Origin of the sequence: Paenibacillus sp. FSL M8-0212, from assembly GCF_038004645.1 — a bacterium.
In the GTDB taxonomy this organism is placed as follows: domain Bacteria; phylum Bacillota; class Bacilli; order Paenibacillales; family Paenibacillaceae; genus Paenibacillus.
Genome location: NZ_JBBORP010000001.1, coordinates 1,499,076 through 1,614,418, shown reverse-complemented (window position 1 = coordinate 1,614,418; position 115,343 = coordinate 1,499,076). Strand labels below are relative to the sequence as shown.

The following is a 115,343-nucleotide window of genomic DNA, read 5'->3' as shown; positions in this document are numbered from 1 at the left end:
GTGCTCGTATCCAATGCTTCGGTCATTATATCGTTCCTCGAGCAAACGATGGGAGCCCTGTTGATTTTCCAACGTCGAAGGCAGAGGAACTCCTGGCTTATTTCCTGATTCATAGGGATACGAATCTATCCAAATGGATTATATGCGAGAGCTTGTGGCCGGAGCATGAGCCGCAGAAAGCAGAGCAAAACTTGCATACCACCGTATTCCGTATGAAGAAAACGCTGCTGGAGAACGGAATCAATATTCAATTAAGCTCCAAGAAGGGATTTTATCATTTTCAAATACTGGAATCCTGCGACTACGTTCGCTTTGAAGAGTTAAGGAAGGAAGGTACCACGCAGATCGCTAAATTTCCAGCTGTCGCAGAGGATATTCTAAGGCTGTACAAGGGACAGCTGTTTGGCTACAAAGATTATTCCTGGTGTGAAGCGACGAGGGAGCAAGCTAATCAAAGCTTCCGAGATATGTCCAAGACTCTGGCGCGTGCATATATGCAAGCGGGAGAATACCGGCAGGCTCACGATTTTCTTCAATTCGTTCTATCTATCATTCCTTATGAAGAGGAAGGGCATGAGATGATTCTAAGAATTTATATGCATTGGAAAGATCGAACCTCTTTTTCTATGCATTTCAAAAAAATGAAGGAAACGTTCCAGCAGGAGATGGGGTATGATCCGCCACCTCTAATGGGACAGTTGCTCATAGATATGATGAAAGATATATAGTTTCAAGAAGCTCCGAGGTATTCCTTGATAAAAAGGGATGTAGCGGAGCTTTTTTTGTGCTGTTTTTTGGGATTTGCTTTTGTAAGCATTTTGTAAGCGTGGATGAGTAAAATTAGTGCTTGGGACCCAAGGCTGTCGAAAGAAGGGAGAATTACTCGATTGGTTGGAGTTCATATAAACGTATTGGAAGGAGAGCGCCTGAGCCTCATTAAGAACAGGTCAAAAAACCTGGACATGAATGAAGAGGGAAAACAGTAACAGTATCAAGAGGATTATGAATATTTACTTAGGGAGGAATAAAGAATGCTGCAACGCGTTATGGGCAAGAACAAGCTTCGATCCTTGTTTTCTATTGTTCTTGTTTTCAGTTTACTTTTGAGTTCGTTTCAATCGATTGCTTTTGCGGATGATCAAACATTACTTGAGATCGGAACTATTTCTGGAGATCCCGGGGATATAGTAGACGTTCCTGTGTATATATATCCTGGGGATTTTAGTATTTATGGCTATCAGATCAATTTTAACTATAATTTTAATAAACTTGAACCTGTGACAGAGGTAGCAACCTCGAAATGGAGTACAACTAACTTTAATGCGGGTTTAACTCCAGGCAGTTCTGAAGTTTATGTGCAAGCGAGTTTTGGAGAAGAACACCCCATTGTGAATGGAAAGCAAGAGGTATTTGTTTTACATTTCAGAATAAAGGAAACCGCGAGTGAGGGTTCTGCCCATGTCATTCGGTCTTCGGGTAATTTCATGAAGAGTGATGGAAACACAATCCTTATTGAGAGGGACACTCCTGGTTCTGTCACGATAAATTCTAACCAAGGAAGTGGATCAGGGGGCACGGAACCAACGGAGGCTCAATCACCCCAAGTTACCCAAGAACCTTTGGATAAAGAGGTGAATCTGAATGATATGAGTCCTACGTTGAGCGTAACTGCAACAGTAAGCGACGGCGGAAACCTGACCTATCAGTGGTACCGCAATACGAAGAAAAGCGTGGAAAGTGGAGTAATTGAAAAGATTGAGGGAGCGACGCAAAGCAGTTATGACGTACCAACGTCAACAGTGGGAACAACGTATTATTTTGTTGAGGTGAAAAATACAATTGGTTCCCGATTCAAAATAACGCCTAGCACAGTAGCTACTGTTGTAGTGAATCCGTTAGTTGAGGGAGGGAACTGGATTGATATTACGGGTTCTGAGAGACCTGTGTTTAGTCCGGTTGATATTGCGGTTGATCCGAATGGTACGGTTTACGTGGCAAGTTCTACCCAAATTAAGATGCGTTCTGGAAATGGTAACTGGGTCGATATCACACCACAAGAAGGCCTTAACTACGTTTCGGGTATGGCTGCTGACAGCAACGGATCGATTTATGTATCGCGGAGCCGCAGCAGTAGCATTCTGAAATACACAGACGGTGCTTGGGAAATCGTTGGTGGTACAGGACTTTCGACACCAGTTGATGTGGCAATTAGTGAACAAAATCAGATTTTTGTCGCGGATGCAGAATATAGTAGAGTTAGTACGCTAGTCGGTGGATACTGGGGTAGCATCAGTAATATCCCTGTATATAATCCCGTTGGATTAGCAGTAATCGGAGAAAATAGATATGTAACAGATGCTGACAATCGAGTTCTAAAATTAACATATGATTCCTGGGAAGACATCACGGCTGGAGTAGCCTTTAATATGCCAAAAGGAATAGCCGCGGATGCCAATGGAGATGTGTATGTAGCGGACTACAATAATCAAATTGTAAGGAAGCTGTCGGATGGTGTGTGGACAACGATCAGCACATCAGACGATTTCATTGGTCCTTATGGTGTAGCAGTAGATTTCGGCGGAAACGTGTATGTCGTTGATAACGAGAATGGACATATTAAGAAGCTTATTGCCAATGCAGAGGAGCCAGTTATCCATGCGCAGCCAATCGGAAGCACGGTAGACCAAGGAGCGGAGAGTCCGAAATTGAGTATACATGCAACGGTTAATGATGGTGGGACATTAAGCTACCAGTGGTACAGCAACACGACAAATAGCATAGATAACGCAACGCTGATTGAGGGAGCAACAGGGAGCAACTATTCTGTACCGACAACTCAGTCAGGAAAGCTTTATTATTTTGTAAAAGTGAAAAATACGAACCTTGCTGCCCGAAATCAAACGGCAACAGTCAACAGTGATGTTGTGAGTGTGACCGTGAATCCGGTTCAACTTCCGGCTTACAGCGTTACTTTCGATCGGCAGGACGGCTCTAATCCATTCTCTATGGGGGTAACTCAGGGTTCCAAGATTCCAGGGATTATCGTCAGTGAAAGACCGGGCTACACCTTTGAAGGTTGGTATAAAGATGCCGCAGGGACAACAAAATGGAATATCGAGACAAACGTTGTAACCGATGACGTTATCCTTTATGCCAAATGGACAGCTACAACGAATAGTGGTGGAAACGGCGGAGGCAATGCGGGTGGTGGCACTGGCACAGGGAATGCTGGCAGTAATAATAGTGGCACCACTGGAGGAGCTAACGGAAGTAGTACAACTTCCAACAATGATGCCGTCATTGTCTTGGTGAATGGCAAGGAAGAACGAATCGGTAAGTCCGTGGCTTCTACTGAGGGTGAACGCACGGTAACAACGATAACCGTTGACCCACAACAGTTGGACACCAAACTGAAAGCTGAGGGACAAGGCGCAGTGGTGACTATACCGGTCTCTGCCGAATCCAATATCATTGTTGGTGAGCTGACTGGACAGATGGTCAAGAACATGGAAGAGAAACAGGCGGTACTGGTTGTGAAAACCGGAAATGCAAGCTATACACTTCCTGCCCAGCAGCTCGATATTAATTCTATCTCTAAGCAATTGGGTACGGCGGTAACGCTGGAGGATATTAAGATTCAGATCCGCATCGCTTCTCCGGAAGCGGCTATGCTGAAGGTTGCTGAAGATGCAGCGGAGAAAAATGCACTTTCTCTCGTGGCTCCATCTTTTGACTTTACAGTCAAAGCAACATTCGCAGACCATACAGTGGATGTGACCAAATTCAATGTGTATGTGGAACGTTCGATTGCCTTGCCTGAAGGAATCGACCCGAATAAGATTACTACAGGTATCGTCACAGATCCGGACGGATCAGTTCGTCATGTTCCAACCAAAGTTACGGAGGAAGATGGCCAGTTTTACGCCAAAATTAACAGCTTAACGAACAGTCTGTATTCAGTGGTATGGCACCCGTTGATGTTCAAAGATGTAGAAAATCATTGGGCTAAGGATGCTGTCAATGATATGGGCTCTCGCCTCATTGTGAATGGCATTGGTAACGATCTATACAATCCAAATACGGATATGACACGTGCTGAATTCGCAGCGATTATGATGAAAGGATTGGGACTGAAGCCAGTTGATGGCAAGGCGCCTTTTGCAGATGTGGATGCTTCCGATTGGTATCATTCCGCTGTTCTGACGGCCTATGAGTACAATCTGATTGAGGGCTTTGAGGATGGAAACTTCCGCCCGCAAGAGAAGATTACTCGTGAGCAAGCCATGGTGATCTTGTTCAAAGCTATGGCAATTACAGGTCTTCAGGAGAAGCTGGCGACGAAGGACAGCGATGAGATGCTGAAGCCGTATACAGATGCAATTGCTGTGTCGGAATGGGCGAAAGCCGCTGTTGCTGCAAGTATTGAGGCAGGTGTGATCAGCGGCAGAGGAGCACATGAACTGGCTGCGAAAGCCAACATCACCCGTGCTGAGGTTGCAGCTATCGTCCAAAGAATATTGAAGGCTTCTGATTTGATTTAAAGCACTGAAAGGGTTTCCCCATGCAAGAAGAGCTGCATAAGGGGAACCCTTTTTGTCTTTGTTTCAATACCATCCATTAACTACAATAGTCTAAAACTCCCCTTCATCCCAAGCGGTAATTAATACACATGCACACTCGCTCCAACCACGGATTTGTTCTGTACGGAATTGCCGGATAGATATACCTTTTGCAGATCAGGCAGCTGGCTTAGGGGCTCGATATTGGAAATGGAGTTGTTCTCGAGATGAAGCTCTTCTATGACCTGCCAGTTGCTCATGAATTCGAGAGAAGCCAAATTGCTGTCTTGCAGAGTGAAGGAACGCAGAGCGGACATGTTGTACAAAAGTTACTTTTGCAACTCTTACAAAGAGGGTTAATAAATTGCCAATTGAAGTGAGGGCATGCATTCATTTTTGTGAAAAAAGGACACGTGTAACCCATGTCGTATTATGTTTGCGACTTCAACGTTTATCTCAGTTGGCAATTATTGCTGACTCTTCATCAATAGGAGATTAAAGCCGATATAACTTATATAAAATTAAATTTCGTGTTTGTGAAAGATAGAATATTACAGGAAAATAACATTCATACAGGGGCGAGAGTTTAATGAGGAAGCACCAACAAGAGAAGATTCAGAATTTAGTAACAACACTCTATGAGGCAACGGATGAAATCAAACGACAATTTATGCAGGGAAATATACCGATTGTAATCGAACTGTTGATTGAATGTCAAAATATGGCGGTTCATATAGGCGAGTTTATAGAGAGTGTTGAAGGCGAAGATACACGAACGGTTGAATTGTTAACCCAATACCACACAAGTCTTTATCATATTGCCGTGGATATTGAAACTTCTAATGTGAATTTCGTAGAGCAATTAAAAATAGAACTTAGAATGATTGAAAACAACATTCAAAATGAGTTTAAGCCAAAAATTGAGGTTGTATTTTTCCCTTACAAGGCCTCAATGTGGGACTCGCTTGAAAGTGTATGGATGGCAGCAAATGAAGATGAACAATGTGATGCGTATGTTGTGCCTATACCATATCGTGACCGAAACCCTGATGGTTCATACGGTGAGTTTCATTATGAGGGCGGAGATTTGCCTGATTATGTTCCAGTTACTCATTACGAATCCTATGACTTAAGTATCCGCAGACCAGATGTGGCTTATATTCATAATCCGTATGACAACCACAACTTTATTACTTCTGTTGACCCAAGGTTCTACTCCTATGAATTAAAAAAGTATACAGATACGTTAGTCTATATTCCTTATTATTCTACTTCCGGTGGTATGAGTGAGGGACAAAAGATTAGTTCTGCTTATTTTCATGCAGATTATATCGTTACACAAGCTGAGAAATATCGTGGTTTTTTTGATCCTGCCTTCTCAGAAAAATTACTTCCGCTAGGTTCACCAAAGTTTGATAGGGTTATGAGAATATGCAATAATCCACCAGAAGCTCCTTCAGCTTGGAAAGCTAAAATGGCAGGTAAAAAGGTATATTTCTACAACACCAGTATTAGCGGTATATTGAGCAATGCAGAGTTGTTCTTGAAAAAAATGCAATATGTATTTAATGTATTTGCAGCTCATGATGATGTTTGCTTGTTGTGGAGACCTCATCCATTGCTAGAATCATCACTAGATTCAATGAGACCGCAATTTAAACAGAAATATTCTGAATTGAAAAGATTCTTCATTGAAAATGATATCGGTATTTACGATGAAACCCCAGATATCGCTAATACCATTGCACTCAGTGATGCTTACATTGGTGATTCGGGAACCTCGATTGTCTCTCTATTTGGCATTGCAGGAAAACCGATTTTTATTCTAAATAATCAGATTAATACAGAACCTGATGAGGATGACTGGCGCGGCGAGATCATTAACAGAGGATTCAATGTGTATTCAGATGATCAATGGTTGGTTACTCGTGGGAATAAACTTTATTATTCCCCAGATAACGATTTTAAGTATCAGTACTTGCTTGATTTGTCCAAGTATGCATACGGGGATTATTATTCATATGCTTTGAGTTTCGGGAATGAGACATATATATGTCCAAGAAATGCACAGGATATAGTCGTTCTTCATGAGAACAAGATTAGCAAACGTATTAAGCTGGAAAGATACATTGAACGTCCTGGCTCATTTGCAGGAGCCGTAAAGTGTGGGGAACATATCTTCCTAATACCATTTTTATATCCTGCTGTAGTAAGATATAATACCTCAACTGGAGAAATTAAATATTTCGATACTAATCTTGATGTTATTATTGAAAATAAAAACGGAGAACGTCTGCTAGGTGGATATTGTGTTCAAAATGGATATTTGTTTATTGCCTCTCCTGTGGATAATAGAGTATTGGCAATTGAAGCTGAAAGCGGCAAAGAACAGGTCCTAATTACAGGAGCTAAAAATACTAGTGGATGTATGATTTTGAATTCCGATGGGAGTAATTTGTGGTTTATGCCTTTTTGGGGAGCTAATGTTACTTGTTGGAATCCTGAAACTGGTGAAGTTCAAGAATACTCTAATTATCCAGAAAACCTGAAATGCAAAAATATTAATTCTGGCATTGAATGTATGGAGAGGCCTTTTAGCCATCCTACTTTCTGTGGCGATTATGTCTATTTTGCCCCATATTGGTCGAATATGTATATTAAGCTTAATAGATTTACTGGGGAGTCTATTGAATGGAGACCTCCTATGGATACTCCAGATGACATTGAGAACGGATATTATTTTTCATGGTGTAAAAGTATTTTTCATTATTCTATAGATAAGGCTAAGAAGTTCTATAATTTAGTTTCACTTTACGATAGAAAGTTTTACAATATAGATTTGGAAACATGCAGTTATGAAGAACTTAACATAGAATTTAACATCAATGAGCTAAAAGTAAACGAGCCGGGATTTAGCAAGAATTCCGAATGGTTGCAATATTGTTGCGAAGAAAATGCTTTCAACTCACTTGCTGATTTTCTTGAGGAAAATATCACAGGGAATCCCTTTAATAAGGGAAAACAGGTTGCAGCTTATGGTGAAATAATCGCTAATAATAATGGAACATGTGGTGAAAAGGTTCATGAGTTCATAATAGAGCGTCTTAGTGGAAAGTAGGGGCTATCGGTATGACAAAAGTAATAACATACGGTACATTCGATTTGTTCCATGAAGGTCATTACAGACTGCTTCAAAGAGCCAAAGAACTTGGTGACTATCTAATTGTTGGAGTTACTACCGAGGGATATGACCAGAATAGAGGAAAGCTTAATGTAATCGATTCATTAATGACTCGTGTTGAGAATGTCCGGAAAACGGGTTTCGCTGATGAGATCGTTATTGAAGAGTCGCCGGGACAGAAATTCCGAGATATTAAGAAACACCATATTGATATTTTTACTGTAGGCTCAGATTGGACGGGACATTTTGATTATCTTAATGATTACTGCAAGGTTGTTTATCTTGAGAGAACCAAGGATATTTCCAGTACCATGCTGCGTACTCAAAATAAGCATATTCAAAGAATAGGAATCATTGGAACAGGACGTATTGCTGAGAGATTTATACCGGAAGTGACGCTGGTTAGTGGTATAAGTGCTCAGGGTGTGTACAATCCGAATAGAGAAAGTTCTATTAGATTTGCTGAAAACTGGAATCTTAACTCCTACACTGTAATTGAAGATTTTTTTGCTGCAGTTGATGCTGTGTACATTGCATCGCCTCATGAAACTCATTATGGATACATCAAAATGTCGCTTGAGCATGGAAAGCATGTTCTTTGTGAAAAACCTATGGTTTTGAGAAAAACAGAGGCAGAAGAGCTATTTCAATATGCAAAGGATCGTAACTTGGTCCTTTTTGAAGGAATTAAAACAGCGTATTCTCCAGGTTTCAGCAAGCTGATGGGGATCGCATGTAGCGGATTAATAGGCAATATACGTAATGTGGAAGCTTGCTTTACTAAGCTTGAAAATCCCGAAAACCGGGAACTGAAAGATTTGAAATTTGGAGGGAGTTTCACTGAGCTTGGGAGTTACTCGATCCTTCCTATTATTAAGATTTTTGGAACGGAGTATGAAGATATACGGTTTGAATCAATAAAAGATGAGAATGGCCTGGATATTTTTACGAAAGCATACTTTAAATATGGAAATGGAATTGGGACTGCCACTTGCGGTCTTGGAGTGAAATCCGAGGGCCATCTTATTATTTCAGGCACAAAGGGTTATATCAAAGTTGATCCACCATGGTGGAAAACAACTTATTTCGAAGTTCATTACGAAGACCCAAATGATATTGAAAAATATTCGGACAGGTTCCTTGGTGATGGTTTGAGGTATGAAATTAATGACTTTCTTTCTATGATTAATGGTGTTTCTGAGACGGAATTCAAGCTAACACCTAAAGATTCGATTGCAATAGCGGGAATTATGGAAAATTTCTTGTGGGGACGGAATAAAACAAACTAGTGGCGTTTGGGTAAAGGATAGCTTTATGACAAACTGGTTACTTCCGAGAAGGGATATACAATGGATCGAAACCCAGAAACTTATAATTTGTCTCCTGAGGATTTAAGGCAACTCCAATCCATAGAACTGGAACTTCTTGTTGAATTTGATAGAATATGCAGAAAACATCATATTACTTACAGCATTGATGGCGGCACATTACTCGGTGCTGTAAGACATGGTGGATTTATTCCATGGGATGATGATGCGGATGTAATTTTAAATCGCACTGAATATCAGAAGTTTCTATCCGTGGTGGATCAGGAATTAAATACAGATAAGTTTTATCTGCAAGATATAAATCGGACACCTGGTTATAGGTGGGGATATGCAAAGTTACGTCGGTTAGATACGGAATTTATTAGGCTTAATCAGGAATACATGCCGTATGAGCAAGGGATTTTTCTTGATATATTTGTTTGTGACAATGTTCCCGATAATTACATAGCACGTGCTTTATGTAATTTTCACTCATTTATTTATCGGAAAGTATTTTACTCAGCAGTAGGAAAACATACTGCAAGTGGAATAAGTAAATTGGTATATAAAGTATTAAACGCAATACCTGAAAAGATATTGAAAAAGTACTACGCCAAGTATGTTGAATTTCGAAATAGAAAAAATACTGAAATGGTAAAATGTCTAACCTTTCCTGCTTGTAATCGAGTCTACGGATATAAGCGTTCATGGTATGAAGATACTATTGATATGAAGTTTGAAAATGTAACGTTTAGGGCTTGTCGCGATTATGATGAATATTTAAAGTTTCTTTATGGTGATTATTCAGAACTTCCACCGCTAGAAAAAAGAAAGGTTCATCCCGTATCAAAGTTGACGTTCCCAAAGGACAATGAAACATAATAAACTTATTGGAGGAAACGCAATGAATAAGATCATGTTTGATATTATGCTCCTTATCAAGGACGAGAATAGCTGGGACGTCAAGGAGTATGCCCGAAAACTATTTAAACCTTATTCAATTATAGAACAAGAATACAGAAGCCTTGTATATGATAAATACATTGCTGAGGATAAGCTTACTCAAAAGGGTGAGGGGTATTTAAGTGAGCATGTTATTGACAATGCTATTATTTTAGCCGCAGGGGTGTCTTCGCGTTTTGTACCTCTTTGTTTCGAAAAACCCAAGGCTCTATTAGAGGTAAAAGGCGAAGTCATGATTGAAAGACAAATACGCCAACTGAAAGAAGCTGGGATTTCAGAGATTATCATTGTTGTAGGTCACATGAAACATATGTTTACGTATTTAATTGAAAAATATGGTGTTAAGTTGGTAGAAACAGACACATATAAAGTACGTAATAATCATGCAAGTGTTTACGCAGCAAGAGAACACCTTAAAAATACCATAATTACATCGGCAGACCTATATTTCAATGAAAATATTTTCCGAAAGTATGCATTCGACGCTTACTATTGCACTGTTTACAAAGAAGGGGCAACGGAGGAACGTGGTATTGAAACAGATGTACACGATCAAATTTGTAATACATTTTATGGCGGATCAGATACATGGGTAACCCTGGGATATGCATTTTTCAATGATAGATTCTCGAAAGCTTTCTTAGAGATACTGGATAAGGAATATAACGATCCCAAAACCATGCAAAAATTCTGGGCGGATATCCAGGATGAACATCTTAGTGAGTTGTATATGTATGCGAAACGTTGTAGTGGAAATATAATTTACGAATTTGATTCTCTTGAAGAATTACGCGAATTTGATACTTCATATTGTAATGATGCTCAATCTGCCCTGCTCGGTCAGATAGCAGAAGAAATGAATACAAGTGAAAATAATTTAAGAAACTTCAAACCTATTACAAAAGAGGATCTGGGGCGCGGATTCACATTTACTTTTGAACAAAAAAGATATATCTGTCGTATTACAAAAGATTTGAAGGTTCTCGATATAAAGCGATATGACAACGAAATACAGGAATTGGTTAATTTGACAGAAAGTTTTATATCTTATTATGATAGAACCCTACCATTATGTGCAGCCGAGAACGTGATATCGCCATTTGCCAATATGCCTCTTTCGATGGGATTTCAGGAAAGATATATTGTCGGGAACACATATTCTTATTCAGAACAGGATAACTTTATAGGAAGTTCTTACTTGCTACCGTTTTATCAAATGATTTCTGATCAATGTTACAAATTATTTGGTGCTAAGTATTCTGATGCAAGAACGCTTACAGGGATGAATTGCCTTATGATGGTGCTTTCTTCTTTAACACAAATTGGAGACCGTATTTTGAATCTAGGAGCTGCCGCAGGGGGCCATGCTTCTGTTAAGCCAATTGCAGAAAGATTGGGACTTGAAGTTGGTGAAGTTCCGTTTGATTTTGAAAAGCAAGATATCAATTATGAAGAATTAAATCGTCAAGTTCGTGATGAGAATATAAAGTTTGTTTTGCTTGCTCCTTCGGATATTGTACGAGCATTCGATTTTGATAGAATTGATACAGCCAATACCACTATTTTATATGATGCCAGTCAGTTGTTAGGTTTAATCGCTGCAGATTTAATCGATAATCCGATAAAAAGGATCGATAATATGGTGATGTTTGGAGGCACGCATAAAACATTTCCTGGGCCTGCAAGTGGTTTAATCCTGACGAATAGTGATGAATTGCATAAGCGATTGGAAACAAGCATTAATCCTATTTATATACGCCATACACAGATGCATCAGAAAGTAAGTCTATTGTTTGCCATGATTGAATTTGAAACTTTTGGCAAGTCTTATCAAGAGCACATTGTGGAGCTTTCAAATGTTTTGTCTGCAGAGTTGGAAGAACGCGGATTTAATGTTGGTAGAGTCGACGACAACAAATATACCAATACACATGAGGCCTTTATCTATACAGATAAGGAAACGATGGACAGAATATTTGAGAATGGAATACGATTTGGGATTACATTGAATAAAAAGAACAAAAAGCTATTTTACGGTTATGGAATCAGACTGGGTACTCAGGAAATAGCGCGTTACGGTTGGCCAAAGGAAACGATGAAAGCAATAGCAGAAGTTATATATGAAATTTCTTTGCCAAATGTGGATGAAAGAAAAGTTCAGCGCTTGCTGTCAGGCATGCCACCTAAAAAGATTCAGTATACTTTTGATGATGCAACAGCTGCATATTTCAAAAAGTTTATACAATAGAGGCTGTTTTTCATCTGTATGGTTTAGTATAGTTCCATGTTATTTCAAAGATATCAAATGTAATTCACAATTAAACTAATATATTATAGCGCTCCTTAGGGCATTTACCTCATTACAAGAATTTCGTGGTAGTGCCCTGTAGAGTCTGTAATGTTGAGGGAGATAGCCAGATTGAATAGTATAAGGACTGTTTTTGAGCGGTACCAAACTTCAATTACAGATAAACAAATAAAGTACAATGTCATTTTTGGTTCGGGTAGTTTTGGGGCGTTGATATCACGGAAATTAATTAATAGCGGGATCAGAATTGATTTTTTTTGTGATAACAATCCTGATAAACAAGGGACCATTATTGATAATATTCCTTGTATTTCAGTAGCGGATTTGCAAAAGATTGCTGATGATGTATTGGTTTTTGTGTCACTTAGGTCACCTGCAAATAAGGAGAGTGTTTATCGTCAATTAAAGGAAGTTGGTGTGGTTTGTATATTTCCCGAAGATTTGATGGAGATATTGCAATTTTATCCAGTTACCGAAAGTGATCTATTTCCTATAGGTCATTTTTATTCGTTGTATCCAGATTTCGAAGAAATCAGTAAGAATGCTGACAAAATCTTCAGTAACAACAAACCAGTACGGGACATTGATTTTAATACAGGACATCAGTTATCTATTTTAGAAGATATGTTTCAAATGTATACAACTTTGCCAGCCTGGAATGATTCTGTAGCCATTACGAAGGCTAATAATTTAAGGTATCACTATAATAATAATAATTTTGGTGCCGGTGATGCAATAGGACTACATTGCATGCTGAGGATAATCAAACCTAATAAGCTGATTGAGGTTGGGTCGGGGTATACTTCTGCTGTGACACTTGATACGAATGAGTATTATTTTGAAAACAAGATTAAATTGTCATTTATTGAGCCATATCCTGCATTATTAAATTCTTTGCTTAAAACAACAGATAACATTGAGCTAAATGTCTGTGGATTGCAAGATATGCCAATTGATTATTTTGAAACTCTTGATTGTGGAGATATTCTATTTATTGACTCAACACATGTATCAAAGGTGAATTCTGATGTTAATTATTTGTTTTTTGAAATATTCCCAAGACTAAAAAAAGGTGTATATATTCATCTGCATGATATATTTTATCCATTTGAATATCCGAAAGACTGGATTTTGAAGAATGGCATGGTCTGGAATGAACTATATGTACTCAGAGCATTTCTCCAGAATAATAAAAACTACTCGATACAATATTTTCAAAATATGATGGAGAAACAGCATATGAATACAATCATGGAAAAATGGCCTTTGAAAGCAACTCCACATGGTGGAAGTATCTGGTTAAAAAAAGAAGTCTGATCAATGAAAGGAATGTAATTATGGATGAACTAATAAGCGTTATAGTACCCATATATAATGTTGAACCATATTTACGACAGTGTATTGCAAGTATTGTAAATCAGACTTATAAAAATATTGAGATAATACTGGTTAATGATGGATCTATGGATAAAAGTCCTGACATCTGTGATGAGTATGCTGCCAAAGACAAAAGAATAAAGGTAGTACATAAGATGAATGGCGGACAGGATAGTGCAAGGAAAAAAGGGATGGAGACTGCGAATGGGATATACATTGGCTATGTTGATGGGGATGATTGGATTGAACCGGAGATGTATGAGACTTTGTATAGACTTGCCAAGCAGTCGGGAGCTCTGATTGTCGAATCGGGTGTAATTGATACTTATACAGATAAAGAGGTGGTGCGTAAACCTTTTTATAATGAAGGATTTTATAATGATAAGAAGTTTTCGGATATTATACCGACAATAATATATACAGGTAATTTTTTTCAGCATGGAATTTTTCCATACATGGTTACTAAGCTCTTCTACAAAGAATGCATAGTTGATTACCAGATGATTCCTGAAAAGAGCAATAATCTTGTCGACGACGTTATGTGTGTGTTCCCTAGCGTAGTTAACTCTCAGTCAATATATGTTACACATAAATGCTTCTATCATTATAGAATAAGGAATGATTCAACTAAACGCACAAGAAGAAATGATATTCCTACTGTGGTTAAAAATAATTATTCTGATTGGTTAAAAAGATTTAATGCTCCGGGCTTTGAAGAAAGTATTGAAAGCCAGTTAAATTATTTTGTAATGTATTTATTTTTATCTAAAGCCATGGATGCATTTGACGTTAAGGAATCAGATTTGTATCTAGTCCCATTCGGTGGAGTTAAAAAAGGTTCCAGAATTGTACTGTACGGGGCCGGTGCGGTTGGAATACAACTTTATAATTACATCTTAAGCAATCAGTGCTGTCATATTGTTTATTGGGCAGATAAAAATTATGCTTCATTTACTGATTTAAGCGTCAAAAATCCAAGAGAAATAGTCAATCTTGATTTTGACTATTTAATCATTGCTATTTTTAGTAGAGATGCATATGTTAGTGCTAAAAATGATCTGATTTCAATGGGAGTAGACGAGAATAAAATACGTTGGATTGATAAAAAATATTTAGAAAATCCAATGTTTTTAATAGAGCAGAGTTTAACATAGATTACTTTTAAGAAGACCTAAAAAATAATGCTTATTCGATGCGCTCTATGGCCTCAGAACTGGGGGAGAAAAGATGATATGCAGTGTAATAGTTCCAATATATAAAGGAAACAAATATATTGAAAATATAGTTGATATGGTACAAAAATGGGTTGTGGCGGATGATATTAGACTCGAAATTATCTTTGTTAATGATTCTCCTGAACAACCTATTATCTTGCCTCAGTGGAAGAATCAATCCATGGTATCCATTTCTGTACTAGATAATCAACGTAATATGGGTATTCATTACTCTCGAATTGTTGGAGCACAATACGCAACGGGAGAATACATTGTGTTTCTGGATCAAGATGACACATTGAACGAGAATTATCTTAAGAGTCAGTTACAGCATATAGAGGAAGAGGACGCAGTAATCTGTAATGGGTTATACAGAAATGGCGAAACGATCTTTTCTCTATCTAACCCTATGAAAAATGAAAATTCCTTTGAAGAATACTTGGATCATGGTTATCCTTTGGTTTCATTAGGACAGCTGCTTATCAAAAGAAAAAGTATACCTCCAGATTGGCTTAATCATGTAATGATGCATAATGGATGGGATGATCATTTCTTATGGGCGACTATGATGGCTAATAACATCACGGTTAATATTAATGATGATATTTTATATACACATGAGGAAGATGGTAATAACACTTCTTTCATTTGGAAGCAAATGAGTCGCTCAGGTCAGAATTTCAAAGACATATTTATGAAGTTGAACTTCATGAACGATATTCAGGAAAAAAAATTCAGATTCATGACAGATTCCAAAATATCGAAATACGAAGATTATCACGAGCTTGAAATATTATTAAGCGGGATATCCTCGAATCAGTTTAAAGAATATTTTCACTTGAAAGATATACGGGATATTGCCATATATGGATTCGGGGTATACGGAAAACAATTATATGAAATTCTGATCGATAGTGGATTCAAAGTAGCCTATTGCATAGACAAAAGAAGCGATGTGAAAAATGTTGATATTTCTGTAGTTTCACTTCACAAGAATATGCAAAAGGTTGATGCGATTGTCGTATCACCAGTAAATTCTTTTCATGAAATTAAAAGAGAGATTGAAAAATATTGCTCTTTTGAAGTCCTTTCATTATTAGATATTCTGAAAGAAATAAATAGTACTGGGTTGAGCGAGTAAAACATATTTTTTGGGGAGTTGTGAGAAGTATTATGGGTATTGCTTTTGAAAATTTGGAGAGTCAAAATTGTATTCTTCCAATTAACTACTTAACAGATCGCTATGATAATCAAACTTTACGTAATCGGGTTGCTGTGGTTATTCATCTGCATTATTCAGATACTTTCGAGCAATATAAAGAATATCTTGATCATATTCCTCAAGAAATTACTCTTTTCTTCACCACCTCTAATGATGAGTTGCGCAGTAAAATTGATATTTATGCTAACAGTAGAGAAAACTGTAGAATGATACAAAAGAACAATCGGGGTAGGGATATTAGCTCTTTTTTAGTAGCTTGCCGAAAAGAAATTTTGAAATATGAGTATATTTGCTTCCTACATGATAAAAAGGAAAAAGATCCAGAAATGAAAGCCGATACGGACAATTGGATATATAGTCAATGGGAAAATATGTTAGGTAGTGCAACATATATCTGTAATGTACTTGCTTATTTTGATAAACATAAGCAAGTGGGTTTACTACTGCCACCAATTCCAGTTAGTGAGCGCCTCTCTTTTGCATATAGGAATAACTGGTTTAACAATTATGAAAATACTATCAAGTTGGCAGGTTGTCTTAACTTGAATTGCGATATCAACAAAGAAATCTCTCCAATGGCTTTAGGAACAGTATACTGGGCAAGGGTTAGTGCTTTAAGAAAGCTATTTGAACATGAGTGGAAATACGAGGATTTTGATGCTGAACCATTGGCTGATGATGGAACATTAAGTCATGCAGTTGAGCGGATTTTGGAATATGTCGCTAAGGATGCGGGATACGAAAGTAAATGGGTTATGACAGACCGATATGCAGAAGAAAGCTTAGGATATTTTACGAGCGCCTTATCAAAGGCATTTGAAAGGCTTCGAAGTTCATTAGGTCTTCGGTATATATATGATTTAAATCAATTTGATGCTAGGTCTTCAGAATTGAAAAAAATGCATCAAAGTTACAAAAAAGTATATATATATGGAGCGGGTTTATTAGGAAAAGATTGTCTTCATTTTATGAAGTTTATTGGCATAAAAGTGGAGGCTTTTATTGTTTCAGAGATGAATAGAAATGAGCCCGTAATTGAAAGCATCCCGGTATATCCTTTTAATGAAATTGAATTTGACAACGAAACACTTGTAATCATAGCCGCCAACCAGAAATATCAGGAAAATATTTTTGGGAATTTAAAAAAGAAGCAGCTGTCTGCAAGTGCTCTATATAATTGGTGTGCATACTAAATTGAGTGATTTGCCTTGAGCATAGTGAAAGGAATGATGCTTAATATGGATCTCGAAAAAAAAAAATCAAGTGATACTAATTATAGATTTGACATAGATAAATTTAATTTCCAAACGTGGGGGGATTTTTGGGCTTTTGCAAAAAATAAATCCGTGTTTATATTCGGTATCGGTTACGGTGCTGATTTCTATTTTGAAAATTATACAGACATTATTGTAGGTATTATTGATAATGATGAAAAAAAACAAGGGCTTCCAATTGATTATTTTATTGATAAAAATGCATTTGATAAGTGTCAGGAAAATAAAGTTTTGGATGTATCTGTCTTAAATCGGTTTAATAATGATAATATTGTTATTCTAATTGCTAATCTTAACGCATCGGAACAAATTGCAGAACAACTTGAAAGCTTAGGAGTAAACAATTATTTTTCATTGATTGCAATGGAAGCTATAAGAAGAAAATCCTTCATTAAAGCTAAAGATTATATTATTAATAGTATCGTAACGAAAAGTACCGATAAAATTGAACCAAACAAGCTTGTATTTTATACCACGGGTGGTTATTTCGGGCATGGTAAATATATTGCTGAGCAGCTCTTAAAAATGCGCACTGATTTGGACATTGTTTGGATTGTTAGCGATTTGACGTTAAATGTGCCAAAAGGTGTTAGACTTGTATTTTGGAAAAATCGAAAGAAATATGTTCATGAGATGCGGACTGCTAAGATATGGATACACGATGATATGGTTCCATTAGACATTCATAAACGAAAAGAGCAAATTTATGTACAAGTTAAGCATTGGTCCAGCGTTACATTGAAAACGTTTGGATTCGATTTTACAACATATCGCAACGACACTGTTGAAATTGCGATGTGCAAACACAATTCAGAAATGATGGACTACATTATTACAGGCAGTAAATTTGATACAGATACTTGCAGAAGCGGCTTTGGCTTTGAAGGTGAGATTATACAGGCGGGTTCACCCCGTTCTGATATTCTTTTTAATGAGAGTAAATACAGACAAAAAATATGCAGCTATTATAATTTTGATAATAGTAAAAAAATCATGCTGTATGCACCGACCTTTCGCTACAAGCAAGGTGGATCTAATATACGTGAGGCGTATGAAACAAATATCAATTACGAATTAATAGTTAAAAAGCTGGCTAGTAGATTTTCTGATGAGTGGTGTGTACTTTTAAGATTACATCCATTAGTATCCGAAACAAGCCAATCAATAAAATTATTAGATTACGTTATTGATGCGAGCAATTATCCTGACAGTCAAGAACTTGTTGCCGCTGCAGATGCAATGATTACGGATTATTCAAGCATTATGTTTGAGCCTGCTTTTGTAAGAAAGCCGGTGTTTTTATTTGCGCCTGACCGTAAGGAATACATCAACGGCGAACGCAAGCTGCTGATTGACTATGACACTCTGCCTTTTCCCATTGCGGAATCAAACGAAGAGCTGGCATATAATATTGAGAATTTTAACCAGGAAGATTATGTGAGACAAGTTGATCTTTTTATGGAAAAGTATGGTGTGCATGAAGACGGACATGCCAGTGAAAGGGCGGCCAAATTTATATTGGAATTAATTGATGGTATAAGGAGTTAAATGAAATGCCTAAAGTTTCAGTAATTATGCCTTCCTTAAACGTGGCAGATTATATTGAACAGTGTATGGAGAGCGTAGTAAACCAAACGCTGAGAGATATAGAGATCATTGTTGTAGATGCGGGGTCAACAGACGGGACTCTTGAAATACTGAAAAAGTTCGAATCAGAAGACAACCGACTCCACATTATACACTCTGATAGAAAAAGCTACGGCTATCAAATGAACCTGGGGATCTCAATGGCTCATGGTGAATATATTGGAGTTGTGGAAACGGATGATTATGTAGAGTTAAATATGTATGAAATTTTATACAATCAAGCTGCAGAATCGCAAGCGGATTATGTTAAGGGTAGTGCTGTAAGGTTTTTGGCAGGACAAGCCGAAGAGATAACGTATACCAGTCAAATTGAAGTTTTTAGCAAAAAGGAATTTGCATCAAATCAAGGTTCAGTATATATTAACCCAGGCATAACACCGGAACTTATTCTCAAAGACTACTACTTATGGACAGGTCTTTACAGAACTGATTTTGTCAAAAAGATAAAATTGAATGAAACTCATGGTGCGGCCTATCAAGACATTGGTTTTCTTTTTCAGACCTTTTGTAAAGCGCAAAAAGCAATTTATATGGATAAAGTACTTTATCATTACCGACAAGATAATCCAAATTCATCTATATATAATCACAAGGCATTCCGTTACATTGTTGAAGAGTATCAATATGCAGAGGGTATGCTTCAAAATCAAGACGAAGATTGGCTTACATTGAGCTTTTGCAAAATGTTTCGTCAAACAAATCAAAGAATTAGATTAATGGCAATTTCGGGCAGTGTCTGGGATTCGGCAGTATCGGATATGCAAATTATCTCTGACAGATTGAAACTAATTATGGCTAATAATTATATTGCTTCTAAACAGTTATTAACTAAAGAGTGGTCAGAGTTAGAATTATTGATAAAAAATCCGATAGATTTATATGAATATTATATAAAGATCGAAAATGAAAAACGTAGTATTCTCTCTATTTTATTAAGCAGGTTGTCTTCTGCTCAGCCGATTGTTGTTTTTGGATCGGGTTACTTAGGAGGATTCCTTCCGATTTTGCTAGAGTTAAACGGAGTAGATCAAATGGAAGCTTATTGTGATAATAATTCCTATTTGTGGGGCAGTCAATTACAAGGTAAGCCCATAATTTCGCCGGAACAGGCTGTTCGGGATTATCCCCAAGCATCATATATTGTGGCTAACAAGGCTCATCGTCAGGAAATTAAGGACCAATTAGCAGGTATGGGCATTGCAGACGATCGTATTTTTGAGTATACCTTAGATGCGGATATATTATTTTTAAGTAAAGCTTATTTGCATAGTAAATAGCCAGTTATTCAAATTTTTAACGAACGGAGCTACGTTATGACTAACGGTATTCCTCATCCGTTAAATGAGATCGATGCGGATATAGGGGCATACATCCATTCGCATCCTGATAATAATTTCATAGATGTTATTAGAAAAGATCAGCGTTTGGAAGTTTCACGCTACCTAAGCGATATTCCAAATAGTTTGTTCGCATGGTACCCATTTGAGAGCACTTCGAACGTATTGGTGATCGGAGGCTCATTTGGTGCTTTCTTAATGAGCATATGCAGAAGAACGCAAAACAATATCGTTGTGGAAAAGGACGGTTACCGTGCGCACTTTCTTCAAAAGCGTATGAAAGATGTCAACAATCTTAGTGTGATACATTCCGATGTGATAGAGTTTCAAAAAAATTCTGAGCAACTTTTCGATTATATCATTTGGGCCATTGACGAAAGCGTTGATCGTTTATGTGAAAAAGACTATGAGATTTATTTTTCAGCTATGAAAAGTATGCTCTCTCCAAAAGGAAAAGTCCTTGCTGTAATTCCAAATCGCATGGGTGCTCGTTTTTTTTGTGGAGAAAGAGACACTCAATCGGGATTGCCGTTTGAAGGAATAACTGATAATCACGCTGGTACGCATCGATTTACCCGCAGCGAACTTCTTCATTTTCTTGGAGAGATGAATTTTAAATCTGTAAAGCTATATTATCCATTTCCTGACTACAGAAATCCTCAACTTATCTATACAGATGATTATCCTCCAAAAGAGGATATATCAGAGCGCATAAAGTCATATATCTCCAAAAACGAAGAGAGAGTTTTAAGTGAAAAGACCCTGTATCGTAAGCTTGCTCAGAATAATGTACTGACTTCATTTTCTAATTATTTTATTGTCGAGTGCGGAAGTGATGTTAAACACACTAATATACTGTATTCTGCTCTTTCTTCGGAAAGAAACCGTAACAGATCTTTTGCTACGGTTATCTCTAGTGACAACAAGGTAAGAAAGATACCCATATATGATGAAGGGATATCAGGCCTTGAAGAATTAAAACGAAATGCAGAAGAGCAGATAAAAAGAAACATACCTTCGCTTAACATAACGATGGAAAACGGCATGGCAGTTATGGATAAGATCGAAGCCCCAACATTATCGAATTATCTAAGAAAGTTGATCAAGGATCAGGATACTCAAGCTATTTTTGATTACTTGGATGTATTATACAAGCACATCCTGAACTCATCGGATTATACTTCTGAAAATTCTTTTTCAAGCATGGCTCCTAATGAAAATTGGGGACCTATACTTAAGAAGGCTTATATTGAAATGATTCCAGTGAATTGTTTCTTTCTGGATGGAGAACTATTGTTTTTTGATCAGGAATATACCATGAACCACTGCCCGGCAGGATATGTAATGTTTCGGGCTGTGCATGATATCTATAATTTTATACCTGAGATAGTTAAACTGATTCCACTTGAAGAAATGCAGGAAAAATATGAGTTAAAAAGTTTGTGGAAGTATTATTTGAAAACGGAAGGCGAGTTAAGCAGAAAGATCGTAAATAAAGATATATATACTGGACGTTCAACGTGGATGAATGATTCAGAATACATTCTTAGAAGCAACAGGAGGACGATGAAATTGAGCAGTGATCGTTCAATTAAGCTTTTTGACCCCGTTTCAGGCCTCAATGATAGAAAACTCGTTCTTTTTGGATCAGGTAAATATGCAGATTATTTTATAGATAAATACGGAGAGCAGTATAAAATTGAATTTATAATGGATAACAACCAGGATGTATGGGATACAGTCAAACGAGGGATCGTTATAAATTCTCCTGATGAAGCCAGTCGACTTATCTATGGAACATATCGAATTGTTATAGCCGTTGCAAACTATCAACCAATTGTTGAGCAATTAAATGCTATGGGTATCTATGAGGACAGTTATCGTATCTACCAGAAAAGTATGGATGACTTATTGCCATTTACTATCGCGGATACCCAATCTGAAGGAAAATTTAATATAGGTTATGTAACAGGAGCGTTTGACTTGTTTCATATCGGTCATCTTAATCTTTTGAAAAGATGCAAGGAGCGCAGTCATTACTTGATTGCAGGCGTATTAACAGATGAAATTATAGAAAATGAAAAGAATAAGACTCCGTTCATCCCATTTGAGGAGCGTATTGAGATTGTTAAGCAATGCAAATATGTGGATAGAGTTATTCCGATTGATAAGAACAATACAAATAAAATAGATGCCTGGAAAGAGCTTCGTTACGGCTGCTTGTTTTCGGGTAGTGACCATGAGCTTCATTGGACAAGACTTCAAACACAGCTTCGTAGTTTAGGCTCGGAGCTAGAGTTTTTTCCTTACACACAAAGCACAAGTTCATCTATGCTGCAAAAGGCAATAAGAGAACAAATCGCAGGTCAAACTCCGTCATGAAGAGGCTTATCGTTCTGATGGGAAGCCGGGATGAAAAGCTGTTAGAACTCTAAAAAGGCGGTGATTTTTAATGAAGTACGACTACTTGATTGTTGGTGCAGGACCCTTCGGCGCTATATTTGCATATGAAGCCATGAAGTGTAATAAAACATGCTTAGTAATCGATAAACGAGACCATGTCGGAGGAAATATTTATACGGAACAAGTGGAAGGTATTAATGTGCACAAATATGGTGCCCATATTTTTCATACCAACGATAAAGAAGTATGGGATTATGTGAATCGTTTTGCTACATTTAATCGTTATACCAACTCGCCAGTAGCAAATTTTAATGGCGAGATGTACAATCTGCCTTTTAATATGAATACATTCTATCGGTTATGGGGAGTTTCTGATCCGACAGAAGCAGAAAAGATTATAGAGAAACAACGAGTGCAATATGACGAGCCGCAAAATCTTGAAGAGCAAGCTCTTTCGTTGGTTGGTCGTGATATTTACGAAAAACTGATTAAAGGCTATACAGAAAAACAATGGGGGCGTGCCTGCAAGGACTTGCCTGCATTCATTATCAAACGCTTGCCCGTTCGTTTTACATGGGATAACAATTATTTTAACGACCAGTATCAAGGAATACCTGTTGGAGGATATACGCCAATCATTGAAAAGTTACTGGAAGGTAGCGAGGTTAGACTGAATACGGACTATTTCGCACAAAGAGAGTATTTTGATGGAATCGCGACGAAGACAGTATACACAGGAATGCTTGACGAGTTCTATGAGTATCAATTCGGACCACTTGAGTATCGCACACTCCATTTTGAATCAGATATTCTGGATCAGTCCAATTTTCAAGGTAATGCGGTTGTGAATTACACAGATCAGGCAACGCCGTTTACCCGTATTATTGAGCATAAACACTTCGAATTCGGCACTCAGCCTAAAACTGTAGTCACACGCGAATATTCAAAAGAGTATCAACCGGGGGACGAACCATACTATCCGGTTAATAATCAAAAAAATAACGCTAGTTATTTAAGTTACAAGGAGCTTGCGGATAAAGAAGAAGGCGTAATTTTTGGTGGCAGACTAGCTGAATACAAATACTACGATATGTGGCAAATCGTTAGGAATTCGCTAGATACAGCAAGAAAAGAGCTGAAAAAGGTTTAAAGCTCATCGTTGTAAATAGGATTTGGGGAGTGGATTTCTTGGAGGTTTCATTAACTGGTCTTGTGGGGCTGAAAATACGAGCGGGTGACGGTTTACAAGAGTTAGGGCATCCTGAGATGCTAAGCACCACTCTTTTTTATTTGGCCCAACCTGGTGACATATTGCGGCTAAAGAATTCCGAGTATAAGTTCAACGTTGCAACCTATGCGGCGGAAGTGCAGGATCGTTGGATATACACGTATGCCTATGCCCCAGATGAGAGCTGGACGGTTTACCGAAAGGATTTGAGCGGGAACAGTTACAGGCAAAACGATTATGTGTTTACAGAGTCCGTTTACTTTCGTGTATGTCTAAGGAAAATGAATGGAGCAGAATTTGAAAGTTCTGAGGACATCAATCATATTCTTTCATTTAAAAAAAATGAAACTCCTCCGCCTGAAATGAAGCCGTGGCTCAGAAACGAAGTAGAGCGTGTCTCAAAGCAGGTTATGAGTATAAGGGAAAATGGAGATATCCCCTTTCTATTATTAACAGATACACATTATACAGTAAATGGTACTTGGGATGACACCTCTGCCTCCATTCAACAACTGCATAAGGAGATAGGTCTTGATGGAATTATTCATCTCGGAGATTTTACGGATGGTATGACCTCGCGCGAGGTGAGTCGGCATTATGTAGAACAGATTTTTGGAGACTTGAAGAAGAGTGGAATACCTTTGTGGGTAACGCTTGGCAATCATGACACAAACTATTTCGGGAATAACCCGGACCCGTTTTCACTGAAAGAACAATGTGAGCTATATTTAGGTAGAGATGAACCGCGATATTACGTTGATTTTAGCAGACACAAGATGCGTTTTTTATTCTTGGATTCCTTTGATCCGGATGAAAAATTTCGGTATGGATACAACGTAGAGTGCATTCAGTGGCTAAATACACAACTGGAAAATACACCTGATGATTGGAAAGTTGCTATCTTTTCTCACCTCACGCCTGTTAGACGTTTACAGCATTGGGCTAAAGAGCTACGTGGAGAAAACGAGTTAATAGGGTCATTGAACAATCATGCAGATAAAATTCTTGCCTTTATTAATGGTCATAACCATGGGGACTTTTTGGACAATGAAGAAGGGTTCCCTATTATATCCATAGTAAATTCAAAGTGTGAAGCGTTCACAGAATATAAGCCTGAAGGCTTTATTACCCCTGATCGAAAACTCGGCGAGACCTCGCAAGAAGCCTTTGATATTATGCTCGTCAATTCAGAAAAGAGACAAATCCGCTTTGTGAGGTTTGGTGCGGGTAAAGATAAATTTGTTTCGGATGGAAAGGCGAAGTGGCTTTAATGAAAATGTGCACCAAAATGTGCGGTGACATTTAAGCTTAGGAGAATTAAATTGGTGAATAAACTAAAAGAGTTACAGGTTGTTGAACTTGATATTCTTAGAGAATTTACAAGGGTTGCAAAGCGTGAAGAGTTAACGTGGTTTGCCATGTTTGGAACTCTTCTCGGCGCTGTACGTCATAAAGGTTTCATCCCGTGGGATGACGATATTGATATTGCTTTGCCACGCTTGGAATATGATCGTCTCCGGCTTTCACAGAATTGGTTTAATGAACCCTATTTCTTGCAAACACCGCAGAATGATCCTGCTGCCGCTCCCCATTTTATAAGGCTGCGGCGAAGCGATACAGCGGTCCTCTCGAACTTTCCTAATGGTTTTACGAGAGGCGGTCACATGGGAGCCTATATCGACATCCTTCCTCTGGACGATATGCCTAGCGGGGATGCTGCAAGACGTGTTCAGGAAACCGCATTGAAGGTACAAATTCAAATGTACGCTTCGACTGCTCTTGATGAATGTGAGGGGCCAGAGATCTCCGAAAATAAAGAGGCATTTTGCTACGGTGCTGGTGGGATATCGGGGCAATACGATTTTATTGCAGAGCGGTATGAACGCTTCTGCTCAAAGTATTCTAACCAGTTATATTATTCTATCCCCGTTGTAATGGGCGAGCATGGCAGCAGAGTGTATGACAAGAAATGGTTTTCGAAAAGTGTAGAAATGAACTTTGAAGATTTAAAAATTCCAGTGCCTGTGGGGTATAAGGAAGTACTAATTGCATCTTATCCTGGCGGGCTATACGAGCCTGATGCAAAGGAGCGTAAACCGAAGCACATTGATCTTAGTATTGTGGATATGGGCCGGTCTTACAAAGAATATGTTCGTCCCTATACTGACATGCTGTGCGATATTAAAAATAAAAAGGTATATATCTTCGGTGCGGGCGATAGTTTGCGGATTTGGATGGAGCGTTACAGCAGTGGGTTGAATGTGGTGTGCGCTTTTGATAATCGTAAAGCCGCATGGGGGAGTGTAGCATATGGTGTACCCGTGCGGTCTCCTTCCGAATTAACTGTGTTATTGGATGAGAATTCACGGCTGATTATTGCAAGCATCTATCATAGAGAAATAGCCAAGCAACTTGAGGAAATGAATATATTTGATTACTACTTTTTTGTTGACGGCTTAGGATATACGAAAAGTTAGGACAATACGGAGTAAGTGGACATAGTTGTATCATAGTACAGCGAAGTGAAGCCTGGTCAGCGTAATTCTCCAGTAATAGGAGTATCAAGAGTGCTTCCCGCTTACGGTGCATGTGGAGTCGGTGGCGATGTTGGCGAGAAGCTAAAGAGAAGGGGTTCGAGAATTTATACATAATTCTCGAACCCCTTCTCTTTGTCAATATCATCTATTAATTTGTAAGTAATCCTGGAGTGAGTTCATTGAATGACATGAAGTCATATAGAATCTTTATAATTATTTTCAGTCAGTAGGCATCGTACTTTATATTACAATCTGTGGTCTACAAACAGATCATACAGATGTAGATGTACTATTAAAAATAGTAGTCTAAAACAACCCAACATCCCAGGCGATAATTAATACACATGCACACCCGCACCAAGCACGGATTTATTTTGAACGGAATTACCGGATAGATATACCTTTTGCAGATCAGGCAGCTGGCTTAGGGTCTCTATATTGGAAATGGCATTGTTCTCAAGATGAAGTTCTTCTATGGCCTGCCAGTTGATCATGAATTCGAGAGAAGCCAAATTGCTGTCTTGCATAGTGAAGGAACGCAGAGCGGACAGTTTGGCAAAGTAAGGCATCATTTGGTCAACTTCAGTAACAGAGGTGTTGTTTATGCTGAAATACGGCTGCTCTAAGGTTAAATGTTCAAGCACGCTGTTCTCCGCGGCCGCCTTTTGTTCAAAGTTCAGCCTGCACTCGGAGCACATCAGAGATCTCACCTGCTTCAAACGAAATAAAGCATCGCTCTCCTTATATAGTGACGAGTCGTAAATGTTTAAGGTCTCCAGGCGGGACAAGCCGTCCAGGGCGGCCAGACGGGTTATTTCACTGATCTCCCAGAGGGAAAGCTGCTTCAGCTTCGGGAATTTCCCCAGCGCAGCCAAGTTCAATTCCCCACTTCCGCCACGGAGCGTCAGACTGGTTGTAGTCGGGGCCTTTAGCCCGGGGAGAAAAGAGCTTGGAATTTCCACTCGCTCTACTTTAGGCAATGTCAGCGCTTCTGCATTCTCGTAGTAGCCGGACAACGTTAATTCCCGCAGAGAGGGTAGACTGTTTATGGCTTTTACCGAACCAAGCTGACTTAGAGAAGCCAGGCGTAGTGTAGTAATGGAGTTTTTGCCGGTCAAGCGCTCCAGGCTCGAGATGTTTACATTTTCGATATCTAACGTTTGTAAAGCAGGCATATTTTGTACAAAGTCGATGGACTTTACGTTCGTTAAATAGGACAACTGAAGCTCCTGAAGCTGGGTCAGGGCGTACAGCGGCTGCAGGTCTGTGGTTTCACTGTACTGTATAGACAAGGATGATAACCCGGTCATGGACGACAACCATCCGAGTTCATCGACAAAGGTGAGCGACAGGGACTTGATTGGCAATTGGTTTAACAAGTGAAAATCTGTTACGGACTCATCCACATAGGTAATGGATAAAGAGTTCAGATTGGGGAATTCCAGCAGCAGGGCCAATTCCTGATTGCTGCGAAGCTGAGTGGTAAGCTCCGTGATTTTAGACTTGTCGCCAAAGTAGCCCGAAAATGTACTGAAGGATTCGTTAAAAGCGCCTCCATAACTTTTTAATCCGGGCATATGGGCCAAAGTAGTTTGGTCCGTCTGGGATATTTCATAGGTATTTGTCAGGTCCAATGCCGTCAGTCCCGTAAAAGCTTCAAAATCTCGCTGATCAATCCGCAGGCTATTCAATTTCTTGTCTTGAGTAACATAAGTGAACTTCTCGGCCTGTTCATCGCTGAATGGATCGGAGAGACTATATGTAAACTTCCACTGATCATTCTCCGAATGCTCTACGGTTAAATAGCGAATACGAGCCAATTCCTCCTCTGTTGGCAAGGCAGACCCTTTATCGAAGATATCTCGCAAAAATGAGAGCAAAACCTCGCTTTCAGGCATCTTTCGCACAGGCAGATTGGCTTCTGTTTTTGAATAGGTAGAGCTGTTGCTATAATAGAGAAATGTACCGATGGCGCCAGCCAGGACTAACATCAGTATCAGCATTACCTTTACGGAGGCAGTCTGCTTCAGCGGTGCTTTAGGGGGCGTTCCGTGGTAATGATTAATGGTCTGGTCTACGTAATAGACATGATTTTGCTTCAATAAAAGCTCTGTTTCACAATAGGGACACTTTAAAACCTCATCCTTCTTGTATTCAATTCTTCCGTTGCAATTGGGGCAGTTTAGCGGGATAAACGCCACGAATGTCCCCTCCTTCATTATGATGGTCATAAGATCATGCTGAACGGTCATCTGATTTCATTATACCTTGTGAATTTACGTTTGATGAGAGAAAGAAGTTTCACATAGCGAAGGAGCAGGGGAATCCTGCTCCTTTTTGGTCTTATTTAAAGTGTGGCTGGTGGTAGGCATTATTAAATCAATCATTAAGCGATCGAAGTAATCGGATGTTTAACGTGCACAGGGTAGAGATGTTCACCATGGGTTCTTACAAATAAACCTTCATTGGTGATTGTACTTTTTAGAACGATATGATCCGTTACATCTGGAGTGAAATGGAAAGTTATTTTCTCCGTATCATCATCTGCGATCTTATCCAAAATATCGTTCATATTCATTTCGTTTAAGCTAACAACGTCGAAGAGCTCAATATGATTATCTTCTTTCTGATAAATAACAATGACGTTTTCGTTTTCCAAGTAATAAATATCATTACTAAAAACATTCAGGCAATAAAACATGAGTATTCCTTGAGCATGATGGGTTGCGAAATGATGAGAAACAGGTAATCGTTCCGATGCGAATTTTTGAATAAGACGTAAATCCTCCGCGTTAGTTACATTTAGTTTTCGGATATTCGCAGGTTCGGGTGATTTTTTTGCCGTATAATTCATCGAAAAAAGATGTTCTTCCACAGGTTTAAACCCAAACTTGGGGTAAAAATCAAGCACCGATTCATTGGCAAAAAGGTACATGTAATCATACTTGTTCTCGTATTCCTCTAAAACTTTATTCATTAAACGTGTAGAGAGTCCTTTCCCCCGATAATCAGGATGTGTCATCACCGTGCCGATTTGAATCGCTTTTTTCTTCTCACCGTGAATGATGAGCTCAAGGATGTTAACGGAAACGTTGGCAATAACCTGGTCTCCATCGACATATGAATAAGGGATGTAACGCTCGCCCCAGTATCCTTGTTGATACCAATCTTCAAAATTGATCTCAAACGTGTTGACAGCAAGCTCGAAAAAACTCTTGCGCAGTACTTCATTGTTTTTATAATTCTTCATAAATATTAATTCTTGCATGGTATTACCCCCTTAATCCTCAAAAATGACTGTTTGTATAGTGGTACGATCCCGTATTTAACTATGTAAAATATGATTGCAGGTGACAATTCTGCTTATAAGTTGTTGTTGGATAAGCAAGATTTGCAACAAGAGAAAGTGGAGTATGATACGGAAAGAGACGCGAGCGAGTTCGCGTCTTCTTTTTTGCATGCTTTATAGGATATGCTTAAATGCAATTGCGTCAGTGAACTGTTTTTCACTATTGAGAATCTTGGTCCATTAATCTACGGCAAAATGCACGATTGCACTATATAACATCTTGTTGCGAAAAGGGTCAAATGTTACTTGATGTTGAACCTGCTTCACGCGCAGCATTAATGCTTTGTTCATTCCGATTCGCTCTTCGATCGCTCGTTCGAGTTCACGGAAGTCATAAGCCTGCAAGCATTCGACTTTGTCTTTGATCATATCCAGTGAAATTTCCATATATAATTCAGGCCTCCTTAAATCTCGATTTGCAGGTTAAAAGCCTGTCGAGCTTCATTTTAGAGGAGCTTTTCCAGTTCGGCAAGAGCAATCGGGCTGAAAATCTAATAAAGACGTGATAAAATCGGGAAAGGGCAATTTTAAGATCATCGAACACTCATTAATCTGAAGATCTAATGGAAGTTATAACAGATACTGCTGTTTGAACAAAGTTACATTTGCATGGTATAAGTGAAGAAGAAGCTAGGACACCATAATGTGAATCGCAACGAAACTGCGAATGATCATGTAAATGATAGGCAAGCAGATGCAAAGAGTTACGTTTTATTATTATTAATGAGGACAAAGACTGTCCTGGAATGTATAGAGGAGCTTTTGAGATGACAAAGGAAAACTTTTGGCGTGAATTGCCACGACCATTTTTTATACTGGCACCTATGGAAGATGTGACCGATGTTGTGTTTCGGCATGTCGTAAGTGAAGCGGGCAGACCGGATGTGTTTTTTACGGAGTTTGCGAACACAGAGAGTTATTGTCACCCGGAGGGGCACCATAGTGTGCGTGGACGGTTGACGTTTACAGCGGATGAACAGCCGATTGTGGCTCATATCTGGGGAGATAAACCGGAATTCTTTCGTGAGATGAGTATCGGTATGGCGAAAGAAGGATTTAAAGGCATCGATATCAATATGGGCTGTCCTGTAGCGAATGTTGCGGAGAATGGAAAAGGAAGTGGCTTGATCTGCCGGCCAGCCCTTGCGGCGGAGATTATTCAGGCGGCGAAAGCCGGAGGGCTGCCGGTCAGTGTGAAAACGCGTCTCGGATTTACTGAGGTCGGCGAATGGCGCGACTGGTTGACCCATATTTTGCAACAGGACATTGTGAACCTGTCCATTCATCTGCGGACGAGAGAAGAAATGAGCAAAGTAGACGCTCACTGGGAACTGATTCCGGAGATTAAAAAACTTCGTGATGAGATAGCTCCTAATACACTGCTGACGATTAATGGGGATATTCCTGAGCGTGAGACAGGCCTGAGACTCGTGGAGCAATATGGTGTGGATGGTATTATGATTGGACGCGGTATTTTCCAGAATCCGTTTGCTTTTGAGAAGGAGCCGAAGGAACACAGCAGTAAGGAATTGCTTGATCTGCTACGACTGCATTTGGATCTCCATGATCAATATTCTGAGCTTGAACCGCGTTCGTTCAGCCCGCTGGCCCGTTTTTTCAAAATCTATGTTCGTGGCTTCCGCGGTGCTAGTGAGCTGAGAAACAGCTTGATGAACGCCAAAACCACTTCTAAAGTACGCGAATTGCTCAATGAGTTTGAAAGTAATGAACAGGTGGAGTAGAGTAAGACGTAATCATGGATACGGAGTATGATTCAGGTAGATTTAAAAGCAAAAAAAGAAGCGGTAACTCTTCCGCTTCTTTTTTTTGCTTTGCTGTTTAACGCGTATACGCAGGCTTTTCCATAGCGACCGCTTGAGGATTGGCAAGCACCCATAACACAGCCAACTCGGATAATCTGGCAGGCGCATCAAAATCGTATCCGTTATGAAGCTTGCTGGCCAAGTCTGCTGCCTCTTGGAGAAGTGCGGGGGCGAGTGGCGCTCCAGTGCCCAAGTGACGAATCAGTGCATCCAGCATCTTGCGATACTCTGCATCCCAGTTTCCTCCGCCATTATCTAATACTTCATGGGACACACGTCCTGTGATGCGAACGACCTCTCCCTGCACCGTTTGAGCGTGGCCCTGAGCCGGGATGAGATATTCCCACAGCTCTTGGTGCTGCTTGGGCCAGGTGGTTGCCTTTACCTGAATGAGTGCAGTTCCATCGTGCATGATCCGATTCGCTACCGGCTTGACATCAAATAGACGGTACAGTTTGATCAGCGCGTCTGAAACTCCATCGACCTTGTCCTTATTGAACTTCTCACGGACGAATTCAAAATCCTTACCGATCCGCTTCACCGATTCTTTCATATCCGGGGTGACCGATGCTCCGGCATCCAGCAGAATTGCGGCCATCTCTGCCAGATTAACTATATCGCTATTCCTACAATTGACTAACCCCTTAGCTAATGGCGTATTACCCTGTTTATTTTCTACGTTAATCGTAGCGCCCTGGTTTACCAACTCTTGAACCACTTTGGTTCGATACCCACTGACCGCTGCATGTAACGGTGTTTCATTTTGGTAATCCACAGCGTCCAGATCCGCACCTAATTCAAGGAACAGGGGTACATTTCCTGACCAGTGTGAGGCATGAGCATGTAGAGGCGTGCGTTGATATTTGTCACGTGCATTTATATCTGCCCCTTGCTCTATCAGCCAGCGGACCAATTCATCCGAAATATGCCGAAAGCTGAGGGCCGTACCTTTGCTATAACCCCCGCGGGCATCCCATTCGCATTGCTCAAAGACTTCTTTTACGGTTGCGATATCATTATCTTTAACGAGTTTTTCCATATGAGCAGGTAAGGCTGCTTTCTTCGTAGCCATTACACTCTTCCTCTCCTTTGTGAATAACAACGTAAGTTCCAATGGTAGGTTATGACGATTTAATAGTAAGTAGATAATTTTCTGCAATTTTATCACATAGGGGAATTCAAAACCAATAACTGGGTTTCTTCCATCGTCAATTTGGTTTGCTATGTTATAATTTAGATGAATGTTGATACTGGAGACGGATTGAAAAATATTTGAAATGATCGCCGCAATTCATGCGGTAGGCTTTTGATAATAGGAGGATTTATGTCCTGGAGTAAATTGAAGCAACAACTGGAGAGTTTTCTTAGTCCTGCGTTAGTTGGAAGGGTCGAGTACCGTGCCACCAGCTATCGCTATTCACCTGATAAATCAGGCAATTGTTATATTACTGTAGATAAAAAGAATGTACTCAACATGAGTGATACAACAACCCCAATCCGATGGTATCAGACAGAGCAGGAGATCAAGAGCGATCCGGAGATCATGATTCCTGTGAGCGATGAAGAGATTGAAGTTATTCGAAAAGATTCCAAAGGACCCATTCCCGAGGATCGTCTTCAAGTCATGGCAAGAAGCAGAAAAATCTCCGTACATGCCAAGGAGCTTTTGTTGGCTCAGACCGCACTTAGTAAATCGAATTTTACCGTTGCAGCCACGACGTATTTATCAACTTCTATAGAGGATAATCTGGATAGCAAGGATATTTTGTTTAATATTCTGGCTTTAATGGACAGACGAGTTGGCAAAAAGCGAATTCTGAACATGTCGGAGCAGGTCAAATTAAAGCATCCAGCGGTACAATATTTTTATGAACTGCGTCGTCGTACGTTGTGAAATTGATTAACTTTTGATATAGCTTTTAACTATAACCAGTTATGGTTTTTTAGTATCCCTTCTAACTGCTCTCAGCGTGATATGATCATTGTATACAACGAGGGGGTTTTTTACATGACTGATAAGTTCCAGATCGTAGGAAGTTTATTGCGGCCGGATGAGCTGCTGAAATATAAAACGCAAATTGAACATAATGATGATATCCAATATCCGTTCTATGAAAACTACGAAGGATATGAGAAGTGTGAGACGGAGGCAATTAAACAAGTTGTGGCTAAGGAAATCGAACATAACTTGTCCGTGGTTACCGATGGCGAATTTTCCAAATCGATGTGGCATCTGGACTTTGTATGGGGATTTGGCGGAGTGAAGCGTTACATCGCGGATCATGGCTATTTTTTCAGAGATGTGGACGGAACTTCGAAGTATGAAACACGCAAAGATATCGGACTGCGCATCACTGATAAATTGAGTGGAAAGAACCATCATTTCATTCAACTGTTCCAACAACTGCAAGACACGGCTGGCGAGCAACAAACGAAACTTTGCGTACCGTCTCCTTCCCATATTTTCGGTGAACTTTCCTGGTCGGATAACATTGGTGGAACGGATGCTGTATATCAAAACATACAGGAACTCAAAGAGGGTCTTGTGATCGCGTATAAGGAATTCGTGGAGGAATTCGCTGCAGTGGGCGGTAAAATTCTGCAATTCGATGATTGCTTGTGGGAACTGTTTGCAGACGACAACCCGAACTCTCCGTTTACAGGGGAAAATATTAATCAAGATGAAGTAAAGGGACTTGCTACCGAATTCATTGATATTAATAATACCGTGATTGACTTTGGTCACAGCCTTGGCTTGAAAATGTGGACACATAACTGCCGCGGCAATTATGATTCCCGCAACATGGGTGGTGGATCGTATGCCAAAATTGCGAATCTGTTCCTGAAGCAATTGAAATATGACCGTTTCTTCCTGGAGTGGGATGATGATCGTGCGGGTTCAATTGAAGCTCTGGAAGTGTTCAAGGACAGACCTGAAACGGAAATTGTACTGGGTCTGTTGTCATCCAAAACGAGTACACTCGATGATGAAGCACGTGTTGTCCGTTTGCTGGACGAAGCTTCCAAAATCATTGATAAGGATCGGCTGCTGTTATCTCACCAATGCGGATTTGCATCCTGCGATGGTGGTAACGAATTAAGCGAAGCTCAGCAATGGGCGAAGATCGATCAAGGGCAGAAGATTGCAAAGCAATATTGGGGCAGCACCGTCTAGGATTTAAGCTGAATGTATTGTGACCTTATAAACACATTGCTCGATCAATAGTGTTCTGTGCAATAATGAAACGGCGACTTTTCCTCTGGAATCTATCCAGGGAGAAGCCGCCGTATTTGTTGTGGAACGTACACATGGGTACGTGCTCATTTCTATAACTTTTTTAAACTAATGATGAGGCAGGCATGTCTTTCTTTATTACTGCGATTCACGATGAGCCAGCCATTCCTTTTTCAACAAAGCATATTGATACGTATTCTCGTATTTCGGTGTGCCGTCCTCATTTTTGACAAATGAAATGAACTCCAAAAAAAGACCTTCCCGGCGCATGCCCAGCTTCTCACACAGTTTCTGAGAACGGAAGTTATCATCCTCGACATAGGCGTACAGTCTTCTTATTCCCTGTTCCATAAAGAGATTTTCGATGAAAGCATTGGCGCTCTCTCTGGCGTACCCTTTTCCTTCATATCTGCCATTAAAATTCCAACCAATACTATAGGTATCTGAATTCGAATCCTTATCCGTATCGGAATCCCGATCTTCCCTCATACCAAACAGCTCACCGATCAGCTCGTTACTGTCTTTTAGGCAAACCGCGATGTGGGAATCGTCACTGCTTCTTTTTGCAACCTCTGCCACCGCGTCTTCCAACGTTGAAATTCGTTGCTCCATAAAACAATTCACTCTGGGATTTGCGGTGTATTCCAACAGTCCGGCTGCGTCCGTTACGGTGAAATTTCTCAGGATTAATCGATTGGTTTTAAGTATTTGCATAAGATGATATACCTCCGGTTTTCATATCAATAGATTGGCTTTGTTCATGTTGTATCTCTTTTTATTTTACGAGACTCCCTATTCTTACTATAACTCGGTATGGCCTTGGGTTTGGCTTTGGTACTGTCTGACCGGGAGAACAATCCCACCAATTTCTCCCTATAGATATAACCGAGTACAAACCCGATCACAGCGATAACAGAAATAATAATGGCGATGTTGTATTGTTGCATATGAATCGTGGACCCTATAACGGTAGATGCGATGATCCACGGCAGACGACCGACGATAAGGATCGTGAAGAACCTAAACGAACTAATCGATGTAAGTGCGGCGACAAATACAAGCATGTCTTTGGGCAAGCCGGGAATCACGAAAAAGATAAATAAAAAAGCGGAGAACTTCTTCTCATCATGAATTAACGACATCCACTTATTATTTTTCTTTTGCATTAGTCGTGAAATATAGGCGCGACCGATATAACGGGTGAAATAAAAGGCGATCGCTGAGCCTATAATCAAACCTATTGTAGTATATAAGGACCCAAGTGTAACCCCATAGATATAACCGCCTGCGACCTGTACCACTTCTCCTGGAATAGGTGCAACCACGATCTGAAGAATCTGGAATAAAATAAACATGACCGGACCCCAATGGCCTGTTGAATGAATATACGCTCTGAAATTGTCCATGGAAGACATGATTTTAATAATGGCAGGAGAATAATACACCAGTAGACCAATAGATAACATGATGAACAGACCCAACAATATGTTAATCATTACTTTTTTCGAAGTTTGTGGCATTCCTGACGACCCCTTTGTGTAATAACTTCTACATATTTACAGTATAAGACGAAATTATTAAGAGATACCTACATAACTTCTGAAGAATTCTTAAGTCGATTGTATTTGCTGGTAGTCGCTAATAGCGCATATTATACTGAAATTAGACGGAGGGATCAGATGAGCAAGAAAATTCTAATTGCTGATGATAACAGTGAAATTCGTGAAATTGTAAGGATTTTGTTAGAGAGTGAGAATTATGAAGTGATTGAAGCGATAGATGGTCAAGATGCGATTGATAGAGTGAACGAAGAGACGGATCTCATTATTTTGGATATGATGATGCCCAATAAATCGGGGCTGAAGGCTTGTCTGGAGATTCGTGAAAAAACAAGCGCACCGATCCTGTTTCTCACGGCGAAAACGCAGGATTCTGACAAACAATTGGCCTTTTCCTCAGGCAGTGATGACTTTTTGTCCAAACCCTTTTCCTATACAGAACTCGTTTCACGGGTGAAGGCTTTACTACGGCGGTATTATGTATATCGGGGCAAGGAGAAGACCGAAGAAAAGGACCAGATTATCGTTAAGGATCTTACCGTCCATCAGGATTCAAAAGCCGTGTTTGTTGGGGAGAAGGAGATTGCTCTAACTGAAATTGAATACCAGATATTGCTGCTGTTGGCTAAGAAGCGACGAAAGGTATTTTCGGCAGAAAATATATATGAGAGTGTTTGGGGGCAACCCTATTTTTATACGTGTAATAACACGGTGATGGTTCATATTCGTAATTTGAGAGGCAAACTGGAGGATGACCCGCAGAACCCTAAATATGTGAAGACCGTTTGGGGGAAGGGGTACAAAATTGAATAGATTATTAATCGGAAAAAAGCTGAAGATAAAACTGGTTCTGGCGGTTGTCATTTCTTTGGTCATTTCCATAAGTGCACTCGTTATTTTACAAGTTGTTGGCGAGACTGTATTGGATAGTTATTTAAGCAAATCCACTTTTGTAGAAAACAGGCAGCAAGATGCGCTTGATCGATTAGAAGCATTTGTGGATAACCAGAACGTGTCAACCCGTGATCATGAGCAATTGTCTGCTTGGATAAGACATGAGCGCTACTTAAATCTGTATATTTTTGCAAAAGACAAATTGATATTTTCCTCCAACACGGAGATTGATCCGGCCATTAATGAAGAACTGTTAACTCAATTCGTGCCATCAAAAATACCCATCACCACCATCCATTTTGCGGATCAGGATGCCCAGATATACTTGGTTAGCTTTTATGAGTATCAATACTACAACCTCATTCTGATTATTGGTGTTTTCATAGCGGCCATTGTGTTCCTTGTTTCCTTTCTACTGATGATTAATAAGAAAACATCTTATATTGGCGTGCTTGAACAAGAGATCAAAATACTCGAAGGTGGAAATTTGGATTATTCGATTACGATATCGGGAAAGGATGAACTGTCATCTCTGGCCCAGAGTATTGATGAGATGAGGAAATCATTTGTGGAGCGGCTGGGCAGCGAGGAGAGGGTCAGGATGGCCAACCGTGAATTGATCACGGCGATTTCCCATGATTTGCGAACGCCACTCACGATTCTATTAGGATATATGGATATCATAGAGCTCAACAAATATAAGACACATGAGGATCTGTTGCAGTATATTCATAATAGCCGGGAGAAGGCCTATCAGATCAAAGTGCTGTCGGACAAACTATTCGAATATTTTACGGTATCTTCTGCTGCTGAAGAAGAGGAAGTAGAATTTGAAATGTATGAGGGCAGAGCGCTTATCGATCAACTCATAGATGAGCAATTAGTGGTTTTGGACGATATAGACGTGCAGGTTCAGACAGATGCACATCATGAGGAGTTTTTGCTGGAAATCAATCTGGTCGCCATGCGTCGCGTAATGGATAACATATTTTCAAATATTCGAAAATACGCCGATCCAGGGTATCCCGTTCATATCCAGATTTCTTTGAAGCAACAATGGGTGATTCTTGGGGTGGAGAATAAGATTAAACATGTTGGCAAAAAGAAAGATAGCAACGAAATCGGGCTCGTTAGTTGTCAGAAAATGATTCAGCAGCATAACGGGACGTTGACGGTATCGCAGGAAGAAGATATTTTTTCACTACAGATTAAGCTACCTGTTATCATCAACAAACCAACTCAGACTCATATATAACAGATCTCTTGAAATGATGCTGATTGTCTTCCGTTGGATTTCTCTGGCTGTCTGATTTGGTTACCTTAGACTGCTGTAGTGGAGTATCTTGCTAATAGGCATAGGCGAATGAACATCGCTCTGCCATTCACACTATACAAATAGAGCCATGCGACAGCATGGCTCTTACATATATCGTGAGAGGGCAAACCTCATGTTTTAAACAACAGGTGCACTCTGTTTCATGAAATATTGATTAATTAGAAACGTGAGCATTGGTCCTGGCTCAGCCTTTTGTAATTGAGCCTGATCGCCAAATTCCATGAGATACGGCTGTTCCGTAGTACAAGGAATCCAATGAGGCATCGTTTTTCCGGTGGAGTCCGAGCCGTTTGGGTCACCTGTAGCAATAAAGTTGGATAAATAATTGCACATCTGGCGGGCCAGATCATAATACTTGCCTGTGAATGGCCGCCAGCATTTGGCGAGTGTTTCGAAGAAAAACCACAGATCGACGGAGTGAAAAGTGCCTGGCTGATCCCAGCCCGGAATCTCGGCGTCGAAGTTATAATAGTAGAGAGGCGTTTCAGACGGATGACCGCTGTTCGCGCGGATGGCAAGCAGAATGGCATGTTGGATCATGCGGACCGATGCTTGTTTCAGAGCATGTTCGATTTGGCCGGTATCTGCCTCACATAGCTGCAAAAAGGCAGGAGCATTCTCGCCAAACAACTCCACAGCCATCTGCTTCAGTTCTTCCAGATTGGCTGCGGCGGGACGGGTCCAAAATTCGGAAGACGTATGCCCCAGCATTACGGGTATCGCTTCGCGCTCCTGCTGAACAAAACGAGTAAACGGATCGCCTGCGCAGAATTGTTCGTCGATGACGGTTCCCCAGAAGCTTTTGTATTCGAGTGCTTTGTCACGAAGATATTCAGCATCCAGTTGTCTCGCCTCAGCCAGGGAAGATACGCCCAGGAAGCTGAAAAATTCAACCCCTGCTTGCTCTGCATCTCGCAGTGTGGAACGGACAGAAGGCACGCGGACCTTCGGGTACAACTCGGTAGCTATACCACTCATGATGACGGCTCGCTGGAACAAGCCTTTATTTTGCGGAGAGGTCATCTGGCTGAGTACACTTCCTCCGCCTGCCGACTGTCCGCCGATGGTGATCTGGTCTGGATCACCGCCAAAGGCGGCAATGTTGCGTTTGACCCACTGGGTACCTGCTTGTTGATCGAGATGACCAAAGTTGGCGGGTGCATGGGGGGATTCGGCACTAATCTCAGGATGGCACAGGAAGCCAAAGGCATTCAGCCGATAATTAATCGTCACAACGACAATACCTCTACGAGCGATTCGTTCGCCATCAAATTCCATTTCGGCCGTATGGCCGACTTGTAGGCCCCCGCCAAAATACCAGACAAAAACAGGCAACTTCTCGTCCGTACGCTTGGCTGGTGTCCAGACATTCAGATACAGACAATCCTCGTCCATGGGCAGGTCGGGATCAACGGCCCATTCGCGGGTATAGATATTGTTGTCATCGATGACTGTTGGGGCTTGCATGGAGACGGGAGCAAAATCAAAAGCTTGCAGTACACCTTCCCAGCTCGACTGCGGCTGTGGAGCGCGCCAGCGGTTCTCACCTACAGGAGGTGCGGCAAAAGGAATTCCCTTGAAGCTGGTAATCCGCGGGTCCGCTGCGGGCAGTCCTTGCACTTGTCCATGTTCTACCGTAACCAATCTAAGCATACAACATTCTCCTCTCTGGATTTAGCTTGTAAGCGTTACCGAACATCTGATCAACGTGGCATTAGAAAGGGGGAATCTAGGTTGAATCCGATTTGGCATGAGAGCAGTAGAGCCAGTAATTTGTATTTTATCAGCGGTGGTCACAAGCCGGCCAACGCTCACCAATGGGGGCCAGGCGTGCGTGACGTTTATGCGCTGCACTATATTATCCGTGGTCAAGGGACGCTGGAGACGGGCGGGCGCGTTTTTCGGCTAGTTACGGGGGAAAGCTTTATCATATTTCCGCAAAAGGAGATTTACTATTATCCAGACCCGCAAGATCCATGGGAGTACGTCTGGGTGGAGTTTAGCGGTGAGGATGCCGGGCGGATGCTGGGGCTGACACAGCTCTCAGAGTTACAACCCGTGGTGTCGGTCTCGCCGGAGACATTGCAGCCTTTTTTCCACCTTGCCTGGAACGCGGGTGCATCATCCTATGAATTACTGCGGGCAGATGCCCGTTTGCGTCTGCTGCTTTCTTACTATATGGAACATTATCCGAAAGAGCCGCAGGTGGACGCCAAGGATTATGTCTGGCTGGCGAGAAAGTACATCGAGCAGAACTACTGGAAGCCGACATTGACCGTCACGGAGATCGTAAAGGCAGTTAATCTGGAGCGCAGTTATTTGTTTCGTCTGTTTAAGGCAACAACCGGCAAGTCTGTTTTGGAGTATATTACATCCTGCCGAATCGGGCGCGCCTGTGAACTGCTGAAGACGTCGGGTCTACCAATTCAATCGGTAGCCTATTCTGTCGGCTACAATGATCCGTTATATTTTTCCAAAGTATTCAAGAAAGCAACTTCACACACGCCAACATCTTACATGATGCTGCATCGGACGAAGGCATAACGTTAACGGAACAGGGCGCAGTTCCCGGACTCTCGGAAATAACGGATCAGCTTCTCAATAGGCTCGCGTCCACAGTTCAGCTTAACTCCTATACAATCGATGCACAGAAATTGCTGGGCAGAGCGCGAGATCAATTTGAGGTAGATGCCCACATCATCTGAAGAGAGCGGAACCTGACAGGAGGTGCACAGGCGATGTTGAGCCATTTATTTCACCAGTTTGGCACGCACAATTAAACAATCATGTGCTGCGACAACGGGAGCGAAGCGTTCACGGAACACGCCAAGCTCTTGATGTTCCCAGCAGTCATACAGGGACAGCGCATAACCGGCAGCGTAAGGCAGACCCATATCCCAAAATTGCAAAGACAATTCCCGCTGGCTGTCACTCAGGTTGAAGAAACCAATAGCTAGATCACCATCTGTGAGTACCTTCACCAGCATAAATACATCGTCTGTGTGAAACCATTGCGGCTCTGGTTTAATGCGGTAAGCTCCGCGCGCTTCTACATCCTGATTGATGGCAAGCAGGTCAGGATTCAGGAGAATATCTTTGGTGATCTGGTTAGCCTTGCGCACGTCACATCCGATCATTAATGGGGAACCCATCATGGACCAGAGTGAGAAGTGGGTTTTATATTCGATGTCGTTGCATCCACCGATGCTGCCAATATAATCATTGTTGCTTCCACCGTACATACCAACGATTAGCATATCCATGTCGTTATGACAGAAGGAGCCGGTGTAGCTTTGTTTCCCCAATTGAGACAAGGCAAGTTCCTTCACTGAATCCCAATTGTCACGGATATCACCGGTAGAGCGGTACATATGAGCACCCGATTCCCGAATCCAATCGTATACATCGTCGGCCCCCCAGTTGCAGGCGGAGAACAGGATATCGCGTCCGCAGTTTTTGAGTGCAAGGCTCATTCGTTTGTACAGCAGCTCGCCTGAGATGTGTCGCGGCTTGAAGCAGTAATCATACTTCAAATAATCAACGCCCCATTCGGCAAAAAGGGCGGCATCCTGGAATTCATGCTCAAAGCTGCCTGGATACCCTGCGCAAGTATGCGTGCCTACACATGAATACATGCCGAACTTGAGTCCTTTGCTATGGATATAGTCAGAGAGCGCTTTCATTCCGCTGGGGAATTTCTCCGGATCAGCCACCAGATTGCCGCTCGCATCACGTTCCTTCAGGCTCCAGCAATCATCAATGACAATGTACTCGTAACCAGCGGCCAGATAACCTTCCGACACAAACACATCAGCGACATCCCGAATTAATTGTTCGTTAATATCCCACGTAAAGGTATTCCACGAATTCCAGCCCAGGGCAGGGGCAAAGCCTAACACTTGATTGTTGCTCATGCTCACGCATCCTTCCTCATCTCGGTTTTGTTAACAATACTAAACTGAACATAAACGATGAGCGACGTTTCCTGCCATAGCTTAACGTTGCTTGGATATGGACATATGTTGCTCTGCTGTGCTGGGGGAATTAGCTCTTCCAATCAGGCTCTCGGCAGGTATCAGAAGTTGCCGGTAGAAGCATAAGAAAGGAAAAATGTCTGTCTGCGAAGAAGTTATATCTATCTTTTCAGGGATCTGTGCGAAACTATGGTATAGATGTTATGATCGGTGATAATGCTCGAACAGGATGTCAGAGCAAGAGGGAAATCTGAATAGTATTCAGTTCTTTCAGGAAAAATACCCCAGTGGGGAATCCCTCATACGAATGGTAACAATCCCGCCGGGACGATTATGCATATGGCAGAAGGGTTCCAATTGGATAATGTGCGATTTTCCATCGGTTTTTTGTTAAACCTAAGTGTCCGTTTGATATGATCAGATATAAAATTTATAGGATGGGGAGTGTTGCCAAATGAATCTAGGTGAAGTGATGCAAGAGTTAGAGGCGCTGGGCAAAGAACGAACGAAAAAAATCTATATCTCTAACGGTGCGCATGAACCGCTATTTGGCGTGGCAACCGGAGCGATGAAACCAATGGCAAAGCGGATCAAAAAGGATCAACCTTTGGCAGAGCAACTATATGCGACGGGGAATTATGATGCGATGTACTTTGCAGGCGTGATAGCCGATCCTCAAGCGATGACAGAAGCTGATTTTGACCGTTGGATCGATGCTGCTTATTTTTACATGATCTCTGACTTCATCGTTGCCGTCACGTTGGCGGAGACGGATATTGCTCAAGCAGTTTCGGATAAGTGGATCGCGAGCGGAGATGAGCTGAAAATGTCAGCAGGATGGAGCTGTTACTGTTGGTTGCTCGGTAGTCGAAAGGATGCTGAATTTTCGGAGAATAAACTGATGGAGATGCTGGAACAGGTGAAAAAGACGATTCACGAATCTCCGGAACGAACGAAATATTCGATGAACAACTTCCTGTATACCGTTGCAACATCCTATCAACCGTTGCACGATCAGGCAGTGGAGATAGCCAAGACTGTGGGACCTGTCGAAGTGAACAAGGACATGCCCAAGAGCAAGCTGCTGAATGCCTCTGAGAATATCCAAAAGGCAGTGGATAAAGGGCGGACGGGCTTCAAGCGTAAATATGTAAGATGCTGAAATTTTCGCCGTATCGTCAGTTTTAACATACGGAACATATGGTTATCTTGGGATTGAAATCCACAATCTCCATGTTATAATGAGGACAGAAACAGCTTATAATGCAAAGAGAGCCGTGCGCTAACACGACTCTCTGATGCAATAGCCGCTTTTAAGGGCGGTGGGCTTAACAAGCAGGGTACACGATTAAGTAGACCGCAACCTTTGCAAGGGTGGGCGGTCTATTTGTGTTTTCAACTCGATATAGCAGCATCAAATCTACGTATAATATAAAAAACCGAAACCTCTACATATCGTTCCTTTTAACCATTTCTTTGGCTTGCTGCCTGCCCGCCGAGAGAAAGCTGTCGCTAAGCTCAGGATCACTAACAGAGCGTGCAAGTACAAGCGAGCCAACCATTGTGCTGAACAGTGCACGACCGCTGGACACATCGATCTCAGCCAGATTGGAGATAAAAGAGATCATCCGCTCCAATTCATGGGTGAACACCTGCCGAACCTCTTCTGACGAACGGGATATTTCGCTGGAAAGGGCGGGGAAAATACAGCTCATTTCCGTTTGGTCGCGGTGATACGGACTCAAATAATAATCGATTACTTTATTAATTTTGGAATTCTGCTCTTCCTGATCAGCCACGTTCTGTAGAAGTGTAATGGTATCACTAATGGCATATTCACAGGCTTCTGCAACCAATTGTTCCTTGTTGTCAAAGTGTGAATAGAACCCTCCGTGAGTTAATCCAGCTCCCTTCATAATAAACGGGACACTCACCTCCTGGATACCATTGGTGCGAAAAGCTCGAGCCGCACTCTCAACAATCTTACCTCGTACTTTTATTTTATGTCCTTTGGGATAGGGCATGATCATTCACTCCATAGTTTCATCATTCTATAGAAATTGAACTAAAGAATATTTACACCTTCCACTCCGATGACAGAACAACCTTCTGATCGCTGTTATCCCCAGATTTTTGTGATTCCCTTTTCCAAAAGGGAAAATCCGGTGATAAAGGCGAGCGCTTCGCTTCCTCAGGTTATTTCTTTCCTCTCCGTTCTCGTGTAAATTTATAGTTCAATTTCTATACTTTCAAAATATTATAGTCATCATAATAAAGCCTGTCAATTTGGTAACTGGATGTCTGTTCATTTTCAAAAGGGCCAAATACGATTGTTGACGGTCTTAAAATATGATGGTTATAATATATTACGGTCATCATATTTTAAATTGACTTCAAATCGGGAGGTATCAGAATATGAGCAAGCTTGAATCTGTGGATACGTTAGTTATTGGATCAGGTCCAGGGGGATATGTGGCGGCGCTTCGTTCTTCGCAGTTGGGGATGAAGACGGCGATTGTTGAACGTAAACAGCTTGGCGGGGTCTGTACACATGTGGGTTGCATACCATCCAAAGCCTTAATTGCGGAATCGCATCGTTATGATTGGTTCAGACAGTTTAATCAAGCTGACGCGGCAGCGACATTTAAGAATGCTCAGGATTTTAAACAGGGGGTTGTGAATAAACAGGCAGGTGGTGTCCACTATTTGTTAAAGACTGCGGGTGTGACCATTCTTGAAGGCGAGGCTAGTCTGTTGGATGAGCACACAGCGATGATCCGGCAAACTGGACAGGAGCAAAGCATTTCTTTTAAAAATCTCATACTGGCAACGGGGTCTCGTCCGATTGAGCTGCCAGCATTTCCAGTTGGAGGTCGTATCTTATCTTCCACTGAAGCATTAACTCTACAGGAGGTTCCGAGTAGTCTGATTGTGATCGGCGGAGGTTATATTGGGGTGGAGCTTGGACAGACGTATGCCAAATTCGGAACAAAGGTAACGATTCTTGAGGGTGGCGCACAAGTGTTGCCCGGATTCGAGGCGGAACTTGCAGCCCCTGTAGTCAAACAATTGAAGGCGGATGACATCAACATCGTAACCGGAGCGATTGCTGAAAAGGTGGAGCAGAATGCGGATTCCATTACACTGCATTATTCGAAAAACAAGGAGCAGCAACAAGTTACGGCAGAATATGTATTGGTCACGATCGGAAGGAAACCCAATACAGACGGACCGTTAGGACTGGAACGCATAGGTGTGCCCGTAACGAACAAAGGACTGGTTGAGACGGATGAACAGTGCAGAACGGTTATCCCGCACATTTATGCCATTGGAGATATTACAGCCGGTCCGGCACTTGCCCACAAGGCATCCTATGAAGCCAAAGTAGCCGCAGAAGCCATTGCGGGTCTTACCTCCAAAGTGGATTACAAGGTGATTCCGCTTGTCGTGTTTTCTGATCCGGAGATATCCAGTGTTGGGGTAAATGAGACGGAAGCCAAAGCACAGGCCATTCCGGTGGTTATTGGGAAATCTTCTTTCGGAATCAACGGAAGAGCGTTGGCGTTAAGGGAAACCGAAGGTTTTGTGAAAATAGTGGCTGACCCGACATCAGGAATTGTCATTGGTGCGCAAATCGTTGGCGTGGAGGCATCTACACTGATATCGGAGCTCGCACTCGCCATTGAGATGGGGGCAACCGTGGAAGATCTGGCCATGACGATTCATCCTCATCCGACTTTGGGAGAAGTGATCATGGAGGCAGCCGAGAACGCAGTCACCAAAATGAAAAAGCAAAATAGTCAGTAAATTTAACCATACACGAGGACTGGGAATGGGAGAGATAAAAAGATGAAGTTAAAAGCAGGTTTGTATATCGGGATTGCGATGGTGTTTATTATTGGAGGTTCACTTCTTGCGGTTAAAGGGAAGGATGCTGTTAGTCAGGCCGAGAGCCGGAAACAAGGCATACTTGAGGCAGAGCAAACGACTTTAATTTATCAGAATAGCCCCGGAGCAATTGCAGAGGTTGGTGCGTCTGCAGGTGACTCCGTGAAAGAGGGAGAAGTACTTTTCAAAGTGAAATCAGCCGGGGAGGGAGATGTGGATGTACTCGCACCGTATGACGGGTTGGTTGACCGAGTTGCTGTAAAGCAGGGAGATCAAGTTCAAGCAGGAGTCCCGCTGGCAGTTGTACAAAAGAATACGTATTACACCGACCTTTACATACAGGAAAGTGAAATTCAACAGCTTGAAGTGAATCAAAGCATTGATGTTCATTTCCCGTATGTGGATCAGCCAACGCAGGTGAAGGGGAGTGTTACTTCCATCTCAACTGCTCCTCAGTTTGCAACCTTGCGGATGTCTCGTGAAAAAGGGCAAGCGGATTTAAGTATGTTTTTGGTCCGAATTTCGATGGATTCAAATACCGATTTGCTTCCGGGGATGACGGCAGAGGTGAAACTTGATGAAATCACTGATTGACGAGTGGAAGTACGTCGTAGGCAGTAAGTATATACGGCTAATTTTTATTGGGCCAATGATTGCAGCCTTATTTTTCGGCTTAATGTTCTCGCAGAATCAACTCAGTAAATCACCAGTTGTGGTCATTGATGAGGATCATAGCGAATATTCACGACAATTGATCTCCAAAATAAATGCGTCTCAATACATGAGCGTCAAAAGCGTATATGCAAGCCGAATGAGTCCTGAAACATTGCTTGCCAACGAGCAGGCTGTAGCGGTCATTATGCTTCCCAATCAGTTGGGATTGCGTCAACAAGAAGGGAAATCGACGAATATCGGTATATTGATGGATAACACGATGCCCTCGGGGCTGACCGGTATTCGCACTGCGATTCAGGAGATCATCCAGACGGAAAATATGACCCTTTCCATGACACGTCTGATCCAAAAAGGGATGGCTACCGAAACAGCTAAAGGAATCGTGTCACCGTTATCCCTTCAGCAGCGGATGCTGTTTAATCCAACCTCCAGTTATGTTGGTTTTATGGTGCTTGGATTTGTGAATATCGTAGTATTAATGATTACAACAAGTGCAGCGGGCTCAATTGTACCCCGGCTTCGTCAGGAAGGGAAACTTTTTGCAAACGGAAAGTCACCTTTCCAGCTATGGGTGCGGAGTGTACCTTACGTTGTGTTGAGTTCCCTTTCGCTTCTTCTATCCTATGGATTGTTAAAGCAGGTGGGGGGAATGCGATTTGAAGCAGAGCCTTATCTTTTCATCATCCCATTGGTTGTTTATGCTTTTGCCTTGTCACTCATGGGTATGCTGATCGGATACACTGCCAAAGACATGTCGAAAGTCAGCCTACGAACCAGCTTTGTATTGTATCCCTCCTTTTTAGCTACGGGAATTCAATTAACGCCGCTGGCGTTTCCAGAACCGTTCCAAATGTTCGCATGGGCATTGCCGATGAACTGGCTTAACCGTCTAATTCGTGGAATGGCGTTTCGGGACGGGGCACTGACAGCCTACAGTCAGGAGTTGGGGGCATTGCTGATTATTATTGGCGGAGTGTCCTTGTTCGTGGGATTACTGTTTCTGCGGGAAAAAAGGAAAGTTTCTTCCAGCAGAGCACCCCTGTTGAATACGGATATATTGCCGAGCAGTAGTTAATTATTTAAGAATCGTTAAACAACGAAAAAAGGCGCACGGGAGTCATTCCTGTTGCGTCTTTCCTTTTTATTACTGCAGATGACATTTAACGATAAAGTTCCTTTTATATAAGTTCAATTAAACATTTACAAGATAACGGAGAGGACAGAAATAATCTGAAGAAGCGAAGCGTTCGCCTTTATCCTCGGATTTTACCATATAAAAAAGAAATCAAAAAAATCAGGGGATAACAGCGATCGGAAGGTTGTTCTGTCATCGGAGTACCAGTGGAAATATTCTTTAGTTGAACTTATATAGCGAAGGTTTTTTATATCGTTTATACTTGTAAGGCCAATTTACTTGAGGAGTTGTCTAACGAATCATGAATAAAAAAGAAGTCGCGCATATACGAAAGCAGTTTAAACTCGATCACGATCTACTGAATATTTACGATATTCTCAACGTGTATATTACGAAGGAAACCAATGAGGTCTATCACTGGGAGCGTCACCCGTTCGAACTGGTGGACAGAGAGAAGCAGGAGCTGTACATGGGCAATTTCAAAAAATTGCTGACAGGTGATTTGGATCAGAAGTTATTCGAATTGAAGTTCCAGGAAGCGGCGGAGGATCCAGCACAGGTACTGCTTCACCAGGCTCTGGTAACAGGTGATCCGGACGAATGGCAGGATCTCATGCTGTTGCTTGTGGATCGAATGTTGGTGGATGCGAAATATGAGCGGGACATGGTAGCTACGTTTGTGCGTGGACAGTATTATCTCCCGACCAAAGCTAGAAACGAAGCCACGGAAGAGAGTGAGAAGAATGAGGTGTTCGCCCATCCGTTCATTCTGTGCAGCGTGAATTCCACGGAGAAACAGCGGAAGACGCTCTTGTTTGATTACGTGGAGAGAGAATTCAAATATAACATTATTGTCGATCCGATTATCAAATTAAGCACGCCAGAGCAAGGGTTCCTGTATCCTAGCGTAACGGACAACTACTCCGATGTGAATCGTGTACTCTATTGCACAGGGAAATCTAATTTCCCGGACCCGCATTTTGTTGAAAATGTTTTGAATGGAGAAAGATCCGTAACCGCACTGGAAGAACGGGCGATCTTCGAAGATATCGTGAAGGAAGTGGCGGGTGAACAGCTCGATTCAGCGACCATTGCACATGTATATGAGGAGATTAACCGAGTCATCGAGATTAACGAAGAGTCCCATGAGGAAGAACCTCCGAAGCTGGATTATAAAGATCTGGAACGTGTACTGACCGCAAGTGGTATAGAGGATCTGACAACGGAGAAAGTAGAACGTGCCTTCGAAACGATCGTTGATAACAAGAATTATGAGATGAAAGCGACCAGTGTTATGCCGAAGTTTACGTCCAAGTCCATTAAGATTGAGACCAAGGTTGCTACGATTTCGGTTAGCCCGCAAGACCTGAGATATGTGAAACAGGTGAACTATCAAGGCAGACGTTGCATCATGATTGAAGTGGACGAAGATGTTGTGATTGAAGGATTTACGCTTAATACCGAAAAACTTATAAATGAGGATTGATTGTAGACCATGATGAAGTAAAATCATCGGACAAGTACGAATGAACGTCCATCTATTGCAAAAAGCCCATCCTAAGGCATTATCGCCAAGGCATGGGCTTTTTTGCTGTTTCATGACTGCCGCAGTAGTTGTTTGATATCCGCTGCCGGACTGGAGCCAAGCTCCTCTTTGAGCAATTCCTCCAGCACCAGATACTGTCGCTGCGCTTCGGTTCTTCGTCCAAGCGACAGATACAACAGGATGATTTCACGATGAATATCTTCTCGAATTGAATCAATCTGGAGGATCCGTTCAAAATAATACAGCGCCCGTAACGGCTCGCCTGCCTTCGCGTGATAGTGGGCAGCAGTTTCCATCGTCATGATGAAATCCAGCTCCAGCTGTCTGGACCACGCGAAAGCCCACTCATAATGCCTTCCTTTCAGAAGTTCACCCGTATACAACGTGTCCATCCGCTCGAAGAGCTCGGGGCGATGTGCCGATGCCTGACGCATCTGCCGGAACAAAGTCTCGAACTCGTACAGATCACAGTTGATCGCTTCCCGGTCGATACGGATGCCATTTCGGTCCTTGAGAATAATTGGCACGTCACTGTTGTCCCCGATGGCACGTCGTACGTAGTACAGTGTGGAATTGATGTTCGTCCAGGCCTTCTGCGGACTGAGGTCCTTCCACAACGTATCGGCTAATGCATCGCGGGTAGTCGATTTGGTATACAGCAAGAATGCCAGCAATTCTTCCGTCTTGGGCGTTCTAAGCTTGATGGGATTGTCTGCTCCGGCACCGCCAAACACAGTGAATTCACCGAACAGACGAACGTTCAGTTTGGGTTCAGGCACCGCTGGTTCAGGTGTTGGCACGGACTTGTGAAGCTTTTCCTGCAATCGCTTAATGCTACGGTTCAGTCGCTCAGCTGTGACCGGTTTGATGACGTAATCGATCACCTCTTTGTCGAAAGCCTGCACCGCATACTCCTCATAACCGGTCACTAGCACAATGGGGAGCGAAGGGTGATGTTTACGCAATTCACCAATGAGTTGCATACCCGAGATGCGAGGCATCGTAATGTCCAGAAATGCCGCATCGAAGCTATTCTCTGCTGCATATTCACAGGCTTCCTCCGGGTCATGAAACGCACGAGATACCTCAACTTCTCCGCTTTCTGTCAAAATGCGATTCAGTCGCTTCAGCGACAAATCCTCATCATCCACGATGATGACTTTCATCATGTTTCATAACCCCCGTTCCCATCTGTGCTTAGACGTTGATTTGGAAGATCAAAGGTAATCCGCGTTCCCTCGCCGTCCAGACTTTCCATCTGAAGGTGTCTGCCATACAGCAGGTTCAACCGACTGGAGATATTCCATAGTCCAACGCCGTTACTGCCGTCCGTGGATTGCCGAATCTCATCCATCCGTTGCTTGGTTATGCCAATTCCGTTGTCCTCGATGGTGAAGCGTGTTTCCGTATCATTCAGATTGCGGATAGACAACATGACGCGACCACCGCGAATACTGGACATCAGCCCATGCCGAATCGCGTTTTCAATCAGGGGCTGTAACGTGAGCGGAGGAATGTCCATGTTCCGGTTCACATCAGCATCCACATCGATAATGACCTCCAACCTTGAGCCAAAGCGGGCTTGCTCAATCGCTACGTATGCCTCGATCATCTCCAGTTCGTTCATCAGGCTAGTCTTTGAGTCCAGATGTTTAAAGTGCACACTCCGCCGTAAGTAACTCGATAATTGCAAAATCAATTGTTCTGCCCGATTCGGCGCATCCACGCACAATTCGGCAATGGCGTTCAGGGCGTTATATAGAAAGTGCGGGTTCATCTGAGACCGCAAAAAAGATATTTCCGCATCTCGCGCAGCTTGCACGGATGTTTTCATCCGAGTCAAACCGCCGATCCGTGCCAGCAGTTCCTCCGATTCGAACGGCTTTGATACGAAATCATTGGCGCCTTTTTCCAAGGCCAGCTTCAATTGATTAGCTTTATTACTCGCCGTCAGCATGAGTACAGGCAACTCGGAAGGAGAGAAGCGCTCCCTGATTCGTTCCAGCAATTCGTAACCCGACATGTCCGGCATCATGATGTCGGCAATGACCAGATGTACAGCTGGGAGCTGGTCGAGCAGTTCCAGTACAGAAGGGGAACGTGCGGTTACCGCATAACTGTACCCTTCCAGCTTCAAGAGATTCACGATTGTCTGCAAATTAGCCGAGTCATCATCCACAACGATGATCCATTCGTTGAGATGCCCTTCCACAATCGTTGGTTCTTCGAACCTTAGTAGCTGATTACCATGACTTGTAGGAGCTATGGTAAGTGGCATGGCGTTAGATCGTTTCTCTCCTTTGCCATCTGCGAGAGGAAAGGTCAAGATGAACGTGGCCCCCTTGCCGGGTGCCGATTCCGCATGAATAGTTCCTCCATGGAGTTCGACCAACTTGCGCGTAATGCTTAGTCCAAGACCGGTGCCTCCAGCAACGGCTGGACCGGTATCTGCTTCCTGCTCGAATGGCAGGAAGATGTGCTCCAGCTTGTCCTTGCCGATACCACGACCCGTATCCACAATGCGTATTTCCGCTTTGCCTTGCACGACCGCAGCTTGGATGCTTACCGTGCCACGTTCCGTGAATTTAACTGCATTACCGATCAGATTATGCAAAATCTGAATCAGTCGATTGCCGTCTGCATAGATCGGCGGGAAATGTGACGGGATGCGGTTGATAAGCTCCACCTTTTTCGCGCCAAGCAGGAAGGAGTGCATCCGCAAGACCGATTCGACAAACGAGTACAGATCGGTCGAAGACCGGTGGAGCGGGATGTCGCCATGTTTCATTTTCGAATAATCCAGCAATTCATCCACCAGATAGGTTAATCGTCGGCCGCTTCCTGTCACGATCGCCAGATTGTGCGCCTGTTCGTCGGTAAGCGGGCCCTCGGCGCCTTTGAGCAGGCTTTCACTGATATTTACAATCGCGTTCAGCGGTGTTTTGAGCTCATGCGAGGTATTGGACAGGAAGTCGTCCTTCACCTTGTCTAGCAAGAGCAACTGATCTTTGAGGGTGCGGACCGTACGATAGGCCTCGAAGAACCGAAGCACCGCCAGAAACAGCATCAGGATGCTGAACAGGACAATGGAAGCCTGCCCGATGTTCATGTTTTCCTTGAGTGAGATCGAGAAGAGATTAATGTCCAGACAGTACAGCACGATGCTTAAGAGAGCCGCATACCACAAGAAAGTAGAGAGCCGTTCGCCCTTCTCACTGGTCAGAAACTGTGATGCGCATTGATACAGCAACCACAATAGCAGCAACGTGTACATAACGACGACGTAAGGCGCAGCAAGCCCATAGACGGAAATAGGCAGAAGCGCGACCATGCATAAATAAGCTCCGAAAATGATCAGGATCACCGTTGTGAGCATACCGGACAGGATGCCTGTTTTGAATCGGTAGAAGTAAAAGGTCAACAGACCCAGACATGCGACAGAGCAGAAATCTTTTAATTTATAGAGCGTGCTAAAGGGAATTTCCGTGCCCGCCATGGATAACACACGTTCGCTGATCATCCCGTTATAGAGTGCATATAACAGACAGATTAGACCAATCAGCAGTAGGGAATCGTCCCTGTTTCGGTAGAGTGCAGACCCCACGTAACTGACGAGGAATATGATCGAAATGGTAGCCAGTACAGCGAGCGTGCCGAATTCGATAGCTGTGTTGAATTGATGTTTTTTCAGCATGGCTGCTTGTTCGCCGAAAAAGAGTGGACCCGGAATACCAGAGTCCGTGTAATCGTAATTAGCCACCCGAATCAAAATCTCAATGTCACCGCCATGATAGGGGAAAAAGCCAATCTGGGGGGAGTTGCCTGGTCGGTAACCTGCTGATTTTGCCACAGCATGCCCGTCTTCCAGCAGCTTGTTGCCATTGATGTAGATCTCGCTGGCAAAACGAATGTTCATTTTTTTGATCGCCAGCGTTCCTTCAACAGGTGCGTTACGTAGCACCAGTCGATACGTGGCGAAGCCGTGGGTTGGCAGTCGCTCGCCATCCACTTTAAGTCGATTCCAGGAGCCGGGAACGGTTGCGTAGGTGTCGGGTGCTTTCGCTGGACCAGCCTGATTCGATGTGGCAGATTCGTCAGGAAGCAATCGCTCCCAGTAAAATTCCCACTCCCCGTCCAGCTTGATCCGCTCGTCTTGTTCAGGGTTCCAGGCCGAGAGGTCCAGAACACCTTGACGGGCATGAAGAGCCGCAGATTGGGGTTCTCTGATCGTTGACAGCAGCAGTACGGTAATAGCGAGTACAACAGTCAGGACAACGCCTGAAATTTTTAATAACACGAAATGCTGCTCCTTTAGAGATTGTTCAATCCTTTGGTAGCTTCGGACAAAATCTCTTGTATTCTATCGGCATTGTAGCGAATATCTCTGGGGGGCGCAATCACATTTCGACATTTTTTTCTGTTTATTATTTGTTTATTGTGATCCATTATAATGCGGAAGCAAGATATGTCGAACGGACGCAGAAAAAGCATCGAAAGACCTATCTTTGCGCGACTATGGGCTGATGGAGTTGAGAAAATGGAGAGAAGCATCACATCTTGGCGTTTGCGGCCGCGGATGATTGGCATTTTGGCTGTACTGATTGCTGTGGTATGTCTGAATGGGTATACGGGTTCATCTGTCGCAAAAGCGGCTAGGACCGGACAAGTGGCCGTATCGGGAGCTGAAAAAGTGTATCAGTCCGCGGCGCAAGCTGTCTTTTACTTGAAAGCGTATCGCAAGGACGGAACGCTCAAGACGGTAGGTACCGGTTTTCTGATCAATGATGGTAGAGCACTTACAGCAGCCCATGTTGTGAAGGACGGGATATCTTTCGAGGCGGTATTTGAAGATGGTTCCATCCAAAAGATAACGGTTCTGAGCACTGACACGGATACCGATGTAGCTATGCTGTCTGTGCAGAATAGCAAAAAACGTCCGGTACTTACCCTGTCAGGGGACAAGCAGTCTGCAAGATATGGGCAACGATCGTTCGCCATCGGATACCCGCTGAAGGATGGCAAGATCATTACGGAGGGCATCGTGAATGCACCAACCGCTGAGGTGAACGATGTCGTTCGCTTGCTGACTTCCGCGCAGGTGTCTGCGGGCATGTCGGGTGGTCCTTTGTTAAATGAAGAGGGTCGCGTGATCGGATTGATCTCCGGTTCGTTCCGGACAATGAATGGCATTCATATCTGTGTAACGATCGAAGATGTTCGCAAGCTGATGAAGAAGTCGCATACATAACGGGAAAAAGGGGAATCTCGCATGTTCAAAAAGTTATCACTCTGCCTGCTTGCGGCCTTGCTGACGTTGACGTCTGTGAGCTGGCCACACCTGCCGACCGTTTCCGCAGCTGCGGAGTACACGGATATTTATATTCCGAATGGTGGCGGAAAAATCATCAATCGGGGAGACATGTCTTCCTGGAACAATAATATTAAAAAGTTCGAGGCGAACAGCTTTGGTATTTTTGCTGCCGGAGCGCCGGGTACATCAATGGAGAAGGAAGATATTGAAGCTGTAGGTGCAAGTCATGTTAGAACGAAGGGAGCAGGTTTATTTAAAGCCAAGATTTCGGTGGCGAACAATCCATCATTAAGACGATTGGCTGAAGGTGGAGACGCCAGAATGCTCCTTAAGATTGGATCGATTGACGTTTTTATCGGTGGTATGAACGTCCGAGTCGATGTTAACGGCAAAGAGAAGTTCAATCAGTTCAATCATGATAAATCGGCTAATTCGTCATGGATCGCATTTGGACCCAATGATACGATCGAAATCACATTGTTTGGTTTTTTCAAAAGCGCCAGTGACATTGAGCTCTATTTCGCCGACATCACACCTCCTACATACAACGGCAATACACTGACCCATACCGGGGTAGTGCGATTCAATGGCGATCCGGCAGTACAAAAGAATGAATTGTTCCTGAAGCAGGGAAGTAGCCTTAACTTGGCGCTGAATTTCAGTGAGCCGGTATTTCCGTCGACTGCAGAGAATGCCTCTGACCGGATTGATGGCAAATTCAGCTTCATGCGTACCGAACTGTTCAGTAATCCGGGTGGAGACGGCTTCGATCCGTCTGTTTATTATCTAACGAGCGCAGATAGCGGATACAGTGACTTTGCGCAGGGGGGACTGGATCAGAACAGTCATGCACGCTCCACCTTTAACTTTCGTTATCAGGCTGCGTTAAATGATAGCACAGGCAACATTCCTATTGATCCGAAACGCCTAATCGCGCCCTCCGAGGAGGACCGTCCAACATTACTCGAACGGATGAATGAGGCTGGTTTCATCGATGGTGCGGGTAATCCCGTTGCAGCTTTTAACGGCATTGGAACAGTTCCTTTTGCAGATAACGCAAACCCGGGCGGTACGTTCCGTACCATTATCGACGCACGTGTACCTCAGTACTCAGCATCCCGCAACGGCGTGCAGCCTGAAGTATTAACGGGACTTGTGCTGAACAAGGGCGACGTTGTTGATTTTACCGTGTACCTCAACGAACAGGTGATCAGCGCGTTTACCCCGACGGAGGATACACGACTCAAGTTTGCCAACGGCTTGACCGCCGCATATGTTGGTGGCCAGAACACGAATACATGGACGTTCCGTATGACAGTGCCAGACGGCAAGAGTATCGAAACGTCATTTCTGGAGACAGCTGCTTTGGAGCATGCCAGCAATCCTGGGGACGGGAAGGCTCTGACGGACTACGCCGGTAACGTGCTCACCGAGCCAGTCAAGAAGATTGATTGGGCTGGATTGTCTGTGGACAATACGGCACCTGAAGTGAATTTTGTCTATGAGAATCAGGACGGAGAGATTATTCCTGAAGGACAATACGTAGGAAATGGATCATTCACGATCAATGCATTCGATCCCGACTTGAACGGTCAGACGAGCAAAGGATTGTTCCGGCCAGGCAGTGGTTCAGGGCTCGTGTATTATGTGCTAAACCAGAGTCCGAATGATCCCTTCGCTGGGCAAAACGACAACTTTGCCGCAGTGAAACGGTATTCCCTGACGCAGAAGCAGCCTTCTGAAGAATTGTATGCATCTGGTTTCCAGGATGTTGTACTGTCTACCGGACAGAATGGCGTGAAAGTAGAACTGCCGGATGACGGCACAGGTTTGAACGGGAACTGGTATTTGCATACATGGACTGCCGACATGAGTTGGGACTCGGCTCGTCAACGGATGCAATACGACAAAGGCAGCAACGAACGTGCAGCTTACCTTGCCCAACATCCGGATGCGACACCTGCCGAGCTGGAGGAATATTATCGCTCAAGCATTCTGCCGAATCTGTCTGATTACGGCAATACAGTACAGTGGCCTTTGGCCGATTTCAAACAGGATGATTCCAATTGGTCGTACCATGTCGGCCTGTTGAAGATTGACAATGACGATCCAACCGTCGAAGTTGCGAACATCGTGGACAATAACTCCGACAATGTGAAGATTACGGTTAAGGCCGCTGATCCGACTTCTTCTATTAAAAATAACAAGGTGCAATACCAGTTCGTGGCCGTGGGCAAGAGCCCTGCCGCTTCCGGGTGGCAGGATGCCGAGCTGAATGCACAAGGTGAAGCTGAGATATCAACATTGAATGATCCAGCGATCTCCAAAGGTGGACAATACGAGCTACATGCGAAAGCCGAGGATGTGGCGGGCCATTCAGCCACCGCCGAGCCCAAAGCAGTTGATGTGCTTGTCATCTCAACCAAGTTCAAAGCCTATCCGGGTACCTATGCGATTAATGACGGACCCGACTTCACCGTAGCCGGTGTTCCAATCGATACGATTGAATATCAATACAGTGAAAGTTCCGAACGTCCTGTGGGCAACAGCAAATGGGTTGCTTTTGAGGATGAACCGAAGGAAACGAAGCTGGGGGATGTTCCCGCCGAGCGCTACAGCTTCCCTGCCGACAAAACGTTGAACGGGACCTGGTACGCCCACGTACGTATCAAGCAACAGGATACCGGACGTTATTACTACTATTATCAGGAGTACAAATTCGACCATTTGCCACCTGTCACGAAATTCGGTTCGCAGGGTTATCTGTATCCGATGCCAGAGCAGACGGTACAGATTGATGTGTCTGACACGCTGGTGGACTTTAACGGTGTTGCAGCCAAGAACATTCGTTACCAATGGATCAAGGTGGTTGACGGGCAAGACGAGAAGGAACCAGATCCGGAAGGTAAGGGCTGGAGCGTTTCGCCTGCGGATCGTGTGATCACTTTGCAGGTAGACAACAAAAAGGACAACGGTAATTACCGTCTATACATCCATGCCAGCGATAGCTTGGGTAACAGTAAGCTTTACCACACAAGTGGTCTGTTCTCCGTGTTTTATCTGAGCAGTGAACCACCCGTTGGCAGCGCGCGTTTGATTCGGACAGAAGGTCCAGGAGATGACGGGTACACCGCTATTATGGAACTGACGGTTGATGTGCCAGCACAGGAAGGTTACTTTTATTCCGTTTCCACCAACGGCGGAGACAATTGGAGCACTTGGCTGCCGTATACGAACTATGTCGGCGTTCCTGTTGATACAAACGATTCGGGACAACTCAAGTCACAGGTTCGGGTCAAATTCAAAGGTTACTACGACAATATCAGCGATATCGTAACACCTGAGATCGAGCTTCAGGATGCCCCTGCCTATGGGCTTGCTTCATTGGAGCAGATCATGCCGGTTCGCGGAGGCGAGAAGGTGCAGGATGGTGGGCAGAACGAAGGACAAGAGATCCTGTTCGACCTCGTGGATGGCAAGACCGTGAAGCCAACGAACAGCAACCCGGAAATGCCGGAAACGTTGGAGGCGAACAAACGATTCAAAATATACCGCAACGGAAGCTACTCCTTCACCGTGAAGGATGGCAGCACTACAGCAACCGTGTTCATCGTGGTCTCCAACTTCGATGATACGCCGCCAATGGTAAACGTGAAGTATTCCACCATTGCGGCAACGAATGGCACGGTTAAAGTAAGTCTGCAATCGAGTGAACCGATCCGCATCACCAATCTGCCGTCGTCGTCCAAAACGTTCCGCGAGAACGGAGAATTCACGTTTGAGTACGAAGATGCGGTTGGCTTTACAGGCAGTGTGACAGCAACAGTGAGCAACATCGATACCACGCCGCCGGAAGCAGATATTGTCATGCACTACAACCATCCCGATCTCAAAGCGTTGATCCGTTACGGTAGTGGTACTGCTGTCGTGGATAGCGCGGGTGATGGGTACAATGCAAATGGAGAATTTACTCATTTCGCAGCACCGACAACAGGTAATGTGATCGCGTCTAATCTGATCGTGGCGCAAGTGCTGCCAAAACAGGGACAAGTTCAGGATTACCAGGTGGTCTCCAATAGCTCAGGGACGAACCAATCCTCATTGGTCATGACTTCAGGCAGTAAAGCACGCTTCTCGCTGGCAGATGCCGCAGGGAATAATGCGAAGCTGGAATCCGAAGCGATTACAACACTCGTTGGATCAATTCCCGCAGTAGAAGAGATCACGATGGTTCGGGTAGACAACGACGGACAGATCATCGATGACAGCAAGCTGGTGCAGATCGGGGATCAAGCCTACTCCAAAGGCAAAGTACGTGTAGGTCTTGTGATGCCATCATCTGTAGTGGAAGGCAATACGATCTATGCGGGGGCAACCCCGGTAGCGAGTTTTAGCGCCGACTACGCCAGCAATGGCGAGCATTCGATTTTACTTTCAGACGTACTTGGTAACAAGAAACAGGTTAACTTTACGATTGCGGGTCTCGATAATACGGCACCAACGATCCGTCTGAACAAAGCTTCCACAACGGTTCTGCAAAACAAACCAGGCTTCGATCTGGCCACCGATCTGGGCGGATACACAGTGAGCGATAATCTCACATCTGCGGAGCAGATTCAGGTGACGGCTGCGGAATACGTGCTGGAAGGCGGACAATACGTGGAGAAACCACTGAATCTCACGGTGACGGGTAAACACACGATTCGTTACACGGCGAAGGATCAGCTCGGCAATGCAGGCTACGCCCTGCAAACGGTATTTGTTCGTTCGACAGATGGCATGTTTGTTACGGCCAATGGCATTCCGTTGTCGGATACCGAATCCGAAACAGCAATCGTGAATACAGGTACGGTCACGTTCAATGTGAACAACTTCCGCACGATCGAGACTGCTGGGGGAACCAAGCTGGAGAACGAACTTGGCACGTATGATATTTATTATTTCCCGGGTCTGGTGCGCGAAGGACAGATGAAATATATCGCTACCCGAGTGACCTATAAGGAACTGATCAGCAAAGACTTCAAGATTACACTGCCCAAAGCAGGATGGTACACCATCATTGTGCAAAATCAGGAGCGCGAACGCGTATACTCCACGCTGCTTGTTAATCGGGCCAATTAGAGAAACGGAAGGGGTTCACCCATGCGACGGAACAAAATTATTCGGATAATCGCAACGTTGATGGCCATGGTCATGCTGATCAGCGTCTTGCCGCTTCACATCGCGGCAGCGGCCATTTCCTCAGCGGGAACGACATCCATTAAGAACGGGTTCATCAAGGTAACAGTGGACAATGCAAGTGGGCGCTTCAGCATTCGTACAGAAGACGGCCAGCCAATCCGCAAAAAGGATAACGGCGTGGATATGATCTTTGGTGGAGATAACCCGGAGACGTCGTTCACGACATTCCGCATCAACGGAACGGATCTGATCTTTGGTAATCCGTATAAAATGGCACCGAACTGGACCTCGGAGGTTACACCTCCAAAGGTCGTTACGGGAAATGACGGTACCCAGAGTCTCGTGACCGTATGGACCGTTCAGGGCATTCGTATTAGCCAAGTGATCACTTTGCTTTTGAAGGAAGACAAGGATCAGGGCGGTAATGCGCGTGTTCAATATGTGGTGGAAAATACGACAAATGCCAAGGTAGAGATCGGGTCACGTGTGTTGCTGGACACGTCGGTCGGTGGCAATGATGGCCCGGCCTTCCAGATCGGGCAGAATTATTCCGTTCCACTTACGGTGGAGCGCAAACTGGTTCACGAGCCAGAGAAGCTCGGTTATGACAAAAACGTGGACGAGCAGGCATATAATTTGCATAAACTGCCACCGTACTGGGTGATGCGGGACAAGCTTGATCTGAGCAACCCGCTGGCGACAAATGTCATTGCCTATGGATTCAACAACTTGTTCGAGGGCGGTATTAACATCGTTGATGAAATGGTAGTAGGCCATTGGGCCAATCTCGCCGGAACGAAATGGGAATATGAACCGGACGAGAATCTTGATTTTACGCAGGATACAAATGACTACGGTACAGCCGATACGGCCGTGGCTTTCTATTGGGAGCCTGATACGGTTCAAGCTGGCGCCCAGCACTCGTATGAACTGGTGTACGGTTTGGGAGAGATTGTATCCCCGGAGAAGGTATTTGATGTTCGTTTCCTGGATCCAACGCAGAAATTGGAGACCAATGAGGAAGAGACGGGTTACGTTAATGACGGCGTGTTCGAAGTGAACACGGAGATCGAGAACCTGGAGATGTTCAACACAAACCATAGCCAGATTGATGTGACTCTGACACTGGAGAACGGTCTGAGCTTTGTGGATGAGAATGGGAAGGAACTCAATGCAACAAGCCAGAAACTTACCTTCCGCAAGGATGTTCCGCCGGAACAAGCTGCACAGGGCATTGAATTCATTCCGTATAAACCGGGCGAGGTCGTCGCAGCCAAATGGCGAGTGAAGGGTACAGGTAAAGCTTGGCCTTCAACGCGCCAATATATGGTGACGGTGAGCAGCCCGGAGACAGAGAAAAAGCTGGAGACGGCTGCTCAAGAGAGCGAGGGGCTGCCGGAATCGGAAATTCGCGCAATCTATGAATCGTCAAGAGCAGGTTTTATTTTCCTGCCACCGGTTGGCGAATTAAGAGAGACTTTGGTCTACGCCATGTCACCGGAGGAAGCGTACAGCAAGGACGAGAAGTACATCACGCTGAACGTGTCCAATATCGCTGCCTACAATGTTGGTAATGAAGCTACATCTACTGCTGCCAACTTTGACATGTATCTGGTGAACGTGAAGAACGGGGATCGTTACAAAGTGCCAGTGACCCGATCTGTAACATCCCAGCCGCTTGGAAACGGGTTCGCGGGAGATTTGAAGCTGGTGTATCGTGGCGGGGAAAAGGTGAAGGCGGATGGCACAACGCTTGAAGTGCTGAACGATGCGTTCTTGCCGCTTGGAGAATATGCCGTGCAAGTGGACTATCGGGACAAGTCAATTCCCGAGCTGGCCGAAGCGCTGAGCTTCAAGACCGACCAGACTTTTGCCATAACCGAGAACGAAGAGAACCGGGTTCGCAAAGCCGGAATTCTCGCTGTGTATAAAACTAAACTGGACCTAAACGCAGGTGCTGTTGAGAAAGCGACGTTTGCGAGCGTGCTGCCATGGACGTACGGTAACCTGACGGACGCGCAGTTCAAAACAAAGCTGGATCAGGATCGGGCGAGACTGACTGCTGCCAAGCAGGAAATGGTAGCAGCTTCACGTAAGCTGGACCCTGCTCTGGATGTAGCTGGAGCCATCGATGTATCGGCTTCGCCGGTATATGCGGTCCAGACGTTCGAAAATGAAGCAGCATTCGAAACATTCGAAAAAGGACTTGATGATGATACCGAACAGGAGGTTGTTCTGGAAGTGCGCGGTAAGATCGTGCAATCCGGTACGGGTGCAAACGCCCAATACACGGTTCAATCGGATACAGAACCTGCGATTCTCAACAAGAGTGTAGCTTACAGCGGGAAAGACCTCACCATTTCAACAGGGAATTTCCCGCTCGCCAAAGATTTGAGAGCAAATACGGACACGCCGTTCTTGCAAACCCTCTTTGTGGGTGGCGACGGTACCCTAAGTGTGGCGAATAGCGGGTTCGTATTCCATTCCGGCGAATGGACCGTTGATTTCTACAACGGATTCGATAAGTCACTCGGAACGGAATCAAAGCTGACGGATGAAGAGCAGGCATGGGAGGAAGGACGCAATCCGGAAGACCCTACCCTGAACGGAACCTTGACTTGGGCTAACGGTATGCTGGGCGATGCGCTCAATCCATACCGCAATCTGCTTGTCTCCTATGTGTACTTTAATAAACACACGTTGTTTTCAACACCTACCTTCTCGCTGAATGGCTTTGGGTTGAAACTCAATGACTTTGTGCTGCGGCAGGATGGTGTGTCCTTCGGTGGTGCAATGAAGATGTTTATTGTAAATGGGGAAGTAAGCAACGTTATGTTCAACCAATCGGGATTCGTGGGCATCGATTCCTCACTGGCGTTTGAATTGGATAATAGAATCGGATTGTTCAAACCGGACTCCGAGGACAGTGTAAAAGGTGGCATCAATGTTACGCACTATAAAGACCCGAACAAATACGGTGTTATGAATTCGTACGGCGTTAACTTCGAGGCGAAACTGGAAAACTTGTTCTCCATTAGTGCGGAACTTGCCTTTAAACGGGTTCCCGACGGACGTATTATTCCAGACGTCATTGCTTTTGGATCGGACCTTCCTGATCCGGGCATCATGATCAATCCAGCTACCAAAATCTCAAGTATTCGCGGCGCAATCCGTGAACTTGCGATGACAATTGCCGGTGGTACCGAGCGCTTGCCACTGACGCTGGAGGCAGGTATCGACATGGAACTGGGTCAGAAACCGGCTGTTTTCTCAGGTAGTGTAGACCTGACGCTCAAAGCTACCGGATTCAAAGTGGTGGGCAAACTCGGCTTTGGTGAAGGCAGCAAAGTCATTCCGATGCTGACGGAAGCACTGGTTCAAACTCAATGGGCCAGCCCAATGTTTATCCGTGCGCGGGCACAGATTGATGTTGGTGGTTGGGATATCATTGTGGGCAGTGCCAGCTTGTTTATTGGTGAGAACTTGGAGAAGGGCCGAGTCGATTTTGAAGGCATGGTCAGCTCTAAAATACAGATACCAAGTTCAGTGCCGGTTGTCGGCGGTTTAGGATTTGGAACTCGTGCAGGCGTTAATAACGATGAACTGTGGGCAGGGATTTCCTTGTTATTCCTCACCCTGGGCATCAAATATTACTGGGGCGGCGGCATCTCATTTATGACCGATGGATCGGCTTTGGATAACGAGGCACTCGCACATCTGGCGATTAATGATCCAGAACAGGGTCCGCGCCTGTTACAGATCGGAACGGGAATAGAGACGCTTGCCACCTCATGGGAGAATGAGGAGCCTGAGCGTTACGAGATTCGGTATACTGCCGTTGGTGACGGCATCGATATGATCGAGGATAGCTCGCAAAATCTCGGCATTGGCGGCATTCGTACGTCCAATGGAGGGAAAACACATGTGATCCCGATGAGCGGAGTGACAGGGGATGCGCTCCTTGAATTGGAGTATTTTACAACAACCAGACCTACCCTGACTCTGAAGCGTGACGACGGAAGCACTTACGATATCGTGTACGGAGAAGCAACCGATCGGAACGCAACGGCGTTTGAACAGATTATCAAAGCACCTAAAGAGGGCGATCTGAAGAGTGACGGTACAACAGTGACCAAAAAAGAAGAGCTTCAGGGCACCGATATCCGTCGGATCTATGTTGCCATTCCACAGGAAGACGCGAAAACGGGAAGCTGGACACTGACGTCCAGTCAATCGGTCAAGTCCAAGCTGATGAACATTCCGGTACTTCCGGAACTGTCTTCGACGGAACTTGCAGTAGATCCACAGGATGCGGACCAATTAACGGCAACTTGGACCGTGGACAACGCTTCGCCTGGAGATACGGTTGATCTGTATCTGTCTTCGGACCGTTTACAGGCAACGCCTACACCGGATGAATCCATTGATCCAGGGATCATGATTGCCAAAGGCATCGAGATTGAAAGTGCCGATATTGGTGCTGACGGTCGTGCATCCGGCGAGATGACCTTTGACGTGAAGCAGATTGCGTACCTCGGCGGAGCAGACCTTCGTGGTCTGCTGCAACAAGGCACATATTATCTGCGTACGGAACTGAAAACGGACATGGCATTCTCTGTCTTATCTTCACAAGAAGGGTATACGCTCGTAGATCGGTTTGCTCCGAACGCCGTGCCAGAAGTGGAAACGAGAAGCATTGGTAACGGGCAGTTCGAGGTCTCTTTCCCGGCGATCACCAAAACGGCTGAAGAAGAAGCCGAGGAGTTCACTTACATCCTGACCGCATCGGATGAGCAAGGATATCTGTATGATCCGTTTGGCGAAGAAGGATACAGTGAATCCGACTTGAAAGCTACGCTCAAGGATGGCATGTATCATGTGACTGTGGGCGGATGGAATGCACTAGGAACACCTAAGCTGGGTGCTGACGGCAAAGTGCAGCGCAATGCAGACGGCACCATTGCCATGGAGGATAAAGAGGTACGCCATTCCGGACTGGAGCCGGGCAAATCGTATCGTATGGGCGTTACGGTCGCACGCAAACCGGCATCGGACGATCAAGCGAATCTTCGTTTATCCACAACGACGTATAGCGGGTCGAAGCTGCTTCCTGCCCCTACAGGGCCAGTGCTTTCGCTCGATAACAAACAAGTGGTCAACAACAAATACGAGGTGGTTACAAGTTCGAAGCAGGTGACCGTGAACGTGGCTTCGAATCAGTCGAACGTTGTTGTAGAGGCTTCGACGGACGATGGTTCGCTCGGTACCACTAACCTTGCAACAACAGACAAGCTGAAGTTCAACTTTGAGGTGGATGGTGTATATGCAGTCCAGCTCAAAGCACGAAATACTAACACAGGGGATACGTCGGTCACGATGCTGTATGTCACGATTGATACGACGGCTCCGATGATCTATCTGGATTCACCTTCACAAGGCGAACGGGTACAGGGAGGCGTTGCGCTCGTACAGGGTACAACGATGACCGACGCCCAAGTGACAGTTACGGATGCCGATAGTGATCAAGAATTGGCACAGTTCAAACCGGACGAGAATGGAGTCTTTAAACATGAGGTGCCGATTGATGTGAATCGCATGAAGACCCGTCTCCGCATTAAAACCGAGGACGCGGCAGGCAATGTGAACTCTGCCGTTGTTGAGGTGCTGAACGGCGACTTCAAGCTGCCGCGCAGACTGAAACTGGTTATGCCGGATGAACTTGTTGCTGGTGGAGAACAAGCTGCGGTTCAGACTTATGTGGAGTATACGGATGGGACTCGTGAACTCGCAGATAACGATAGCATCACCTACAGTGTGGTTATGGGTGAAGCGAATGCAGCCGTTCAGGATGATGGTCTTCTCGACGGAAAACGTGTTGGAGCTGCTCTAATCCAGGCAGATTATACATGGCAAGGTACAGAGCTTAGCACGACGGATATTGTATCCGTTGTTGCACCGAAGACGGGAGCTGCACCACCGGATTACATGGATACGATTAAAGCATCCACGATCGGAACGGGCAAAAAGGGAGAGACACGTGTCTCGATCAGCGCTGCCGGACACAAAGGCAACATGGTTGGCAGTGAACTGGCATACCGTATTTTCACGGACCAATCGCAAGTGATGCTGCCAACGTTCGAACAGGATATCAGCGGATGGAATACGCTGCCTTCCGATAAAGTCATCAAAGCAAAACCAGGCGAGTGGGTTGTTATCGCCAAACGAACAACGAGTGAGCCGAAACTCGCAACAGCATCTTCTAGTGCGGTGAAAGTAAATGAGCGGATCTCTTCCAATGTGGAGCCAAGCGCGCCAAGCTCGGGTGGCAGCAAACCACCGGCATCGAATGTGCCTGTTGGTCCGTTAACGGTGGGTGGCGTAGCCATCGATAGTGCCGTTGGAGGTAAAAACATGAAGATACCTCTGGAACTGGATGCAGTGCAGAAGGATGGATTGTTGTTGGTCGATGTAACGCCAGGCGTAAGTGGCCCAACTGTGGTTGCTCATCCTGTGCGAGAAGCGTTGCTTGATGCAGCCAAGCAAGGACAGCGAATTCGTTTGCACGTTGCGGGCCAACTGGAGCAGTTACGCTTCGAGCTGGATGCGGATCTGATTAAACAACTCGCTGCCAAAGACATTTCGATGGATCTGGAAAGCGATTGGGGCAGCTACCGTTTGGATTGGAATGCTATAGATCTGAAAGCACTCGAAGCAGCTTTCCCGGCGAAAAAGGCCGAGGATATCAAAGTAAGCCTGAATGTGGGCAAACCGGATCAGGCATACGAACGACTTGCTGCGAAGCTTACTAGTGAGGGACGTACGATTCCGAGAGGAACCCCGGTTACCTTCAACATGACGGCAAGTGACGGAAGCAAGTCAATCGAGATTGATAAACTTTTGAAAATGACAACCAAAGAACTGTACCTCCCGGTTGGAGAGGACGAGCGTTCCGTATCAACCGTGGTCGTTCTTGAGTCTGATGGCAGCTTGCGGCATGTGCCTACTCGCTTCGAAGTGCGGGACGGCCGAATGGTTGCCATCGCAAGCAGCATGACCAACAGCGTGTACTTGCCGATCCGATATGACACTTCGTTTAGTGACATGAAGAGTCACTGGGCAAGCGAAGCGGTTCATGATCTGGCCTCACGTCTGGTTGTGAATGGCGTGTCGACTTCTCGCTATGAGCCTTCGCGTAGCATGACTCGGGCAGAGCTTGCTGCACTGATGGTGAGAGCCTTTGGCCTGAAACCAGATACAGGCGCAAGTTCAACATTCGCAGACGTTAAAGCAGTGGATTGGTACAACGATGTGGTGCAAACGGCAACTGCCTATGGCCTCATGACAGGCTACAGCGGTAATCGTTTCGGTCCACAGGATGCCATGACGCGTGAGCAAGTAATGGTCATGCTGATCCGTGCATATGAGATGGCAGGACATACTGCGCCAGCTGTGAGTAGTGCAGCTAATAGCCTTGACGGTTATACCGATGCGTCTACGTTGTCTGATTGGGCCAAAGACAGTGCCGCACGAGCGGTGAAACTGGGTCTGATTCAAGGCAAATCGGCAACGACACTTGAGCCAAAAGCTCCGGTAACTCGTGCCGAGATGGCAACTCTTATCCGCAGATTACTTGTGGAACTGGATTTGCTGTAAACATGAAGTTGTTGATTTGAACTGGAAAAGCCCGAAGTCATTGCGACTTTCGGGCTTTTTTGTATCTTTTTATGAGAAAGGTTATTTCAATATGTTGTACGTGAATTCATACCCAACCCGTGAATTCCAATATCGACGCTTTTGCAGACTGTGCTTCTGTATGAGCCCCTTTGCGCCAGGCTTTAGGTGATTCGCCCATCAGTTTGGCGAAGCAGCGGTTAAAGCTGGAGATGGATCGGAAGCCAACCTGCTCGGAGATGGACAGGATGGAGGCCTCTGTGCTTTTTAATCGTTTGCATGCCTCTTCAATCCGGGTACTGTTCAGAAAATCAAGCGGTGTGGTTCCCATAATTTCATGGAACTTGCGGCGAAAATGCGTTGTACTCAGATGACACAGTTCAGCGAGGTAATCGATGGTCACGGGCATCATAAAATTTTTGGTGATAAACTCCAGCACGGGTGAGATGACCAAGTCACCTTGGAGGTCTCGTTCCCGTTCCTGATCCTGAGATGACAAACGCTCGCTACTCGCATGAATTCGAAGCAGTTCGATATATAGAGACATCAACAAGCCGTACGCGCTCTCCCGATAATAGGGGGACTGCTGCTTAATCTCTTCTACCACTGATGTTGCGAGTGTGTGAATTTTGGGATGCTGTTCCTTATTCAGAATGCAATTGGTTCCCTGAATCGCCCATAGATTCGGTTCAATGTGAGTTTGTGCTGTTTTGAGCGAATGGCGGAAGAGTTCTTCCGGTGAAAAAAAGATATAAGCCCACAGGCTGGCGTTATTAGGCGAACTGTATGTGGTATGCGGAAGGTATCGGGGAATGAACGTGATGTCGCCTGCCCGAAAAGGCACAGATTCTCCCTTAATCTCCATGATGCCTCCATCTGAATAACAGATGCCAATCTCCATGTGGTTATGGAAATGAAGATGCTCACTCTTGATATCGGATATTCTCCAGCGGTCTCCACTGAGCAACAGGACAGGAAAATCAATGGGCAGGCTATAGTGACGATATTCAATGACAGGTTTCTTCGGTTTGGGCATGTTCGAGGACTCCTATATATAAATGATTGAAATTGCGCAGTTTTGTTATGAATATGCTTAGATTGAGACTATTTTACTGCGTACAATGGAATAAGTAAAGCGTTTACAAAAATGGACGGACACCTCTCAGGACGCACTTGGGGGCGTGTGCGAAGGGAGAGGGGAATAACAATGCTTCAAGTGAAATATGACAGGGAACAGATTCTAAACGTAATCGAGAGCGTTACCAAGAAAACACTGGATATGGATCTGACATGGGATTGGCCCGGTGGAGTGGCTTATTATGGCGTATCCAGAGCCTATCAAACAACAGGCAACCAAGAGATTCTGGACAGGCTGGTGAAATGGGCGGACGAATATATCGAGCTGGGTCTGCCAAGTTGGACGGTAAATACATGTGCCATGGGTCATGTGCTCATCACTTTATATGAAGAAACCGGAGATCAGAAATATTGGGATATTGTCCTCAGCAAAGTCGATTATCTCCAGAATCATGCACTTCGCTTTGGAGACGATGTGCTTCAGCATACGGTATCCGTTTCCAATGATTTTCCGGAACAGGCTTGGGCGGATACCTTGTTTATGGCGGCATTTTTCCTGCTTCGCGTAGGTAGCAAATTAAAAGATGAAGCCATGATTCAGGATGCGCTGAATCAGTATTACTGGCATATCAAATACCTTCAAGATCCGAGCAGCAGTCTGTGGTATCACGGTTATAACAATATCAACAAGGACCATATGTCCGGATTTTATTGGGGAAGAGCAAACGCTTGGGGAGCCTATACGATGTCTCAAGTAAAACCTCAGCTCAACGACTGGTATTTGTATCCGCAATGTATGGATGTAGAGTGTGCCCTTCGTGATCAATTGGCGGCTCTCAAGCTCGTGCAGACCGAGAACGGCTTGTGGCGTACGGTGTTGGATGACGAAGATTCGTATGAAGAGGTATCAGCTTCCGCTGGTATTGCAGCAGCGATGATCAATAACGGTAATCCACTGCATACCAAATATGTGCAAAAGGCACTGGAAGGCATCCTGAACAACATTAGCGAAGATGGGCGTGTGCTTGGTGTATCTGGCGGTACGGCGGTAATGAAGGATCGGGATGGCTATCGCAATATTCCAAAAGACTGGATTCAAGGCTGGGGTCAGGGCCTGGCACTCGCTTTTCTGTCCGATATGTTGAGATAGGGAGGGAACCCAATTGTCCAAATTAACCAAAGGCTCCTTTACACTACCGGGAGAATCCGGTTATGAGGAACTGACGCTGGAACTTGCCGATCGCTGGGGTGCCGATGTGATTCGAGACAGTGACGGTACAAAGTTGTCCGATGAGATTATCAATGCCGGATATGGCATCTATTCAACCATTTGCATTATTCGGGATCATAATGAGTGGGCATCCCGTAATCTGGATAAACTGCAGCAATGTTTTCTCATTACGAATCCGAAGGTCGCTGTACAAGATTATATATCCATCTATCTGATGGAGGATTTCTTCGCTGAACAATTCAGGGTGAATGATTCCAAAGAAGCGTTTAAATATTGGCAAGTTTATGATCGAACGACTGGGGAAGAGGTACCTAGAGGACAGTGGAATTATGAAAGGGAATCTGGCAATGTTGTCATTACTGGCGTTGCTCCTTGGCATAAATACACGGTGAGTTTCATGGTTTATCGGATATGGGAAGAGATTTCCATGTACAATCACACGACGAATAATTGGGACAAAGAGCATCTGATGCAGATTGACCCGATCTATACGGACACACAAACCTATCTGCTGGATTGGATGGAAAAGTGGTGCCAAGAACACCCGGAAACAACGGTTGTACGTTTTACGTCCCTATTTTATAACTTCGCCTGGATCTGGGGCAGTGATGAGCGGAATCGCCATCTGTTCTCGGATTGGGGTTCATACGATTTCACAGTAAGTTCGAGAGCGCTGGATCTGTTTGCTCAAAAATATGGGTATTCACTCTCCGCCGAAGACTTTGTGAATGGCGGTAAATATCAGGTCACTCATATGCCTGCGGATCAGCGCAAACTGGACTGGATGGCATTTATCAATGATTTTGTCATTGAATTCGGTAAAAAGTTGATTGATATTGTGCACAAACATAACAAGCTGGCGTATGTCTTCTATGATGACAGCTGGGTAGGCATGGAGCCGTACAATGATCGCTTTGAGGAATTTGGATTCGACGGCATGATCAAATGTGTGTTCTCCGGTTATGAGGCTAGAATGTGCTCAGGTGTTAAGGCTGATACCCATGAGATTCGCTTGCATCCCTACTTGTTCCCAGTTGGCTTAGGTGGGCTTCCTACCTTCAAGGAGGGCGGAGATCCTACCCTGGATGCGAAGAAATATTGGATTAATATCCGGCGTGCGCTGCTGCGTGAGTCGATTGACCGGATTGGACTGGGTGGATATTTGCATCTGGTTGAGCCTTACCCGGACTTTGTGGATTATATCGAGAAGATTGCCCATGAATTCAGGGAAATGAAAGAGCTGCATCAGGCTGGAAAACCATATCAGATCAAGACAAAGGTAGCCGTGCTGCATAGCTGGGGCAAGTTAAGATCGTGGACCTTGTCCGGTCATTTTCATGAAACACATATGCATGATCTGATTCATGTGAATGAGGCATTAGCCGGGTTGCCTGTTGACGTACAGTTTATTGATTTTGATGATATTCGTCAGGGCGCATTGAAGGATGTAGATGTTGTCATCAATGCCGGCTCTGCAGGTTCAGCATGGAGTGGCGGAGAGCACTGGAGTGACCACAAGTCTGTGGACTTATTGACCCAATGGGTATATGAGGGTGGTACCTTTATAGGCATTAACCAGCCTTCGGCATTGGACGGGTATGACAGCTATTTTAGAATGGCTCATGTGCTTGGGGTGGATGAGGATACAGGCGCCAGAGTTGTTCATGGAAAATGGTCGTATGAGGTTAATGATGAGTATGGTTTGGTGCCTGAGGGGGCCAGCATACTTCCGAAAGATAACATTTATCTTACGGATGGATCAGCAGCTGTAGTGAGTGAAACGGATGGTCAGATCACACTGTCCACACATGCTTTTGGAAAAGGAAAAGGGATCTACCTGCCTTCCTTCGAATTCAGCTGGGAAAATACAAGACTACTTCTGAATTTGATTCGATTTGCAGGCAATGAATTCCATGAAACAAAGTACATCACGGATAACTTGTATACCGAGTGCGCGTACTACCCTCAGAGCAACATATTGGTTGTGATCAATAATAGCGATCAGGTTCAGTCCACGACGATTGATACGGAGCATGGAAAACAAACCATGGAATTAGACCCGTATGATACGGTGATCACCAAAATTGGTTTAACAAAATCGGTATCCCCATAGAATAATGACTCGATAGACCGTATTCCTTAACCAGGGAGCGGTCTATTTTAGTTATTAGGGCGTGTCTGAAAACTCTGAAGAAAGCAGATTTTATCGCACGGATCCTACTGTATAGTGTTAACACTATCTAGTAGAATATTTAAATAAGGATAGGGATCATGAGCCCTAATATATTATTGGTTTCATCTTTTTAAAGGAGAGAGTGCCCTAATGTACAGTTATAAATTGTTGGACAAAATAAGCATGGAGACACTTCACGAGGCTTTTGTGGATGCGTTCTCCGACTACCAGGTTAAAATGGATTTGCCTTTTTGGAAGTTTCAACAAATGCTCCAACGACGGGGTTATCACCCCGAAATATCTATGGGAGCCTTTAAGGATGAGAGAATGGTCGGATTTGTTATCAATGGGCTTCGAAGCTGGAATGGAAAGGAAACTGCATATGACCTTGGAACAGGCGTTGTAAAAGATTGCAGACGGCAAGGCATTACAAGCGATCTGCTCTTGAATATTCAAAAGCTTTTAAAAGAAAAAAATGTAGAGCAATATTTGCTGGAAGTCATCCAATCCAACGAATCTGCAGTTCAGCTGTACAGTAAACAAAACTTCAAAATTCTAAGGGAATTTTCATGTTTCCAGCTGCAAAAAGATCAATTCATACCGCAAACGACCTGCATGGTGGAATGTGTGGAGAGAATCGATTTGGAGCAGTTCAAGGAATTTTGGGATGTGGAGCCCTCCTGGCAAAATTCAATTGATTCCATCTACGCTTTACCGGAAGTTTTTATCTATGTGGTTGCACGTCAGGATCAAAGCATTGTTGGCTATGGCATTATAGATCAAAAAACAGGTGATGTTCCACAGCTTGCAGTGAACCAAAATTACCGGGGCAAAGGTATTGCAAGCAGCATCCTGACAGAGATGGTCCAACGCACAGAATCGCCTAGAATCAGTGTCCTCAATGTGGAGTCTCATCTGAAACCGATGCAAGATTTCCTCTTGGCCAAATCAGGTTTTTCATATCATGTGGGCCAGTACGAAATGCTCTTGAAATTATAACGTGATCGTCGTTTCGACTTAAGATCAGATCGGGTTCAAACGAAAATATGTGGGGTGTTAGTGTCTGTCTTGTTGGGCCAGTTGAACGGGAGGTTGATTAAAGGCTTCCCGGAAATCGTGGATTACAGTATCCAACCCATCCTGTACTCGTTATAATAATGTTGATATATGACATGGTTAGAGGAGACAAAGACATAACATGAGCCGCAAGACTTACTGTAAGCGCATTCAGTTTCTGGATGATTGGAGTCTCAAAACCAAGTTGTACATATTGTTCATTTTTTGTGTGCTGGTCCCGGTCCTGGTCACAAATACCGTGTTTTACCAAAGTATCAAAGGTAACATTGAAGAGAAGGAGCATAGCCGATTCAATGAAATGCAGCAAAGGATCAAGTTCAACCTGCGGAACAGTATAGACAATAGCTTGTATGTGTCCAATTTTCTCTATACCGATGGAACGCTGAACCGGTTCATGGAGTTCAAGTATCGCGATCAGGAAGACTATTACTCTGCCTACTATGATATGCTTAGCAACAACAATCTGGTCAGGTACTATTACAGCTACCAGCAGGTGAATCAAATTACGTTTTATGTTGGCAATGATACCTTCGTCAATGGAGGAAACTTCATTAAGCTGGATGATGAGGTGAAGAAAAGTGATTGGTATCAAGCGCTGATGAACACAAGCGACCATATCATGATCTATTCGTATTTTGACAAACAACAGGCGGAGATGTCGCAAAGTCAGGGAGGACGCAAAGTAAGCATTATTCGTAAGCTGGATTACTTTGGGGAGCAACAAGTTGAAAAGGTGTTAAAGGTAGATCTGGACTACGCTTTCATCAACAAATCGCTTAAAAATGAGGGAGCAAATGGGAAGGTATATGTCGTTTCGGATGGCAGGGTCATTTTCTCGAACGATTCAAAAATGAATCAGACGCGCAAGCCATTTCATCTGATTGCGGACAGTCCAATTGACCCTGTTCAATCCATGCAATCGATTCCCGTCGTATCCGAGGATTGGCAGATTGTCGTCAGCACGGAGAAATTGGACGTTCTGTCGGAGATTGTTAATTCAAAGCTTAATTTGACTCTACTAATCATTCTTAATCTGTTGGTGCCGACACTGCTAATCTGGTTGATATCCAGATCACTGGTCATCAGAGTTGATCGGATAGCGAAGCACCTGGATCAAGTGAAGCAGGAGAAATTTGAAGTGATATCGGGACCTGTGGGCAAGGACGAGATCGGCAGCCTGACCCATAGTTATAACATGATGGTCATCAAGATCAAGAACCTGATTGAGATTGTGTTTAAGGGTCAGGTGGAGCGGCAAGCCCTTGAGCTCTCCAAGAAACAGGCGGAGCTGAAAGCCCTTCAGAGTCAGGTGAATCCCCATTTCATGTTCAACACGCTTGAAACGATCCGTATGAGGAGTTTGATCAAGGACGAACTTGAAACCTCTGATGTCATTCATAAACTGGCACTGCTGTTACGTCAGACGATCAATTGGGGCGACGATCTGATTACAATTGCAGAGGAAATCAATTTTGTGGAGAGTTATCTGAGTATCCAGCAGTATCGCTTTGGCGAAAAGCTGCAATTCGCAATCCGGATCACAGACGAATCCATAGCTGCCATGATGATACCAAAGCTCACCGTCCTCACCTTTGTGGAGAATGCTTGTATCCATGGCATTGAGGGGACGTCGAATAATGGGGTCGTGGAGGTATTATTCGAAATTCGAAGCAAGGATCTGTACATTTCCATTCGAGATACCGGAGTCGGTATGGATCAGGACAAGCTGGCCTCGCTCCGCAAAATGATGCAAGACCCGAGTATGGATCGGATGAGCGAGCTTAGCAGCATTGGTATGATGAATGCATATATTCGGCTGCGGATGTATTTTGATGATTTTGTTCAGGTGCACATATTCAGTGAAAAGGGGAAGGGAACAACGATTGGCATTCAAATTCCTCTTATGCAGGCATCTCAAGAATAAGGAGCGAGGATATGATCAACGTGCTGATTGTGGACGATGAGCCATTTATTCGCCAAGGACTTCTATTGTTAATTGATTGGGAGTCTTACGGATTTCAGATTTGCGGTCAGGCTTCCAATGGCATGCAGGCATTGGAGTGCATTCGCGCTATGCAGCCCGATCTGGTGATTTCCGACATTAAGATGCCGGAAATGGACGGATTGCAGCTTGCCCAAACCTTGTACGAGCAATATAGCGGTGACATCAAGCTGATTCTTCTAAGTGGATTCTATGAGTTCGGATATGCCAAGCAGGCAATTAAATACCAGGTAGATGACTATATTCTCAAGCCTATTGTGAAGACCGAACTGGTTCAGGTGCTTGAGGAGTTCAGGGTCGCATTTAATGCGCGGACGGAAGAGAAGCGATATCAGCAAAAAAAAGATCGGATTATTATGGCTCAGCATATGCAGTCAATTTTGCTTGGGGTGGCTGAGGAGGATGCTGTTACGAGTCTGCAGCCCCACTATCAAGATGCCGGCATACTGCGTTGCATCCTGATTGAGGCGGAAGCTGGTCCAGAACAGGGAACGGATTGGTGTGCTCGGGTTGAGGCATGGGTGGGCAAGCCCTTTCCGGGACAAATTTTGAAGCCATTCACAGGTGATAAAAATGCGGTTCTGCTCATTGTTACGGACCTGATGGTGAGCCGTGAGGCAGTGACCTTGGAGCAATATTTGACCCGGTTACATGCCGATCTGAGCCATGGTCAAGAGGCGGCTATTGCTTGTTATGTCGGGAAGGAAGTACATGAGTTGGAGGCGCTGCACGAGTCTTATCAATCCTGCGGCATAATGAAAAGCTTACGTTTCTTCACCACTTGCAGGCCCATTTATTACTTCGAACTTATGGATACGACTTTATTTGTTAATCGGCCGGGACAGTTCGAAAAACAATTGTTTGATGGGCTAGTTAAGTCTATTGAGGAACAGCAGACGGATGAGTTATACAGTCATGCAACGGCGATTTTTCAATTTTTTCTGGATGAGCGAATCGAGCCTGGTATTGTCCGCATCCACTTGCATTATTTGGCATACACATTGCTGGATCTCGTGAATAACGATACGGTTACTCCAGATTCCACGCTGATGGAATCGACTTTTCTGAAGGTGAACTACGCGATGTTATCCATGGAGGAAAACATTGAACATTTATGCGAATTTTCGCTCATGTGCGCAGAGAAACTGAAGGAGCAGCAAAAGTCGAATGCAATGGGCGTATTAGCCAAAATTGAGGCTTTCATTCACGAGCATTACAGAGAAAATATCAGCCTGAAATTGCTCGGGGAGCAGTTTTACATGAATAGTGCATATCTGGGTCAGATTTTCAAAAAGCATTTCTCGATCAGCTTCAGTGATTATTTGAATCAATTGCGTATTGAGGAAGCCGCCCGGCTGTTGCGCAGAACAGATCAAAGAGTATACGAAATCGCAACAATGGTGGGATATCGGGATTCCGATTACTTTATTAGCCGGTTCGAGAAACTCATGGGGGAGACTCCTGCACAATATCGTAAAAGTGCCCATGCTGCGTACTCTCTTGATTAACATCCTGCACTCCTTGACGGAGCGGCGGGATATTTTTTTTCGCAGATGCTGGAATTAGTGGGATTCCATCTATAGTTTATCCCGTTGAGAGGGGCATGGAAGCATGATAATTTTAAGTCAGCCTTTGGAAAGCGCTTTCCAAAAAGCTTCTGTCAATATAATCGATGGAGGGGTCATGATGAAAAAGGATGTTAGAAAAAGAATCAAGTATAGTGCTCTGCTCGCTTTAATACTGGTCATCGCACTCGCTGGATGTACACCGGGATCGTCCTCGAAAGGGGAAAAGACAGCAGATGGAAGGGAATTGAAACAATTTTCCGCATTTTTTGCCGTACCAGGAAAAATTGCGCCTGACGATAATCGGGTGTTAAAGGCTATTGAGGAGAAAACAGGCGTCAGAGTAACGATGGACTGGCTTACGGGCCAAACAGCCAAAGAGCGGATTGGTGTACTCATTGCAGGCGGCGAATATCCCGATTTTATCGATGGGAGTGATGGTACTCAGCAACTGGTAGCAGCAGGGGCGTTAGTACCACTTGAGGATTACATCGATAAATATCCAAACATCAAAAATTACCTGGGCGAAGACTGGAAGAAGATGAAAAATACGACGGATGGACATATCTACTTCATTCCTCAATTCGGCAATATACAAGAGAAATCGATGAAAGTATCCCATGACGGAGAAGCATTCTGGATTCAGAAGGCCGTACTGGAGTGGGATAATTATCCGACAATCAAAACGCTTGACCAATACTTTGACTTGATTGAACGGTATAAAACAGCTCACCCGACCGTTGATGGTCAGCCAACAATTGGATTTGAAATTATCTCCTATGACTGGCGTTATTTCGCACTGGAGAACCCTCCGCTCTTCATGGCTGGTTATCCGAACGAAGGCGCAGCCATTGTTGATAAAGAAACGCTGACGGCTAAAAACTACAATACCATTCCTGAAGCGAAAGCATATTTCAAGAAGATCAATGAGGTATATCATCAAGGCCTGGTCGATAACGAAACCTTTACAGCAAACTATGATCAATATATCTCCAAAATTTCAACCGGACGTGTGCTGGGCATGGTGGACCAAGGATGGCAGTTCCTTGACGCCGAGGCATCACTCGTGAAACAAAAATTGTATGACAAAACCTATGTACCGTTGTCCATTACACTCTCCGAGGATGTTAAAGGGCGCTATCAGAACAATCCAATCCTTAACGTGAATGGCGGCTTGGCCATTACAAAGAGCTGCGAGGATATCGAGGGAGCACTTCAATATATTAATGATTTGTTGGACCCTGAGATGGAAGTATTGAGAACCTGGGGACAGGAAGGCGTGGATTATCAAGTCGATGACAAAGGCGTGTTCTCCAGAAATGAGGAGCAACGTGCGAATTCCAAAGATCCGGACTGGGTACTGGCGAACACGGGAAGCCCATTGGTCTATTTCCCGCATCATGAGGGCATGACCGCTGACGGGAAGAATGCACTTGACCCTAAGGAGCAGCCGGAGGAGTACCTTGCCACATTGAATGACATCGACAAAAAAGTGCTGAAGGCCTACGGATTCACGAAATTTACCGACTTCCTTGAGCCTGCGGAGGAAAATGAACCGTGGTTCCCAATCTATACCTATAATTTCGAACCAAATAAACCGGAGACCATCGCCAGACAGAAAATGGACGATGTAAAACGCAAATGGCTGCCAAAAGTAATTATGACTTCACCAGCTGAATTTGAGAAGGCTTGGGAAGAATATCAAGCCACACTCAAGGAAAGTGCAGATATTAAAGCGTATGAAGATGCGCTGACGGAAGAAGTCCGCAGACGTATGGAACTGTGGGGGTAAAGTCCTGTCACACAGAATGGCTATGGGGAACCCCGTAGCCTTTCTTACACGCTAGATTTGGAGATTGGATAGGAATGGAATCGATTCACCCAGACTGGGTGATATAGATAAACTCGTAAGCAAGGAGAGAAAAAACATGGCCAAAAAGGAGTTGCAGCCTTCGTTAAAAACCAGCCATATCCCAGCGGGAACAAGCTGGATCGGGTACAACCTGTCCAGAATGAAAAGTCAGCGACAATTAATGTGGATGTCATTTCCGTTTATTGCGTTTATCGCTATTTTTGCGTATGGACCATTATGGGGCTGGTTGATGGCGTTTCAGAATTATAGACCGGGCATTGGTTTTATGGAGCAGGATTGGGTGGGGCTGGATCATTTTCGAACGTTATTCACGGACCCTACATTTTTACGTGTCATTCGCAATACGCTGGCGATGAGCCTGATCAGTCTGTTTCTGGGATTTGTCGGCTCAATTGGTCTGGCGCTGTTATTAAATGAGCTGAGAATGGTATTGTTCAAACGCGTGGTACAGACGGTTTCCTACCTTCCTCATTTCCTGTCGTGGATCATCGTAACAGGTATTGTTGCGAATGTATTATCAACGGAAACAGGAATAGTGAATGTGCTGTTGACGAAATTGGGCCTGATTGATGCACCGATCAATTTTTTTGCCGAACCCAAATACTTCTGGGGGATTGTAGGTCTGTCCAGCATGTGGAAGGAAATCGGATGGGGCACGATTATTTATCTGGCGGCCATGGCGTCGATTAATCCAAGCCTGTACGAGGCAGCTTCCATCGACGGAGCCGGACGGTTTCGTAAAATGTTCAATGTCACACTTCCAAGCATCAAACCAACGATTATTATCCTGCTTATCATCAACGTTGGTAACGTACTGAACGCAGGTTTTGAGATCCAATACTTGCTGGGGAACGGACTTGTGCAGGATGTATCCGAGACAATCGACATTTTTGTTTTGAAATACGGGATTAATCTCGGCAACTACTCACTTGCTACCGCAGCAGGCATTTTCAAAAGTGTGGTCAGTCTGGTGCTCATATTTATCGCCAACGGGATTGCCAAGTCTCTTGGTGAAGAGCGATTGATATGATAAGGGGGCAGAGCTGTGAAGCGATTTAGTAGAAAACGAAACTTGGGAGATTCTATTTTTGCCATCACCAATGGCATATTTATGTTGCTTGTCATGGTGGTTACGTTATATCCTTTTTTAAACACTATTGCCGTATCTTTCAATAACGGGCTGGATACGATCCGCGGGGGAATCTATCTCTGGCCGAGGGAATGGACAATGCAAAATTACATCTCCGTATTCCAGAATCCGAATCTGACACAAGCCGCATTTATTTCGGTTGCCAGAACTGTAGTTGGAACGGTGGTACAGCTATTCTGTACAGCCATGCTGGCCTATGTGCTGAGCCGCAAGGAGTATATGTTTAACAAATTGGTCACGACGCTGTTCGTAATGACGATGTATTTCAGCGGCGGCTTAATTCCGGGATACATGCTGATCAAACAAGTGGGGCTGCTGAACAGCTTCTGGGTATACATTATTCCCGGGTTGATCGGGGTGTTCAACATGATCGTCATTCGTACCTACATTCAGGGACTGTCGGAGGGATTGATTGAATCCGCGAAGATGGATGGAGCTGGAGATTTTCGGATTTTCATGCGTATCGTGCTTCCCTTATCCAAGCCGGTTCTGGCTACGGTCGCACTGTTTATTGCTGTAGGTCAGTGGAACTCCTGGTTTGACTCCATGTTGTACACGGCGGGAAATCGGAATTTGACCACCTTGCAGTATGAACTCATGAAATTGTTATCCTCTGCGACCTCACAGGGGGGAACCGTCAACGTGGATTCATTCAAAAATGTAACCAACATGGTGACGCCTGTGTCCATTCGGGCAGCCATCACGGTTGTGACGGCAATGCCGATTGTTTTACTGTATCCGTTCTTGCAAAAATACTTTGTGACTGGACTAACCATTGGAGGGGTAAAAGAATGAAAAATGCAAATCAAAGCGAACAATGCACGTTTAACAATCCGATTATGCCCGGGTTTTATCCAGATCCGTCCGTATGCCGGGTGGGTGAAGATTTTTATCTGGTGACATCAACATTTGCTTATTTTCCTGGCGTTCCTATCTTTCAGAGCCGTGATCTAGTGAATTGGAAACAGATTGGCAATGTGCTGGACCGTCCTTCGCAATTAAATCTTCAGGGAGCAGGCCATTCACAGGGGATATTCGCTCCAACGCTTCGGTATCATGAAGGCACTTTCTATATGATTACAACCAATGTATCACATGGCGGTAATTTTGTTGTAACCGCTACCGACCCGGCTGGGCCATGGTCAGATCCTTATTTTATTGAAGGCGCAGAAGGCATAGACCCTACGATTTTCTTTGATGACGGCAAAGCGTATTACCTTGGTACACGTCCTTGCTCCGAGGGAGTTCGTTATAATGGGAACTGGGAAGTGTGGCTGCGGGAGTTGGATCTGGGCAGTATGAAGCTGGTGGGAGACAGTTACGTTCTGTGGCGCGGGGCGATGGTGGATGTCATCTGGCCGGAAGGCCCGCATCTGTATAAGATCGATGAATATTACTATTTATTGATTGCAGAGGGAGGCACAGGACCAAACCATGCCGTGACCATTGCTCGTAGCAAAAGTTTGACCGAAGGATACGTCGGGAATCCGAATAATCCAATCATTACACATCGCCATTTGGGTAAACGTTACCCTGTTGTTAATGTAGGACATGCCGACTTGGTGCAGGCTGAGAACGGTCAATGGTTCATGGTCATGCTGGCTTCGCGTCCATATGGAGGGAGCTTTAGTAATCTGGGGCGGGAGACGTTCCTTGCTTCTGTCGTTTGGGAGGACGGATGGCCTGTTGTCAATGAGGGCCGCGGAATCCTGGAGGAGCAGGGCACATTGGATTTGAAGCCTGTTCCGGTAGAGCCGCAACTGCGTTTTGACCATTTTGACAGTGATAAACTGGGCTTGCAATGGATGTTCCTGCGCAATCCTCATGAGGATCTCTATTCATTAACCGAACGAAAAGGATACTTGCGGCTGAAGTTGAAACCGCAAACATTGAAGGAAAAAGAAAATTCCAGCTTTGTTTGTCTGCGTCAAAGGCATATGGATTATGTCGCAGCTACAGCGATGGAATTTGTGCCCGGGAATGCAAACGAAACTGCTGGTCTTGTCGTCATTCAGAACGATCTGTATCACATACGGATTGAGCGTGCTCTGACCGAGAACCAGCAAGTGCTGCGTGTGGTGACCGTTATAGATGGTCAGGATACCCACATTGCGCAAGTCGCGCTGGATGATGAAGTATCACGAGTGTATATCAAACTGGCCGCGACAGGTCAGCAACTAAGCTTCTACTACAGCACGGATGGAAGTCAGTATCATGTGGTGGCGGAACAGGTGGATACAAGCAGCTTGAGCACTGAAGTAGCTGGCGGCTTTGTTGGCTGCTGTATCGGAATGTTTAGCAGCAGCAACGGAACTTCATCTGATCAGGTAGCGGACTTTGACTGGTTTGAATATGGTTCATATAATAATTAGATGATAGAATGACAGCAAGAGAGCTCAATCCGGTGGCTGTAGTCCAGGGATTGAGCTTTTTTTTCGTTCTTTTTGTCAAAGAGAAAACTGTGGGGGAGTGCGGGGTGCGTTACAGTTTATTGTCCAGCTTCATGTGCTGAGCTTTTTATGATGTTAACTATTTTACGCTGAGCATCCTTGGCTTCCGGAATCGGATAGAGGACAAAGACATGGTTCATTTTGGGGTAAACGTACGTTTGGTGATCGATTCTTTGATCCGTCAGCAGTTTGTCGAGCTTCATATTATCAGGAAACAAGCCCTCGTGAGTCCCGATAAAGATGCTGATTTTGCCCAGACCGGCGAAATCTCCGTAGATTGGACTGATTAACGGATCGTTCAACGGTTTTTCAGCTGCCCAGATCCGCCGGATGACATCATACCCTTCCACAGCGAGCATAGGGTCGCGGGTCTCGTAATCGAATATGACCGGATTGTCCAGCACCATATCCACACAAGGTGATAACAAGATGATATCTTTGGGCTGCGGGAGATCATGCATCTTCAGATAATGGGCCAAGGCTAGGGATATGTTCCCGCCTGCGGAATCCCCCATAATGGTGAGTTGTGCCGGGTCGTCCACGGAGGCAAGCAGATCCCGGTATAGATTGAGCAATTTCGGATACGTATGCTGATAATTAAAATGCGGAACCTTTGGATAGATGGGAGCAACAACTTTGGCATTCAGAGCCTTAGCCATGCGATCCATGAATTTCCAGTGTAAAGATAGCGGCTGGTGTGTATGTGCCCCGCCATGAATGTAGAGAATGACTCTCTGTTCACGGGAATGCTGATCGTTTAATATGAATACCTGCATGTCTTCATGGGAGCGCTCTTTGATGGAAGATGACAGTTTTGTTTTACCCAAGGTATAAGGTTTAATGTTTTCCAAGCCCATATGATCCAGGTGTTTGCGGGTAAGCTCGCGTGTTGAAAAAAACTTCTTGGTATCTAACGTTCCGATATATTTCTCGAATAGAAAGCTCGTCAACGAGCGTTTATGGTTATGGATATACATGTTCATTGAGGAATCACCCTTCCTGATGGAGATCAGATATAAGATCTGTGGAGACTATAAGTAAAGTATAAAGGTTGAAGTGTACTTCAAGGTCAATCTTAATTTTTCCGTCAAACCGTTTACGGTTAGAGTAAAGCATGGTACCCGTTCTATGTTATGATATTTGCATCTTCAAAAGTTCGATTGAAGGGGCATAGCGTATGAATCAGAGCATACAACAGTTTAAAGCGGATTTTTTCAAAGCGTTGGCACACCCGATGCGAATTCAGATTCTGGAGCTGCTGAGTGAAGGAGCCAAGAATGTGAATGAACTGCAAAGCATTCTGGGATCGGAAGGCTCTGCCGTTTCACAGCAACTGGCTGTATTGCGCAGCAAAAACGTTGTCCACGGAATCAAAGAAGGGACAACCGTCACTTATTCGCTGCGTGATCCGCTGATTAAGGACCTGCTGGCAGTCACCAAACAGATTTTTGACAATCATCTGGTTGATGCCATTTCCATGCTGGAAGATATTCGTAAAGAGTCCTGACACAATAAACAAGAGCAACTGGATGTAATCACCGGAGGTTCTTGTTTTTTTGTGTTAGTTCCCGTTGGAATTGTGCGTAATCCGATTGACAGGACGTATGCAGGGGAGTAGTCTTTTAAATATATTCAAATATTCAAATATATGAAGAAAAGAAGGTTTTTGTACATGAGATGGATGGGGAGATATGCAGGGTATAATGCTGCCGCTTTTCGCAAGGATCTGTTATCAGGGCTGATTGTAGGTATCATTGCGATTCCACTCGGTATGGCATTTGCCATCGCTTCCGGGGTCAAACCGGAGTATGGATTGTACACCACTGTAATCGCAGGGATTCTCATTTCCTTGCTGGGTGGGTCCAAGTTCCAGATTGGCGGGCCAACGGGGGCATTCATTCCAATCCTCTTTGCCATTGTGATGCAGTATGGATATGAGAATCTGCTGATTGCCGGAATGATGGCCGGCTTGATGCTTGTACTTATGGGCGTATTCAAGCTTGGGGCGTTAATCAAGTTTATTCCAAGGCCGGTGACTATCGGTTTTACGGCAGGGATCGCCGTCATTATTTTTAGCGGACAAATTACGAACTTCCTGGGACTTCGAGGCATCGAGAAACACGAGGATTTCTGGTCCAATATGAAAGAAATCGGGATGCATATCTCAACGATTAATATATACAGTGTGCTTACAGCTGGAATCTGTCTGGCTGTTCTTCTGCTTGTGCCCAAGTTTGCACCAAAGGTGCCTGCATCACTGGTGGGGCTGGTTCTTTCGACGGTAGTCGCGGCGTTCTTTTTTGAAGGGCAGGTGGCTACGATCGGTTCGTCCTTTGGCGCCATACCTAACGCTTTGCCTCAGTTTCATATGCCTGAGATCACTTGGGAGCGTATCGTGAACTTGCTGCAACCCGCTTTTGTCATTGCCATGCTGGGTGGAATTGAATCGCTGCTGTCGGCTGTTGTTGCCGATGGCATGACCGGAAGTCGGCATAACAGCAATCGAGAGTTGATTGGGCAGGGAATTGCTAATATGGTGACGCCGTTATTTGGTGGTATTCCTGCAACAGGAGCGATTGCACGTACAGCAACAAATATCAAATCCGGCGCAGTATCGCCGTGGTCTGGCGTGATTCACGGTGTAGTGGTTTTGCTGGTACTTGTTCTCTTTGCGCCATATGCATCCCACATTCCTCTTGCCAGTATGGCTCCCGTTCTCATGCTGGTTGCTTGGAATATGAGTGAACGAAGATCCTTCATACATGTCATGAAAACCAAAACGAGCGATTCACTCGTTCTGCTGATTACCTTTTTGCTGACCGTATTTACAAGTTTAACAACGGCTGTAGAGGTTGGGTTGATTCTGGCTGTTCTTTTATTTGTTAAGCGGATGAGTGAGATGTTGAAGGTTGCCAAAGTACTGCCCGATCCCGAGCATAAACATGAGAAAGTTATGGCCCACATGGTTCGGGAAGGACATGACTGTCCGCAAATAAGCCTATATACAATTGAAGGGCCACTGTTTTTCGGGGCAGCGGATATGTTTGAGAAGTCGGTCATGGATTCGATTCATCGGCGACCAGGCACTCTGCTGTTGCGCATGGGCAAGGTGCCTTTTATGGATACAACAGGTGAATCCAATCTGGCCCGTGTTGTCAAACATATGGAGAGATCCGGGGGCAGAGTTTTACTTTCAGGCATTCAGGCGCAACCGTTGGAAATGCTGAAGAGAACAGGTTTGATTGAACGGATTGGTTCGGATCATATGTTTGAGCACACGGGTGAAGCTATCAATTATGCATTGCAGCATCTGGATGTTCAGAAATGTAAGGGGTGCAAACATTTTGCCTTCCGTGAATGTGCTGCATTGTCGAGCACTGGCGGCGATCCAGCGCGTAATAACCTGCTTAAATCTGGAAAGCGGGCCAATGCAAATAACCTTATATAATTCCGCTGATGCGAGATGGAACTATAGGATTCTTAAAGAGTATTTACTCATCAAAATATATATTCTGGAAAATAAATAAAAAATATACTATGTTATAGGTTGATAGGTGAAAGGATTACATCGTTCATCAGATGAGAAATAATCATATTAAACCGAAGGAGCAACCATATGTCCATTCAACCGACTGCTTTACGTTCAGTGCTTAACCCCAGGTATCTGGAGTCTGCATTGAGGGATCAGTATAACATTGGAACATGGGAAGAATGTTTGTTTTGGCTTAGGGGATTGAATGATACCTACCGGATTCGCACATCCAGTGGCATGTATATTCTCCGTATCTACCGCACTGAAATTTCGGAGGAAGATGTTCACTACGAACTATCGTTATTGTCTCAACTGAAGAATGTTCTAGGTTCTGCGGAACACACCGACATTGGAGAATACATCGAGAAGAAAGATCACACGGGATATACGGTGTTGGAGGCTGCGGAAGGCAAGCGGGTTGCTGTGATGTTTCGGTATATTGAGGGTACGGAGAACAACCTGGAGGATGAGGAGTCTTGTTACGCCTTTGGTCAATCTGCCGCTGAATTGCATAAGGCTATGGATCAGGTGAACGTGGAGCTGCCACGATATGAGCTTGATTTGAAATTTCTCATTGATGAACCCCTTAAGCGAATCATCCACTATATCGGTGAGAACAATGAAGCAGCAGCATTTCTCCATACGTTTGCCACAACGTTAAAAGAACGCATCGTTGCCACTTCCAGACAAGATCTGGACTTTGGTCTGTGCCACGGCGATATGCATGGGAATAACAATGCGTTTCAACAGGAGCATCAGTTCATCCACTATGACTTCGAGTGGGCAGCCAAAAGCTGGCGTGCTTACGATCTGGCCCAAGTGAAGGTGAGAAAGAGACAGTCTGAAGATCAAAAGGCAGTATTATGGAAAGCGCTCATCGCAGGTTATCGTTCAGTCAGAAGCTTCTCTGCCGAAGATGAGCAGGCGGTTGATCTCTTTATTATCGCTCGCCGATTCTGGGTGATGGGTCTGGATGTTGCTTTTATTGAGAGTGATACGGGTGGGCTGGACTATGGTTCGGATTGGCTGGATAGTTTCGTGGAAGAGTTCCGGAATACGGGGATTGTATCGTAGCGAATGATGAACATTATTTTAGGTGTAGGTTTGAATGTTTTAAGACCCTTCCGAGTGAACTTGAACTCGGGAGGGTCTTTTTCAACTCATATTGAAGGTAACATGGTCACTTGTTACTTGTTAGTTCGATGATGATGAAGAAGCGGCTGCAGCCGATGCTGCGGCAGCTGCTGCCATGGCGGCCTGCTGGGCGATGATAATATTCGTGATACTGGTTGAGATTGCTGTCGTAAGCACACCGTTTCGCAGATCCTCCACATGTTGAATGGCTATCAACGCAGATGAGAACAGGAGCAACTCCTGTTTGTCGATTGACCAGGCACCGAAGCCTTTTTGAGTCCGTAACCAGTCATTTGTTTCCGCGACTTCATCTACTAACGCGTCTCTGTCCGAAGGCAGTAGGGAAAGTATCCCGAGAGAGGGTAATGTATACGTTTTATCCATTCGGAGATCCCTTTTACGAAAAGCTTCATTTAAGGCAATCACACGAGTACCTGCATCCGGGGTATCCTCTCCAAGAACCAGTACCTGTGTTAACGCCTGCACACTGTTTCTGGAAGAGAACTCTGGTTTTAATTCCCTATAGAGTTGTTCCATACGTGCCACACCAGTATCCACGTTGAGATCGGAAAGGGCTAACATGGCAGCAAAAATGTAGTCATCCTGTCCAGTGAGGAAACGATGCTCTGCTTTCATGCCGTCATAAAATAATTTGGCCCGCTCCACCGTAGGTTGAAACTGGTCAGGTGATGTCTGAGTAGCGATCTGATAGGCGGCAATAACCAGATAATCAGAGTTGCGGAATTTGATCTCTTTCATCAAGTCATAGACATGCAGGGTATCTACCAATCTCGTCTCTTCATCTGTTGTAAGGGAGAGCATTGTAGCAATGCTAATAGCCGAATTACCTCTGAATGCAGAGAAGAGTTTTGTGTTTTGTTTGATCAACTCTTGGCTTTGGCGAATGACTTCCACATCAGCAACTTTATTCTCCGCTGCATAGAGCAAGGCGGCCAGACGGTGAATCATCCCATGTTGCCATTTGAACGACTTCTTGATGATCTGAGTGTTGGAAACGAATAATTCAGCTCGTTCTGCATGATGTTGTTGCATAGGCACACCTCCATATTCACTGTTATTCAACAATACCCTTCCAGCTTCCTTCATTCCGTCGGTGTAAACAAATTAGATGATTAGGAATATCGAATGAATTAAAGCAATTATTCCCATAGGGTAGATCAATGATCTGGAGAACCCGTTTTTAAATTTATTTCGAGGATGTTTTTCGAAAAAGAAGTGTAATACGGTATGTATGATGAAAAAGATATCCAGCACCCAGAATGTAATGGTCTGATATGAGCTAAAAAGCAGAGAGAGGATGATGGTATACATTGGCAGGTGAATCCAAGTGAAATACCTATACGCTTTATCATCTTCCATATCTTTTAACACCATAAACAATTTCCACTCGGACCGCCTGATGGCATCCATTTCGTGAAGCAGAAAGAGAGACAGGTTAAACAAAAATAAAACCAGTAAAAAGTCAGGCATGCAAAGTCTCCCATTTTTCAATTTTATACAAGCAGGTCAATAGCGAACAAGTCACTTACGGTATTGCAACCCACATATACAATACGTGAGTTGTCCTTGGGGGTTTCAGCAACCTCCCTGTCGAGTCATGTATTAGAAAGTCTCTGTCACTTTGTTTACACAACGCTGCAGTGAATTGTTTATTGAACTGTCTGCCATATTCATTAAGCGGTTATCCTATACCTATATGTGCAGTGAATCCGTTTCCTCACATTCCTTGTTGTATTTCTGCGGCACATCTCGTACAATTTGGTGAAGTAATTCTGCATTGCGTTAATGTGAATGTGAAAATTAAAGATTACATCAGGAATCTGTACACAAGAAAAGGGGAGAATCGTTTGGAATCAAAGCAACTATCTAGAGGGCTAAAGCCCCGCCATGTAGAGCTGATTGCACTCGGAGGTACAATCGGCGTTGGTTTGTTCATGGGATCGGCAAGTACGATCAAATGGGCAGGACCATCCGTGCTGCTGGCCTATTTACTGGCCGGTATCGTTATCTTTTTTGTCATGCGTATTATGGGTGAAATGTTGATTCAGGAGCCGGTCACAGGTTCGTTTGCTACATTTGCTCACAAATATATTAGTCCGCTTGCCGGATTCCTGACCGCCTGGAGTTATTGGTTCCTGTGGGTTACGGTTGGTATGGCGGAAGTTACGGCGATTGGCATCTATGTCGGGTATTGGTTCCCGGATATTCCGCAGTGGCTACCGGCACTTGCTGGGGTGCTCATCATTGCGGCGGCAAATCTGGCGGCGGTGAAGTTCTATGGGGAATTTGAATTCTGGTTTGCGATGATCAAAGTGACTGCTATTGTAGCCATGATTGTGATCGGAACAGGTCTGATCTTCTTCGGCTGGGGGAACGGAGGACAGCCAATCGGGCTGTCGAATCTGTTTAGCCATGGCGGATTCTTCCCTGGAGGGATCAAAGGTTTCCTATTTGCACTGTGTATCGTAACGGCTGCGTATCAGGGGGTTGAAATGGTTGGTATTACAGCAGGTGAAGCGGAGAATCCGAAATACACCTTGCGTAAAGCGATCAAAAATATCGTGTGGCGTATTCTTATTTTCTACGTTGGCGCCATATTTGTTATTGTAACCTTGTACCCTTGGAACGAAGTGGGCGAGACGGGCAGCCCGTTTGTGCTCACCTTTGCCAAAGTTGGTATTGTTGCTGCAGCGGGAATCATTAACTTTGTGGTGCTTACGGCGGCCATGTCGGGATGTAACAGCGGGATCTACAGTGCGGGAAGGATGTTATACACGCTGGCTGAGAATGGGCAGGCACCTGCCTTTTTCAAAAAGCTGTCCAAAGGCGGGGTTCCCCGCAATAGTATCGTCATCACAATCTCCTTGCTGCTGATTGGGGTTGTGCTGAACTACCTGATGCCGGACTCCAAATTGTTCCTGTACATCTACAGTGCAAGTGTTCTTCCGGGTATGGTTCCATGGTTCGCGCTGGCGTTCAGCCAATTCCGATTCAGAAAGCGTTGGGGTAACGAAATGGCGGATCATAACTTTAAGTCCAAATGGTTCCCGATCAGCAATTACATTATTATTGTGTATCTGATTCTCGTCATTATCGGTATGGCGTTTAACCCGGATACGCGCTTGCCTTTGATTGTTGGTGCTACGTTTATGGCCATCGTGGTGGCTGGATATTTTGCATTTGGCATCGGAAAAAGACAACGGATAGATGGCGGCGAAGATCGCTAGTCTAATATTCAAAAATCAACTTAAATCGTAATATCATACATGCATTCCTTGAAATGATTGAAGAACCTGCGGGTGATTCAGCGAAATTCAGGGAGTGCATTTTTTTATTCGCAAAATTCATGCTTGAATCTCCTGTAACTGGAGGTTTTAAGATTGGAGGCAGACAAGGGGGCATACATCTTATGAGGATAGTAGAATGGATTTATCTTATTTTCAACCTGCTTATATTAGTGGGGGTAATCGGGATTGGGAGACAGAGTCAACATTTTCGGAAAATGGTATGGGGCGGATTTGCCATATCGGGTGTGCTGCTGATTATCCATGGTGTGGTCGAAGGACTTCGTTGGCCGATGATTCCGGCGTATCTGCTCACGTTGGTTCCACTGGTTGTGTTATTTACAAAGGCAAGACGCCAGCAACAGTCAGGTGTAACCTCGCTGAACAGTAAACGTACCGGGGCATCTGCTTCGAAATCACCTGTGGCGGGGAAATTCGGACGTGTTCGAATCATCGCAACGTCTTTCCTGGTGTTGCTATACGCTGTTGTGAGCATTGGCTTGCCACTGCTGTTCCCGGTGTTTTCGTTTGCCAAGCCAGCAGGTCCTTATGGAATTGGAACGGTATCCTACGATTGGATAGATAACAGCCAGGAGGAGTTGCTGACGAGTGACGCCGGAGATAAACGGGAGCTGATGGTACAGATCTGGTATCCAACAAATCCAGAAGCAGAGGGAGCAACAGCCCCTTATGTTAATAAGCCGGAGATCTACGGGACAGCCTTCAATGAAGTGCTGAAACTGCCAAAGCTTTTATTTTTCAGTCTGAGTCAGGTCAAAACACATGCGATTCAGGAAGCTCAATTATCAGATGCCGAAGCCAAGTATCCGGTTGTTCTTTTCTCTCATGGTCTGCATGGCTATGAAAATCAGAATACGTTCCAGGTCGAGCAACTGGTCAGTCAAGGTTACATTGTTGTAGGCATTAATCACACGTATAGCAGTCTGGTGTCCGTATTCCCGGATGGACGTGTGGCGCAGTTTGAATCGGAAGGGAAAGAAGGCTTTGAGCAGCTGCAATTCAGTTACATGGACAAGTTGAATGAGACATGGGTGAAGGATGCACAGTTTGTACTGGATGAGGTAGAGAAGTTGGGAACGGGAGATCCGAGCGGACGCTTTACAGGACATATGGATCTGGACAACATCGGCATGTTTGGGCATTCATTTGGCGGAGCAACGACAGTACAGATGTTAATGGATGATCCGCGTGTGAAAGCAGGCATGAATATGGACGGTGTATTGTTTGGCGAGAAACGTATCCCTGCGGAAGGCGTGGGCAAGCCGTTCCTGATGATGAGTGCAGACTCGACCGTTGCAGGCACAAGTGTGATGAGTGACGAGGAAATTGCTGCGATGGGCACGACCCGTCCGGAAGCCGAGAAATATTACGAGGAAGTGTACGCTCGGTATGAGCCGGTAACCGCAGGAGGGAACTTCTGGATGGAGCTGACCAACACCAAACATCTGAGTTTCTCCGACCTCTACCTGATCTCTCCACTGCTCGAATGGATGCAGGGTGTAGATGCGCGGGGGACGCAACAGTTGGTCAACGATACAACGATTGATTTCTTCAACCACTACTTGAAAGGGCAACCGCTCCATATGGACACGAAAGTGGGAGAACATGAATCCTATTTGTTGAAAAAAGGCTAAACGTATAAATGGAAGGAGACTGGAGTTCAGTCTTCTTCCATTTGTTTTAATCGTAACCGCATGCCCTCCTGCAACAGGTTAATGCCATCTACAATCTGGCTCCATTCGGGATTCATTACCTTGCACAGCTTGTTAAAACGCAGAATGCGATCCGTCACGGAGTCCAGCATATATCGGGCCTGATTGCGAAAAAATACTTCTGGTGCTTCCGCATGCTCAGCACTTGCATACATCAACACAAAGTCCCACACCATGCTTTGCACAGCAGGGCTATCGATTGCCCAACGCTTGTCCAGAGCTTCGGTAGTGCGAATGCGAATAGCCTCCATTTTTTTCACCCAGACGTCCGCTTCGACTTGTGGCTGATTCGCCATAATGAAGAAGGGAACCTCCAACCTAGCCAGATCAGCCCAATAGGCCGGATCATTGATCAGTTCCTGAATTTCCTTCCAGGCCAGTGTTTGCTGAGCCGTCAGTTTGGTATCTTTCATCATGTATTTGTCGAAAAAGTGCAGAAACGACACTCTCCAATCCTGCGGAATGCTGTCCAGCAGATGGGATTCATCCATCTTGGCAGCAACAAATTGTTTTCGCCTGCTCGCATTGGCCGTCAGGGATTCTACCAGACTGGAGATATACGTGAGAGACTGTTCCGAGCCAAGTGAAGTTTTTTCTTCATGCTGCCTCGCTTGCTGCAAAACAGAGAGCATGGAATTCATCGTGCCGATCTGGGTTTCCAACGCTTCAATCTGCAGATCCAGCGCCTGTGCTACCGCCAGTTCACCCGACATGAGTTTTCGAATATCCGGTATGCTGAAATTCAAATAACGTAGTGTTGTAATGAGTTCGAGTTGCCACAGGTCTTGCGTTGTATAGAGTCGATGCCCACCTTCCGTATGACTGGAGGGCTGTAACAGTTCAATCTCATCGTAATAACGGATCGTTTTCACCGTGGAGCCGATCAGTTTGGCTGCTTCACCGATGGAATAGGGTTCTTTGTTTGCATTCAACGAGATCACCTCATGATTCATTATACAACCTCCTGTCACTGGAGATTCAATGTTAGACGACTGTCATGGAATTCTGGCGGGCTTAGTTTAAATTCCACCCATCTCGGTTACAAAGGAAGGAGTGCAACTTTTAAGAAAACAACTTCTGAACATAAATTTAACATTTACATGATAACGAAGAGCACAGAAATAACCTGAAGAAACGGAGTGTTCGCCTTTATCACCGGATTTTCACCTTATATAAGGGAGAGAAAAAATCTGGGGATAAGAGCGATCGGAAGGTTATTCTGTGATCGTAGTGATCAATGTAAATAACCAAGGAGGAAATTGAACATGGCTAATCAAGACCAGCACACCATGCAAGATCCAACGACACAATATCCGAAGGCTACACCGGAGTGGAAACAGCAGCAGGATGAGCCGGGACTTCAGCGTGAGATGACTCCTGTTCCTGATGCGGGTGAGAAAAGTTATAAAGGCAGCGGACGTTTAACAGGACGCAAAGCGGTTGTGACCGGAGCTGACAGTGGAATTGGCCGGGCGGCAGCGATTGCGTTTGCCCGTGAAGGTGCAGATGTCGTTCTGGCTTATTTGCCGGAAGAGGAAGCAGATGTGCAGGAAGTTGTGAAGCTGATTGAGGAAGCCGGTCGCAAAGCAATCACAATGCCAGGTGACTTGAAGGATGAGAAATACTGTGAGGAACTCATTGAATCTGCTGTAAAAGAGCTTGGTGGGATTGATATCCTCGCTAACGTGGCAGGTAAGCAGCAGTTTGTAGAGCAGATTGCAGATCTGACCACCGAGCAATTCGATGCTACGTTCAAAACAAATGTCTATTCCATGTTCTGGCTCTGCAAAGCAGCTGTGAAACACATGAAGCCGGGCAGCTCCATTATCAACACATCATCGATTCAGGCGTATAAACCTTCGCCAATCCTGCTGGATTATGCGACAACGAAGGCATCCATTAACACGTTCAGCAAAGCGTTAGCACAACAGGTGGGTAGCAAAGGGATTCGTGTCAATGTTGTTGCACCAGGACCGGTATGGACACCACTTCAGGTCGTGGGTGGACAACCAGTCGAGAAGCTGGCTGATTTTGGCTCCAACACACCGCTTGGTCGAGCAGGACAACCTGCCGAGATGGCTCCAGCATTTGTGTTCCTGGCAAGCCAGGAATCCAGTTATGTGAGCGGCGAGACATTGAATGCGAATGGTGGTACGGTTAGTCCGTAAATAGTCTTAGGTAATCCGATCATGGTATCAGAGGATACGGTCTCCATATTGGGGCGGTATCCTCCTTTTTGTCGTTAAGATGAGAGAAATACATGGTAATATACTCAAGAACATGATCTTCGCTCCCAGCTCTGGGAGTGCGTTGCTTATACAATTAATCTGTTCAGATCAATACACTATGCCTAGGAATCGAAGGGGGAATTCTGTAATTGCCAAGAATGTACTTAAACTAGGTGACCCTGTCATAAGCACGTACACATCATATGGGACATTAACATCCGTTATGCACGAAGATTTATGGCCATGGATTTTCAATAACTTTATACAAATCAGGTATGCACATGGATGGGGAATTTTTTGTTTGATTCTCATCAGTTTCTGCTAAGTACCTGTCCGGGAATTTCCTTTTACAACCTGCCACAAGAAATTGTAATTAGCAAATGGGGAATATCACTTAAGCAAGTGATTACGGAAGCGATAGATATGGGATATTATCTATATTTTTATACAGATAGATACTACATTGCGTGTACAGACTATTATCAGAAAGAACATCTCATGATGAATTATTGGTGTATGGGTATGACCTGGATCAAAATTTGATATACATTGCTGATAATCTTGATGATGGTAAATTCATACAAACCGTATGGAGTCTGGATGAACTTGAGAAAGGCTACTGGACCATGTCTAATGCGTACAGTTTTTGGACAGAAGTGAGATTTCTCAAGCCTATCCAGAATATCAACTATGCAATTCATGTGGAGCAGATTATAACGGCGATGGAAAACTATCTTAACTCAAGCGAGACATATGAGTTAGTGAGAAATCAGAAATACGATTTTGGAATGCAAGCCATTCAACGCATCTTTACCGACATTGAGCAGGCAGCCTTAGTTGGAGAAGCATTGGATTCAAGAGTCTTTCATCTTTTGTATGAACACAAGCTACTTATGGAGTTACGTTTATCTTATTTAATGGAGAAGAAATCAATCATTGAACGAGATTCAACCTTTATGGAATTAAGCACTATTCTGAAACAGGACTACTTTAAACTGAGAAATATAGATCTGAAATACAATATAACGCGTGATGCAAGTACATTCAGTAAAATTAGTGAGAGATTGCAAGAGAATCTCATGAAAGAGAAAGCATTTATTTCTTCTTTTATTACCAGATTTCAACAGGTTAAATCAATGGCTTGAAATCATCTAATAATAGACAAAAAATCCCCTTTGCTTGTTGAAAGCAAAGGGGATTGCTGTGTAATTAAGTTACTTCTGCTCTGGTTTCGGGTCTAGAATGGCATAACTGCCTAGCGTGGCATAGGTGAGAGGATAGGGTATAAGTCCTGTAGAACAATAGAACAGTTGTAATTCCGTAGCGAGGGGACCATGTTAAAATACAAGAGTTACTACATATTTAAATATATAACAGAATAATTTGAATAGAATGGGGTGCCGTATGACAGCGGAACAGATTGTCAGAACCTTTTTTGAAGAAGTCCGATCAGGTCGGAATCCTGATTATGCAAGCATCGTGATGGCAGAACAAGTACTGGCCCATCAAGTGATATCTGAAGAAGAGGTCACGGTCACCCGAACACCTTCCAATTATGCGGATCATGTGCGAGAGATGATTGAAGCATACGGGGAATTTTCACTCGAAATTCTGGAGTTGCTGACGCAAGGTGATAAAGTTTATGTGCGCTGGAGACAAACGGGTACCCATATTGGAGAAGTGGACGGATACAGCCCAACGAACCTCCCGGTGATTGAAATTGCCAGTGCGGTATACCGAGTAGAAAACGAACAAATTGCAGAGTATTGGATACAGATCGACAGGTTGGGCATCGAAAAACAATTGGAACGTAATCGGAGCTGAGTTTCTCAGCTCTTTTTTAGTTTTCAATTCCTTGTAAGCGTTCCCGTGTTATAATGAACAAAGTTGTATACAAGTTACCTAAAACGTTTTCTGTCTTTTGACTCCATTATCTGAAAGTGAGGTTCAGTGATGATTAAAGCAACGGAAGATAATCAATATGTTGAACTAACAAGCCCGACAAGTTTACCGAAGGCATCCGGATTCCTTTGGAATGAAAAGATGATGATTCATGTGAATTGCCGGGGATACGCTGTGGCCCAATTCATGCAGCCCGAACCTGCTAAATACTCATATGCGCCCAACCTGGAAGCCAAGACGTTTATGCAGCCGGAGCAGCCATATTATGCCCATCATCCGGGACGGTTTGTCTATATTAAAGATGAAGTAAGTGGCGAAATCTTCTCCGCCCCGTATGAACCGGTTCGCAAGCAGGCGGAAAGTTATACGTTCGCTGTCGGTAAACACGATATTCATTGGAAGGTGGTTCAGGACGACATTTGCATCGAGATGTCCCTGCGTTTACCGAAGGAAGATGTTATGGAGCTGTGGCGTGTGAAGGTAACCAATCTGTCTTCGAGAAAACGCAAGCTTAGTATCTACCCGTATTTTACAGTCGGCTATATGTCATGGATGAACCAATCCGGTTCATATGTGGAAGATTTGCAGGGCATTGTCTGCTCGGCGGTTACGCCATATCAGAAATATCAGGATTATAGCAAAATCAAAAATTACAGCGACAAAACCTATCTGCTTGCAGATCACCAACCGACCGCCTGGGAAGTGAATCATGAGAGCTTTGAAGGCGAAGGCGGACTACATAATCCTTCCGCCCTTCAATCGGATACGCTCGCAGGTGGAGATGCACGGTACGAGACACCTGTAGCTGTATTGCAATATAGAGTCGAACTGGAAGCAGGAGCGGAGCAGGCGTATCGATTTATCTTTGGCCCGGCTCATGATGAGACAGAGATTGAGGGCATTCGTCAGCATTATTTTGTGAAGCAGAATAAGGAAGGACAGGATGGTTTCACCGCAGCCGAGCAGGAGTATGCTGAGTATATTGCGGAAGGGCAAGGAAACATCCAGATCGAGACACCGGACAGCTGGCTAGATAATGTCGTGAATCACTGGCTACCTCGTCAGATGTACTATCATGGCAAAACCAATCGTCTGACAACCGATCCGCAGACGCGGAATTATTTGCAGGACAACATGGGCATGAGTTACATTCAGCCACAGATTGCGCGGGCTGCGTTCTTGACTGCTTTGTCTCAACAGCATATAAGCGGCGCGATGCCAGACGGAATTATTTTGCACCCGGACGCAGAATTGAAATATATTAACCAGGTTCCTCATACCGATCACTGCATCTGGCTTCCTGTCTGTATGAAGACCTATTTGGATGAAACGAATGACTATAGCATTTTGGAGGAACAGGTTGCTTTTACAGACAGTGAACAAAAGGTTTCTGTACTGGAGCATATGAATCTTGCGATGCGCTGGTTGATCCATGAGCGTGATGCGCGTGGGTTGAACTATATCAATCAGGGTGACTGGTGTGATCCGATGAACATGGTGGGGTACAAAGGCAAAGGCGTATCCGGCTGGTTAACCATTGCGTCGGCATATGCGTTCAATGTGTGGGCAGATATTGGTGAACAGGCAGGGCATGGCGAGGTTGCAGCGGAATTCCGTCAGGAAGCCACTCAGACCAATGCGGTAGCCAATGAGTATCTGTGGGATGGGGACTGGTATGCCCGCGGAATTACGGATGATAACGTAGTGTTTGGTGTAAGCAAAGACGTGGAAGGGCGCATCTATATCAATCCTCAGAGCTGGGCACTTATGAGCGGTGCTGCGGATCAGGATAAACAGGAGAAGTTAATTCGTGCCGTAGAGGAGCAATTGGAGACGCCATATGGTGTCGAGAAGCTCGCGCCGTCTTTCACAGCGATGCGGGAAGATGTAGGTCGTGTCACGCAAAAACATCCGGGAAGTGCGGAGAATGGTGCAGTGTACAATCACGCGGTGGCGTTCTATATTTATGCGTTGTACCTGGTGGGCGAGAAGGAGAAAGCGTATCGTCTGCTGCGTAAAATGATTCCTGGCCCTGATGGAGAGGATATTCTCCAGCGGGGTCAGCTACCCGTATTTATCCCGAATTATTATCGCGGAGCTTATCGGCAATTCCCACGTACAGCTGGGCGCTCCAGTCATCTGTTCAACACCGGCACAGTACCTTGGGTGTATCGCTGCCTGATCGACGGGTTGTTTGGACTACAAGGTCATGCACAAGGACTTCAAGTGCGGCCGCTGTTACCAGAAGATTGGAACGAGGCATCAGTTACGCGGTTGTTCCGCGGGGCTGAGCTGAATGTAAACATGAAGAAGGATGCAACTGTCCAGCAGATTGAAGTGTACGTTGACGGTGAACGGATCGAAGGCGACATCATCAAGAACATCCAAGCTGGCGTGAATTATGAGGTGCTGGTTAAGCTGCCATTGTAGTAAAGAGTATGTATTACTACTAAACGTTGTGAAGAGTTTTGTACAATCCAGAAACCGAATTAAAAACTGCTTTTCCTTCATAGGAGGAGGGCAGTTTTTAATTTCAGCTTGATCAGGACTCATTCCATTCTTTGACTCTGTACCAATAGCTATAAATCTCCGAATAACCAAGCTTCGCGTAGAGCTTTAATGCAGGTGCATTATTTGCAACCACTTGCAGGTAACTGGATGTAGCACCTTGTTTTTTTGCCCAATGCAATAGATGCAAGATCATCTGTTCCGCAAGCCCCCGATTCCGGAAGTTAGCGTCTGTTATGATGTCATACAACCCGATATAGCCACGCTCGATTACACCGAACCCACAAGCGACGACTTGCCCATCGATCAACAGCGAGATGAAACCTACCTGTGTGCGGATGTTATGTAACATTAATTCCGTCGTTTCCCGTTGCAGATCATTCACCTTGTTCAATCGGCAAAAGTGATCCAGCCAAGCTGTGGTCAACTGTTCGTCGATCTGTACAACTTGGTGCACAGGCTCTTTGATCTCTTCCAGACTCCGAGTTTGGATACGGGTCAGATCAACAACGCCATACCCTTTGTCTTGCAAAAGCTGGTCAAGATGATCCGGCTGAATAAACGGCGTGATTTTGAATATGGTACTTAACTGATTGGAAGCATAGATACGCTCACATTCCTCAATCTTTTCATGCACATCCAGAGTTGAATAGTGTATGGGTTGAATGGAATTGGCACGTTTGGTATATCCTTTGGCAAAACGGAGTACCCAACCGTCATATAGTAAGGTGGACAAGGGCTGCCAGTGGTTAAGCGATAGTTCTTCAATGGTTTTGAGTTCTGTATCTATTGTATAAGTCATATCCAACCTCCGATTTTGTAATTAAATAATAATACATAATAATGTATAAAAATACAACAAACATATATATCGCCGAACAGTATGCATTATAGCCGGAGATGGTATACAATTTGATTTGGTTGAATAACTTCAGAAGCGGAGAGCATTATGTTAACTATAGAATTAAATAATCACAGTATTAACTGTCATATCCAATACGGCAAACGCAAGAAAGTGTCTATCACGATGGACTTGCCTTACATGGTAACGATCAAAGCACCGAATGGTACCAGTGAAGACATGATCCGGCAACTTGTAGAGCAGCACGGGGATGTAATTTTGAAGAAATCCGCTCTGATGCAGCGGGCACTCGACGGTCCTCAAGCCAAGGAATACGAAGATGAGGGCAAAGGGAAGTTTTTGCTTTTTGGCAAGGAACACGCACTGCATGAATTAATTCCTGTAGAGGGTTTGACAGAAGAAGAGTTACGAGCGAATCTGAAGAAGTTTTATTTTGCCGAGTGTAAACGCATGATTGGAGAGCGCATTGGACGTTATCAGCAGGAGTTGAAGGTGAAGCCGAAGTCGGTTGAGATCGTAGATTCTCCCACCAAGTGGGGCAGTTGTAGCTGGGACAAAAAACTTACGTTCAATTATCGCCTGGCGATGGCGCCACTGGAAGTGATCGATTATGTCATCATTCATGAACTTTGCCATATTCACCACATGAATCATGACCGCTCTTTCTGGCGGCGGATCGGCAGCATCATGCCGGATTACAAAACAAAAGAAGATTACCTGATGCGCAATGGTCGAGCCATGACGTTGTAAATATAATTTTCAACACTTTATTGTATTTGTTATCAGATTTCATGTTTCTCTAGTATAATGGATAGTAAGTCCTATACATTTTAGTTAAAGAGTAGATTAAGAGGTGAGAATTTGATAGTTAAAAATAATATACTTGGCTTAAATATTACCAATAGATTAAAAAATACTAATAAATCAATCTCCGAATCAACAAGTAAATTATCTTCTGGTTTACGAATTAACAAGGCAGCAGATGACGCAGCAGGATTGAGTATTTCTGAGAAGATGAGGGCTCAGATTCGTGGTATGAATCAGGCGGAAAGAAATATACAAGATGGGATATCATTAATTCAAACTGCTGAGTCAGGACTAGGTAATATACAGGATCCATTATTAATTAGATTAAGAGAGCTTGCTGTGCAAGCAGCAAATGGTAGCTTAACAGATTCGGATCGTTTGATTATACAGGAAGAAGTTCGACAGATTAAAGAGGGCATTAATGATATTGCCAATAATACATATTTTAACGGGATTAATTTGTTGAATAATGGATCAAATGAAGTTGTTAATCAGGATGGAGAAATTAAACCAGGCTCAGTAAGTTTCATTACGTATGTAGGAGAAAATATATCCACTCTCGGCCGATCCACCTTGATTGGTAATAGTGGAAATATTCAGAATGCTATTGGAGTTGAAATCTTATCCGGAATTAATGATCAGTTAACGATAAAATTTGACGATACGGCATACACCATTAATATCAGTGCAGGTGTGTATCGTGGATCCTCTACTGCACTATATGATGATATTAACTCAAAGCTAAGGGCTATCGGGGCTCCAGTAGAACTCTCGAATGCTTACAGTCATTGGGATGATACACATATGAGAACGCTATTGACCAGCACAATTTCAGGTAATCACAAGATAGAAGTAGAAGGAACAGCGTTTAATGAAATATTTACGGAAGAGCGTACACGCAGCATTCGATATGAAGTGTTGGGTAGGGAAGCCGACTTTTCTATAGGTTATTCGGTTAAAAGTGGTGTGAATGATACTCTTCATTTTAAGGATTTGGGCGTTGACAAGACAATAGTTCTTGCAGAAGGAACGTATAGCAGAGATGAACTTCTTGACCAGTTAAATAACCAGTTTGATAACGTGGGAGCGGATATTTTGGCTAGTTTTTCACCTGCTTTTGGTGTTAATGTAAGTGATGGACCGGGTAACAAACACTACATTCTAAGTTTGACACACAAATCAAGTGGTTCTCCGAACGCAATTCAACTGGTTTCAGGTAACGCACTTAATCCTCTTTTTATGCGTCCAGTGATTCCAGGTGATGTTTGGAATCCCAAAACGAAGAGTTTTCTAACGACAAATCTTGATCTAACTAATGGTATTGTTATTAATGCAGATAGTAACCGATGGGAAATTGGTCTTGAACGTTCAATAAATAAAACATTTATTCTAGATGAAGGTAGTTATTCTTCATCAGAATTTATAGATTATCTGAACAGTGAATTTCAAAAAAAAAGTGCGGGAATTATTGCTGTTGATGATAATGGTATGCTGAAATTTGAAAGAGAAATGAACGGTAGTAGTTATCAGATAACTGATTTTAAAATAACTGATATTAGTGGTAATGAAAATGGTTCAAGTTCTGACCCAACATTTTTAAGTTTGCAAGTTGGTGCTAATCAAGGAGCAAATTACAAAGTTCAGTTGGCAGATGTCAGAACGAAATCGATTGGAGTAGAGAGTATTAACCTTTCTTTACAGCATGAAGCCAACAGAGCACTAATCCAGATTGATAAAGCTATTGAAGATGTGTCTTCACACAGAGCTAGGTTTGGCGCTTACCATAATGCCCTTGGACATGTATTGAATAATGTTATGAACGCTTCTTCTAACTTATCTGCTGCAGAATCTAAAATAAGAGACGCAGATATTGCGAAAGAAATGATGAAAAATACGAAAGAAACTGTTCTTTTACAAGCGACACAAGCTATGCTAGCTCAAGCCAATCAAAAATCATCAGATATATTGCAACTGTTGAGATGAAAAATCAAATGGTCGAGCCGTGACGCTATAATGCCAGACACAAGCTTGTACTTAAAAAGATACATTTCTCCATTATTATTCGTAAAATCCGCGAAGGTCCCCCTGTTTGCAGTGAGTGGCTTCGCGGACTTTTGTTGTGTCTGGATATTAGGAATAAGATAATTGAACGCCGTATTGTGTGAAAAAATGAGTAACTGCATCCATGTCCATTCGGTCATCGAACAGATGCTCAGGATAATAGATGCCTGGAGCCATAGGCTTGTCCGTTGGCATCAACAGTATCTTCTCGGCTTGCACCGCAGCGCCGAGTGCAGTCATATGAGTTTGACCGAGTGGGTCAGAGACTGTCATCGTTCGTTTAACGTCATTTCCTTTTGCATCCAGCCCTTTCAATTGAATGACCAGATGATGTGCACTCCCGGTTCCCGGATTATAGAGCAATTTCCGCCGGAATGGCTGGAAACGTTCACCACTGATCATCTTCCATACTCCGGTTTTGACCAATCCGGCGAGTGCATAGGTAGATACTTTACTATCGAATGAAATACGGAAACTGGCGGAATCGATATGGCTGGTATGAGGCAAAGTGACGTGATCGGGTGTGTCCAGTCTGTAACATGGGGTTGTATACCCGTTCGGAAAATGTACTTTAATCGGATCTGTCATGGGATAGACGAGTCGATTTGTATTAGATTCGGTCACCTGAAAAGGAATGCTCATCCGATCCATGAAGGCCGCTGAATCAGGTCCGGCCTTGTCTCGCAGCGACCATAGGGCATGAATGTTTAATTCGACATGTTGCAGCGAGTTAGAAAGTATCATGGCAAATAAAGAAGCTGTTCCTGCCATCCATCCAGAGGATAGCACTACAGGGGCATGAAGTTCCTCCTGTTCTACTGAACGGATCGCTTGATTGAACACCTCAGTCCAGCGTGTTACATCGATAAGTGGAATTTTTCTCCGCACTGCCGATACCAGTAGCCGATCATCCAGATCGTTCACTGCATTAATGATTAACGATATATTCTCTCCTGCGTGAATCAGTGGATCGTCTGCATTGGTATCAACAACAACCGTTTGGACACGATTGGATGGAAAAGGTGCTTCTTTACCCGCAGAACGGCCTCCCAGTACCAATTCCAGATCAGGATGCCTGTCATGCAAAATGCGGGCAAGCTGTGCACCTACAGCACCATAACCTCCAGCGATAAGAACTCTTTTTCTATTCATTCGATAAACCTCCGTTGATGTGTTTATGTACTTATATGTTTAAACTATTAAACATAAAAGAGTGAAGAAAAGGAATGCAGTACACCAGCGCGGTATGCGCTAGCTCTGACATTCCACTTCCACGAGATGAACGAGCTGTTTGATTAATTCGATCGCATCGTTGAACTCCAGCTTGTAATACATCTCCGTACCTTTTTTCTGAACCGATAACAGCCCGGATTGACGCAATATTTTCAAGTGATGAGAGACCGTAGGGCGTGACATGGGGACATGCTCTGCAATCTGTGATACGTTCATGCTCTCTTGATCAATGAGCAGCGATATGATTCGCTGGCGAACGGGATCTCCCAAACCTTGAAGATAAGGACTTAGATTCTCGAAAATATCAATAACTTTTTGGTTACCCATCGACTCGTTCATGGCTCACTCCGTTATAATGTTTAATTGTTTAAACGTATTATAAGGCTTAGTTCACTTGAAAATCAAATTTAACATTCCAAGTTGCAGGAAAATAGCTGTTCCGCTTGTCCATTTGAAGTACAATATAAGCAAATATGCCCATACCACGAATCCATTGATGTATCCGTGGTGGAAGGAGTCCAAGATGGCTGAGAGTAACCATTATTCGGTGCTGGTAGATGAATATATCTCGGAGTTTGCACCTGATGTACAGGTGAGATTACAGGCTTTAAGACAGATTATTCGCGAGTCGGCTCCGAACGCCGAAGAGAAGATCAGTTACAAGATGCCTACGTATGCACAGCATGGGAATCTGGTTCATTTTGCCGCTTACCAGCATCATATTGGGTTTTACCCTGCTCCCAGGGCAATTCAAGCTTTCCAGGAGGAACTCTCCAAGTATAAAGGGGGAAAGGGGTCTGTCCAGTTTCCGCTGGATCAGCCATTGCCCGAGGATCTCATTCGCCGGATTGTGGAGTATCGCGTGAAAGAAAATGTGGAGATCGCGTTGGAAAAGAAACGCAAAAAAGGAGCACCGAAGTAATTAAAGCTCCTATCACAAAAAGCTCGTATCATAAACTATAAAAAATAGTCGGATGCCTATGCATTCCGACTGTTTTTGTTTTTAGATTCTAGGTTTTACTCTGGTCGTACTTCATTCTAATTTAGTTTATTCCTATGCTCTTGCTTCGCTTCTATTCAAAGTAATACGTAACGTCTGAATTACTTGCTGTAGGAATCAGATACATAAAGCTTGGGTCCACTTGCAAGTAGATGGTCAGGTCTGACACGCCCAGATTAGGAACAGTTAGACTGAACCGACCGTTAGCGTCCAGCTTCACCGTTTCAGTGCGAATATGTTTTTCGTCAGGTGAAGGACCGTGGATCTGGAATGAGAATGTTTTGCCTGCATAAGCCGTGAGTGTTCCTCGTACTTTCAGCGTACGATCCGCTGTATATTCGAACTGCATTAGATGGTTATCCAGGTAATCCTCGTTCCCCGTATCCGGGTCCTGGGGCTCTGTTCCAGGGTCTTGTGGTTCTGTCCCAGGATTCTGTGGATCGGTTACAGGCTCTTGTGAAGGATTGCTAACCGAGAAGAAACGTGTCTGATATGAAATTTCTGCTTTGGACCCGTCTTTCTTTTTCAAACCGGTTATGCGAACGTTGAACGTGTCGCCTGCCTTCAAGGATTTCAAATTATCTGGGCGGAAAATAACAGCATAGTTATACCCATAACCATCGGAATTTACATTGAAATAGGCCTTTGCAGGATCACTGCTAACCGGGGTTTTTGCTCCCAGTACCCAAGTTTTCTGATCCGATGAACGCACGATCTCCACCTGTACCTCCGAATTGGAAGGCTTCGCGAAGACGTCCGGATTCAGCTGTGCAGACCAAGCTTGTGACACATTGAATGCCTCAATCGGGAATGCCCCTTTGTTAGGATACAAGTTGTAATTGTAATTGAGTTTTCCTGAACGGCTTGTATCCATCACTTGCATGGTGCTGAAGTGGCTCGCATAGTTTTTGTTGTCCCGGGATGCAATCCCGAAACCAACTTTCTTCAGTTGCGGACTCAAAATCCAGCGACGATGGCCGAGTGCAGCAATGTTACTGGCATCCGAATCATCCATATAAGCTTCTACGCTTTTGACTGCAAGGTTTCCTTGAGCACCATAGGAAGCGTACAGGTTGGAGCTTGAAGCCGATTTGGCTCCCAGATCAAAAAAGTCTTTTGGCATATCTGCAGGACGAGCCGGGAAGTGAGTCAATTCTCCGGTAGAAACAACGACTGCTCCATGTTGGGCTTGACGATTGAGAGCAGCATCGAGAACGAGATCTCCATCCAAACCGGAGAGATAACGATAGAAGTTGGCTGCACCTAGGGCCTGCTCTAATGTGGAATCACTTACTACACCAGCGACATAAGGTGCCTTGGTCGAGGGATTCTGAGTGAATGTAGCAGTTTGGTCCTTGCCACTCATCCATTGCGTCCATTTCTGACTGATTTCTTGCTCACTTCGCTCAGGCAGCAGACTGTCGACAGGGGCAGCAGCGATCTGCTGGGTCCCCAGCAGCATGAATAAGAGGCCTGCCAGAGGAAGAGAGAGTAACGAGCGGATGTACCTTTTTTGAATAAACATGTTCTAATCTCCTTCTAGTAAAAAAATATTATTATGTATTCGATGTATATTATCGACATTAAAGGTATAATTCGTTAGTTTAATGAATGCAATTGTTTATTCGAATTCAGCGATTTTTCAGCCAGAGCCATTATAATACTCACGGAATCCTGTAATGGAAAAGGAGTTTTGGCATGTCTAAGATGCTGCATAAGTCGTTTTATCTCATTTTGCTCGTGTTTGTTGCGGTGTTTATTGCTTCGTCCTTATTGGTGAGGGCACAGTACAACTACGCCTTGTATGGGGACAATCCCATTTTGGGCATGCAGCAGTGGAGTGTTTTTCTCCCGGTCATTCTTTTGCTTCTTGGTTCAGGTGTCGGGTTATATGCTCTGTGTCTGAAAATGAACAAATACAGCCCGAAGGTTGTTATTCCGATTGTGTTGTTATGTTCTCTGGTCATTCAGATCATCATCATTTTTGTATTTCCGAGAGTGCCTACCGATGATTCGCAGACCGTTCTTTCACTGGCCATGAACATGCTGTATGACCAAGACTACTCCTCGTTTGAAACGGGTGGTTATCTGCACATGTTCCCGTTTAACTACTCGATCGTGTTGTACTTGAAGACGTTGCTGTACCTGTTTCCGGATAACTATCTGGTCATCAAACTATTTAATATTTTGTTTTCAACGTTAACAACGTTCATGATTTATCTTATCTACAAACAAGTGAATGACAGATCCACGGAACGTGATTACGGTGTGTTGATCTTTGCAGCAACGTACCTGCCTTCCTTGTTCCTTAACAACCTGATCTATAACGATGTGATTGCTACAGCATTTCTGACATCTTGTTTATACTTTGTTATTCGTTTTGTACGTGAAAAGTCTTGGAAAACAATCGTCATTGCCGCCGTTTTTCTTGCGATGGCTAATTACTTCCGAAGCATCGGCGTGATCGTGCTAATTGCTGCCATCATAACTATCCTGCTGAATATGCGGAGCATCGGAATGAAGAAAGTCATCATTTCCATCGGTGTGTTGGGTATGTTGTTTAATGTCCCAACCTGGACTCAGAACGCGGTTCTTCAATCCTCTGGAGCTGTGAGCGAACCTGTTGGAGAGAACTCTGCACCGGTCTATATGTGGCTGAATATGGGGATTAATCTGGAGCGTTTTGGCTTCTGGGACAATATGGAGAGTTATCAGATCTATCAGAGGCAGGCCAACTACAATAAGGCTGAGAGCGCAGATTTATTCAAACAAGAGATTGGCAAGAAGCTGTATGAAGCAAGTGCGAGTGACTTGGTGCAGATGTATTACAAAAAGATCATATGGACCTGGACCGAAGGGACATACCAGATGGATCGATACGGAATCGGCAATGAAAGTTCCATGGGTGCCGGAAGAGGAAGGGGAGGCGGAATCGCAGGCTCCTATAGTTACACGAATGTGATAACAGAACTGTTGCAGGGGGATTCGGCTTATCGGACGGGGTTACTCTGGATCGTATATGTGATGAATTTCTTGATGTACTGTTTTATTTTCATCCGGTTGGTCGGTGGAATTCGTCGTAAACGGTATGACGAAGTTTCATTGATCCTGGTTATTCTCGGATTCATCGGGTTTTATATTCTGTGGGAGATTAAGTCCAGATACATCTATCCTGTATATCCGCTGTTGGTTGTTCTGTCCTATATGGGGTTCAAAGATACGTATGACTTCATATTCCATCGTAAAGGTACCTTGGAGAAATATTCCCTGAGAAAAAGGTGATCATATGCGAAAAAATAAATATTTCACATCGGTTACGTCACTCCTGCTGATGGGATGTTTGGTTATGCTGACGGCCTGCGATGTTATAACCGCCCAGAATATTACCAACACCGGTTCTGTGCAAGGCATGAATGGATTCGGCATGCCGAATGGTGGTGGCCTGGGCATGAATGGAGGGACACCGAGAGGTGGAAGGGGCGGCACGGGTATGAATGACCGTACAGGCAGTCCGGACATGACGCAGGGGATGATGAATGCCGACATGATAGGTAGAGTCATTTCTGTGAATGGAAACACAGTCACGTTAGCGTTACTTGAGGTGCAGGACACCTCATCCCCAGGCATGGAATGGAAGGATACCGGAATGGAGATGAAATTAAATATAAGTGATGATGTTGCTATCACGGAAGGCATGGGGACGCCGCGCTCGGGCAGTTCCAGCTCACGTGCGAACTCGTCCATTCAAGTGTCTGATCTTCAAAAAGAAAACATCGTGATGGTGTGGTATAAGGACAACACCGAGACGGTGGAACGGGTGATGGTTGTCCAGTAAAAAATGATGGGATTATCGTCATTTTGTAATTGCTTACATTTGGCTTATCGGCTATTATGGAAACAACTGGTTTTTTGAAGGGAGTGAGCGTCATGAAACGACGGTCTAAGATGGTATGTTCTATCACTACAATGAAGGTAAGCATAAATTGAATAATTCCGGCAGACCATTCAGATACGGTGTGGGACACATCCAGTTTCCCATTCCGATCTGAGATCTGCCGATATATAGGGATATAACTGCTCTCATTTTTTCTGGCGTATGCGAGATTTATTTGCTTGTGCAAATTTCTCATACACTCAGAATTTTTAAAAGCCGCAGGCATAGCCTGCGGCTTTTTGCGCGCCCAAATAGGCACTCGATGGCTGTAAGCAATACAAATGAGATGATCAAAAAGGAGAAATGCCCATGTTAAAATTAAAATATTTATTTCAACATAATGATCTTGCCGAGATGATTTTAAAGAATTGGAGTTATGATCCTGAATCGCTGGACATGTTTCAGTATTATCGTATATCCTCCAATGCCGTGTATCCGTTCAGAGATCAGGGAGAAGTGAGATTGCTTCGATTTGCCCCGGTAGAGGAAAAAAATCGAGTCAACCTCAGCGCTGAACTGGAGTTCCTCCGTTATCTTCGAACGAAACAGTATGGAGCCATGGAGCCTGTACCTGCCCATTCAGGGGCAGAACTCGTAGAGGCTCACACCCCATGGGGAGTGTACTATGCTTCCGTATTCAAGCGAGTACCTGGATCGCAGTTAGGAAGTATTGATTTGAGTGATTCCATCCTGTACAGCTATGGTCAGGCATTGGGTGAGCTGCATCATCTATCGCGCGCATTCATGCCTGAGCAGAAGGAGAAACGCTGGACCTATAAGGATGTTTTGAATTGGATGCAGGAGATCTTGAAGGGTTTTCCTGGTGAAACGGCTGCTCTGAACGAGGTGGAGTTTCTCCGAACATATTTTGCGACTTGGCCGATGACCCAGCAAAATTTCGGACTCATCCACTACGATTTTGAATTGGATAATGTCTTCTATGACGAAGATAGCCAGTCTTGTTATGCCATTGATTTTGATGACTCGATGTATCACTGGTACGCGATGGACGTGGAACAGAGTCTGGATAGTTTACGTGAGGAGATCGAGCCTGAACAATGGGAGCAGAAGAAACAATTGTTCCTGAAAGGTTACTGGTCCGAGGCAGGAGAACGTTATGATCTGGAGAGTATGTTCCCCGCTTGTCGCCGTTTTGCCAACTTGTATGGCTATGTGCGTATGCTTCGATCTGTTGCAGAGCAGTGGTCACATGAGCCGGAGTGGATGAGCGGACTAAGAGCTAGGTTAGCGAGGATAATGACAGAAAAGGCAGAGCAATTCGGTCATCCGATTTAAAGTCTACACTTAAAAAGTTATATCCACCAATAATTGAACACTGAACATTAAACGTATGTCATGTCTCATATCAAAATCAGTCCTCATAACAAATAAACCAGCTGGGAATTCAATGTAGAATTCCTAAGCTGGTTTTTACATGTTACTCGGTATAATCACTTATCGCAGTTCGCCCTGCCTCTACACTGATCCAGTAGGAATAATCTTCGCGTACGTCCACATAGAGGTTAAGTTCCTTCGCATCAAGGTTACTTACCGTGAGTTTAAAATTGCCATAGGCATCCGTTGTAACCTGCTGCGTCTGGATGTGTTCTACAGCAGGCGAAGGACCATGGATTTTAATCGGCATCGTCTGGTTGGCATACGCCGGGAACGTACCTTGAAGGACCAACGTGTGATCGTCAGAATATACTGCTTTCATGGTCTGATCCGGTAGTCCACCGTTCTTTTCATTCTCGGTAGCTTCAGTGGCATTCTTAGGTCTGCTCCATAGTTCGAAGCCTTTTTCCTTCAGGTTCTGGAGAAAAACAACGGCCTCTGCCCGGGTCAAGGATTCTTGTCCCGCATAACCTTGCACCGTAGCTGCTGTTTTGCCTGAAGAGTATCCCATGTTCAGCAGATACCGGATGGCATCGTCATCCTGAGTATAATTTTTACCGCCAAGCCCCGCCACGATTACAGCTACTTCTGTTCGGTTCAAGGCATGATTGCGCAGCTTCGGATTCTGTTTGCTGGCATCCAGATTTAGATTCAACGCGGAAGCATAGGTATAATAACGATCACTCCAGATGTTTCCTTTGATAGCTTGTCCCTGTGCAGCATCGATGCTCTGAATGACATGGGAATTCGCATACAGCTTAAACAACATGGAGAGGAATTCGGCTTCACTCACCTGATTGTTGGGTTTGAACGTTCCATCCTCGTATCCACTGACCATCTCCTGTTGGACGGCCCATTGAATGGCATCTTTCGCCCAATGTGTACGGACATCAGTTAATTGGGGAATTCCCGTTACCGTAACAGAGACAACCGCTTCTTTCCCTTCAAAACGAATCCGAATTTCGGCTTTACCGGCCTGAAGTCCGACTATTTTTCCATCCTTGATGGCAATGCGATCTGACGTCGTGGTGAAGGAAACGTTAGATTGTGGAACATAGGATGTTCCGTTATCATTCACTGCAGTGATTGAAGGCAGATCAATCTGTTCTCCTGCTCGGACATTCAGGTTTTGTTGTCCTGGCGTTATACGGGTAAGAGTGGCATCTTGAACACCGTCAACATGGAAGAAACGTGTGGAGTATGAGATCTCCGCTGCTGTACCATTTTTCTTTTGCAGACCTGTAATTCGAATGTCGAACGTATCGCCGTTCTTTAACAATTGCACATCGTCCGGACGGAAGATGATGGCGTAGCCATATCCATATCCACCTGTCTCTACATTGAAATAGGCTTGATTAAACCATTGTTTATCCGCAGGGTCCACGTTGTAATAACCGGTTGGAAAGCCACTGTTCTGATTCTTGGCATTAAAGGTCCACGTACGTTGATCGGAAGTCCGAGTCATCTCGACCTGTACCTCAGTTAGTGATGGTTTCGCGAATACATCTGTATTCAGTTGAACAGACCAGGCCTGTGTACTGCCAAAGGCTTCGATTGGAAATGCACCCTGATTCGGGAACAGGCTGTAGTTGAACGAAGTTCCCCCAGTTCTGCTTTTATCAAATACCTGCATGGCACTATAGTACTGATCATATGTCTTGCCTGCTTCACTACGAGTGGCGAGTCCAAATCCGATTCGTTGCAGTTGTGGACTCAAAATCCAGCGCCGATGACCGAGTCGATCGATATTGGAGGCGTCTGAATCATTCATGTAGGCCTGTATGCTTTTTGTCAGGACGTTATTCTTGGCACTGCTGGTAACGTACAGATTGGAGCTGCTGGCAGACTTTGAACCGATGTCAAAGAAATCCTTTGGCATATCTCCTGGCTGCTCTGGATAATGGGACAGGTATCCACCCGTGGAGACCACAACAGCCCCATGCTGGGCTTGACGATTCAAGGTAGGATCAAGGACAAGATCGCCCTGTAGCCCCGTGATAAAACGATAAAAGTTGGCTGCGTTCAGCCCTTGTTCCAGATAGGCGTCACTTACCACACCAGCAGAGTAGGGAGCACTTGTCGAAGGTGTCTCTGTATACAGGGGAGATGTATCATTGCCATTCATCCACTGATTCCACTTCTGAACAATCTCCTGCTGACTTCGCTCAGGCAACAAACTGTCGACCTGTTCCGCATGTGCCGCTTGAGCACCCCATAACAGAAACAGCAGGCCTGCCAAGGGCAGAGCGAACAGCGAATGCATTTTATTTTTCCGGTAAACCATGTTTCCAACCCCTCTCATATCTGAACGTACGAAGAACATATGCATGTACAGCATTATGGTATATTCATCGACATTACAGCTTGTTTTGCTTAGAGCCAGGCATGGGAGCATAAGGCCGAGCGTATGAAGGAGGGGGAAATTAGGCAGTTGGTGATTCATTTGTGAAAAAAAGAGCACAGGCTACCCCGCTGATTCGGGACAGCTTATGCTCTTTCTACATATGTATCTACTTTTTAGTCGAGACTCAGGTCGAAATCAGGCTCACACATATAATCTAATGGGTACAGATCATCTCGTGCCGAGATTAATGCACGGAAATGCAGATCCCTGATACCGTGCTCAGTTGCACTTTCATCTGAGCGATTGGAAACAAGTTCAGCTACCACAAAAACGTCTTCTGCGAGGTTACATTTAAAAAGAACATTTTTCGGATGAATGACTTCCTCCAGGTAACTATACGTCATCACGTGAAATGTTTGTCCACGCCAGTTTGTCTTGATCACTTTATAGGACTGTGTGCGAACCAGATCCAAATAACGTTCCAGCTGGAACGTATGTTCAAATTGCGTAATATAACCTTTTTTGTCCACATCAATCGTAAACTCCACATCATAGCTCACATGCATTTCATCTTTATAAGATCCGTTCATGACCTTCATGTTGTCAAAGTGTGATCCGAATTCCGGATCTTCCACATAGGGAATGGTAACGAGTTCGGGATCAACATGATCTGTAATCTGGCTGTTACTGGAAGGTGGGGTGTAATACTTCGATGGCTGAAGATCAATTGATCCAATCATGCTTCCTGGGAAACCGGGGCTGCAAGTTATTCGCATAGTCATCTCCTTAGTTGTTGGTCAGTAGTTAGACGAACGAGTAAGAATAAAGTTGCACCAGAATAAGGAAATGAAGGACGGGAAGAACCCAGTATGTCTATCTCCCAAAACATCGAGTAGGAACGAATGGTAGGCAAGTATTCTTTTAAGTCATGAATCGCACGTCTACTTCTGTTCCTGCTACTTTCATATGAACAGGAGTACTGGCACTATTTCCAATCTACTTACTCTTTTGATACAGTATCTGTAGGACATATCGGAGGTATATATTATGTATGGAACAATGTTTTCATAAATGGGTCATGGAGAACCGTGCCCCATATAGCTCTCGGAGAGGAATCCATCTAATGAATGTGAATGAACATGTGATCGAACAACAGTCCCTTACCTTTGTGGGCGTCAAACGAACGTTCTCTTGTGTGGATGGTGAGAATTTAAGAGAAATTCCTAAGATGTGGCAGGATGCATTGGCAGACGGAATTGAGGAACGTTTAAATGGGTTCAATAACGGAGCTATTCCCGGTCTGGTGGGCATCTGTGTAGATCAGCGAGAGCTGCAGGACAATCAAATGGAGTACTGGATTGCTACCTCTCACTCTGGTGAAGTGCCTGAAGGTTTGGTGTCCATCGAACTTCCCGCGTCCCATTGGGTTGTATTTGAAGCGGATGAATTAAAGCCGGAGGCGATACAACGGTTGTGGCACCATATTATGACAGAGTGGTTTCCTTCCACTTCATATCAGCATGCAGGGATTCCAGAACTTGAAGTGTATAGAGGTCACGGCACACCTCCCCAAATCTGGATACCCGTAAAATCTGTGTGAGCAAAATTGAATTAGGAGGTCTACGATGTTATCCAATAAAGTAATTGATCATTGCCAGGAGCAAGGCTGGTGGCATGAAGATGTTCCAGCAGCATACGAAGAAGCATTGCGGAAGCTTGAGATCGATCTTCAGTCGGATTTCGCACAATTTTATTTACATGCAGAGGATGGACCGACTTTTTACAGCAGGCATCAGGAGTTGTATCAGATCTGCTGGTTTATGGAGAACACCGTATATATGGAAGACATGAATGTAGCACAGCTTACACTGGGACTTCCCGAGGCGTATATTCCACTGGACAGTTTTGAAGGTGAAGGTGGATTTTTCTACAACCGTCAGACGGGAGAAGTGGTGCTGGTGGAACTGGGCGAATCGATTGAACGTTTTCTTAATGGTGAGAGTGAGCCACAGTGGGCTGATTTCAATGCTTTTCTGGAGTGGTATTTCGTCCTGGAGGAGGAGACGGTGCAATGAAAGATCTGACACCGGAACATGCCGAACTGGAGCGACAAATTGTAGAAACGGTAGAAGCCGGTAATGTGCTGGATGAGACGCAACAACATGAACAAGCACTTATCTATTATGATCAGGCATGGGGCATGTTGCCCGAGCCTAAGATGGAATGGGAGATTGCAAGCTGGATCGCATCCTGTCATGCGAATGCACATATCGATCTGAAGCAATATGAACTGGCGAAGCCATGGGCTGAGATATCGTTAAGTACGCGGAGTTCAGATAGAAGTACGAGTCCGTTGATCGATCTCGGCATGATCTGCATGAGACTTGAACAGCATGACGAGGCGTATTCGTATTTGCATCAGGCGTATGAGTTCGGCAAAGAGCGGGCATTCCAGGGAAGCCCAAGGGACGTGTTGAACTATTATAAGGAAGAGCGCGCCAAGCGTACCTAGAGTGATTCCGACCATATCATGAAATAAAAAGGGTACCCCGGTTTGGCCAAACATGACCACAGGAGTACCCTTTCGAGTTGAATATTCGTTTATTACTTATTACAGGATGTTCCACTTCATC

General features: G+C 44.2%; 82 protein-coding genes (2 of these 82 cut by a window edge). 57 read left to right on the top strand and 25 right to left on the bottom strand.

Going from position 1 to position 115,343, the window contains the following annotated elements; all coding sequences use genetic code 11:
- Positions 1 to 728 carry the 3' portion of a response regulator gene (locus MKX68_RS07125; RefSeq protein ID WP_340910423.1) on the top strand. It extends 388 nt beyond the left edge of the window, so 728 of the gene's 1,116 nt are visible here — the last part of the coding sequence; its start codon lies beyond the left edge, outside the window; it ends in the stop codon at positions 726 to 728.
- A gap of 303 nt (positions 729 to 1,031) precedes the next feature.
- On the top strand, positions 1,032 to 4,541 hold the full coding sequence (locus tag MKX68_RS07120; RefSeq protein WP_340910421.1) for an S-layer homology domain-containing protein: 3,510 nt from the start codon (positions 1,032 to 1,034) through the stop codon (positions 4,539 to 4,541).
- A gap of 119 nt (positions 4,542 to 4,660) precedes the next feature.
- Here the strand turns inward: MKX68_RS07120 and MKX68_RS07115 are convergent, their stop codons facing one another.
- The gene (locus MKX68_RS07115) at positions 4,661 to 4,876 is read right to left on the bottom strand and encodes a leucine-rich repeat domain-containing protein (protein WP_340910419.1); all 216 of its coding nucleotides are present in this window, start codon (positions 4,874 to 4,876) and stop codon (positions 4,661 to 4,663) included.
- 272 nt (positions 4,877 to 5,148) lie between these two features.
- Between MKX68_RS07115 and MKX68_RS07110 the strand changes: the two genes are divergently transcribed.
- The 14 genes from MKX68_RS07110 to MKX68_RS07045 all read left to right on the top strand — a co-directional run bounded on the left by MKX68_RS07110 (position 5,149) and on the right by MKX68_RS07045 (position 26,497).
- A complete protein-coding gene (locus MKX68_RS07110) occupies positions 5,149 to 7,677 on the top strand; it encodes a hypothetical protein (RefSeq protein WP_340910417.1) in 2,529 nt (842 codons plus the stop codon).
- Positions 7,678 to 7,688: 11 nt separating this feature from the next.
- Positions 7,689 to 9,029 (top strand): Gfo/Idh/MocA family oxidoreductase, encoded by a 1,341-nt coding sequence (locus MKX68_RS07105; protein WP_340910415.1) that lies wholly within the window; start codon positions 7,689 to 7,691, stop codon positions 9,027 to 9,029.
- 60 nt (positions 9,030 to 9,089) lie between these two features.
- Positions 9,090 to 9,929, top strand: coding sequence for a LicD family protein (locus tag MKX68_RS07100; protein WP_340910412.1), 840 nt, complete (start codon positions 9,090 to 9,092; stop codon positions 9,927 to 9,929).
- 22 nt (positions 9,930 to 9,951) lie between these two features.
- Positions 9,952 to 12,258, top strand: a complete 2,307-nt coding sequence (locus tag MKX68_RS07095) for an NTP transferase domain-containing protein (protein WP_340910410.1) — start codon at positions 9,952 to 9,954, stop codon at positions 12,256 to 12,258.
- 171 nt (positions 12,259 to 12,429) lie between these two features.
- A complete protein-coding gene (locus MKX68_RS07090) occupies positions 12,430 to 13,635 on the top strand; it encodes a hypothetical protein (RefSeq protein ID WP_340910408.1) in 1,206 nt (401 codons plus the stop codon).
- Entirely contained in the window at positions 13,578 to 14,849 is a 1,272-nt protein-coding gene (locus MKX68_RS07085) for a glycosyltransferase family 2 protein (protein WP_340910406.1), read from the top strand. Before MKX68_RS07090 ends, MKX68_RS07085 begins: the two co-directional genes overlap by 58 nt.
- Positions 14,850 to 14,922: 73 nt before the next feature.
- The gene (locus tag MKX68_RS07080; protein ID WP_340910403.1) at positions 14,923 to 16,050 is read left to right on the top strand and encodes a glycosyltransferase family 2 protein; all 1,128 of its coding nucleotides are present in this window, start codon (positions 14,923 to 14,925) and stop codon (positions 16,048 to 16,050) included.
- Positions 16,051 to 16,082: 32 nt separating this feature from the next.
- Entirely contained in the window at positions 16,083 to 17,324 is a 1,242-nt protein-coding gene (locus MKX68_RS07075; RefSeq protein WP_340910401.1) for a rhamnan synthesis F family protein, read from the top strand.
- A 45-nt stretch (positions 17,325 to 17,369) separates the two neighbouring features.
- Positions 17,370 to 18,953, top strand: coding sequence for a CDP-glycerol glycerophosphotransferase family protein (locus tag MKX68_RS07070; RefSeq protein WP_340910398.1), 1,584 nt, complete (start codon positions 17,370 to 17,372; stop codon positions 18,951 to 18,953).
- Positions 18,954 to 18,958: 5 nt separating this feature from the next.
- The gene (locus tag MKX68_RS07065; protein WP_340910396.1) at positions 18,959 to 20,329 is read left to right on the top strand and encodes a glycosyltransferase family 2 protein; all 1,371 of its coding nucleotides are present in this window, start codon (positions 18,959 to 18,961) and stop codon (positions 20,327 to 20,329) included.
- Positions 20,330 to 20,365: 36 nt separating this feature from the next.
- Positions 20,366 to 22,771, top strand: a complete 2,406-nt coding sequence (locus MKX68_RS07060; protein ID WP_340910393.1) for an adenylyltransferase/cytidyltransferase family protein — start codon at positions 20,366 to 20,368, stop codon at positions 22,769 to 22,771.
- A 70-nt stretch (positions 22,772 to 22,841) separates the two neighbouring features.
- Positions 22,842 to 23,942 (top strand): UDP-galactopyranose mutase, encoded by a 1,101-nt coding sequence (glf, locus tag MKX68_RS07055; protein WP_340910391.1) that lies wholly within the window; start codon positions 22,842 to 22,844, stop codon positions 23,940 to 23,942.
- A 38-nt stretch (positions 23,943 to 23,980) separates the two neighbouring features.
- The gene (locus MKX68_RS07050) at positions 23,981 to 25,291 is read left to right on the top strand and encodes a metallophosphoesterase family protein (RefSeq protein WP_340910389.1); all 1,311 of its coding nucleotides are present in this window, start codon (positions 23,981 to 23,983) and stop codon (positions 25,289 to 25,291) included.
- A 54-nt stretch (positions 25,292 to 25,345) separates the two neighbouring features.
- Complete coding sequence (locus MKX68_RS07045) at positions 25,346 to 26,497, top strand: LicD family protein (RefSeq protein WP_340910387.1); 1,152 nt, start codon at positions 25,346 to 25,348, stop codon at positions 26,495 to 26,497.
- A gap of 395 nt (positions 26,498 to 26,892) precedes the next feature.
- Here MKX68_RS07045 and MKX68_RS07040 read toward each other — a convergent pair whose 3' ends face one another.
- The 3 genes from MKX68_RS07040 to MKX68_RS07030 form a co-directional block, all read right to left on the bottom strand.
- Positions 26,893 to 28,560 (bottom strand): leucine-rich repeat domain-containing protein, encoded by a 1,668-nt coding sequence (locus tag MKX68_RS07040; protein WP_340910384.1) that lies wholly within the window; start codon positions 28,558 to 28,560, stop codon positions 26,893 to 26,895.
- 383 nt (positions 28,561 to 28,943) lie between these two features.
- A complete protein-coding gene (locus tag MKX68_RS07035; protein ID WP_340910382.1) occupies positions 28,944 to 29,825 on the bottom strand; it encodes a GNAT family N-acetyltransferase in 882 nt (293 codons plus the stop codon).
- 261 nt (positions 29,826 to 30,086) lie between these two features.
- Positions 30,087 to 30,293, bottom strand: coding sequence for a DUF2536 family protein (locus tag MKX68_RS07030; RefSeq protein ID WP_036668351.1), 207 nt, complete (start codon positions 30,291 to 30,293; stop codon positions 30,087 to 30,089).
- 380 nt (positions 30,294 to 30,673) lie between these two features.
- Between MKX68_RS07030 and MKX68_RS07025 the strand changes: the two genes are divergently transcribed.
- The gene (locus MKX68_RS07025; RefSeq protein WP_340910381.1) at positions 30,674 to 31,648 is read left to right on the top strand and encodes a tRNA dihydrouridine synthase; all 975 of its coding nucleotides are present in this window, start codon (positions 30,674 to 30,676) and stop codon (positions 31,646 to 31,648) included.
- Between the two features lie 97 nt (positions 31,649 to 31,745).
- Here MKX68_RS07025 and MKX68_RS07020 read toward each other — a convergent pair whose 3' ends face one another.
- On the bottom strand, positions 31,746 to 32,801 hold the full coding sequence (locus MKX68_RS07020; protein ID WP_340910379.1) for an ankyrin repeat domain-containing protein: 1,056 nt from the start codon (positions 32,799 to 32,801) through the stop codon (positions 31,746 to 31,748).
- Between the two features lie 252 nt (positions 32,802 to 33,053).
- Here MKX68_RS07020 and MKX68_RS07015 point away from each other — a divergent pair, with 252 nt between their 5' ends.
- Both MKX68_RS07015 and MKX68_RS07010 read left to right on the top strand, forming a co-directional pair.
- Positions 33,054 to 33,623, top strand: coding sequence for an SF0329 family protein (locus MKX68_RS07015; protein ID WP_289391152.1), 570 nt, complete (start codon positions 33,054 to 33,056; stop codon positions 33,621 to 33,623).
- Between the two features lie 114 nt (positions 33,624 to 33,737).
- Positions 33,738 to 34,904, top strand: coding sequence for a cobalamin-independent methionine synthase II family protein (locus MKX68_RS07010; RefSeq protein WP_076253801.1), 1,167 nt, complete (start codon positions 33,738 to 33,740; stop codon positions 34,902 to 34,904).
- A gap of 198 nt (positions 34,905 to 35,102) precedes the next feature.
- Here the strand turns inward: MKX68_RS07010 and MKX68_RS07005 are convergent, their stop codons facing one another.
- Positions 35,103 to 35,678, bottom strand: coding sequence for a GNAT family N-acetyltransferase (locus MKX68_RS07005; protein WP_340910374.1), 576 nt, complete (start codon positions 35,676 to 35,678; stop codon positions 35,103 to 35,105).
- Positions 35,679 to 35,722: 44 nt separating this feature from the next.
- Positions 35,723 to 36,484 (bottom strand): TVP38/TMEM64 family protein, encoded by a 762-nt coding sequence (locus tag MKX68_RS07000; RefSeq protein ID WP_340910372.1) that lies wholly within the window; start codon positions 36,482 to 36,484, stop codon positions 35,723 to 35,725.
- Positions 36,485 to 36,643: 159 nt separating this feature from the next.
- Between MKX68_RS07000 and MKX68_RS06995 the strand changes: the two genes are divergently transcribed.
- Both MKX68_RS06995 and MKX68_RS06990 read left to right on the top strand, forming a co-directional pair.
- The gene (locus tag MKX68_RS06995; protein ID WP_340910370.1) at positions 36,644 to 37,336 is read left to right on the top strand and encodes a response regulator transcription factor; all 693 of its coding nucleotides are present in this window, start codon (positions 36,644 to 36,646) and stop codon (positions 37,334 to 37,336) included.
- Positions 37,329 to 38,672: a sensor histidine kinase gene (locus MKX68_RS06990; protein ID WP_340910368.1), complete on the top strand. Its 1,344-nt coding sequence runs from the start codon at positions 37,329 to 37,331 to the stop codon at positions 38,670 to 38,672. Before MKX68_RS06995 ends, MKX68_RS06990 begins: the two co-directional genes overlap by 8 nt.
- A 198-nt stretch (positions 38,673 to 38,870) precedes the next feature.
- Here the strand turns inward: MKX68_RS06990 and MKX68_RS06985 are convergent, their stop codons facing one another.
- Entirely contained in the window at positions 38,871 to 40,406 is a 1,536-nt protein-coding gene (locus MKX68_RS06985) for a carboxylesterase/lipase family protein (protein ID WP_340910366.1), read from the bottom strand.
- A gap of 81 nt (positions 40,407 to 40,487) precedes the next feature.
- Here MKX68_RS06985 and MKX68_RS06980 point away from each other — a divergent pair, with 81 nt between their 5' ends.
- Positions 40,488 to 41,297 (top strand): helix-turn-helix domain-containing protein, encoded by an 810-nt coding sequence (locus MKX68_RS06980; protein WP_340910364.1) that lies wholly within the window; start codon positions 40,488 to 40,490, stop codon positions 41,295 to 41,297.
- Between the two features lie 2 nt (positions 41,298 to 41,299).
- On the opposite strand, the gene MKX68_RS06975 is transcribed toward MKX68_RS06980, so the two are convergent.
- A complete protein-coding gene (locus MKX68_RS06975) occupies positions 41,300 to 41,503 on the bottom strand; it encodes a hypothetical protein (RefSeq protein ID WP_074093540.1) in 204 nt (67 codons plus the stop codon).
- Positions 41,504 to 42,667, bottom strand: coding sequence for a glycoside hydrolase family 27 protein (locus MKX68_RS06970; protein ID WP_340910360.1), 1,164 nt, complete (start codon positions 42,665 to 42,667; stop codon positions 41,504 to 41,506).
- Between the two features lie 514 nt (positions 42,668 to 43,181).
- Between MKX68_RS06970 and MKX68_RS06965 the strand changes: the two genes are divergently transcribed.
- Positions 43,182 to 43,889, top strand: coding sequence for a DNA alkylation repair protein (locus MKX68_RS06965; protein WP_338590898.1), 708 nt, complete (start codon positions 43,182 to 43,184; stop codon positions 43,887 to 43,889).
- Between the two features lie 286 nt (positions 43,890 to 44,175).
- On the opposite strand, the gene MKX68_RS06960 is transcribed toward MKX68_RS06965, so the two are convergent.
- Entirely contained in the window at positions 44,176 to 44,751 is a 576-nt protein-coding gene (locus MKX68_RS06960; protein ID WP_340910356.1) for a TetR/AcrR family transcriptional regulator, read from the bottom strand.
- Between the two features lie 391 nt (positions 44,752 to 45,142).
- Between MKX68_RS06960 and lpdA the strand changes: the two genes are divergently transcribed.
- From lpdA to MKX68_RS06940, 4 genes are all read left to right on the top strand, one after another.
- On the top strand, positions 45,143 to 46,534 hold the full coding sequence (gene lpdA / locus MKX68_RS06955) for a dihydrolipoyl dehydrogenase (RefSeq protein ID WP_340910353.1): 1,392 nt from the start codon (positions 45,143 to 45,145) through the stop codon (positions 46,532 to 46,534).
- Positions 46,535 to 46,576: 42 nt separating this feature from the next.
- Positions 46,577 to 47,209 carry an HlyD family efflux transporter periplasmic adaptor subunit gene (locus MKX68_RS06950; protein WP_340910350.1) on the top strand — a complete coding sequence of 211 codons (633 nt, stop codon included), beginning with the start codon at positions 46,577 to 46,579 and terminating at the stop codon, positions 47,207 to 47,209.
- The gene (locus MKX68_RS06945) at positions 47,193 to 48,365 is read left to right on the top strand and encodes an ABC transporter permease (protein ID WP_340910347.1); all 1,173 of its coding nucleotides are present in this window, start codon (positions 47,193 to 47,195) and stop codon (positions 48,363 to 48,365) included. The genes MKX68_RS06950 and MKX68_RS06945 overlap by 17 nt, the downstream gene beginning before the upstream one ends.
- A gap of 361 nt (positions 48,366 to 48,726) precedes the next feature.
- A complete protein-coding gene (locus tag MKX68_RS06940; protein WP_340910345.1) occupies positions 48,727 to 49,911 on the top strand; it encodes a DUF4317 domain-containing protein in 1,185 nt (394 codons plus the stop codon).
- Between the two features lie 110 nt (positions 49,912 to 50,021).
- Here MKX68_RS06940 and MKX68_RS06935 read toward each other — a convergent pair whose 3' ends face one another.
- Both MKX68_RS06935 and MKX68_RS06930 read right to left on the bottom strand, forming a co-directional pair.
- Entirely contained in the window at positions 50,022 to 51,140 is a 1,119-nt protein-coding gene (locus MKX68_RS06935) for a response regulator (protein ID WP_338590911.1), read from the bottom strand.
- Complete coding sequence (locus tag MKX68_RS06930; protein WP_340910342.1) at positions 51,137 to 54,268, bottom strand: ATP-binding protein; 3,132 nt, start codon at positions 54,266 to 54,268, stop codon at positions 51,137 to 51,139. The genes MKX68_RS06935 and MKX68_RS06930 overlap by 4 nt, the downstream gene beginning before the upstream one ends.
- Before the next feature lie 240 nt (positions 54,269 to 54,508).
- Between MKX68_RS06930 and MKX68_RS06925 the strand changes: the two genes are divergently transcribed.
- The 3 genes from MKX68_RS06925 to MKX68_RS06915 are packed head-to-tail and all read left to right on the top strand — an operon-like array spanning position 54,509 to position 68,116.
- Entirely contained in the window at positions 54,509 to 55,219 is a 711-nt protein-coding gene (locus MKX68_RS06925; RefSeq protein WP_340910339.1) for a S1 family peptidase, read from the top strand.
- A 21-nt stretch (positions 55,220 to 55,240) separates the two neighbouring features.
- Positions 55,241 to 60,403 (top strand): hypothetical protein, encoded by a 5,163-nt coding sequence (locus tag MKX68_RS06920; RefSeq protein WP_340910336.1) that lies wholly within the window; start codon positions 55,241 to 55,243, stop codon positions 60,401 to 60,403.
- Positions 60,404 to 60,424: 21 nt separating this feature from the next.
- The gene (locus tag MKX68_RS06915; RefSeq protein WP_340910334.1) at positions 60,425 to 68,116 is read left to right on the top strand and encodes an S-layer homology domain-containing protein; all 7,692 of its coding nucleotides are present in this window, start codon (positions 60,425 to 60,427) and stop codon (positions 68,114 to 68,116) included.
- Positions 68,117 to 68,222: 106 nt separating this feature from the next.
- Here the strand turns inward: MKX68_RS06915 and MKX68_RS06910 are convergent, their stop codons facing one another.
- Positions 68,223 to 69,170: an AraC family transcriptional regulator gene (locus tag MKX68_RS06910; RefSeq protein WP_339786266.1), complete on the bottom strand. Its 948-nt coding sequence runs from the start codon at positions 69,168 to 69,170 to the stop codon at positions 68,223 to 68,225.
- A 171-nt stretch (positions 69,171 to 69,341) separates the two neighbouring features.
- On the opposite strand from MKX68_RS06910, the gene MKX68_RS06905 reads away from it, so the two are divergent.
- The 9 genes from MKX68_RS06905 (at position 69,342) to MKX68_RS06865 (ending at position 82,654) form a co-directional block, all read left to right on the top strand.
- The gene (locus tag MKX68_RS06905; RefSeq protein WP_340910331.1) at positions 69,342 to 70,361 is read left to right on the top strand and encodes a glycoside hydrolase family 88/105 protein; all 1,020 of its coding nucleotides are present in this window, start codon (positions 69,342 to 69,344) and stop codon (positions 70,359 to 70,361) included.
- A gap of 13 nt (positions 70,362 to 70,374) precedes the next feature.
- The gene (gene gnpA / locus MKX68_RS06900) at positions 70,375 to 72,555 is read left to right on the top strand and encodes a 1,3-beta-galactosyl-N-acetylhexosamine phosphorylase (protein ID WP_340910328.1); all 2,181 of its coding nucleotides are present in this window, start codon (positions 70,375 to 70,377) and stop codon (positions 72,553 to 72,555) included.
- A gap of 210 nt (positions 72,556 to 72,765) precedes the next feature.
- Entirely contained in the window at positions 72,766 to 73,614 is an 849-nt protein-coding gene (locus MKX68_RS06895; RefSeq protein ID WP_340910325.1) for a GNAT family N-acetyltransferase, read from the top strand.
- A 199-nt stretch (positions 73,615 to 73,813) separates the two neighbouring features.
- On the top strand, positions 73,814 to 75,616 hold the full coding sequence (locus MKX68_RS06890) for a cache domain-containing sensor histidine kinase (RefSeq protein ID WP_340910322.1): 1,803 nt from the start codon (positions 73,814 to 73,816) through the stop codon (positions 75,614 to 75,616).
- Between the two features lie 11 nt (positions 75,617 to 75,627).
- The gene (locus MKX68_RS06885) at positions 75,628 to 77,202 is read left to right on the top strand and encodes a response regulator (RefSeq protein WP_249913523.1); all 1,575 of its coding nucleotides are present in this window, start codon (positions 75,628 to 75,630) and stop codon (positions 77,200 to 77,202) included.
- A gap of 178 nt (positions 77,203 to 77,380) precedes the next feature.
- Entirely contained in the window at positions 77,381 to 79,051 is a 1,671-nt protein-coding gene (locus tag MKX68_RS06880) for an extracellular solute-binding protein (protein ID WP_340910318.1), read from the top strand.
- Between the two features lie 136 nt (positions 79,052 to 79,187).
- The gene (locus MKX68_RS06875; RefSeq protein ID WP_249913521.1) at positions 79,188 to 80,162 is read left to right on the top strand and encodes an ABC transporter permease; all 975 of its coding nucleotides are present in this window, start codon (positions 79,188 to 79,190) and stop codon (positions 80,160 to 80,162) included.
- Positions 80,163 to 80,177: 15 nt separating this feature from the next.
- Positions 80,178 to 81,077 carry a carbohydrate ABC transporter permease gene (locus MKX68_RS06870; protein ID WP_340910314.1) on the top strand — a complete coding sequence of 300 codons (900 nt, stop codon included), beginning with the start codon at positions 80,178 to 80,180 and terminating at the stop codon, positions 81,075 to 81,077.
- Positions 81,074 to 82,654 (top strand): glycoside hydrolase family 43 protein, encoded by a 1,581-nt coding sequence (locus tag MKX68_RS06865; protein WP_340910311.1) that lies wholly within the window; start codon positions 81,074 to 81,076, stop codon positions 82,652 to 82,654. The genes MKX68_RS06870 and MKX68_RS06865 overlap by 4 nt, the downstream gene beginning before the upstream one ends.
- A 116-nt stretch (positions 82,655 to 82,770) precedes the next feature.
- Here MKX68_RS06865 and MKX68_RS06860 read toward each other — a convergent pair whose 3' ends face one another.
- On the bottom strand, positions 82,771 to 83,715 hold the full coding sequence (locus MKX68_RS06860; protein ID WP_340910308.1) for an alpha/beta hydrolase: 945 nt from the start codon (positions 83,713 to 83,715) through the stop codon (positions 82,771 to 82,773).
- A 194-nt stretch (positions 83,716 to 83,909) separates the two neighbouring features.
- Between MKX68_RS06860 and MKX68_RS06855 the strand changes: the two genes are divergently transcribed.
- From MKX68_RS06855 to MKX68_RS06845, 3 genes are all read left to right on the top strand, one after another.
- Complete coding sequence (locus MKX68_RS06855) at positions 83,910 to 84,239, top strand: ArsR/SmtB family transcription factor (RefSeq protein ID WP_017690603.1); 330 nt, start codon at positions 83,910 to 83,912, stop codon at positions 84,237 to 84,239.
- 165 nt (positions 84,240 to 84,404) lie between these two features.
- Positions 84,405 to 86,180, top strand: a complete 1,776-nt coding sequence (locus MKX68_RS06850; protein WP_338590940.1) for a SulP family inorganic anion transporter — start codon at positions 84,405 to 84,407, stop codon at positions 86,178 to 86,180.
- Positions 86,181 to 86,348: 168 nt separating this feature from the next.
- Positions 86,349 to 87,338, top strand: coding sequence for a phosphotransferase (locus MKX68_RS06845; protein WP_340910303.1), 990 nt, complete (start codon positions 86,349 to 86,351; stop codon positions 87,336 to 87,338).
- A gap of 120 nt (positions 87,339 to 87,458) precedes the next feature.
- Here MKX68_RS06845 and MKX68_RS06840 read toward each other — a convergent pair whose 3' ends face one another.
- Both MKX68_RS06840 and MKX68_RS06835 read right to left on the bottom strand, forming a co-directional pair.
- On the bottom strand, positions 87,459 to 88,451 hold the full coding sequence (locus tag MKX68_RS06840; protein WP_340910300.1) for a DUF4003 family protein: 993 nt from the start codon (positions 88,449 to 88,451) through the stop codon (positions 87,459 to 87,461).
- 72 nt (positions 88,452 to 88,523) lie between these two features.
- Positions 88,524 to 88,889, bottom strand: coding sequence for a DUF6713 family protein (locus MKX68_RS06835; RefSeq protein WP_340910298.1), 366 nt, complete (start codon positions 88,887 to 88,889; stop codon positions 88,524 to 88,526).
- Between the two features lie 377 nt (positions 88,890 to 89,266).
- Here MKX68_RS06835 and MKX68_RS06830 point away from each other — a divergent pair, with 377 nt between their 5' ends.
- Together MKX68_RS06830 and MKX68_RS06825 are read left to right on the top strand one after the other, a co-directional pair.
- A complete protein-coding gene (locus MKX68_RS06830) occupies positions 89,267 to 90,646 on the top strand; it encodes an amino acid permease (protein ID WP_091019689.1) in 1,380 nt (459 codons plus the stop codon).
- A 182-nt stretch (positions 90,647 to 90,828) separates the two neighbouring features.
- Positions 90,829 to 92,358 carry an alpha/beta hydrolase family protein gene (locus tag MKX68_RS06825; RefSeq protein WP_340910293.1) on the top strand — a complete coding sequence of 510 codons (1,530 nt, stop codon included), beginning with the start codon at positions 90,829 to 90,831 and terminating at the stop codon, positions 92,356 to 92,358.
- Between the two features lie 26 nt (positions 92,359 to 92,384).
- Here MKX68_RS06825 and MKX68_RS06820 read toward each other — a convergent pair whose 3' ends face one another.
- Positions 92,385 to 93,389, bottom strand: coding sequence for a MerR family transcriptional regulator (locus tag MKX68_RS06820; RefSeq protein WP_340910289.1), 1,005 nt, complete (start codon positions 93,387 to 93,389; stop codon positions 92,385 to 92,387).
- Positions 93,390 to 93,701: 312 nt separating this feature from the next.
- On the opposite strand from MKX68_RS06820, the gene MKX68_RS06815 reads away from it, so the two are divergent.
- The 4 genes from MKX68_RS06815 to MKX68_RS06800 all read left to right on the top strand — a co-directional run bounded on the left by MKX68_RS06815 (position 93,702) and on the right by MKX68_RS06800 (position 98,996).
- Positions 93,702 to 94,604, top strand: coding sequence for an SDR family oxidoreductase (locus MKX68_RS06815; protein WP_340910287.1), 903 nt, complete (start codon positions 93,702 to 93,704; stop codon positions 94,602 to 94,604).
- Between the two features lie 527 nt (positions 94,605 to 95,131).
- A complete protein-coding gene (locus MKX68_RS06810; RefSeq protein ID WP_340910285.1) occupies positions 95,132 to 95,809 on the top strand; it encodes a hypothetical protein in 678 nt (225 codons plus the stop codon).
- Positions 95,810 to 96,068: 259 nt separating this feature from the next.
- Positions 96,069 to 96,488 carry an ester cyclase gene (locus MKX68_RS06805; RefSeq protein ID WP_340910282.1) on the top strand — a complete coding sequence of 140 codons (420 nt, stop codon included), beginning with the start codon at positions 96,069 to 96,071 and terminating at the stop codon, positions 96,486 to 96,488.
- Positions 96,489 to 96,617: 129 nt separating this feature from the next.
- The gene (locus MKX68_RS06800; RefSeq protein ID WP_340910279.1) at positions 96,618 to 98,996 is read left to right on the top strand and encodes a GH36-type glycosyl hydrolase domain-containing protein; all 2,379 of its coding nucleotides are present in this window, start codon (positions 96,618 to 96,620) and stop codon (positions 98,994 to 98,996) included.
- A gap of 112 nt (positions 98,997 to 99,108) precedes the next feature.
- Here MKX68_RS06800 and MKX68_RS06795 read toward each other — a convergent pair whose 3' ends face one another.
- Positions 99,109 to 99,876 carry a GNAT family N-acetyltransferase gene (locus MKX68_RS06795; protein ID WP_340910277.1) on the bottom strand — a complete coding sequence of 256 codons (768 nt, stop codon included), beginning with the start codon at positions 99,874 to 99,876 and terminating at the stop codon, positions 99,109 to 99,111.
- Between the two features lie 147 nt (positions 99,877 to 100,023).
- Between MKX68_RS06795 and MKX68_RS06790 the strand changes: the two genes are divergently transcribed.
- Positions 100,024 to 100,686 (top strand): M48 family metallopeptidase, encoded by a 663-nt coding sequence (locus tag MKX68_RS06790; protein ID WP_105602145.1) that lies wholly within the window; start codon positions 100,024 to 100,026, stop codon positions 100,684 to 100,686.
- A 111-nt stretch (positions 100,687 to 100,797) separates the two neighbouring features.
- Complete coding sequence (locus MKX68_RS06785) at positions 100,798 to 102,726, top strand: flagellin (RefSeq protein WP_340910267.1); 1,929 nt, start codon at positions 100,798 to 100,800, stop codon at positions 102,724 to 102,726.
- Between the two features lie 147 nt (positions 102,727 to 102,873).
- Here the strand turns inward: MKX68_RS06785 and MKX68_RS06780 are convergent, their stop codons facing one another.
- On the bottom strand, positions 102,874 to 103,956 hold the full coding sequence (locus MKX68_RS06780) for a saccharopine dehydrogenase (RefSeq protein WP_340910265.1): 1,083 nt from the start codon (positions 103,954 to 103,956) through the stop codon (positions 102,874 to 102,876).
- A 99-nt stretch (positions 103,957 to 104,055) separates the two neighbouring features.
- Entirely contained in the window at positions 104,056 to 104,376 is a 321-nt protein-coding gene (locus MKX68_RS06775) for an ArsR/SmtB family transcription factor (protein ID WP_036605985.1), read from the bottom strand.
- Between the two features lie 184 nt (positions 104,377 to 104,560).
- Here MKX68_RS06775 and MKX68_RS06770 point away from each other — a divergent pair, with 184 nt between their 5' ends.
- Positions 104,561 to 104,959, top strand: coding sequence for an iron chaperone (locus tag MKX68_RS06770; protein ID WP_340915320.1), 399 nt, complete (start codon positions 104,561 to 104,563; stop codon positions 104,957 to 104,959).
- 151 nt (positions 104,960 to 105,110) lie between these two features.
- On the opposite strand, the gene MKX68_RS06765 is transcribed toward MKX68_RS06770, so the two are convergent.
- The gene (locus MKX68_RS06765; RefSeq protein ID WP_340910261.1) at positions 105,111 to 106,562 is read right to left on the bottom strand and encodes a CAP domain-containing protein; all 1,452 of its coding nucleotides are present in this window, start codon (positions 106,560 to 106,562) and stop codon (positions 105,111 to 105,113) included.
- 173 nt (positions 106,563 to 106,735) lie between these two features.
- Between MKX68_RS06765 and MKX68_RS06760 the strand changes: the two genes are divergently transcribed.
- From MKX68_RS06760 to MKX68_RS06750, 3 genes are all read left to right on the top strand, one after another.
- Positions 106,736 to 108,319 (top strand): ArnT family glycosyltransferase, encoded by a 1,584-nt coding sequence (locus tag MKX68_RS06760; RefSeq protein ID WP_340910258.1) that lies wholly within the window; start codon positions 106,736 to 106,738, stop codon positions 108,317 to 108,319.
- Positions 108,320 to 108,323: 4 nt separating this feature from the next.
- Positions 108,324 to 108,872: a hypothetical protein gene (locus tag MKX68_RS06755; RefSeq protein WP_339786198.1), complete on the top strand. Its 549-nt coding sequence runs from the start codon at positions 108,324 to 108,326 to the stop codon at positions 108,870 to 108,872.
- Positions 108,873 to 109,280: 408 nt separating this feature from the next.
- Positions 109,281 to 110,267 (top strand): phosphotransferase enzyme family protein, encoded by a 987-nt coding sequence (locus tag MKX68_RS06750; RefSeq protein ID WP_340910254.1) that lies wholly within the window; start codon positions 109,281 to 109,283, stop codon positions 110,265 to 110,267.
- A gap of 142 nt (positions 110,268 to 110,409) precedes the next feature.
- Here MKX68_RS06750 and MKX68_RS06745 read toward each other — a convergent pair whose 3' ends face one another.
- Positions 110,410 to 112,650: an S-layer homology domain-containing protein gene (locus MKX68_RS06745; RefSeq protein ID WP_340910252.1), complete on the bottom strand. Its 2,241-nt coding sequence runs from the start codon at positions 112,648 to 112,650 to the stop codon at positions 110,410 to 110,412.
- 233 nt (positions 112,651 to 112,883) lie between these two features.
- A complete protein-coding gene (locus tag MKX68_RS06740) occupies positions 112,884 to 113,450 on the bottom strand; it encodes a hypothetical protein (protein WP_340910249.1) in 567 nt (188 codons plus the stop codon).
- A 383-nt stretch (positions 113,451 to 113,833) separates the two neighbouring features.
- Here MKX68_RS06740 and MKX68_RS06735 point away from each other — a divergent pair, with 383 nt between their 5' ends.
- Genes MKX68_RS06735 through MKX68_RS06725 form a run of 3 tightly spaced genes read left to right on the top strand, consistent with a single transcriptional unit; the run spans position 113,834 to position 115,222 of the window.
- On the top strand, positions 113,834 to 114,310 hold the full coding sequence (locus MKX68_RS06735; RefSeq protein WP_340910246.1) for a GyrI-like domain-containing protein: 477 nt from the start codon (positions 113,834 to 113,836) through the stop codon (positions 114,308 to 114,310).
- 25 nt (positions 114,311 to 114,335) lie between these two features.
- Positions 114,336 to 114,785 (top strand): hypothetical protein, encoded by a 450-nt coding sequence (locus MKX68_RS06730; protein ID WP_249913495.1) that lies wholly within the window; start codon positions 114,336 to 114,338, stop codon positions 114,783 to 114,785.
- Complete coding sequence (locus MKX68_RS06725; RefSeq protein WP_133387315.1) at positions 114,782 to 115,222, top strand: hypothetical protein; 441 nt, start codon at positions 114,782 to 114,784, stop codon at positions 115,220 to 115,222. Before MKX68_RS06730 ends, MKX68_RS06725 begins: the two co-directional genes overlap by 4 nt.
- 120 nt (positions 115,223 to 115,342) lie before the next feature.
- Here MKX68_RS06725 and MKX68_RS06720 read toward each other — a convergent pair whose 3' ends face one another.
- Position 115,343 carries a 1-nt sliver of a CBS domain-containing protein gene (locus MKX68_RS06720; RefSeq protein ID WP_047840578.1) on the bottom strand. It continues 404 nt past the right edge of the window, so a 1-nt sliver of its 405-nt coding sequence is all that appears in the window; the start codon falls outside the window, past its right edge; the stop codon is cut by the window's right edge — 1 of its three bases falls inside, at position 115,343.

What these genes read in the sequence shown, in the direction of transcription:
- MKX68_RS06965 (WP_338590898.1), top strand. Translation starts at nt 43,182, where the DNA reads ATGAATCTAGGTGAAGTGATGCAAGAGTTAGAGGCGCTGGGCAAAGAA.
- MKX68_RS06765 (WP_340910261.1), bottom strand. Translation starts at nt 106,562, where the DNA reads ATGTTTATTCAAAAAAGGTACATCCGCTCGTTACTCTCTCTTCCTCTG.
- MKX68_RS07040 (WP_340910384.1), bottom strand. Translation starts at nt 28,560, where the DNA reads ATGCTGATACTGATGTTAGTCCTGGCTGGCGCCATCGGTACATTTCTC.
- MKX68_RS06880 (WP_340910318.1), top strand. Translation starts at nt 77,381, where the DNA reads ATGAAAAAGGATGTTAGAAAAAGAATCAAGTATAGTGCTCTGCTCGCT.
- MKX68_RS06885 (WP_249913523.1), top strand. Translation starts at nt 75,628, where the DNA reads ATGATCAACGTGCTGATTGTGGACGATGAGCCATTTATTCGCCAAGGA.
- MKX68_RS06735 (WP_340910246.1), top strand. Translation starts at nt 113,834, where the DNA reads ATGAATGTGAATGAACATGTGATCGAACAACAGTCCCTTACCTTTGTG.
- MKX68_RS06760 (WP_340910258.1), top strand. Translation starts at nt 106,736, where the DNA reads ATGTCTAAGATGCTGCATAAGTCGTTTTATCTCATTTTGCTCGTGTTT.
- MKX68_RS06890 (WP_340910322.1), top strand. Translation starts at nt 73,814, where the DNA reads ATGAGCCGCAAGACTTACTGTAAGCGCATTCAGTTTCTGGATGATTGG.
- MKX68_RS06770 (WP_340915320.1), top strand. Translation starts at nt 104,561, where the DNA reads ATGGCTGAGAGTAACCATTATTCGGTGCTGGTAGATGAATATATCTCG.
- MKX68_RS06795 (WP_340910277.1), bottom strand. Translation starts at nt 99,876, where the DNA reads ATGACTTATACAATAGATACAGAACTCAAAACCATTGAAGAACTATCG.
- MKX68_RS06970 (WP_340910360.1), bottom strand. Translation starts at nt 42,667, where the DNA reads ATGAGCAACAATCAAGTGTTAGGCTTTGCCCCTGCCCTGGGCTGGAAT.
- MKX68_RS07025 (WP_340910381.1), top strand. Translation starts at nt 30,674, where the DNA reads ATGACAAAGGAAAACTTTTGGCGTGAATTGCCACGACCATTTTTTATA.
- MKX68_RS06905 (WP_340910331.1), top strand. Translation starts at nt 69,342, where the DNA reads ATGCTTCAAGTGAAATATGACAGGGAACAGATTCTAAACGTAATCGAG.
- MKX68_RS06825 (WP_340910293.1), top strand. Translation starts at nt 90,829, where the DNA reads ATGAGGATAGTAGAATGGATTTATCTTATTTTCAACCTGCTTATATTA.
- MKX68_RS06845 (WP_340910303.1), top strand. Translation starts at nt 86,349, where the DNA reads ATGTCCATTCAACCGACTGCTTTACGTTCAGTGCTTAACCCCAGGTAT.
- MKX68_RS06775 (WP_036605985.1), bottom strand. Translation starts at nt 104,376, where the DNA reads ATGAACGAGTCGATGGGTAACCAAAAAGTTATTGATATTTTCGAGAAT.
- MKX68_RS06875 (WP_249913521.1), top strand. Translation starts at nt 79,188, where the DNA reads ATGGCCAAAAAGGAGTTGCAGCCTTCGTTAAAAACCAGCCATATCCCA.
- MKX68_RS06805 (WP_340910282.1), top strand. Translation starts at nt 96,069, where the DNA reads ATGACAGCGGAACAGATTGTCAGAACCTTTTTTGAAGAAGTCCGATCA.
- MKX68_RS06820 (WP_340910289.1), bottom strand. Translation starts at nt 93,389, where the DNA reads ATGAATCATGAGGTGATCTCGTTGAATGCAAACAAAGAACCCTATTCC.
- MKX68_RS06895 (WP_340910325.1), top strand. Translation starts at nt 72,766, where the DNA reads ATGTACAGTTATAAATTGTTGGACAAAATAAGCATGGAGACACTTCAC.
- MKX68_RS06925 (WP_340910339.1), top strand. Translation starts at nt 54,509, where the DNA reads ATGGAGAGAAGCATCACATCTTGGCGTTTGCGGCCGCGGATGATTGGC.
- MKX68_RS06840 (WP_340910300.1), bottom strand. Translation starts at nt 88,451, where the DNA reads ATGCAACAACATCATGCAGAACGAGCTGAATTATTCGTTTCCAACACT.
- MKX68_RS06815 (WP_340910287.1), top strand. Translation starts at nt 93,702, where the DNA reads ATGGCTAATCAAGACCAGCACACCATGCAAGATCCAACGACACAATAT.
- MKX68_RS06865 (WP_340910311.1), top strand. Translation starts at nt 81,074, where the DNA reads ATGAAAAATGCAAATCAAAGCGAACAATGCACGTTTAACAATCCGATT.
- MKX68_RS07105 (WP_340910415.1), top strand. Translation starts at nt 7,689, where the DNA reads ATGACAAAAGTAATAACATACGGTACATTCGATTTGTTCCATGAAGGT.
- MKX68_RS06755 (WP_339786198.1), top strand. Translation starts at nt 108,324, where the DNA reads ATGCGAAAAAATAAATATTTCACATCGGTTACGTCACTCCTGCTGATG.
- MKX68_RS07030 (WP_036668351.1), bottom strand. Translation starts at nt 30,293, where the DNA reads ATGGAAATTTCACTGGATATGATCAAAGACAAAGTCGAATGCTTGCAG.
- MKX68_RS07095 (WP_340910410.1), top strand. Translation starts at nt 9,952, where the DNA reads ATGAATAAGATCATGTTTGATATTATGCTCCTTATCAAGGACGAGAAT.
- MKX68_RS07115 (WP_340910419.1), bottom strand. Translation starts at nt 4,876, where the DNA reads ATGTCCGCTCTGCGTTCCTTCACTCTGCAAGACAGCAATTTGGCTTCT.
- MKX68_RS07120 (WP_340910421.1), top strand. Translation starts at nt 1,032, where the DNA reads ATGCTGCAACGCGTTATGGGCAAGAACAAGCTTCGATCCTTGTTTTCT.
- MKX68_RS07085 (WP_340910406.1), top strand. Translation starts at nt 13,578, where the DNA reads ATGGCCTTTGAAAGCAACTCCACATGGTGGAAGTATCTGGTTAAAAAA.
- MKX68_RS07020 (WP_340910379.1), bottom strand. Translation starts at nt 32,801, where the DNA reads ATGGCTACGAAGAAAGCAGCCTTACCTGCTCATATGGAAAAACTCGTT.
- MKX68_RS06850 (WP_338590940.1), top strand. Translation starts at nt 84,405, where the DNA reads ATGAGATGGATGGGGAGATATGCAGGGTATAATGCTGCCGCTTTTCGC.
- MKX68_RS06860 (WP_340910308.1), bottom strand. Translation starts at nt 83,715, where the DNA reads ATGAACATGTATATCCATAACCATAAACGCTCGTTGACGAGCTTTCTA.
- MKX68_RS07035 (WP_340910382.1), bottom strand. Translation starts at nt 29,825, where the DNA reads ATGCAAGAATTAATATTTATGAAGAATTATAAAAACAATGAAGTACTG.
- MKX68_RS06750 (WP_340910254.1), top strand. Translation starts at nt 109,281, where the DNA reads ATGTTAAAATTAAAATATTTATTTCAACATAATGATCTTGCCGAGATG.
- MKX68_RS06985 (WP_340910366.1), bottom strand. Translation starts at nt 40,406, where the DNA reads ATGCTTAGATTGGTTACGGTAGAACATGGACAAGTGCAAGGACTGCCC.
- MKX68_RS06730 (WP_249913495.1), top strand. Translation starts at nt 114,336, where the DNA reads ATGTTATCCAATAAAGTAATTGATCATTGCCAGGAGCAAGGCTGGTGG.
- MKX68_RS06945 (WP_340910347.1), top strand. Translation starts at nt 47,193, where the DNA reads ATGAAATCACTGATTGACGAGTGGAAGTACGTCGTAGGCAGTAAGTAT.
- MKX68_RS07015 (WP_289391152.1), top strand. Translation starts at nt 33,054, where the DNA reads ATGTCCTGGAGTAAATTGAAGCAACAACTGGAGAGTTTTCTTAGTCCT.
- MKX68_RS06835 (WP_340910298.1), bottom strand. Translation starts at nt 88,889, where the DNA reads ATGCCTGACTTTTTACTGGTTTTATTTTTGTTTAACCTGTCTCTCTTT.
- MKX68_RS06950 (WP_340910350.1), top strand. Translation starts at nt 46,577, where the DNA reads ATGAAGTTAAAAGCAGGTTTGTATATCGGGATTGCGATGGTGTTTATT.
- MKX68_RS06975 (WP_074093540.1), bottom strand. Translation starts at nt 41,503, where the DNA reads ATGGCTCAACATCGCCTGTGCACCTCCTGTCAGGTTCCGCTCTCTTCA.
- MKX68_RS06790 (WP_105602145.1), top strand. Translation starts at nt 100,024, where the DNA reads ATGTTAACTATAGAATTAAATAATCACAGTATTAACTGTCATATCCAA.
- MKX68_RS07010 (WP_076253801.1), top strand. Translation starts at nt 33,738, where the DNA reads ATGACTGATAAGTTCCAGATCGTAGGAAGTTTATTGCGGCCGGATGAG.
- MKX68_RS06920 (WP_340910336.1), top strand. Translation starts at nt 55,241, where the DNA reads ATGTTCAAAAAGTTATCACTCTGCCTGCTTGCGGCCTTGCTGACGTTG.
- MKX68_RS06910 (WP_339786266.1), bottom strand. Translation starts at nt 69,170, where the DNA reads ATGCCCAAACCGAAGAAACCTGTCATTGAATATCGTCACTATAGCCTG.
- MKX68_RS06855 (WP_017690603.1), top strand. Translation starts at nt 83,910, where the DNA reads ATGAATCAGAGCATACAACAGTTTAAAGCGGATTTTTTCAAAGCGTTG.
- MKX68_RS06745 (WP_340910252.1), bottom strand. Translation starts at nt 112,650, where the DNA reads ATGGTTTACCGGAAAAATAAAATGCATTCGCTGTTCGCTCTGCCCTTG.
- MKX68_RS07005 (WP_340910374.1), bottom strand. Translation starts at nt 35,678, where the DNA reads ATGCAAATACTTAAAACCAATCGATTAATCCTGAGAAATTTCACCGTA.
- MKX68_RS06915 (WP_340910334.1), top strand. Translation starts at nt 60,425, where the DNA reads ATGCGACGGAACAAAATTATTCGGATAATCGCAACGTTGATGGCCATG.
- MKX68_RS06935 (WP_338590911.1), bottom strand. Translation starts at nt 51,140, where the DNA reads ATGATGAAAGTCATCATCGTGGATGATGAGGATTTGTCGCTGAAGCGA.
- MKX68_RS07065 (WP_340910396.1), top strand. Translation starts at nt 18,959, where the DNA reads ATGCCTAAAGTTTCAGTAATTATGCCTTCCTTAAACGTGGCAGATTAT.
- MKX68_RS07080 (WP_340910403.1), top strand. Translation starts at nt 14,923, where the DNA reads ATGATATGCAGTGTAATAGTTCCAATATATAAAGGAAACAAATATATT.
- MKX68_RS06780 (WP_340910265.1), bottom strand. Translation starts at nt 103,956, where the DNA reads ATGAATAGAAAAAGAGTTCTTATCGCTGGAGGTTATGGTGCTGTAGGT.
- MKX68_RS06740 (WP_340910249.1), bottom strand. Translation starts at nt 113,450, where the DNA reads ATGATTGGATCAATTGATCTTCAGCCATCGAAGTATTACACCCCACCT.
- MKX68_RS07110 (WP_340910417.1), top strand. Translation starts at nt 5,149, where the DNA reads ATGAGGAAGCACCAACAAGAGAAGATTCAGAATTTAGTAACAACACTC.
- MKX68_RS06800 (WP_340910279.1), top strand. Translation starts at nt 96,618, where the DNA reads ATGATTAAAGCAACGGAAGATAATCAATATGTTGAACTAACAAGCCCG.
- MKX68_RS06960 (WP_340910356.1), bottom strand. Translation starts at nt 44,751, where the DNA reads ATGCCCTATCCCAAAGGACATAAAATAAAAGTACGAGGTAAGATTGTT.
- MKX68_RS06725 (WP_133387315.1), top strand. Translation starts at nt 114,782, where the DNA reads ATGAAAGATCTGACACCGGAACATGCCGAACTGGAGCGACAAATTGTA.
- MKX68_RS07070 (WP_340910398.1), top strand. Translation starts at nt 17,370, where the DNA reads ATGGATCTCGAAAAAAAAAAATCAAGTGATACTAATTATAGATTTGAC.
- MKX68_RS07075 (WP_340910401.1), top strand. Translation starts at nt 16,083, where the DNA reads ATGGGTATTGCTTTTGAAAATTTGGAGAGTCAAAATTGTATTCTTCCA.
- MKX68_RS07100 (WP_340910412.1), top strand. Translation starts at nt 9,090, where the DNA reads ATGGATCGAAACCCAGAAACTTATAATTTGTCTCCTGAGGATTTAAGG.
- MKX68_RS07000 (WP_340910372.1), bottom strand. Translation starts at nt 36,484, where the DNA reads ATGCCACAAACTTCGAAAAAAGTAATGATTAACATATTGTTGGGTCTG.
- MKX68_RS06995 (WP_340910370.1), top strand. Translation starts at nt 36,644, where the DNA reads ATGAGCAAGAAAATTCTAATTGCTGATGATAACAGTGAAATTCGTGAA.
- lpdA (WP_340910353.1), top strand. Translation starts at nt 45,143, where the DNA reads ATGAGCAAGCTTGAATCTGTGGATACGTTAGTTATTGGATCAGGTCCA.
- glf (WP_340910391.1), top strand. Translation starts at nt 22,842, where the DNA reads ATGAAGTACGACTACTTGATTGTTGGTGCAGGACCCTTCGGCGCTATA.
- MKX68_RS07060 (WP_340910393.1), top strand. Translation starts at nt 20,366, where the DNA reads ATGACTAACGGTATTCCTCATCCGTTAAATGAGATCGATGCGGATATA.
- MKX68_RS06940 (WP_340910345.1), top strand. Translation starts at nt 48,727, where the DNA reads ATGAATAAAAAAGAAGTCGCGCATATACGAAAGCAGTTTAAACTCGAT.